The sequence below is a fragment of the Nonomuraea sp. NPDC049625 genome (assembly GCF_040675285.1).
Lineage (GTDB): Bacteria > Actinomycetota > Actinomycetes > Streptosporangiales > Streptosporangiaceae > Nonomuraea > Nonomuraea angiospora_A.
In genome coordinates this window covers 1-110,716 of the sequence record NZ_JBFAOQ010000028.1, presented here as the reverse complement: position 1 = coordinate 110,716, position 110,716 = coordinate 1, and the positions used below count along the sequence as shown (strand labels likewise).

Annotated in this window: 85 protein-coding genes and 1 pseudogene; 48 read left to right on the top strand and 38 right to left on the bottom strand. The window is 64.6% G+C overall.

All coding sequences use genetic code 11. The features are described from left to right. Positions 1 to 1,043 precede the first annotated feature (1,043 nt). The 13 genes and pseudogenes from AB0J87_RS59555 to AB0J87_RS59495 form a co-directional block, all read left to right on the top strand. The gene (locus AB0J87_RS59555) at positions 1,044 to 2,015 is read left to right on the top strand and encodes a nucleotidyltransferase domain-containing protein (RefSeq protein WP_363984182.1); all 972 of its coding nucleotides are present in this window, start codon (positions 1,044 to 1,046) and stop codon (positions 2,013 to 2,015) included. A gap of 8 nt (positions 2,016 to 2,023) precedes the next feature. Beyond that, entirely contained in the window at positions 2,024 to 2,602 is a 579-nt protein-coding gene (locus tag AB0J87_RS59550; RefSeq protein WP_363984180.1) for a hypothetical protein, read from the top strand. Then, positions 2,599 to 3,885 (top strand): ThiF family adenylyltransferase, encoded by a 1,287-nt coding sequence (locus AB0J87_RS59545; protein WP_363984178.1) that lies wholly within the window; start codon positions 2,599 to 2,601, stop codon positions 3,883 to 3,885. The genes AB0J87_RS59550 and AB0J87_RS59545 overlap by 4 nt, the downstream gene beginning before the upstream one ends. Further along, positions 3,882 to 4,406, top strand: coding sequence for a Mov34/MPN/PAD-1 family protein (locus tag AB0J87_RS59540; RefSeq protein ID WP_363984176.1), 525 nt, complete (start codon positions 3,882 to 3,884; stop codon positions 4,404 to 4,406). The genes AB0J87_RS59545 and AB0J87_RS59540 overlap by 4 nt, the downstream gene beginning before the upstream one ends. After that, positions 4,403 to 5,878 (top strand): SAVED domain-containing protein, encoded by a 1,476-nt coding sequence (locus tag AB0J87_RS59535; protein ID WP_363984174.1) that lies wholly within the window; start codon positions 4,403 to 4,405, stop codon positions 5,876 to 5,878. Before AB0J87_RS59540 ends, AB0J87_RS59535 begins: the two co-directional genes overlap by 4 nt. Before the next feature lie 266 nt (positions 5,879 to 6,144). Then, positions 6,145 to 6,420, top strand: coding sequence for a hypothetical protein (locus AB0J87_RS59530; RefSeq protein WP_363984173.1), 276 nt, complete (start codon positions 6,145 to 6,147; stop codon positions 6,418 to 6,420). Positions 6,421 to 6,912: 492 nt separating this feature from the next. Continuing rightward, positions 6,913 to 8,685 (top strand): hypothetical protein, encoded by a 1,773-nt coding sequence (locus AB0J87_RS59525; protein WP_363984171.1) that lies wholly within the window; start codon positions 6,913 to 6,915, stop codon positions 8,683 to 8,685. Between the two features lie 233 nt (positions 8,686 to 8,918). Continuing rightward, positions 8,919 to 14,015, top strand: a complete 5,097-nt coding sequence (locus tag AB0J87_RS59520; RefSeq protein ID WP_363984169.1) for a DEAD/DEAH box helicase — start codon at positions 8,919 to 8,921, stop codon at positions 14,013 to 14,015. Next, a complete protein-coding gene (locus AB0J87_RS59515; protein WP_363984167.1) occupies positions 14,012 to 16,852 on the top strand; it encodes a helicase-related protein in 2,841 nt (946 codons plus the stop codon). Before AB0J87_RS59520 ends, AB0J87_RS59515 begins: the two co-directional genes overlap by 4 nt. Continuing rightward, positions 16,849 to 21,072, top strand: a complete 4,224-nt coding sequence (locus tag AB0J87_RS59510) for a DNA methyltransferase (protein WP_363984165.1) — start codon at positions 16,849 to 16,851, stop codon at positions 21,070 to 21,072. The genes AB0J87_RS59515 and AB0J87_RS59510 overlap by 4 nt, the downstream gene beginning before the upstream one ends. Then, positions 21,065 to 23,212, top strand: coding sequence for an AAA family ATPase (locus AB0J87_RS59505; RefSeq protein ID WP_363984163.1), 2,148 nt, complete (start codon positions 21,065 to 21,067; stop codon positions 23,210 to 23,212). The genes AB0J87_RS59510 and AB0J87_RS59505 overlap by 8 nt, the downstream gene beginning before the upstream one ends. Continuing rightward, complete coding sequence (locus AB0J87_RS59500) at positions 23,212 to 24,375, top strand: hypothetical protein (protein ID WP_363984188.1); 1,164 nt, start codon at positions 23,212 to 23,214, stop codon at positions 24,373 to 24,375. Before AB0J87_RS59505 ends, AB0J87_RS59500 begins: the two co-directional genes overlap by 1 nt. A gap of 501 nt (positions 24,376 to 24,876) precedes the next feature. Then, positions 24,877 to 25,044 (top strand): annotated as a pseudogene (locus AB0J87_RS59495) (winged helix-turn-helix domain-containing protein); the annotation flags it as partial. Here AB0J87_RS59495 and AB0J87_RS59490 read toward each other — a convergent pair. Then, on the bottom strand, positions 25,004 to 25,933 hold the full coding sequence (locus tag AB0J87_RS59490; RefSeq protein ID WP_363984161.1) for a hypothetical protein: 930 nt from the start codon (positions 25,931 to 25,933) through the stop codon (positions 25,004 to 25,006). The pseudogene AB0J87_RS59495 and the gene AB0J87_RS59490 overlap by 41 nt on opposite strands. A gap of 298 nt (positions 25,934 to 26,231) precedes the next feature. On the opposite strand from AB0J87_RS59490, the gene AB0J87_RS59485 reads away from it, so the two are divergent. Continuing rightward, the gene (locus AB0J87_RS59485) at positions 26,232 to 26,372 is read left to right on the top strand and encodes a hypothetical protein (RefSeq protein WP_363984159.1); all 141 of its coding nucleotides are present in this window, start codon (positions 26,232 to 26,234) and stop codon (positions 26,370 to 26,372) included. A 322-nt stretch (positions 26,373 to 26,694) separates the two neighbouring features. On the opposite strand, the gene AB0J87_RS59480 is transcribed toward AB0J87_RS59485, so the two are convergent. Continuing rightward, positions 26,695 to 28,527 (bottom strand): S9 family peptidase, encoded by a 1,833-nt coding sequence (locus AB0J87_RS59480; RefSeq protein WP_363984157.1) that lies wholly within the window; start codon positions 28,525 to 28,527, stop codon positions 26,695 to 26,697. Between the two features lie 19 nt (positions 28,528 to 28,546). Continuing rightward, complete coding sequence (locus AB0J87_RS59475) at positions 28,547 to 29,548, bottom strand: LuxR C-terminal-related transcriptional regulator (protein WP_363984155.1); 1,002 nt, start codon at positions 29,546 to 29,548, stop codon at positions 28,547 to 28,549. A 1,103-nt stretch (positions 29,549 to 30,651) separates the two neighbouring features. On the opposite strand from AB0J87_RS59475, the gene AB0J87_RS59470 reads away from it, so the two are divergent. Further along, complete coding sequence (locus tag AB0J87_RS59470; protein ID WP_363984153.1) at positions 30,652 to 31,539, top strand: bacterial transcriptional activator domain-containing protein; 888 nt, start codon at positions 30,652 to 30,654, stop codon at positions 31,537 to 31,539. Here the strand turns inward: AB0J87_RS59470 and AB0J87_RS59465 are convergent. Continuing rightward, on the bottom strand, positions 31,536 to 31,985 hold the full coding sequence (locus AB0J87_RS59465; RefSeq protein ID WP_363984151.1) for a helix-turn-helix transcriptional regulator: 450 nt from the start codon (positions 31,983 to 31,985) through the stop codon (positions 31,536 to 31,538). The genes AB0J87_RS59470 and AB0J87_RS59465 overlap by 4 nt on opposite strands. 282 nt (positions 31,986 to 32,267) lie before the next feature. On the opposite strand from AB0J87_RS59465, the gene AB0J87_RS59460 reads away from it, so the two are divergent. Together AB0J87_RS59460 and AB0J87_RS59455 are read left to right on the top strand one after the other, a co-directional pair. Further along, the gene (locus tag AB0J87_RS59460; RefSeq protein WP_363984149.1) at positions 32,268 to 33,026 is read left to right on the top strand and encodes an ATP-binding protein; all 759 of its coding nucleotides are present in this window, start codon (positions 32,268 to 32,270) and stop codon (positions 33,024 to 33,026) included. Between the two features lie 1,373 nt (positions 33,027 to 34,399). Continuing rightward, positions 34,400 to 34,669: a hypothetical protein gene (locus AB0J87_RS59455; RefSeq protein WP_363984147.1), complete on the top strand. Its 270-nt coding sequence runs from the start codon at positions 34,400 to 34,402 to the stop codon at positions 34,667 to 34,669. A 73-nt stretch (positions 34,670 to 34,742) separates the two neighbouring features. On the opposite strand, the gene AB0J87_RS59450 is transcribed toward AB0J87_RS59455, so the two are convergent. Continuing rightward, complete coding sequence (locus AB0J87_RS59450) at positions 34,743 to 35,990, bottom strand: hypothetical protein (RefSeq protein WP_363984145.1); 1,248 nt, start codon at positions 35,988 to 35,990, stop codon at positions 34,743 to 34,745. Positions 35,991 to 36,401: 411 nt separating this feature from the next. Here AB0J87_RS59450 and AB0J87_RS59445 point away from each other — a divergent pair, with 411 nt between their 5' ends. From AB0J87_RS59445 to AB0J87_RS59420, 6 genes are all read left to right on the top strand, one after another. Then, the gene (locus AB0J87_RS59445; protein WP_363984143.1) at positions 36,402 to 37,493 is read left to right on the top strand and encodes a hypothetical protein; all 1,092 of its coding nucleotides are present in this window, start codon (positions 36,402 to 36,404) and stop codon (positions 37,491 to 37,493) included. A 77-nt stretch (positions 37,494 to 37,570) separates the two neighbouring features. Then, positions 37,571 to 38,707: a DUF932 domain-containing protein gene (locus tag AB0J87_RS59440; protein WP_363984141.1), complete on the top strand. Its 1,137-nt coding sequence runs from the start codon at positions 37,571 to 37,573 to the stop codon at positions 38,705 to 38,707. 200 nt (positions 38,708 to 38,907) lie between these two features. After that, positions 38,908 to 39,354: a hypothetical protein gene (locus AB0J87_RS59435; RefSeq protein WP_363984139.1), complete on the top strand. Its 447-nt coding sequence runs from the start codon at positions 38,908 to 38,910 to the stop codon at positions 39,352 to 39,354. 279 nt (positions 39,355 to 39,633) lie between these two features. Continuing rightward, positions 39,634 to 40,119 (top strand): hypothetical protein, encoded by a 486-nt coding sequence (locus tag AB0J87_RS59430; RefSeq protein WP_363984137.1) that lies wholly within the window; start codon positions 39,634 to 39,636, stop codon positions 40,117 to 40,119. Between the two features lie 29 nt (positions 40,120 to 40,148). Continuing rightward, the gene (locus AB0J87_RS59425) at positions 40,149 to 40,658 is read left to right on the top strand and encodes a hypothetical protein (RefSeq protein WP_363984135.1); all 510 of its coding nucleotides are present in this window, start codon (positions 40,149 to 40,151) and stop codon (positions 40,656 to 40,658) included. A gap of 92 nt (positions 40,659 to 40,750) precedes the next feature. Beyond that, positions 40,751 to 41,092 carry a hypothetical protein gene (locus AB0J87_RS59420; protein WP_363984133.1) on the top strand — a complete coding sequence of 114 codons (342 nt, stop codon included), beginning with the start codon at positions 40,751 to 40,753 and terminating at the stop codon, positions 41,090 to 41,092. A gap of 102 nt (positions 41,093 to 41,194) precedes the next feature. On the opposite strand, the gene AB0J87_RS59415 is transcribed toward AB0J87_RS59420, so the two are convergent. From AB0J87_RS59415 to AB0J87_RS59380, 8 genes are all read right to left on the bottom strand, one after another. Further along, complete coding sequence (locus AB0J87_RS59415) at positions 41,195 to 41,899, bottom strand: hypothetical protein (RefSeq protein WP_363984131.1); 705 nt, start codon at positions 41,897 to 41,899, stop codon at positions 41,195 to 41,197. A gap of 208 nt (positions 41,900 to 42,107) precedes the next feature. Continuing rightward, complete coding sequence (locus tag AB0J87_RS59410) at positions 42,108 to 43,070, bottom strand: C40 family peptidase (protein ID WP_363984129.1); 963 nt, start codon at positions 43,068 to 43,070, stop codon at positions 42,108 to 42,110. Further along, a complete protein-coding gene (locus AB0J87_RS59405) occupies positions 43,067 to 44,008 on the bottom strand; it encodes a replication-relaxation family protein (RefSeq protein WP_363984127.1) in 942 nt (313 codons plus the stop codon). The genes AB0J87_RS59410 and AB0J87_RS59405 overlap by 4 nt, the downstream gene beginning before the upstream one ends. A 130-nt stretch (positions 44,009 to 44,138) precedes the next feature. Beyond that, on the bottom strand, positions 44,139 to 46,703 hold the full coding sequence (locus tag AB0J87_RS59400; protein ID WP_363984125.1) for a type IV secretion system DNA-binding domain-containing protein: 2,565 nt from the start codon (positions 46,701 to 46,703) through the stop codon (positions 44,139 to 44,141). Continuing rightward, entirely contained in the window at positions 46,700 to 48,532 is a 1,833-nt protein-coding gene (locus AB0J87_RS59395) for an ATP-binding protein (RefSeq protein WP_363984123.1), read from the bottom strand. The genes AB0J87_RS59400 and AB0J87_RS59395 overlap by 4 nt, the downstream gene beginning before the upstream one ends. Continuing rightward, positions 48,529 to 49,491, bottom strand: a complete 963-nt coding sequence (locus AB0J87_RS59390; protein ID WP_363984121.1) for a PrgI family protein — start codon at positions 49,489 to 49,491, stop codon at positions 48,529 to 48,531. The genes AB0J87_RS59395 and AB0J87_RS59390 overlap by 4 nt, the downstream gene beginning before the upstream one ends. Continuing rightward, entirely contained in the window at positions 49,488 to 50,960 is a 1,473-nt protein-coding gene (locus AB0J87_RS59385; protein WP_363984119.1) for a conjugal transfer protein TrbL family protein, read from the bottom strand. Before AB0J87_RS59385 ends, AB0J87_RS59390 begins: the two co-directional genes overlap by 4 nt. Positions 50,961 to 51,181: 221 nt before the next feature. After that, on the bottom strand, positions 51,182 to 51,601 hold the full coding sequence (locus AB0J87_RS59380; protein ID WP_363984117.1) for a pilin: 420 nt from the start codon (positions 51,599 to 51,601) through the stop codon (positions 51,182 to 51,184). A gap of 24 nt (positions 51,602 to 51,625) precedes the next feature. Between AB0J87_RS59380 and AB0J87_RS59375 the strand changes: the two genes are divergently transcribed. Beyond that, a complete protein-coding gene (locus AB0J87_RS59375) occupies positions 51,626 to 51,763 on the top strand; it encodes a hypothetical protein (protein ID WP_363984115.1) in 138 nt (45 codons plus the stop codon). Between the two features lie 165 nt (positions 51,764 to 51,928). Here the strand turns inward: AB0J87_RS59375 and AB0J87_RS59370 are convergent, their stop codons facing one another. Both AB0J87_RS59370 and AB0J87_RS59365 read right to left on the bottom strand, forming a co-directional pair. Continuing rightward, the gene (locus AB0J87_RS59370) at positions 51,929 to 52,819 is read right to left on the bottom strand and encodes a hypothetical protein (protein WP_363984113.1); all 891 of its coding nucleotides are present in this window, start codon (positions 52,817 to 52,819) and stop codon (positions 51,929 to 51,931) included. A 342-nt stretch (positions 52,820 to 53,161) separates the two neighbouring features. Then, a complete protein-coding gene (locus AB0J87_RS59365; RefSeq protein WP_363984111.1) occupies positions 53,162 to 53,569 on the bottom strand; it encodes a hypothetical protein in 408 nt (135 codons plus the stop codon). A 659-nt stretch (positions 53,570 to 54,228) separates the two neighbouring features. On the opposite strand from AB0J87_RS59365, the gene AB0J87_RS59360 reads away from it, so the two are divergent. The 3 genes from AB0J87_RS59360 (at position 54,229) to AB0J87_RS59350 (ending at position 56,331) form a co-directional block, all read left to right on the top strand. Beyond that, positions 54,229 to 54,915, top strand: a complete 687-nt coding sequence (locus AB0J87_RS59360) for a hypothetical protein (RefSeq protein ID WP_363984109.1) — start codon at positions 54,229 to 54,231, stop codon at positions 54,913 to 54,915. Beyond that, positions 54,908 to 55,804 (top strand): DNA methyltransferase, encoded by an 897-nt coding sequence (locus AB0J87_RS59355; protein ID WP_363984107.1) that lies wholly within the window; start codon positions 54,908 to 54,910, stop codon positions 55,802 to 55,804. Before AB0J87_RS59360 ends, AB0J87_RS59355 begins: the two co-directional genes overlap by 8 nt. Positions 55,805 to 56,082: 278 nt before the next feature. After that, entirely contained in the window at positions 56,083 to 56,331 is a 249-nt protein-coding gene (locus AB0J87_RS59350; RefSeq protein ID WP_363984105.1) for a helix-turn-helix domain-containing protein, read from the top strand. A gap of 154 nt (positions 56,332 to 56,485) precedes the next feature. On the opposite strand, the gene AB0J87_RS59345 is transcribed toward AB0J87_RS59350, so the two are convergent. Continuing rightward, complete coding sequence (locus tag AB0J87_RS59345) at positions 56,486 to 56,713, bottom strand: DUF397 domain-containing protein (RefSeq protein ID WP_355199345.1); 228 nt, start codon at positions 56,711 to 56,713, stop codon at positions 56,486 to 56,488. Next, the gene (locus tag AB0J87_RS59340; RefSeq protein WP_363984103.1) at positions 56,700 to 57,521 is read right to left on the bottom strand and encodes a helix-turn-helix transcriptional regulator; all 822 of its coding nucleotides are present in this window, start codon (positions 57,519 to 57,521) and stop codon (positions 56,700 to 56,702) included. Before AB0J87_RS59340 ends, AB0J87_RS59345 begins: the two co-directional genes overlap by 14 nt. A 203-nt stretch (positions 57,522 to 57,724) precedes the next feature. Here AB0J87_RS59340 and AB0J87_RS59335 point away from each other — a divergent pair, with 203 nt between their 5' ends. Both AB0J87_RS59335 and AB0J87_RS59330 read left to right on the top strand, forming a co-directional pair. After that, a complete protein-coding gene (locus AB0J87_RS59335; protein WP_363984101.1) occupies positions 57,725 to 58,342 on the top strand; it encodes an ATP-binding protein in 618 nt (205 codons plus the stop codon). 405 nt (positions 58,343 to 58,747) lie between these two features. Then, entirely contained in the window at positions 58,748 to 59,041 is a 294-nt protein-coding gene (locus AB0J87_RS59330; protein WP_363984099.1) for a hypothetical protein, read from the top strand. A 40-nt stretch (positions 59,042 to 59,081) separates the two neighbouring features. On the opposite strand, the gene AB0J87_RS59325 is transcribed toward AB0J87_RS59330, so the two are convergent. Further along, positions 59,082 to 59,441, bottom strand: coding sequence for a hypothetical protein (locus tag AB0J87_RS59325; protein ID WP_363984097.1), 360 nt, complete (start codon positions 59,439 to 59,441; stop codon positions 59,082 to 59,084). Positions 59,442 to 60,432: 991 nt separating this feature from the next. Between AB0J87_RS59325 and AB0J87_RS59320 the strand changes: the two genes are divergently transcribed. Together AB0J87_RS59320 and AB0J87_RS59315 are read left to right on the top strand one after the other, a co-directional pair. Continuing rightward, positions 60,433 to 60,624, top strand: coding sequence for a helix-turn-helix domain-containing protein (locus tag AB0J87_RS59320; protein ID WP_329591107.1), 192 nt, complete (start codon positions 60,433 to 60,435; stop codon positions 60,622 to 60,624). Continuing rightward, complete coding sequence (locus tag AB0J87_RS59315) at positions 60,621 to 61,985, top strand: tyrosine-type recombinase/integrase (protein WP_363984095.1); 1,365 nt, start codon at positions 60,621 to 60,623, stop codon at positions 61,983 to 61,985. Before AB0J87_RS59320 ends, AB0J87_RS59315 begins: the two co-directional genes overlap by 4 nt. Before the next feature lie 417 nt (positions 61,986 to 62,402). Here AB0J87_RS59315 and AB0J87_RS59310 read toward each other — a convergent pair whose 3' ends face one another. From AB0J87_RS59310 to AB0J87_RS59295, 4 genes are all read right to left on the bottom strand, one after another. Beyond that, positions 62,403 to 63,020, bottom strand: a complete 618-nt coding sequence (locus tag AB0J87_RS59310; protein ID WP_363984093.1) for a hypothetical protein — start codon at positions 63,018 to 63,020, stop codon at positions 62,403 to 62,405. A gap of 18 nt (positions 63,021 to 63,038) precedes the next feature. Further along, positions 63,039 to 65,063, bottom strand: a complete 2,025-nt coding sequence (locus AB0J87_RS59305) for a DUF6571 family protein (protein WP_363984091.1) — start codon at positions 65,061 to 65,063, stop codon at positions 63,039 to 63,041. Beyond that, positions 65,060 to 65,293 (bottom strand): hypothetical protein, encoded by a 234-nt coding sequence (locus tag AB0J87_RS59300; protein ID WP_363984089.1) that lies wholly within the window; start codon positions 65,291 to 65,293, stop codon positions 65,060 to 65,062. Before AB0J87_RS59300 ends, AB0J87_RS59305 begins: the two co-directional genes overlap by 4 nt. A gap of 257 nt (positions 65,294 to 65,550) precedes the next feature. Then, positions 65,551 to 66,066 (bottom strand): VUT family protein, encoded by a 516-nt coding sequence (locus AB0J87_RS59295; RefSeq protein WP_363984087.1) that lies wholly within the window; start codon positions 66,064 to 66,066, stop codon positions 65,551 to 65,553. Positions 66,067 to 66,858: 792 nt separating this feature from the next. Here AB0J87_RS59295 and dpdE point away from each other — a divergent pair. Genes dpdE through dpdD form a run of 8 tightly spaced genes read left to right on the top strand, consistent with a single transcriptional unit; the run spans position 66,859 to position 84,364 of the window. Continuing rightward, on the top strand, positions 66,859 to 70,134 hold the full coding sequence (gene dpdE, locus AB0J87_RS59290; protein ID WP_363984085.1) for a protein DpdE: 3,276 nt from the start codon (positions 66,859 to 66,861) through the stop codon (positions 70,132 to 70,134). After that, positions 70,131 to 72,728 (top strand): protein DpdF, encoded by a 2,598-nt coding sequence (gene dpdF / locus AB0J87_RS59285; protein WP_363984083.1) that lies wholly within the window; start codon positions 70,131 to 70,133, stop codon positions 72,726 to 72,728. Before dpdE ends, dpdF begins: the two co-directional genes overlap by 4 nt. Continuing rightward, positions 72,728 to 73,624, top strand: coding sequence for a protein DpdG (gene dpdG / locus AB0J87_RS59280; RefSeq protein WP_363984081.1), 897 nt, complete (start codon positions 72,728 to 72,730; stop codon positions 73,622 to 73,624). Before dpdF ends, dpdG begins: the two co-directional genes overlap by 1 nt. Continuing rightward, entirely contained in the window at positions 73,614 to 76,646 is a 3,033-nt protein-coding gene (dpdH, locus tag AB0J87_RS59275; RefSeq protein WP_363984079.1) for a protein DpdH, read from the top strand. Before dpdG ends, dpdH begins: the two co-directional genes overlap by 11 nt. Then, positions 76,643 to 77,326 carry a hypothetical protein gene (locus AB0J87_RS59270; protein ID WP_363984077.1) on the top strand — a complete coding sequence of 228 codons (684 nt, stop codon included), beginning with the start codon at positions 76,643 to 76,645 and terminating at the stop codon, positions 77,324 to 77,326. The genes dpdH and AB0J87_RS59270 overlap by 4 nt, the downstream gene beginning before the upstream one ends. Further along, positions 77,323 to 81,807 carry a protein DpdJ gene (dpdJ, locus tag AB0J87_RS59265; RefSeq protein WP_363984075.1) on the top strand — a complete coding sequence of 1,495 codons (4,485 nt, stop codon included), beginning with the start codon at positions 77,323 to 77,325 and terminating at the stop codon, positions 81,805 to 81,807. Before AB0J87_RS59270 ends, dpdJ begins: the two co-directional genes overlap by 4 nt. Beyond that, positions 81,804 to 82,328: a phospholipase D-like domain-containing protein DpdK gene (gene dpdK / locus AB0J87_RS59260; RefSeq protein ID WP_363984073.1), complete on the top strand. Its 525-nt coding sequence runs from the start codon at positions 81,804 to 81,806 to the stop codon at positions 82,326 to 82,328. Before dpdJ ends, dpdK begins: the two co-directional genes overlap by 4 nt. Further along, on the top strand, positions 82,325 to 84,364 hold the full coding sequence (gene dpdD / locus AB0J87_RS59255; RefSeq protein WP_363984071.1) for a protein DpdD: 2,040 nt from the start codon (positions 82,325 to 82,327) through the stop codon (positions 84,362 to 84,364). The genes dpdK and dpdD overlap by 4 nt, the downstream gene beginning before the upstream one ends. A 912-nt stretch (positions 84,365 to 85,276) precedes the next feature. On the opposite strand, the gene dbpB (AB0J87_RS59250) is transcribed toward dpdD, so the two are convergent. The 10 genes from dbpB (AB0J87_RS59250) to AB0J87_RS59205 all read right to left on the bottom strand — a co-directional run bounded on the left by dbpB (AB0J87_RS59250) (position 85,277) and on the right by AB0J87_RS59205 (position 93,671). Continuing rightward, entirely contained in the window at positions 85,277 to 86,386 is a 1,110-nt protein-coding gene (gene dbpB, locus AB0J87_RS59250; protein WP_363984069.1) for a DGQHR domain-containing protein DpdB, read from the bottom strand. After that, positions 86,386 to 87,621 carry a tRNA-guanine transglycosylase DpdA gene (dpdA, locus tag AB0J87_RS59245; RefSeq protein WP_363984067.1) on the bottom strand — a complete coding sequence of 412 codons (1,236 nt, stop codon included), beginning with the start codon at positions 87,619 to 87,621 and terminating at the stop codon, positions 86,386 to 86,388. Before dpdA ends, dbpB (AB0J87_RS59250) begins: the two co-directional genes overlap by 1 nt. After that, entirely contained in the window at positions 87,618 to 88,766 is a 1,149-nt protein-coding gene (gene dbpB / locus AB0J87_RS59240; RefSeq protein WP_363984065.1) for a DGQHR domain-containing protein DpdB, read from the bottom strand. The genes dpdA and dbpB (AB0J87_RS59240) overlap by 4 nt, the downstream gene beginning before the upstream one ends. Continuing rightward, positions 88,766 to 89,728: a hypothetical protein gene (locus AB0J87_RS59235; protein WP_363984063.1), complete on the bottom strand. Its 963-nt coding sequence runs from the start codon at positions 89,726 to 89,728 to the stop codon at positions 88,766 to 88,768. The genes dbpB (AB0J87_RS59240) and AB0J87_RS59235 overlap by 1 nt, the downstream gene beginning before the upstream one ends. Before the next feature lie 4 nt (positions 89,729 to 89,732). After that, positions 89,733 to 90,530: a GTP cyclohydrolase FolE2 gene (gene folE2, locus AB0J87_RS59230; protein ID WP_363984061.1), complete on the bottom strand. Its 798-nt coding sequence runs from the start codon at positions 90,528 to 90,530 to the stop codon at positions 89,733 to 89,735. Then, positions 90,527 to 90,883, bottom strand: a complete 357-nt coding sequence (queD, locus tag AB0J87_RS59225; RefSeq protein ID WP_363984186.1) for a 6-carboxytetrahydropterin synthase QueD — start codon at positions 90,881 to 90,883, stop codon at positions 90,527 to 90,529. Before queD ends, folE2 begins: the two co-directional genes overlap by 4 nt. Beyond that, positions 90,883 to 91,521, bottom strand: a complete 639-nt coding sequence (gene queE, locus AB0J87_RS59220) for a 7-carboxy-7-deazaguanine synthase (RefSeq protein WP_363984059.1) — start codon at positions 91,519 to 91,521, stop codon at positions 90,883 to 90,885. Before queE ends, queD begins: the two co-directional genes overlap by 1 nt. Before the next feature lie 6 nt (positions 91,522 to 91,527). Next, positions 91,528 to 92,229, bottom strand: coding sequence for a 7-cyano-7-deazaguanine synthase QueC (gene queC, locus AB0J87_RS59215; protein WP_363984057.1), 702 nt, complete (start codon positions 92,227 to 92,229; stop codon positions 91,528 to 91,530). A gap of 361 nt (positions 92,230 to 92,590) precedes the next feature. Then, positions 92,591 to 92,776, bottom strand: coding sequence for a hypothetical protein (locus AB0J87_RS59210; protein WP_363984055.1), 186 nt, complete (start codon positions 92,774 to 92,776; stop codon positions 92,591 to 92,593). Positions 92,777 to 92,993: 217 nt separating this feature from the next. Continuing rightward, positions 92,994 to 93,671, bottom strand: a complete 678-nt coding sequence (locus tag AB0J87_RS59205; protein WP_363984053.1) for a hypothetical protein — start codon at positions 93,669 to 93,671, stop codon at positions 92,994 to 92,996. 317 nt (positions 93,672 to 93,988) lie between these two features. On the opposite strand from AB0J87_RS59205, the gene AB0J87_RS59200 reads away from it, so the two are divergent. Further along, a complete protein-coding gene (locus AB0J87_RS59200; protein WP_363984051.1) occupies positions 93,989 to 95,158 on the top strand; it encodes an ADP-ribosylglycohydrolase family protein in 1,170 nt (389 codons plus the stop codon). A 560-nt stretch (positions 95,159 to 95,718) separates the two neighbouring features. Here the strand turns inward: AB0J87_RS59200 and AB0J87_RS59195 are convergent. The 4 genes from AB0J87_RS59195 to AB0J87_RS59180 all read right to left on the bottom strand — a co-directional run bounded on the left by AB0J87_RS59195 (position 95,719) and on the right by AB0J87_RS59180 (position 101,024). Then, positions 95,719 to 96,192 carry a hypothetical protein gene (locus tag AB0J87_RS59195; protein ID WP_363984049.1) on the bottom strand — a complete coding sequence of 158 codons (474 nt, stop codon included), beginning with the start codon at positions 96,190 to 96,192 and terminating at the stop codon, positions 95,719 to 95,721. 27 nt (positions 96,193 to 96,219) lie between these two features. Next, positions 96,220 to 96,795 carry a PLAT/LH2 domain-containing protein gene (locus AB0J87_RS59190; RefSeq protein ID WP_363984047.1) on the bottom strand — a complete coding sequence of 192 codons (576 nt, stop codon included), beginning with the start codon at positions 96,793 to 96,795 and terminating at the stop codon, positions 96,220 to 96,222. Between the two features lie 334 nt (positions 96,796 to 97,129). Next, the gene (locus tag AB0J87_RS59185) at positions 97,130 to 99,877 is read right to left on the bottom strand and encodes an AAA family ATPase (protein WP_363984045.1); all 2,748 of its coding nucleotides are present in this window, start codon (positions 99,875 to 99,877) and stop codon (positions 97,130 to 97,132) included. Positions 99,878 to 100,367: 490 nt separating this feature from the next. Then, the gene (locus tag AB0J87_RS59180; RefSeq protein WP_363984043.1) at positions 100,368 to 101,024 is read right to left on the bottom strand and encodes a hypothetical protein; all 657 of its coding nucleotides are present in this window, start codon (positions 101,022 to 101,024) and stop codon (positions 100,368 to 100,370) included. 1,146 nt (positions 101,025 to 102,170) lie between these two features. Here AB0J87_RS59180 and AB0J87_RS59175 point away from each other — a divergent pair. The 6 genes from AB0J87_RS59175 to AB0J87_RS59150 all read left to right on the top strand — a co-directional run bounded on the left by AB0J87_RS59175 (position 102,171) and on the right by AB0J87_RS59150 (position 108,036). Further along, complete coding sequence (locus tag AB0J87_RS59175; protein WP_363984041.1) at positions 102,171 to 103,073, top strand: transposase; 903 nt, start codon at positions 102,171 to 102,173, stop codon at positions 103,071 to 103,073. A 55-nt stretch (positions 103,074 to 103,128) separates the two neighbouring features. After that, positions 103,129 to 103,785 (top strand): integrase core domain-containing protein, encoded by a 657-nt coding sequence (locus AB0J87_RS59170; protein ID WP_363984184.1) that lies wholly within the window; start codon positions 103,129 to 103,131, stop codon positions 103,783 to 103,785. Between the two features lie 200 nt (positions 103,786 to 103,985). Next, positions 103,986 to 104,636: a TetR family transcriptional regulator gene (locus AB0J87_RS59165; RefSeq protein WP_363984039.1), complete on the top strand. Its 651-nt coding sequence runs from the start codon at positions 103,986 to 103,988 to the stop codon at positions 104,634 to 104,636. A gap of 33 nt (positions 104,637 to 104,669) precedes the next feature. Further along, positions 104,670 to 105,596 carry an ABC transporter ATP-binding protein gene (locus tag AB0J87_RS59160; protein WP_363984037.1) on the top strand — a complete coding sequence of 309 codons (927 nt, stop codon included), beginning with the start codon at positions 104,670 to 104,672 and terminating at the stop codon, positions 105,594 to 105,596. Beyond that, complete coding sequence (locus AB0J87_RS59155; protein ID WP_363984035.1) at positions 105,593 to 107,203, top strand: ABC transporter permease; 1,611 nt, start codon at positions 105,593 to 105,595, stop codon at positions 107,201 to 107,203. The genes AB0J87_RS59160 and AB0J87_RS59155 overlap by 4 nt, the downstream gene beginning before the upstream one ends. A gap of 20 nt (positions 107,204 to 107,223) precedes the next feature. Then, positions 107,224 to 108,036, top strand: coding sequence for a class I SAM-dependent methyltransferase (locus tag AB0J87_RS59150; protein WP_363984033.1), 813 nt, complete (start codon positions 107,224 to 107,226; stop codon positions 108,034 to 108,036). Between the two features lie 17 nt (positions 108,037 to 108,053). Here the strand turns inward: AB0J87_RS59150 and AB0J87_RS59145 are convergent, their stop codons facing one another. Beyond that, entirely contained in the window at positions 108,054 to 108,212 is a 159-nt protein-coding gene (locus tag AB0J87_RS59145) for a hypothetical protein (RefSeq protein ID WP_350727986.1), read from the bottom strand. A 201-nt stretch (positions 108,213 to 108,413) separates the two neighbouring features. On the opposite strand from AB0J87_RS59145, the gene AB0J87_RS59140 reads away from it, so the two are divergent. Both AB0J87_RS59140 and AB0J87_RS59135 read left to right on the top strand, forming a co-directional pair. Beyond that, positions 108,414 to 108,569: an alpha/beta hydrolase gene (locus AB0J87_RS59140; RefSeq protein ID WP_185067641.1), complete on the top strand. Its 156-nt coding sequence runs from the start codon at positions 108,414 to 108,416 to the stop codon at positions 108,567 to 108,569. A 202-nt stretch (positions 108,570 to 108,771) separates the two neighbouring features. After that, a complete protein-coding gene (locus AB0J87_RS59135; protein ID WP_363984030.1) occupies positions 108,772 to 109,656 on the top strand; it encodes a helix-turn-helix domain-containing protein in 885 nt (294 codons plus the stop codon). Between the two features lie 62 nt (positions 109,657 to 109,718). On the opposite strand, the gene AB0J87_RS59130 is transcribed toward AB0J87_RS59135, so the two are convergent. Further along, complete coding sequence (locus AB0J87_RS59130) at positions 109,719 to 109,973, bottom strand: hypothetical protein (protein ID WP_363984028.1); 255 nt, start codon at positions 109,971 to 109,973, stop codon at positions 109,719 to 109,721. Between the last annotated feature and the right edge of the window lie 743 nt (positions 109,974 to 110,716).

Here is a 110,716-nt window from a genome sequence, read left to right as displayed (position 1 = left end):
GGGCCTTAGACAAGTCCGATCCTCCCAGCTCAAGGGCACTTTTCTTATGTGAACGATCAGGCCGGCTCAAATTCGCCGTGAAAGCCGCAGGCTAGATCGCCACGCCCATCAGCCCCAAGCGCCCTTAATGCTCTCCCGGCAGCTTCACCGTCATCCAAAACAGGGTCCACGCTGCTGCCGGCGGCGCCATCCTGCTCACCACGCCCCTGCCACTGGCCCTCTGGTGGAACCGCCCCCGAACCGAACCACTGACGACATCCTGCAGTCGAACCGCCTCGGTGGGCCCCGCCAACTCGAGACCGTCCACGTCCGGTTCTGCGGCTTGGACCACACGACTGGATATGTCGGCATCGCCCGACGAATCAGCGGGCACAGCCGTCAGCAGACAATCTCCTCTGCGTTGGCCCCGCGGACGAGGCGGACGCGGGCTCTTTCACGTCACGGTCACGTCCTCACTGACGGACTCCCCCCAGCCCCGGCAGGTCTGTGGTTGATTAGGCGTTGCGGATCACACGGTACTTTCGCTGAGACAAAGGCATTGGAGGAGTCGCAGACCCTGCTGTAGGAGCGCGGTGGCCGTATGGATGACATTCATGCTGTGAGCTGCGCGAACGCTGCACGCGGGCTGAGCCACTCGTAAATCATCCCGCGCATGTCCCGCATCAGTTGGGTGCGGCCGTGTCAGTGAACCATTGGACGGCGCTGCACGCACAGTAGCCCGGACAGCGGCCGCCCGTTGTCTACTTCGCTGAGCTGGGGTGACGTCCCTCCGCCCGCCGCGCGCGCCGCCGCCCGCCGCCTCCTTCGCTCATTCGATACGGCGGGAAGACAACATGCCTGCCCACTGCCATTGGCATCGAGATAACGTGTCACGGTCGTGGTTTACACGATTTCGGCGTTTCGCGAGCCCCCGGACGGTCGGCTATCTGCCCAATTTTGTCGCACCCCCGCTGTACGCTGGGCGCCCTCGGCATCTCGGCCAAGATCAGGGGCGTCTACCGGCCGTTGCCCGGGTTGAACGTTGCGTGGAGACAGGGGAAGGTATGGGCGTCGACGAGGCATTCGACGATTTCCAGAAGACGGTCGATGCCGACCGGGATCAGGTGACACTGGCGCGCGACCGGCGTGACACCTTCAAGAAGGCATTCGGCGCCGAGAGGGGCGTGACGGAGGTCTTCGGCTCGGGGTCGCTGCGCCGCAGCACACAGCTGAAGCCCGTGCACGACGTTGACCTCGTGATCGTTTACGACCAGGAGGATCACCCTTCCTGGGGCCAGCCGGGAGACTCCGCCGAGGATGCACTCGATTACGTTCGCCAGCGAGTCAATGTCCTGCTCGGGGGCACCAACGGAACGGTCGAGCAACTGGTTCGCCTGGCTCGTTGGCGCAACCACGCCGTCAAGTGCTTCATTGACCCTCCGGAGGATCCGGAGGCGTTCACCGTCGATACCATGCCTGCGCTGCGTCAGTCTGACGGAACATTGCTCATCCCAGAGGCGCTCAACAAGCAGTGGGTGGTCGCCGATCCGGAGGATCTGATCCGCCGGGTCGCGGAGCACCAGTCCGACTGGCAGTACTTTCGGCCGATGGTTCGCGTGCTCAAGCAGTGGCGACACTCGGTACCGGTCGAGGGGAAGATCAAGTCTCTGGTGATGGAGGTTCTCGCGCTGGAGTGCATGCCCCGCGCTGGCTCTCGCTCGGCAGCGCTCCGCGCCTTCTTCACCGCAGCTGCAGTGAGGGTGAACTGGGATCTAGCCGATCCTGCGGGGCATTGTGGCCTGATACAGCCGGACTTGGACAGGGCGGGTCTGCGCACCGCGCTGGAGGCGGCGTCCGAGACCGCGACGCGAGCGTGCGAGGCCGCCGCCAACGGCGATACCGACGACGCGTTGCGCGCCTGGCAGGAGATCTTCGGCTCCACATTCCCGGCACCCGAGGGGAAGAAGGCCAGCCCTTGGGGCACCGGCCCGGCGCTGATCACTCCGCGCCCGGTCAAGGACGCCCCGCAAGGTTGAACGCGGGCATGCAGGACAGTCGGGAGAACACCGTCCGGGTGACGTGGTGGCAGTGCGAGCCCCGCCGAATGGCCCGTGATCGGGCTGAAATCAGCGAGCGGTTTCCCGGTTTGGAATGGTACGGCCGGGGAGCGGGCGCGTGGGTGGGGTGGCTGCCCCGATGGCCCTTCGTTCGCCCTGAACCCTCCCGGCTGGTCGACCTAATCGGTTTTGATGGCCTGAAGGTCGCGGTTGAGTATGGGCACGCGTACCCAATGGTGCCGCCGCTGATCCGTCCGCTTGAGCCCGAACCCGGGCTCTTGGAGCGTACTGACCACAAGTGGCATGTCATGGGCGACGGCAGCCTGTGCCTGCTGCAGGATGACGCCACGTGGACCGGCCGGGACTCCGTCGTTGATCTGTTGCTTAAGGCGGCAGGCTGGCGGGTGGAGTACGCGCTCATGAAGGCGGACGTTATCGAGGCGATGACCCTGCGCGGCATCGTCGATGACGACCAGTTCGACCGCCTCGTCGCTCTCGCTGCTGACACTGGCACCTCCACCGTCGACGAGCCGCCCGACGCGGTCGAGGACGGGGTGTCGGGGTGAACCGATTGATCGTCCTGGTACCTCGCGAGGCCGCCGGCATCATCCGCGACGGCGGGGGCTGGGGACACGTCACTGTCAAGGTCTCCGATGCCGAGAACGCCGGCTATGTGCGGGCTGTCTCGGTCAAGCGCGAGATGCGCCTGCCGGTCACGCTCGCTCCCAAGACGCACTTCCTGAACTCCGGCGAGGACCGCCCAGCTGGTTTCTGGTATTGGGTGAGACCGGAATTACATGTCCTGTGGGCGGATCTTCAGCGGCGCCAATCGGCGCTAACGGTGGAGGGGTTCGCCGGCTTCGTTCCTTCTGGGTTCAAGGTCGCCGGTGGTGGCGCCCCGTACATCGCGATCACGTACGCGCCCGATGTGGAGTCCGCTTTCCCCGGCGCTGGAGTCGCCGATCTCGTCGCGTGGCATGTGTCGGCGGACGGTGTTGAACCGGTTGACGTCGAGTGCGAGCCCGAGGTTGTCGGCAACGCGCAACTTGCCGCGCGGTGGCCGGTCGACCTGCTGGCTGCGACCACGGTCATAGTCGTCGGCGTCGGCAGTATCGGTGGGGCCACGGTGCATGCCCTCGCTAGCTACGGGATTGGTCGGCTGCTACTCGTCGATCCGGACCGGCTGCGCTGGCACAATCTCGTACGGCATGTCTGCGGTCCGGCTCACGTCGGGAAGATGAAGGTCTCCGCTCTGAGGGACGACCTGCGACTGTTGCGCCCCGATACCAATGTCGAAGCGTATCCGCTCGATGTCGTCGCCGAGGCTGACCAGATCCGTCCGCTGCTCAGCCGCACAGATCTCGTCGTGTGCGCTGCTGATGCGGTCGCCTCACGCCGGGTGGTTAGCCACCTGGCTCGACGTGCGGGCCGTGACGCGGTCCTCGCCTGCGTTCTTGAGGACGGAGGCCTCGGTGAGGTATTGCGATTGCGGCCATGGAGGGACCGCGGCTGCCTCGTTTGCCAACGTCAGGCACTCGCGGCGGCGGGCGCGATCGATCCAGAGCCGAACCTCGATGCCGGCTATGGAACCGGCACTCGGCACCGGGCGATGACCGCCGTAGGTGGTGACCTCCACCTCGTTGGCCAACTCGCAGCGAAGATTTCGGTCGCGACCGTCCTGGAGCGTGGCGGGCACCCGGACCAGCGACTGCCCGGCGAACACTCCCTCCTAGCCCTGCGCCCGCAGCCTGGCTGGGCGCCGCCGTTCGACCTCTCCCGGGCCGGTGAGATCCGGTGGCTGGGCGTGAGCGCCCCGTTGCCCGACTGCCCCACTTGCGAGGACCCATGACCGCCTTCGCCGGTGGAATCCGGCGCGTGCAACTGTGCCGACCCGCTGCGGCCACCATCCTTCGTGAGGCCTCCGAGTCGCGTGACGGTCGCGAGACCGGCGGCATCCTGCTGGGTCATGTGCGCGCCGACGGGACAGTCGAGGTTCGCTGTGCCGGTGGCCCCGGGCCTGTGGCCGTTCGGCAGCCAAGGTTCTTCCTCCGAGACCTCGATCACGCCTGGTGCATTGCTGAAGAGGCCTTCGCCCGGGACGGCAGCACATGGATTGGCGAGTGGCACACTCATCCCACCACTGCGCCGATGCCCAGCGACCGTGACCTTTACACCTACGTCCGACTGCTCGCCGACCCCGACCTCCACTTCGAGGTCGTCCTCTCAATCATTGTCGTCGGGCAGGGCGACTGGAGCGACCCGGTCGCATGCGCTTGGGCCTGCTATCCCAACCGTGCCGAGGGCGTACCCCTCGTCGTTGACCGCCCATGTGCCGTGGCAGGGACGCCACTTATGGAGGAAAACCCATGACTGAACCCAAACCAGCCGCAGGGCCGCCCTCCCGCAGCGGCGTGCGCAGGTTCGGCGACCGCTACCAGGACTTGATCGCCTGGTCTGCGGCGATGCGGGTTATCCAGCGCGGCAGCCCGTTCGATCAGTTGGGGATCGAGGTCAACGGCACCGGGAACGTCGACGACGTGATTCTCCGATCGTGCCGGGGCCGGCACCACTACATCCAGGTGAAGTGGACGACCCGCCCGGCCGACGTGGTCGACAATGAGTACCTGACCAACATGCCGAAGAACGGCAAGTCGGTGCTGCAGAAGTTCTACGCCAGTTGGAAACTGCTGTTGCGCCGCGACGACCAGCCGCCGATCATGGAGCTGGTCACCAACCGAAGCCTGGACCGCGCCGACCCCCTGCTAAGTCTGATCGATGGGCGGAGCGACCTGCTCAACCCCGCTGCACGTGACGCCTCGCCTGCCTCCCCTGCCGGTCAGCGGATCAACGAATGGGCGCTGCATCTGGAGTGCGACCGTGACGATGTTCTGGCGATGCTGGACTCGCTGCTGTTCAAGACCGGCCTGACCGTCAGCGGCGAGGAGGATCGCGCACAAACGCTGATGCTGGCCAACGGTCTACTTGGTGACGCCGACGCCCTCGCGCGCGGTATTAGTGCCGTCACCGACTGGGTACTTGACGGTCGCCGAGTTCTAAGTAGTGACGACATCACCAAGGAGGTCGAGCGTATGCGTCTACACGCCGACGATCCCCGGGCAGTCCTACTGGTGCAGGCCATCAACCGCGACCCTCACCCCGACGACGCCACCATCGCCCTCGACTGGGTCGACCTCTACGAGGGCGATTCCCCATCCACCCGCCGCTGCCCTCGCGACCCGGGCGATTGGGCAACCATGAGCCACGACATCGACCGGGCCGTGAGCAGCATTACCGCACAAGGATTCACCGACATCGTGGTGCGTGGCGCCATGCGGCAGGCCACCTTCTTTACCGTCGGCGCCCGGCTCGCCCAGGTCACCGGTACCACCATCTCCTACGTGCAGCACGGCACCCCCTGGCCCTCGAACGCGCCCCGCGTCCCCGTCCCCGCACCCGAGGTGTCGATAACAACCGTCGACGCAGGGCACGAACTCGCCGTCGCCGTGGGCATGGCGGTCAACCCCACCCTCGCCGTTACCCGCTTCATTAACGCCGTCAACCTGCCGGTACAGATACTTCTCACTCTCATGCCAGCCGAAGGCGCTCACGACCAGTCAGTTGCTGGTCCTGGGGAGGCCGTCGCCTACGCCCAAGCACTACGCAACGCCGTCCGCGAGCAACTCGAATCCACGTCCGCCGACCGAGTTCACCTTTTCCTCGCAGGCCCTGGCGGCCTGGCTCTACTCCTCGGACACCGATGGAACCGGGTCGCTCCGACAGTGGTGTACGAAGACCTCGGCCCCGGACGCGGATACGTCGCCGCGTTCACGGTCGCCGCCTAGCTAGAGCAACACGGATCCCCGTACCTCATCGGTTTCACGGCGGGAACCTTCGTAGCGGCGGTAGGTGTCGAGGTGGTCGTCGAGGTAGGAGCTCTTCCCATCGAGGATGATTTCGGTCTCGGTGAGTGCCGCGGCCAGGCGGGCGTCGTCGCCGTACAGCGCTCTTTGCTTGCCGCTCAGGGTCGGTCGTATCCAGCGGTCGATGACGCCGCGGGCGGTGCGCAGCCACGAGGCGCGTTTAGACGCGGTGCTGACCTGCTCGCGGAGTGCTCTTTTCCATCAGCCGGGCGAGCGCAACTTGGGCGCTGACGACACCTGTCGATCATCAGCTGCTGCAGGACGCGGCCAACGTCGACGGTGCCGTTCCCTTTCGGTCGTTCGTGTTGGCGGGGATTCCAGTCGCGTCCACGTCGGTGATGTCCTTGTGCGACCGAAGTGGATGGACGAATGCGATCAGGATCGACATGATCAGCAACGGTGTAGATTCAGCAAACGTGGGCGAGGAGGGGCTTCCCGTCTGGTATTCCGGGGTTGTGTTGTGAGTCGACGGGGAGAGGGGCGACGTGACCACGGGGAAGAGATTGCTGAGCCCGGTGTTCGAACGCCTACTCGCGATGGGGTTCGCACACCTGACGCCGAACCCGGTAACGATATTGATAGGGGATCCAGGTTGGAGCGAGGATCCGCTCGATGTACCTGAGGCGTGGTCAGTCATCCGGGAGTTGTCAGCGGAACTTTTGAGCGCCAGGACCAGTGACCTCCTTGAGGAGGGCCCGATTCTCCTCATGCCGCCATGGGAACGCCAAACAAACAGCTCATCAGTAAGAGACTCCTCATTAGCAAAGAGGGTCCGCCGTCGAGTCTTCTACGCGTACGAGGACGTGTTACGCGCCTGCAGGCCCGCGGGCGCTGATAGCGTGATGGCTGTCTTGACCCCCATGGAGCTGTGGAATTCGGATGCCCCATGGGCAGCTAGCCTCAGGCATGATCTGGGGGAACACTGGGACGTACACCTCGTACTCTACAGCTCCGGGGTGATCCCGGGGATCCATCACAGCGTTGCGATTGCCGCCGCCCTTCTGCGAGGCAAGAGCGTGCACCGTCCGCCTCTCAAGATTTTCCAGGCTCGGCGCGAGGAAGATGAATCGGCCGTCGAGAAGGACTTCCAGACGCTGTTGACCCGAGGAGGCGGGCGTACCCGGTACGGGTATGTCCTTCGCGATCTGCCGCCTCCGACAGAGAGTCTGGATTTCGACCGCCACGACCCTGTCGTGTTGCAGCAGCGTGCCGATTTGGCTGGCTTCGGCGGCCTGTGTGCTCTGGGCGATCTGTGCGTTACGGTCCCACGTATCCACAGGGCAGCTGATGCGCAGCTGATCAGCTCCGAAGAGAAACCTGGTACGGTCCGACTGGTGACGGGGCGCGACATTCAACGCGATGGCACTATCGCGTCGCCCGCCGATGAGGTCTGTTGGGTAGAGGCCGAGCCCGAGTACCTGCTCAAACCGGGCGATCTGGTCATCCGTGAGGTCTACGGCCACGGAGACCCGCACAGCTTGATTGTCGCTGTGGTGACAGAGCAGGATCTTCCAGCAGTCGCGTCCAATACGATCGTTGTGCTGCGCCCCCGCGCCGACGTTGATCAGCAACAGATTCGCTTTGCTGTCATGTTCCTGCGTACGCCGCTGGCCCGTACGTTGGTTGGTAGATCTGGACACCATGTCACCGTCAGCAGGCTGGCGGCTCTTCCAGTTCCTCAGCCCGACGAGGCTTTGACACAGGCATTCGATGATCTGAACGCGGCCAGGTTGCAGCTTGAGGAGTGGCAGAAGGAAGCGGATTCTCTCCTGGAATCTGTGTTCACGTATGAGACGGCGGCTCAGGCCCGCTCAAAGATCATCGAGCAGGGCCGTGCGCTGCGGTTGCGCGTGGATGCGGCAGCCCTTCTCGACGACCTGGGGCATACAGTGCGCACACGCTTTCCCTACCCGGTTGCCTATCGGTGGCGTGAGACCGAAGCCCGGATGAGCGCGCGAGATCTAGAAGCCGCCTACAGCGCCGTGCTCGATACGGCAGAGATCCTTCTCTGCTACACCGCCCAGGTCGCCCTCGCACTCGGCCGGGAGGCCGGAATCAGCTTTGGCGCAGTAACAGCGATCCGGGAGAAACTCGCCGGCGGTCGCAGCGGTCCCGGCTTCGGTGACTGGGCAGCAGTGCTGCACGAGGCCGCCTCCAGCCGTCAACTCCGCAGTCTGCCCGCCGAACACCCACTCCACGACATCCGCGGCCTTCTGGCAAGCCAGGAGGCCGCCGACGCACGCCAGCGCCTGAATGACCGCCGGAACGACCAGGCCCACCTGCGGCGCATCGACCCCATCGACCTGCCTGCTGCTCTCCAGGGTGCCTTCGCTGAGCTGACCATCCTGGTAGAGCGGGCCCGTTTCCTCGCTGACTACTCTCTACTGCATATCACCGACGTGCGCTGGGATACGCTGCAGAAGACGGCTCAGGTGCATTACCGCGAACTGATGGGAGATCACCCAGTCGTCCCAACCAGATCTATGGTCTTACCCCGCAACGACCTGGAATCCGGCAGCTTGTACTTGCGTGATTCCGATCATCGACTTCATCTACTGCGGCCCTTCCTGGTAGGACAGGATTGTCCAGTCTGTCGGGCTTGGTCCACATTCCACGTTGATCGCGTCCCCAAGACTGGTGTGCTCATCAAGAGCCTCGAACATGGGCATGTCGTTCGGGAGGTCTCGCAAGGCACGACCGCGGTGCTGGCGAGTGTTGGTCTGCTGTGATAGCTGGGGCGCGCGAGGCCGAAACCTCGGCCCTAATCTTTGCTGTGATCGGGGTGCTTGATGCCATCGCGCGACAGGTTGGTGTGGCCAAGTCGCTTGCGTACAGGCGTAACGGTCGGTAATCGAGCCGTGATAACAAGGAGGATGCAGGGGTGGGAATGCCTCGCTCCACGGCCTTATGACCATTAGAGTGCTCCTCCACGAGTTTTCGAAGATCGCAGAATACGGGCGGGATGGACGTCTTCAAGGTTCACGAGCAGCTGATCGCAGACTACGCTGCGTTCACGGCCGGATTTACGGAGATCGAAGACGAGCGGATCAAGAAGCATGTGCGCGACAGGCTCGCCGCCGGGGATCAGTGGCCTGACCCTTACCTGGCGTTGAATCCGAACTTTGAGCCCGGTGGATCAGTCAACGATCTCGTTCAGCAACATCTCCTCGTCGCGGAATGTGAGCGTATCTTCCGCGTTGGTAAGTCCGGCGACTCCGCGGGCCAGGTTCTCAACCTTCACCGGCATCAGCGCGAGGCAGTGGAAATCGCCAGGTCCGGGGCGAGTTATGTGCTGACCACGGGCACTGGGTCCGGCAAGAGTTTGAGCTACATCGTGCCTATCGTGGACTGGATCCTGCGACAAAAGGCCGAGGGCGTCTACCAGCCAGGCGTGAAAGCGATCATCGTTTACCCGATGAACGCACTGGCCAATAGCCAGGTTCATGAGCTCGACAAGTTTCTCAAGGAGGGGTACGGCCCTGGCCGTGAACCGGTCACGTTCCGCCGCTATACCGGCCAAGAGAAGATGGACGAGCGGCGGCAGATCCTCGCCGATCCGCCAGACATCCTGCTGACCAACTACGTCATGCTCGATCTGGTGCTCACCCGGCCGGGCGAGCGGGACAGTCTGATCACTGCTGCACGCGGTTTGCGTTGGCTGGTCCTAGATGAGCTGCACACCTACCGTGGCCGGCAGGGCGCTGACGTCGCGATGCTTGTCCGACGAGTGCGTGAAGCCTGCGAGGCGGCCGAGATCCAGTGCGTCGGAACGTCCGCGACGATCACCACCGAGGGTAGCGAGCACTCCCGGCGTGCCAAGGTGGCCGAAACAGCTAGCCGGCTGTTCGGTGTTCCAGTCTCCCGCGCGCACGTCATTGGCGAGACCTTGGAACGTGTTACTATCGCGGATCCAACTCACGTAACCCGGCTCAAGTTGCCCGAGCCCGAGTATGGATCCTTCATCGCGGATCCGCTCGCTGCCTGGGTGGAGGCGCAGTTTGGCGTCGTGACTGACCAGGAGACTGGCAAGCTTGTTCGCCCTCCGCGACCGCGAACTGTTGCGGAAGCAGCCGCCGAGCTGGCGGAGTTGGTCAATGAAGATCCCGAGGATTGCGCCATCGCGATTCAGGAGATTCTCAAACTCGGCGCCTCGATCCCGCATCTTCGCACGCAACGTCCGGTGTTCGCCTTCCGGCTGCACCAGTTCCTCTCCAAAGGCGATGACGTCTACCTCAGCATCGAATCCGAGGCTGACCGGTACATCACCAGCCGGTACCAGACCGTCGTGCCAGAGCCGGGCAGGGAGGATCACATCCTCGTTCCCGCCTCTTTCTGCCGGGAGTGCGGCCAGGAGTATCTGACCGTCCGAAAGGTCGACGAGCGCTTCACGTCACGGCTTGACAGTGACACCACGGGCGACGAGAAGGATGGCTACCTTTACATCTCGACGGACTTCCCCTGGCCTGACACGGTCGAGGTCGCCATCGATGACCAGCGGGTGCCGGAGTCATGGGTGGAGACCCGGAAGGACGGCTCACCCGGGGTGATCTCGGCTAAACAGAAGTACCTGCCGAAGGTTGTCACGGTGGCGCCCAACGGCCACATCGCTGAGGAGGGGACGCGAGCCGCCTACATCGCCGCTCCATTCACCTTCTGCTTGGCCTGCCGTACCTCCTATGAGCAGGTGCGCGGTAGCGACTTCGCCAAGCTGGGGTCGCTGGCGGTGGAGGGGCGCAGCTCGGCCACCAGCGTGATCAGTTCGACGGTGGTCCGGACTCTGCGTGAAGACGCGAACCTCGAAAGGCCTGAGCGCAAGCTGCTGGCGTTCACCGACAACAGGCAGGATGCCAGCCTCCAGGCCGGTCATTTCAATGACTTCGTTCAAGTCGTCCAGCTTCGTGGTGCCCTCTATCGGGCTCTGCAGGACTGTCCGGATGGGCTGACCCACGAGGTGATCGCGCAGAAGGTAACCGAGTCGCTCAATCTGAGCTTCTCGGACTTCGCTCAAAAGCCTGAGGCCCGATTCTCGGCTGAGCGCAACACCTGGAAGGCGCTCCGCCAGCTGGTCAATTACCGGCTCTACCTTGATCTGGAGCGTGGCTGGCGAATCACCATGCCCAATCTGGAGCAAACCGGATTGCTCACGGTGGATTACCTCGATCTTCCGGAGATCGCCGCAGCTCAGGATCTGTGGGATGGCGTCCATTATGCGCTTCGCGATGACGCGCCGGAGCTGCGTGAGGAGCTGCTGCGGACCTTGCTGGACGAGCTGCGCCGCGTGCTGGCGATCGACGTCGACTGCCTTACCGAGCCGGGGTTCGTCCAGATCAAGGAAGAGAGTCGGCATTACCTGAAGGACCCGTGGGCGATGGAGCCAACGGAGAATGTCGTGTATGCCCCGATCGCCTACCCGCGAGCCGGAAGTCATGGCGGGTTGCGCTCCAGCAAGGACTTGTATCTCACCGGATTCGGCGCGTACGGCAAGTATCTGCTCCGCGAACACTCCGGGCTGACCCGTGACGATGCGCACGCGATGATTCGTGACATGCTCGCAGTGACCGAGCGCTGCGGTCTGCTCACCATGGACAGGGATGGCTATCAGCTGAAGGCATCCGCACTGGTGTGGCGGCTCGGTGACGGCAAGGCCGGTGCAGTGGACCGCATCAGAAAGCACGTCGCCACCGAAAAAGGCCCGCGGATCAATCCGTTCTTCCAACGCCTCTACACAGATAAGGCGGCTCAGCTCGCGGGTCTCCAAGCCCGTGAGCACACCGCCCAGGTGATGAACGAGGTTCGCGCCCAGCGCGAGGAGCAGTTCCGCGCAGGCGATCTACAGGTGCTCTACTGCTCACCCACGATGGAACTGGGCATTGACATCGCCAGCCTGAACGCGGTCGCACTACGGAACGTGCCGCCAACCCCGGCCAACTACGCCCAGCGGGCCGGTAGAGCGGGCCGGTCGGGGCAGCCGGCGCTGGTCGTGACGTACTGCGCTTCCGGATATGCCCACGACCAGTACTACTTCCGTCATCGCGATCAGATGGTGGCAGGGTCGGTAGCCGCGCCGCGACTGGACCTCACCAACGAGGACCTAATCAGTTCACACGTCAACGCGATCTGGCTTGCTGAGATTCAGCTGCCGTTGGACAGTTCGATCTCGCAGATTCTCGACGTCGATCAGCCCGGCTTCCCGTTGCTGCCAGACGTTGCTGCGGCAGCCGCGAACCCGCAGGCCCAGCTCCGGGCCGCCGAGCGGGCCCGACACGTGCTGGCCGAAAGGGTCAGAGAACTGAAGATCACCTCGTGGTGGCATGACGGCTGGATCGACCGGTCCGCCCAGGATGCTCCGGCGGCGTTCAACGCCGCCTTCGATCGCTGGCGCGACCTGTACCGGACGGCGCAGGCCGAACGGGAGGAACAGCACCGCATCATCGGCGACCATTCCACAAGCAAGGGGGCCCGGGAAGGGGCCATCATCCGCCGCCGTGAGGCAGAAAACCAGCTGAAGCTGCTCAGGAACGAGGACTCCGAAGACTTCCAGACCGACTTCTACTCCTACCGATACTTGGCATCGGAGGGGTTCCTCCCCGGTTACTCCTTCCCGCGGCTTCCGCTGCGCGCGTACATCGCCGCCCGCAAAGGAAAGAGCACCGAAGTCGAGTTCATCCATCGTCCCCGCTTCATCGCGATCCGCGAGTTCGGACCCGACGCCCTCATCTATCACGAAGGCTCCCGGTATCAGGTCAAGGAAGTGCAGCTCGCACCCAACGAGCAGGGTGGCGGCGGGCTGGACACCCGATCTGCACGGCGCTGCGAGTTCTGCGGCTATCTGCACGAGGCGGTCGTCGGCACCGACGTCTGCGACTCGTGCAATGGACTACTCGGCAAGACCATGAACCGGCTGCTGCGGCTGCAGACCGTCAAGACGGTTCGACGCGACCGGATCTCCTCAGACGAGGAGGAGCGCCGCCGGGCCGGCTACGACCTGGTCACCTCCTACCGCTTCAACGACCACGGCGTACGGCCCGGCCGCCTGGATGCCAAAGCAGTGCGGGATGCAGCACCGCTCCTGGAACTCACCTACGGAGACACCTCCACAGTCCGCGTCACCAACATGGGACGCAAGAGGCACGCGAGCGACGGCTTCTGGATCAACGTGCAGACCGGGCGCTGGCTGTCGGAGAAGGACGCTCTCACCCCTGACCTGCATCGCCTGGATGACGCCTCGCTCGTTCAAACCAAGCAGCAAGTCATTCCCTACGTCGAGGATCGAAGGAACATCCTGGTGACTCGGATGCTCGGCTCCGTAAGCCACGAGGCCGCGATCAGTTTCATGTATGCGCTGGAGCGGGGCATCGAGGCCGAGTTCCAGTTGGAGGACGGCGAGCTCACCAGCGAACTGCTACCTGACGAAGCACACCGCGGCCGGGCACTGTTCATCGAGAGTTCTGAAGGTGGCGCGGGCGTGCTACGGCGACTGGTCATGGAGCCCGACGCACTCGCACGGGCCGCACGGAAAGCACTCGAGATCGCCCACTTCGACGTCGCCACCGGCGAGGACACGGGTGGGGCCGTCAACAACGAGCGCTGCGCCAAGGCATGTTACGACTGCCTGCTTTCCTTCGGCAACCAGGCCCACCACGATCTGATCGATCGTCACCTCGCCCGGGATCTGCTGCTCGCGTTGTCGCTCTCGGACGTGCCCGAGCCGCCGGTGGCTTCCCCTCAGGACATCTGGGAGCCCGTACGCTACGCCGCCGAACTCAACGATCCGGTGCACGCCTTTGTCTCCTGGTTGGAGGAGTGGGAATACCGGGCTCCGGATGAGCTGAGTGTGGACCTCGGGGTAGCCATCCCAGAGATGGTCTATCCGGGCCAGGTCGCCGTGTTCGTCGACGGCCCGGACAACGGCGCCTCACCCGGCAGGGATGAGGAGGCCGAGGACGAACTCCGCGAACTCGGCTGGAGTGTCGTACGCGTTCCCTATCGTGGGGACTATGCGCAGATCGTGAAGAAATATCCGAGCGTCTTCGGGACCAGTCGCAGGGAGCCGCGTTGACCACTGTCTTCAGCCCGGGAACGCTTGTGAGCGCCCGCAACCGCGACTGGGTGGTGCTTCCGGGCTCCAGCGACACGTTTCTGGTGGTCCGTCCGCTCGGCGGTGGAGACGACGAGGTCGCCGGCATCCTGACCCAGGTTGAGGAGGTTGCACAGGCCACCTTTCCGCCGCCAAGTGCCGACGACGCCGGCAACGCGGTCAGCGCCGGCCTGCTGCGTACGGCCTTGCAGATCGGGTTCCGCGCGACGGCGGGGCCGTTCCGGTCGCTCGCGGGGCTGGCCGTGGAACCCCGGCCATACCAACTGGTCCCGCTGCTGATGGCGTTGCGGCAGGAGACGGTCCGGCTGTTGATCGCCGATGACGTCGGCATCGGCAAGACCATCGAGGCGTCGCTGATCGCGGCCGAACTCCTCGCCCAGGGCAGCGTGACAGGGCTGACCGTGCTGTGCAGTCCTGCCTTGGCCGAACAGTGGCAGGAAGAACTCGCGACGAAGTTTCGCATCGACGCCGAGTTGGTGCTGCCGAGCACGGTCAAGCGGCTGCAGCGCAACATCGTCGACGACGATCAGTCGATCTTCGACTTCTACAAGCACACCGTGGTCTCCACGGATTTCATCAAGTCTCCGAGCCGGATGAAGGAGTTCATCACCTCCTGCCGCGACTTGGTGATCGTGGATGAGGCGCACACCTGCGTCGCGGACGGCACCTCCACCGGCGGTCGGACCAGGCGCTACAACCTGATCCGTGAACTGGCCGAAAATCGCGATCGGCATCTCATCCTCGTGACGGCCACTCCGCACAGTGGCAAGGATGAGGGATTCCGCAACCTCATCGGCCTGCTCGATCCCGAGTTGCCGGCGCTGAACCTCGACGACGCCAAGGGCCGTGAACGGCTCGCCCGCCACATGGTCCAGCGACGTCGGGGTGACATCAAGGACTATCTCAATGAGGACACCAAGTTCCCCCAGCGGCGTGAGACGCGGGAGGAGCGCTACTACCTGACTGACGACTACCGCAAACTCCTGCGCCAGGTCCTCGCCTACGCGCGGGAGACCGTTCGCGACGTCTCGCGCGGGCAGTTGCGGCAGCGGGTCCGCTACTGGTCGGTGCTGGCGCTGATGCGAGCGCTCGCCTCCTCGCCCAACGCGGCGGCGGCGACGTTGCGGACGCGTGCGGAGGGAGCGGGTAAGGAAACCCCGGAGGAGGCGGACCGGATCGGCCGTTCGACGGTGCTGGACACCGACGATGACGAGGCTGCCGGGTCCGTCGATGTGATCCCCGGCGCCGACGACCTCGATGAAGACGATCAGAGCGAGCGCGCCAGGCTGCTGCGTTTCGCCAAGGCGGCCGACGCCCTGGCCGGGAGGCAGGACGCCAAACTGGCCAAGGTCGGCGACGTCGTGGAAGCGCTGCTGGCCGACGGGTTCGACCCGATCGTGTTCTGTCGGTTCATCGACACTGCCGAATACGTCGCCGCGCACCTGCGCGAGCGCCTGAGCGGAGCGGCGGAGGTCGCCTGCGTCACCGGCACGCTCCCGCCCAGCGAACGGGAGGCGCGGATCGACGAGCTTCGCGCGGTGGAGGGGCGCCACGTGCTCGTGGCCACCGACTGCCTGTCCGAGGGGGTCAACCTTCAAGATGCCTTCCAGGCGGTCGTCCATTACGACCTCGCGTGGAACCCCACCCGCCATGAGCAACGCGAAGGCCGGGTCGACCGGTTCGGCCAGGCTGCCGAGATCGTCCGGGCGGTGACGATTCTCGGTGCCGACAATCTCATCGACGAGATCGTCATGCGGGTCCTGATCCGCAAGCACGAGGAGATCAGGAAGAGCCTCGGCGTCAGCGTGCCCGTGCCGAACTTCTCCAACCAGCTCGTTGAAGCGCTGATGGAGGAACTGCTCACCTCCAATACCGACAGCTGGGAGCAACTCCCGCTGGAGGGTTTCAGCGCGACGAATCTGCACACCGAGTGGGAGAACTCGGCCGAGCGGGAGCGCCGCTCCCGTACCAAGTTCGCCCAAGCCGGCATCAAGCCAGATGAGGTAGCCAGGGAGCTGGCGGAAGTCCGGGCCAGCCTCGGCTCACCCACAGAGATCGACGGTTTTGTCCGCGAGGCCCTCGACGCGCTCGGCTCTTCACTCGTCGAGGCCGCAGACGGTTTCACGGCCGTAACGGCTACTCTTCCCCTTGGTCTGCGCGATGCGCTGCCTCCAGGTCAGGCGCAGCCACTGCCGTTCCACCGTGACCTGCCGGTTCCTCGCCGACACGCGCATCTGGACCGCACCGACGCCAGCGTCGGAGCGATCGCCCGCTACGTGCTCGACAGCGCGCTAGATGCGAAGACTCCGGGCCCGCGGCCGGCCCGCAGATGCGGCGTGATGAGAACGAGCGCCGTGCAGCGGCGGACGACCCTGCTGCTCACCCGGTTCCGGATGCATCTGACCCTGCCCGGCCACGACGGCGCCCGCCCTCTCGTGGCCGAAGAGGCGCGCGTACTGGCTTTTCGCGGGCGCCCGGACAATTCTGAGTGGCTCCCTGCGGAAGAGGTCGACGCGCTCCTGAAGGCGACGCCCGGCGGCAACATCGCGCCCGACCTGGCCCGTGACGATCTCGACCGGTTGCTCGCTCCCGGCGATGACAGCCTGCCGAAACTCCTCTCACAACTGCGCCCCGCCCTGGACGCCGAAGCTGACGCCATGGCCGAACGGCTTCGCGACTCGCATCGCCGCGTCCGCGAGGCATCCCGCCAAAGTGGCCTCAGCAAGATCCAGGTTGCCGCCAACAAGCCGGTTGATCTGCTTGGCGTTTACGTCTACCTGCCGGTGGTGTCCCGATGAGCAGATCCCCCTACCCCTCTCTCCGTACGGCCGGCGGCCTGCTCTCCGCCGACCTGTTCGAACGGGTCATGGACGCCCGGCAAGGCGAGAACGCACTGCCGGGGCGCGAACCAGAGACCTACGGGCTGCTGCCACACGAGAACGTCCGCGAGGCGGCGGCCCGCGCATTCGACTACCTCAAGAACGCCTGGGCCCAGTTCACCAAGGAACGAGAGCGTGCCCGGGAGGAGGGGCGTTCCCCACGTGCCCGCGACCGGTGGCTGATCCCGCTGCTGCGACAGCTCGACTACGGGGTGCTCCACCCGGCCGGCGGGATCACCGTCGAGGACGTCACCTACCCGGTCAGCCATCGCTTCGAGCAGGTGCCCATCCATCTGGTCGGCTGGAATGTCGACCTCGACCACCGCACCGCCCGCGTCAACACCCAGGCGCCGCAGTCGATGGTGCAGGAGTTGCTGAATCGGAGCGACGACCACCTGTGGGCAGTGCTTTCCAACGGCAGCAAGCTGCGGCTCCTCCGCGACACTCGTTCGCTGGCTGGCTCCGCCTATGTCGAGTTCGACCTTGAGCTGATCTTCGAGGAGCAGCTCTTCGCCGACTTCGTGCTGCTCTACCGGCTAGTGCACGCCACGCGGCTCGCCGTACCTGAAGACAAGACGCCTGCGGATTGCTGGCTGGAGCGCTGGCGAGCCGATGCCGTCCAGGCTGGCGATCGCGTGCTCGCACGGTTGAAGAAGGGTGTCCAGGAGGCCATAAATACCCTGGGCACCGGCTTTCTCCGTCATTCGGCAAACGATCGGCTCCGGAAGCACCTGGAGGGCCGCAGCACGATGGCCGGGCTCGGCATCGGGACCCAGGAGAAGGTGCACCGGCTCAGCAAAGAGGATTACAACCGCGCCCTGCTCCGGCTGGTGTACCGGATGCTGTTCTGGTTCATCGCCGAAGATCGTGACGTGCTGCTCCTGCCGATTCCGGAAGAGGAGGAGTTGGTTGAGGAGCGCAAGCAGATCATCGCCGCTCGAAAGCGTTACGCCGATTACTTCTCGGCCCACCGCTTGCGCGATCGGGCGATCCGTGGCGGCGCGGATCATCACGATGACCTGTGGGAAGCCGTTCAGCTCGTGATGCGTGGTCTCGGAGAGGAGGGGGGCCGACCCGAGCTGGCCGTTCCGGGCCTCGGCGGACTGTTCGAGCGGATCATCGAACTACCCGACGGCACCCGGCTGGACCGAAGCCTCCCCGACGAGTTGGACGCGCCCCTGGAAGGGATGCGGATCGACAACACCCACCTGCTGAAGGCCATTCGGCACCTCGCCGTCGTCGACACGGGCATCCAGCGCAGGCCGGCCAACTTCCGCGAACTCGGCTCGGAGGAACTGGGCAGCGTCTATGAGTGGCTGCTGGAGTTCCACGTCGATCTTGATACCGCTGACCGGACGTTCACGCTCTGGAAAGCGGATGGCAGCGCCCGGAAGACCACCGGCTCGTACTACACACCTACGTCGCTGCGGGAGGCGTTGCTCGACAGTACGCTCGATCCGGTCCTGGACCAAGCGGCCGGGTCCGCCGACACCGTCGAGGGCAAGGTTGAGGCGCTGCTGAGTGTGACCGTCTGCGACCCTGCCTGTGGGTCCGGGGCTTTCCTCGTGGCTGCTGCCCACCGGATCGCCCGCCGTATCGCCCAGATCCGCTCCGGTGAGGACGAGCCGTCTCCGACTCGGGTGCGGCATGCCATGCGCGAGGTGGTCTCCCGCTGCATCTACGGAGTCGACCTCAACGAAATGGCCGTAGAGCTCGCCAAGGTGTCGCTCTGGATCGAATCGGTCGAGCCCGGCAAACCGCTGGCGTTCCTGGACACCAACATCCGGGTCGGCAACTCGCTGCTGGGCGCCACCCCGGCGCTCATCGACCTCGGCATCCCGAAGGAGGCCTTCAAGGCCATCGAGGGCGATGACAAGAAGGTGGCCGCCGCGGTGGCCAAGGAGAGCGAGACAGAGAAGACCCTCGCCAAGCGCGGAGAGTTCGCCGACACGCTCTTCGACCTTGATGAGGAGACGAACCGGGCGAACGATCGGCTCGCCAGAGACACACGAGCCATCGTCACCGCCTTGCCCGATGACCTGGTCGGCGCGGCCGTGCAGCGGCGGCGGCTGCGGCTGATCGACGCGGAACGGCTGCCTGCCAAGCGCGTCGCTGATGCCTGGTGCACTGCCTTCGTTCAGGAGCTCACCCCCGAGACCAGGACCAGCGCGATCACTCAGTCAACGCTGGACTGGATCGGCGGCGAGCAGTCCGATGACCGCCGGAGGCGGGTTGCCGCTCGGGTGAGCGAGCTGGCCAAGGCTTACCGGTTCTTCCACTGGCATGTGGAGTTCCCGCACCTGTTTCGTGTCTCCGACGGCGGGCCGGTGGACGGGAAGACCGGCTGGGTGGGCGGTTTCACCTGCGTCATCGGCAACCCGCCATGGGAACGGGTGAAGATCCAGGAGAAGGAGTTCTTCGCCTCCCGCGACGAGGACATCGCCAATGCCAAGAACGCCGCCGCGCGGAAGAAGGCGATCGCCGCGCTCGCGGACAGCGAGGAAGAAGCCGACCGTGCCCTGTACGCCGAGTTCGTGGGCGAGCTACGTCAGGCAGAAGGTCAGACGCTGTTTCTGCGCGAATCCGGCCGCTACCCGCTGACCGGACGCGGCGACATCAACACCTACGCCGTCTTCGCAGAGACCGGACGCACGGCCATCGCCGGTGACGGACGGGTCGGGATGGTGCTACCCACCGGCATCGCCACCGACGCGACCACACAGTTCTTCTTCAAGGACCTGGTGGAGACCAAGACCCTCGCCTCGCTCTACGACTTCGAGAACGAGGAGAAGCTCTTCGAGAACGTCCACCATTCCTTCCGCTTCTGCCTGTGGAGCGGAACGGGGTGGCGAGCGCCGCAGCGCAGAATCCATCTGGCGTTCCGGCTCCGGCAGGTCCCGCAGATCGCGGACCGCCGCTTCACCCTCACGCCCGGGGACATCACCCTCCTCAACCCGAACACGGGCACCCTGCCCGTCTTCGACTTCAAGCGCAACGCCGAGATCACCGTCGGCATTTACCGGCGGGTCCCCATCCTCTGGCGCGACTCCGCCGGTGGTGGGGAGGGGATCAACCCGTGGGAACTGTCGTTCCTGGCCATGCTGCACATGGCCAACGACTCAACCCTGTTCCGGCCCAGCGCCGCCGACGGGGAGACCCTGGAGGAGATGCTCGACGACGGCTGGGAATTCGACGGCAACGCCCTCGTACGCGACGGCGAGCGACTGGTGCCGTTGTATGAGGCAAAGATGCTGCACCACTTTGACGATCGGTTCGGCACCTACGAGGGCCAGACCGAGGCCCAGGCCAACGTCGGCACTCTTCCCCGTCCCTCGGCTGCGCAGAAGGACGATCCAGGTTATGTGACGATTCCGCGGTACTGGGTGCCTGCTAAGGAGGTCAAGGCTCGGCTCCGTCCATCCGAGGGGACGCGGAACAGCCGCCGTGCTCTCGACTGGGACCGAGACTGGATCTTCGGATGGCGCAAAGTATGCCGCTCTTCGGACACCCGAACGGTGATTGCGTCGGCGTTCCCTCTTGCCGGTTACGGGGACTCGGGCTACATCGCCACTTTCGGAGCGGGAGCACCTTGTCTGGCCGTCGCGAATCTCAGTGCCTACGTGTTGGACTTTGTGCTGCGGCAAAAAATGGCCGGCACCAACTTGAACTACTTCCTAATTCGGCAGCTCCCCGTGCTGCCGCCCTCGGCGTACGAGGAAACGTGCCCCTGGGACTCCGATGAGCGCCTCAACAAGTGGGTGCGGCTCCGGGTGCTCGAGTTGGCCTACACCTCCTACGCGATGGAGCCCTTCGCGCGCGACCACTTCGATGACGGCCCGCCATACCGCTGGGACGATGAGCGCCGTTTCTGGCTCCGGGCCGAGTTGGACGCCGCCTACTTCCACCTGTACGGCGTCGCTCGCGACGACGTCGACTACATCCTGGACACCTTCCGCGCCTTCAGGAACACCCGGCCGGAGGAGTTCGCCCGAACCAAGAAGGCCATCCTGGAGATCTACGACGCGATGAGCGCCGCGATCAGCTCTGGCCAGCCTTTCCAGACGATCCTTAACCCCCCGCCCGGCGAGGGCTCGCGTCATCCCGGGCGCGAGCGCGAGGAGATCACAGAGCATGCCTGACGATCTGCGCTATGGCCTCATTCTTCGCACCGCGATGGAAATACTTCGCGACCGGGCAGTTCCGATTCCTCCAGCAGAGGTGTATGAGGAGTACGCGCGCAGGTTCACGCCGAACGACGACGAGAGCAAGCTGATCAAGAGTGGGGAGCCCCGCTGGCAGGCGATCCGCGGCTTCGTCACTGGTGATGCGGTCAACGTCGGCTGGATGAGCAAGCGGGGCGGCTGGAGCCTCACCGAGGCCGGGCACGCGGCGCTTGAGGAGTACCCCACAGATGAGGAGCTCGGCGCTGAGTGCGGTCGCCTCCTGAAAGAGATCAATAAGCGCCGCAGGAGCGCTTACGAATCTCTTGGCGGCGTCCATGATGTGATCGCGCGGGCGCTTGAGCTCGTTGGCCCAGGTACATGGACCAGTTTCGACGACATCGCCGAACTGGCAGGGACCACCAGTGAGGAAGTCGCGCACTTCTTGGCGGACGCCAAGGTCAAAATTCCCAACAGCCGACGTGTAATTAATTCGGACGGATCGCATCCATCGGACTGGATGGTGAACGCTAGTTTCCGTGGCACTGACCTGCTCGGGCGATTGGCGGCAGAGGGCGTTCAGCTCAACCCGGACAAGCGTGCCAGGCAGGAAGACCGTCTGACATCAGACGTACTTCGCGACCTTCTCGACGTCCATCAGGCGTCCGACGCTGTACTGGCGGGGCGACGGGCGTGGCTTATCCGAGGATCGTCGGTGGACGGGCGCGACCTGGTGCCGGTCTGGTTGCACAAGGGTTCTGCGTCGCTTGCGGCAACGACCCTTCGAGAGATCCCGATCCCCCTCTCCCGTGACGAGCTTAAGACAGTCGTCCAAGACGACTACCAGCACAAGTCGTACGCTGTCAGGGAAGCCAAGCTCGCCGAGTTCGACGCGTTCTGCAATCGCATGCGGCCGGGCGACTACGTGCTGACGACCACCCAGGGCAAGGCATACGTCGGCCTGATCGCCGGTAACGCCTCCTACGTCGCCTCCTCGGACCAACGGTCCAACCTCCGGCGAACCGTCGACTGGCTGAACGAAACCCAGCCGGTCCCCTTCGCGCACCTGCCGCAGCCGCTGCCCGCCAAGCTGCACAGTCAGTCCGACGTCGTCGAACTGACCGAGAACATCCCGGCGATCGAAGAATTGCTCGCGGCTCTGGACATCACGCTCGGCGAGACCGAGCCGGAGCCGGTCCGCGCCCTGGCCTTCCCCGAGATCGGCCAGGACCTCGCCGACGACATCCTCATCACCCGCGAGGACCTGCAACGCCTGGCCGACCTCCTGTGGGAGAACAAGCAGCTCATCCTGTACGGCCCGCCCGGCACGGGCAAGACGTTCCTCGCTCGCAAACTCGCCGGGCAGTTGGCCGAGCCGAGCGCGGTCAAGCTCGTCCAGTTCCACCCGTCCTACACCTATGAGGACTTCTTCGAAGGCTTCCGCCCGGTCCAGCGAACGGACGGCCAGCTCGCCTTCGATCTGCGCCCAGGCCCGTTCCGGCAGCTCGTCGAGGCCGCCCGGCAACACCCTTCGGACCCGTACATCCTCATCATCGACGAGATCAACCGGGCCAATCTGGCGAAGGTCTTCGGCGAGCTCTACTTCCTGCTGGAATATCGCGACGACGCGATCGGCCTCCTTTACTCAGCCGAGTCGGATTTCACGCTGCCACCCAACGTTTTCGTCATCGGCACCATGAACACCACCGACCGCTCGATCGCCCTCGTCGACGCGGCGATGCGGCGCCGGTTCCGCTTCATGGAGTTGCATCCGTCTCATGCTCCCATCCAGGGACTTCTCGATCGATGGCTCGCACGGCTGCGCAACGACGACGAGCTCGCCGTTCACAACGTGGACGCACCGAAGATCCTTGACGCGCTCAACACGCGCATCGAAGACCACGACCTCGCCATCGGCCCGTCCTACCTGATGAAGCCGAGCATCTACCAACGCGAGAGCGGCCTGGCCGAGGTGTGGGAGACTGCTATCCTCCCGCTCCTCGCCGAGCAGCATTACGGCAGCCCGCTCGCTGTTCTCGACCGCTATCGCCTGCCCGCCCTCCGGCAAGCCGTACGCCAAGCCGCCCCTGAAGCCGAGCCGGAACAGCACGCGTCGTGATGCGTCTGACGGTTGCCGAGAACGATCAGCTGGTCGCGCGCCTCGGCCGTGAGCAGGGACGACGGCTGGCGGACTCGGGTGTCCTTCAGGCGCGTCCTTCTCCCTTCGATGCCGGGCTGTGGGAGCTCACTCCGCAGGGGAAGGTTGGCGTGGCGCGGGTGGGCGACGTCGAGGTGTGGGTGACACCGAAGCTAGAGATCGACCGGCTGCTGTTTCTCGTCGGGTACGCAGCGGATCCGAAAGGATGGCGGGACGAGCTGGTTCATCTGGAGGTACGGGAGGGGCTGATCCCCGCCGTCGCCGATGCGTTGTGGCGGCAGACAGAGCGTGCGCTCCGACAAGGGCTGCTTCAGGGATATCGAACGGCCGAGGAGACCTCGTACGTGTTGCGCGGACGCCTCCGCGAGGCCGACCAGCTCCGTCGGCACCACGGTCGCCCTATCCCCATGGAGATCCGTCACGACGACTTCACCATCGACATCCCGGAGAACCAGATCCTGCTCGCGGCCATCACACGGCTGCTGAGGGTTCCTCGTGTCTCCGGAAGCTCACGTCGGAGGCTGGCTGCCCTCCGGGTCCGCCTCGCGGGCGTCACCAGCCTGATTCTCGGGGCGCGCCTGCCGAGTTGGCAGCCGACGCGGCTGAATGCCCGGTACCATGCCGCCCTCCGGCTCGCAGAGATCGTGTGGCGGGCGACCTCACCCGAGCACGCTCCGGGCACGACGGTTGCCAGCGGGTTCCTCTTCGACCTGCCGAAGATCTTCGAAGACTTCGTGACCGTGGCGGTCTCGGAGGAACTGCATGACCGCTTCGGCGGGATTGTTTATCCGCAGTACCCCTGCCACCTGGACGAGGCATTGGCCGTACGGATGAAGCCCGATCTGGTGTGGGAACTGAGCGGTGTTCCCCGAGCCGTGGTCGACGCCAAGTACAAGCAGGAGAAGCCGGCCGGATACCCAGACGCCGATCTGTACCAGATGCTGGCCTACTGCACGGCCCTCGGGCTGCCTCGTGGACACCTGATCTACGCCAAGGGGAACGGATCAGGTGTCTCACACGTCGTAAGGCATGCGGGCATCGAGATCATCTGCCATGCGCTCAACCTCGCTTCGGGACCCGAGGCCATACTTTCGCACATCAGCAAGATCGTAAGTGAGCTCTGACAGGCGAGGAGGATCCGTGGCACGTCTGGCGATCGACAGCAGCTTCCTGTGGGAATTCGGCAAGCTGAACCAGCCGATTTCAGTTCCGCAGGTCCGCACGCATCACGAGCTGGCCAGTCGGTGATCAGCGTGGACATCTAGAAGAACGAACTGATCGGACCGTTCAAGAACGCCCGGGCGGCAATGGCTACCGAGTGGTGAGCCGGCGCCGGTCAACGTCTAGTACTTCGCCGAGTCCGCGGCGGGCCAGGCGATCGCGTACAGCGCGCATGTCAGCCAACCGGCGCCGGAAGCTCTTGAGATCGCCGGGCGCAAGGCGTTGCTGTCCAAGAGGCACGGGAGGGCGATGTGCAAGCTGGATGATGCCCAGCTCGCGTATCTGGAGCAGGTCCTGGATGAAGAACGGATGGCATACGGGTTGCCAGGCCGGTGCTGGACACTAGCTCGGATCGCCGAGGTGGTCGAACCGCCTCTTAAAGATCGGCTCCACGGTGGACGGGGCGTTACCTGCTCCGCTGGATCGGCTGGAGCTGGCAGACCCCGGCCCAGCGCGCCGCCGAACGGGACGAGCAGGCTCAGTTGGCGGGCAACGCTCAGGTACGCCGCCCGACAGCACCCTCGACGCTCGTCACCAGAAGATTTCCTGCATCACGCTGCCGTTCTGGTTGACCCGCATAGCCACCCCGATCAGCCGCCATACAGCCTCGTCGGGTGTACGGCCGAGTGCGTGGTACTTGTGGTTGAAGATCATGAGAGTTGCGACATGCCGCAGGTCCGGCAATGCTGCATCCTTGTAAGGATCTTGGGGATCGTCGGGATCGCGCTCGACGACTTCGATCCCGTACAAGCCCAGCTGCTTGTGCAGGTGGGGAAGGTTCACTGATAGGACGAGGTCAGGCTCTTTGGCTGCGACCTCTGCATACTCCTGTACCTGCTTGATTACCCCGGCAAGTTCCTTGAGGATGAGGCTCCGATCAGGTGAGGAGACGCGCCAGGTGTCCAGCAGGTCCTGGATCCGGGCGGCATGGTCGGCGCGCATGATTTCGCTCAGCAGATCCCAGGCTGCTTCCCGGGCTTCCTGACGCGTGTAGGGGGAGTCGTCGATTTCCTCCTCCTCTTCGCCGGAGCGGGAGATCTTCGCAGCATCGCGGTTGCCGACCGACTGTGCGGATGTTGATGGCTGACTGCGCGTCGTGGCCGAGTCGGTATCGGGGCGTGGATGGGGCGGTGGTGGTTCGTGGTTCTGGCCGTGAGAGCTTGCGGCGAGGTCGGTGGCACGGGCGGCTTCCACCCACAGCGGTCGGAAGTCCTCTGGGCTTGTTTTCAGGGCTTCTGCCACGAGTTCGACTTGCCCCCAGCGGGGGAGCTTCTCGCATCGCAGCACCGCTCTGGCAGTGGTGTGGCTTAGGGCTTTGCCGGTGCGGCGTTCGATCTCGCGGTAGCTCGGTCTGCCGCTGTGTAGGTACGCATGGCTCAGTTGCTCGCGCAGCGCGGCCAACGCCGCGGCAGCGTCGTCCGTGCCGGGCGGGACGGCTGCGGGTTCGGTGGGAGAGCTCATGATGGGTCGAGCGTCCCAGAGTGGAAGAAAACGTAAAACCCACTTTGAGAAAGTCGCCCGCGCCTGGTGTGAAGTGTCAACCTCTGTCAGCGAACGCGGCCAGATGGAAGGATGTGCGCCCGCGGTGGAAGACCTTGGCGGAGATCGGAAACGCCCTCGTTCCTGCCTCCATGCTGGGGAGTACGTCCCCTACTGCGAGGACCGCGCCAGCGAGGCGCACCCGCGCCGCCCCTTAGTACCGGACACGGCGCAGGAGCACCCGCGAGGTGCCCCAACCACGGAAGGAATACCCCCACCAATGATGCCGCAACTTGCCCTGGGCGCCCTGGTCCTGCTGTCTCTGTTCGCCGTCCTGGCCGGCGTCTACCTGTACTCTGCTGACCAGGGCCGCCGCGACCGCGCCTGGCGCCTCCTACGCCTGCTGCTGCCGCGCCGATAGCCCCCGCCACGGTCTGGGCAGGCTTCGGGCTAGCTCAGGCCTTCATGCGAAAGTCGCTGACGGCGTCTTGAGACCGAGTTGCGCACCCACGATGAGCTCGGTAGGAAGGTTCGCAGCGTCGACGATGACAAGCGAGAGCACGACTGGCGGCGGACCATTCGAGACCGGCCATTGGAAGCGCAGCACGACGACTGTGCCGGCTACTTCCTTCTACACCTGGTACGTCCTGGTCGGAGATCATCCGGAGTTCCATGCGTTCGCCCGGCACGTTAGGTATGTTCACTCCGGCCTGTCTGAAGCTGTTCGGCACCCCTTGAAATTGTCAGCCCACGTGGAGCGACGCGGAGCGGTCGGCAGTTTTGGCAAGCAGGTGGGTGTGAAGGAACGTGCTGATGGCCTCGTACGCGGTCAGTTCGTTGGCGCGGTTGGTGAAGCCGTGTCCTTCGTCGGGGTAGATGTCGTAGCGGACTTCGACGCCGCGTTCGCGCAGCCGGGCGACGATCTGGTCGGATTCGGCTTGGGGGACGCGTGGGTCATGGGCTCCTTGGAGGACGAACAGGGGAGCGTTGATGCTGTCGGCGTGGGTGACGGGACTGCGTGCCAGGAGGTGTTCGGCCCGCGTGTCAGGGTCGCCGAGGACTGTGGCGACAAAGGTCTTCCAGGTGGGAGGCGACGCCTTCGCCAAGGTGAGCAGGTTACTCGGACCGCACATGGAGACGCCCGCAGCCCAGGGGTAGGGGAGACGGGCCAGGCAGGACAGAGCAGCGAAACCACCGTAGGAAGCGCCCATGACGGCGAGGCGGTTCGGGTCGGTCCAGTCGAGGGTGTGGAGGTACTTGACGGCGTGGTCCAGGTCGTCGAGGTCGATGCCACCCCAGTCGCAGTAGATGAGCTTTTGGTGGGCGGTGCCGTAGCCGGTGGATCCGGCGAAGTTGGGGGCCAGGATGGCGATGCCCTGATGGAGAAGATGCTGGTAGAGACCCGAGCGGGCGTAGAGGGGGCGTTCCTGGGATTCCGGACCGCCGTGGATGGACAGCAGGACCGGGTGAGGGCCGGGGCCGTCCGGGCGGTAGAGCAGAGCGTGGACGTCGCGTCCGTCGCGAGCCGGGTAGGTGATCAGCTCGGGGGCGACGGGGTCGATGACGTGCAGTGCCGGAGGGCGGGTGTCGGTGAGGTAGCGGAACTCGTGGTGGGCCAGGTCCAGGACCGCTATTTCCGCCGGCCTCGCCGCGGAGTTGATCAGGACGGCCGCGAAGGAGGCGTCAGGCGCCAGGGACAGCGCGGAGATGACGCCGGGCGGGATGCCGGGCAGCGAGATGGGGCTGCCATCGCGGTCGGCGTGCAGGCGGGAGCTGCCGCCCTCGTTGACTGACCAGATGCGGACTCCCGCGGCGGCGTCGAGGACCTCGACGTCCCAACTCGGGCGCGCGATCGCCTGCAGGGAGCTGGCTGCGAGGTCGTAGAAGGCGGCGGCGGTGAACTCGCTCCAATGGTCGGTGAGCAGGTGGAAGCCGCTGGAGTCCGCCGCCCAGGCTCCGGGCTCGAAGAGACCCTCGCCCAGGGCGGATGTCATGCAGATCGGCGTGGCGTTCGGGTCGCTCAGGTCGGTGAGATAGATGGCTATGTTGGTGTTGGAACGGAACCCGGTCGCCAGCAGCCAGCGGCCGTCGGGGGAGAGGCTGACGGCTTCGAACGCGACCCCTTGCGGGGGCGTGAAGCGGCGGAGCTCACTGCTCTCTAGATCGTGGACGATGAGGTCCTGAGCGGAGGGGTCGCGGTCATTGGCGGTGTAGGCCAGGAAGCGGCCGGTCGGGTCGAACGGCGATGTGGCCAATACACGCTGACAGTCCGGACCGGAGCTGATCTCGGTCAGGCCGCTGCCATCCAGAGCGACGAGGTAGATGCGGAACTGCTCATCCCCGTTTTCGTCGGCGGTGAAGACCAGTCGGCCCCCGGAGGGGGTCCAGGCGATCTGGCGGACTGTCCGGTCGTCGAAGCCCGCCACGCGGCGCGGCTCGCCACCGGCGACGGGAACGACCCACAGGTCGTAGTGCCCGGAGACGTGGCTGGAGTAGGCGACCAGTTGGCCGTCCGGGGACAGCGCAAGGGTGGGCTGGAAGCGTTGCTGGGGAACAAAGTCCAGGTATTCGGGCATGTGACAGGGCCTCTCGGGTTCAGTTGATCCAGCCGCGGCGCGCTGCTGCGGCTCCGGCGGCGAAGCGGGTCTCCACGTCCAGCGCATCGCGGATGGCGGTCCAGTGTCTGCGCATGGTGTTGACGCTGATGTCCATCCGCCGGGCAATCGCCTCGTCGGATAGTCCTTGATTGAGCAACTGCAGTACCTGCGACTGCGCAGGGGTGAGTGGCCCGACGGCTTCCGCGCTTCCGAAGGGGATCGCCTTCTCCCAGAGCAGTTCGAAGTACTCGCGCAGCGCACCGACGATGACGGGCGAGCGTACGAGCAGAGCCCCGCCCATCCCTGTGGGCGTCAGCGGAAGGAGCGCGACTGCCTCGTCTGCGAGCTTCATCTTCATCCCGATGCGAGGCAGCAGCCGCGCCTGTTCCCCGGCTTCCACAGCAGCCTCGATCGTCTTCGCACCGATTGGATGCTCTGCGCAGCGGGTCTCGTAGATAGCCCGGCATTGCACCTGGCCCTCGAAGACTGGTAGCGGTACGTACCCGGTGGAGTCCTCGACGGGCGCCTCCAGGACGTAGTTGTCCAACGTGAGCCAGTCGTGCCGCGCGGCGTTGATGAGTGCGTAGGACAGGCGGCTGATCTCGTCCCGATCGGTGACGATCTGCACGAGCCGGTCCATCGTTGAGTTCGAGGATGCCGCGGCCGGCGTCTGGTGGAACTCCCTCAGTCGCTTGTGTCCAGCCAGCAACCGCTCCTGATCGCTGACGAGACGGCGTGAAAGGTCTGTCAAGACGCCCTGCAGCGCGAGTTCTGGGGGAGCCGGGACGAGACGCGGCGGCATCGAGGGGCCGTCCGGCCGGCGATGCGCCATCCCGCGGGCCGTAAGTTCCGCGACCTGCTCACTGCTTCCAAGCAGGGACGCGGCGTCGTCCTCAGGGCAGCCGCCCTCCGTGAGCAGCATGGAGTACGACACGAAGATCTCTTCTGGGACGACGCCCTCCAATAGGCGCTGCGCTTTGACCTGATCCTGTCCGTCCACCGTCACCTCCGATCAGAGAGTAGTGGTCCCAACACGTGTTGTGATGGCCCTCCTTGCCGTGTCGGGCGATGAGTGCTTCCGAGCGATGGTGAGTTCTCACCATCGAGCGCTGTGCCGCAGAGGCCCGCTGTCATAGGCGTTCTCGCTGCTCCGGACACCGCGCCCCCGCCAGTAGCTGCCGTGGAGAGTTTCACCACCTCCGATGCGGTGCCGCGCACGGTCTGATCAGTGCGAAGGCTCAAAAGCGGCAGGGAGGCAGTATGCGGCGGCAACTCGTCGAAGACGTAGCGAGGAAGCTGAGTGCAGCGGTTGCGGCGTCAATTCTGTTTGGCGTCGGTTCGCCAGCCAGTGCGTTGGCTAACGCAGAGCCTTACTGTCCGCAGGTGGGCCGGGCGCCACGTCAGGTGTACGACATCGAGAAGTTCTGTGCGTTGGTGTATGGCGACCTGGTGGAAGGCCGGGCGCTGGATCTCGTGGAGTTGCTGGAACGGTCGCAGCGCAATCCGGTGCATGCCTCGCTCTCTCCTAAGCCGCAGAAGGTGTCGAGGCCACGCGAGGTGGTTTCTACGGTGAAACAGCCTGAAGCGGAGCCAGCCAAATTTCGTAGGAGGGATGCCGAACCGCGCATGCCGCGTGAAAGCGGCCGGGAAGCTGGCCGGGCTCCGGGTCGCGTTCTCAACCGAGATCGTCAGGCAAGGGCTAACCGTCACCAGCGCCCACGAAGGAACGGTAGGGGGCCATCGTCCACGACGGTTCTCACACCACCGGCTCCATCGGAAACGCCGTCGGCATCGGCCTCCACGTCTTCCTCTGTGCCTGCGCCGGGCGATGCGGTGAGGCCGAGGCCAGGGCATCTGCCTGAGGCGATGGGTCCGCTGGGTGCTGCGCTGGCGTTCGGGCTCATGCTCATGGTCCTGAGCGCTGCGCTTATCGGTCGTCTACGGTCCTGGCCCGCGCAGGCGAGCGCGGGCTCCTCTGCCTTGAGCCTGCCTGGCGGTGTCGCCTGTCCACGCGGTATCGATGGTCGCAACGGTGAGGACCCTGAAGTACCCCCGGCGGTTGTCCTGACATCCGCTGGGGCGCAGGCGCCTGCGGTCGACTGCGTGACGACGGAGTCGTTTGCCGTCGTTGAGGGCAGTGAACCTCTGGCGGTGCCTACGGCGCAGCTTGACCAGCCCAGCTCCGGCCTGGCAGAGGAGGAGGCTGAGGCGCCCCTCGTGCCAGGTGCTTCAGCCGTGCTGGGGTCGAGGTTCGTAGCGGCGGCGGGAAAGGCGAAGGTCGAGGTGCTGGGGGTACCGCGGCTGTCGTATGGCAGGGCAGAGGTCTCCTTCGGCCGTGCCGAGGCGCGGGAGTTGTTCGCGTTGCTTTCGGTGTCGCGGGACGGAATTTCGGCGGAGGGGATCGCCGAGACGCTGTGGCCGGGGGAGGTTGGCGGGCGCCGGTTGGAGTCGGCGGTGCGGGAGATCAACCGGGCTATGCGGCAGGCGACGGGGTGCGCGACTGGCGTGCGGTTCGTGCTGAAGTCCAGGGAGCGGCGACTGCTGCCCGCGGCATCGTTCGATGTGGACTTTTGGCGGTTCGAGGACGCGTGCAAGCTGGCCTCGATCGCGGCCGAGGACGCTATGCGGGTGGCGGCGTTGCATGAGGTGCTGGCCTTGTATCGGGGGCCGCTGCTGGCTGGGAGTGATGATCTGTGGGTTCTCCCGTTGCGGCAGGCCGCTCAGCGGCAGGCGGCGGATGCCGCTGAGCGGCTGGCCGAGCTGGTGCGGGCCGAGGATCCAGGCCGGGCGGTGGACGTGCTGCGGTTGGCGGTCGAGCGCATCGATCCATGCAGCGAGACGTTGTGGTGCCTGCTGATGTCGGTTCAAGGCGAACTCGGGCGCCTGCCCGCGGTACGGCGTTCGTTCGAGCTGCTGAGGGAGCGGCTGGTGGGGATCGACGCGGTGCCGAGTACGCAGGCGCGGCAGGTATATGAGCGGTTCATTCGTTAACCGGGCCCGTCGAAGAGCGGCGGATAGTAGAGACCTGGCGGTGCCCCGGCCGAGGCTCTCTCTTCTTCGTGAAGAATGCGCTGGTCGTGCCCTGCGTAGGTGGCCAGCACCTCGGCCGTGAGCAGATGGGCGGGGCGGGTCCCGTAGATGCGGGCCAGCAGGCAGAGCGTGGAGACGGAGGGTCGCCGGCCTGCTTGCGGCCAGTTCTCGTAGTCGTAGAGGCGAGACTCGCGCAGTCCGGCCCCCATGGTGCCGGCGAGCTGGTGGAAGACCTCGATTGTCTGCCCCGCGGTGAGTCCGGCGGCATGCCGGTAGAGGCGGAGCGGGGTGGAGGGATGGTCGAGGCTGAGGATGACGGCGATCTGGTCCACGGTGAAGCCGTGCCGGCGTAGGTATCGGCTGCGGCGGCGGCAGTCGAGAAGCGTCTGGTATCCGGTACCTGACATGCGTTGACGTCCCCTTTCCTGCCCACGCGCGGTGGGCGCGTCGGTGCCCCGCATTCGGGATTGGGGGACGGTAGGCGGCCTTTGGGGAGGGGCTCCAGTCTCCGCGTGGGGTGATCGCCGGGGTCGGTCTCGGGTGTCGGCGGTAGTGGGAATGGTGTTGCCGCAGGCCGGGGTGGGTGGGCGCGTGGTGGCGGGTTGGGGATGTGATTCGGGCGGCGAGGTGAGTGATCGTGCAGGCCGCTCCCCGGATTGGGCCGGGGGCGTGACCGAAGGGACATCCGCATGGACACACGCACACAGCACGCCACGGCCGACTCGAACCCTCTCCTCGTTTCGTCGACGTGCCAGCGGCCGTCAGCGGTGGAGGAGTTCCCGGATCTGGCGCCAGGACTGGTGATGTCGACGCTGCGCGCCTCGCAGGTGTGGAGCGGGATGGCCTGGCGGCGGGCCTTTCCCGGGCGAGGAGATCAGTCGGCTCCCGCGCGCCGCATGGTGGGCCAGCTTCTGGCCGACACCGGCCGGGTGGATGACGCGCGGTGGGTGACGGCCGAGCTGGTCAGCAACGCACTGCGGCACTCGCGTTCGGGCCGGGAACGGGGGTTCTTCGTGGTCGAGGTGCTACGCGGCACAGACGTGGCCCGGATCGTGGTCTATGACCTGGGCGGCGGCCCATCCCCGGACTTCTCTCGCGCGCCTGGCTCAGTTCCCGAGGCGGCCGAGCACGGGTGGGGTCTGGCCGGGGTGGCTGAGCTGGCGGCCCGGACAGGGATGGCGGGTGATGCGATCACGGGCCACGCGGTCTGGGCTGATCTCGCGCTGGAGCCGGTCCCTACTGGGCCGAGTGAGCCGATGATCACCGGCGAGGTCGCCTGCCCCCACCGTGCCTTCGTGGGGCAGCAGGGATCATCAGGCGATGTACCGGATGGTCGGCTGAGCGCCTTGCGGGAGGGCGTGATGATTTCGGCGAGTAGACCAGGGCCGATTGGCGAGGAAGGAGCTGCTGGCCTGGACCCTTCCGCAGGCCTGTGGGAGGCGAGCTGAGGCCGAACGCGGACCAGGTGTCCGCATTCGGGCAGGAACTGTGGGCGCGGCAGGCGTTGGCAGGATTGCGCCGGGATTGGCCCGACTGGGCTTTTCTGGTGGTGCGGTATCGGTGGCTGGCGTTGCGCGGCAAGCAGGCGATGATCAGCGCGACTGGACCGGAGGAGCTGCGTCAGGCCCTGCCGCCGATCCCGCCCAAGCCGGGCCTAATGGAGCCGGCCTCGGCCGGGTCCGGTCCGGTCGAGCATGGCGAGAGGGGGCCCAGCACGGCTCTACCGGCCTTGGCCGAGTTGCTTTCGACGGAAATGGATGTGAACCAGGCGAGATCGAGAACGTCACCGGCTTCGGCGTTAGCGGCGGGAACTGATGGGGGGCACAGGGTCGATGGGCCCGGGACAGGGCTGAGCGGCACTGTGGCGGCTGTTCGGTCAGCGTCGCGGGAACGGTCCGGGACAGGCACGTGGGCGGTTGTCGCCGCTGACCGGGCGCGGGTGGCATGGTGGCCGCACGGGTGGGGATGGTGGCCGTGGTGCAGGCGTCGGGACCGATCGCGGAACAGTTCGCGTGTTGGGAAAGGCGCGCGTCCGTCCGGCCGGGACGGGCCGGTGAGTGGGTCTCGCCCTCGACGAGTCCGGTCGAGGTCCACCGTCGTGGCAGCCGCCTGAGTGGTGGAACATCCCGCGCGTGGCGGGCGGGACGCGCGCTTGACACCTGGGGTGCAGGTGGGCGTTGATGCCGCTCCACCCGCCCGGCGCGGAAGGGGACCGGGCGGCCGGACGGGCCGGGGTGGGGGCCGCCCATGGAGGGGAGAGGCGAGCCCACCCTTGCCCACGGTTGCGGATCGGGCCTCGCATTGGTGTCTGAATGGGGACTGATTTGCGCACTGGAAATAGGGATAGCGTTCGGATTGGCAATTAAGGCCGCTACCCCCATCCGGATTTGTTTTCGCGGGTCTTGCCGGTTCTGGCCGGTGCGTTGGGCGGCCCGACTCGTCTAAAGACGAGTCCCTGAATATGTGCGCGCGTGTGTTGTCATGGTCGGCTGTGCTCTTTGTGTCCCCTCCTTGCTTGCCTTGGGGTCTTGGCCTCCCTCCCCGCTGCTATTTGCTGGCCTGCGGCCGAGGCCGCAGGCCAGCCGGCCCCTGCGCTGACCTTGGCCCGGATGGCGCTCACGTCTTCGTCCTGAGGGCTGTTTCGGTGTCCGACATGCGTCGGGGCGGTACGGCCGGGGCTGGCGCGGTGTCGGTGCGCGGGGCCGGGAATCGCCTGAAGACTTTACCTTGTAGCGGCGAGAAAAAGTCCCATGGTCTATGGGTGTTGGCGTTGTCGAGATAAAATAAGAATGTCGGCGAGAAAAGCGGAAAGGAAAAGAAGATGGTTTATCCGTCGGGGGACTGGGATGGCGAGTTCATGGCGGTGACGGCTGTGGACGTTCGGCCCACGGATGTGGTGCTGAACCCGGCTCGGTACGTGACGGACACGGTATGCCTACCGGGCGGCGTGATCGACATCTTCCGTCCGGCCGACCCGTCACGGGCGTGTGAGGGGTGTGGCGCGGGGCCGGGGGAACCGTGCGAGTGGGACTGTTTGGGGTTGGCGGCGTTGGATGACGCGACCGGCTACGGGTTCGCCGACGTCGGCTGACCGGTGAGGGGACGCGTGCGGCCCCGGTATCGCCGTAGGGGCGATGCCGGGGCCGTTCGGTTGTCGGGGGAGGTCAGGTGGTGGCTGGTGGGTGAATGGCGATGTGGGCGGCGATCAGGGCGGCTACGTCGGCGGGCGTGGTGTCGGTGGGGATCACGGTGACGGGCGTGGGGGCATCCGGGTTGGCGAGTCTGAGGTAGGACCATGCGATGGTGAGCGGGGTGTTGGGGGCGACGGGGATCTTCAGCATGACGAGGTGGCCGTCGGGTGAGCGGTAGTGCTGATCAAAGGTGGCGTCGTGGAGGGTGCCCTGGGAGAGCCGGTGGAAGCCGTGTTCGGTGAGGGCGCGGGTGTAGGGGACGGTCTCGCACATGTAGTCGGCGATGGCATCACGGCTGGAGTAGAAGTCGCCCAGGATGTCGGTCATGTCGTCGGCGATGGCGTCGAAGTCGGGATTATCATCGATGTCGCAGGTAGTGCAATCGTCACAGTTGTCGTGTTGGCCCCTCAGGTTGAACATTCCCTCGTAGGTGCAGATTTCCAGCAGGAACCCGTCGTCGCCGCGTTCGGTGGGCACGATGATGGGTTGGGCGTGGCGGTCGTTCCACATGATCGACCAGCCGGGGCCGTGGGCGGCTAGGGCGCGGGCGTGCGCCGGTTCGACTTCGAGGTAGTGGGGGCTGTCGGGGAAGCCGGTGTCGTTGGGAGCGCGGTAGCCGGTGGCGGTGTGCGGGATGAGTCCGGTGGCGGCGGCGATCAGTGCGGCGACGGCGGCGGGCGGGGTGCGGCGGGGAACAGTCACGGTGTACGCGGGGTCTGTGCCAGAGCGGGGGTCGGCGATGGTGATCGTGATGGGTGTGATCGAGTCGGGGAAGTACGGCATGGTGATCGAGGCGGTCGCGCCCGTCGGGGTGATCCGGTATGCGGTGGTGATGTAGCCGTCGTTAGTGGCGGGGTGGCTGACCTGGTGGCGGTGGATGCCGTGGGGGCGTAGGGCGGTGGTGTAGGGGCCGGTTACGCGCATCATCTTCTGGGTGTGCCGCCATTGGCTGAGGCGGGTGCGGGCCTGGCCGGTGACGTCGGCGGCGATGGTGGCGGGGTTGGCCGGTTGGCCGCGCCGGGCGGACTGCTCGTGCATGGCGGTGGCGTCCTCGTAGTTGATGATCTCGAGGACGGTCCCGTCGTCGGCTACGTCGGCGGTTGCGGTGAACACGTCGTGTCCATCCCACATCAGTGCCCGCCCGGGGCCGCTGGCGGTCAGGCCGCGTATGTGGGCAGCGTTCACGTTGATGGCGTCGGTGGCGGCGATTGCGGGTGCCATGCGTTTTCCTTTCGTTTCCCCGGCTCGTTATTCGGGTGCGGTTTGTCGGCGGTGTTTCCCGTCTAATTCCATGGACGCTCGATCGCGCATGAATGTCAACCGGGACGCATGTTTATCTGCGAGATTTCGCAATCGGGAATCGGGCAAAACGGCGTCGTTCGCCGTCGTCCGGTGGAATGCGGGAAGAGCCGGGCCGGCGGCGAATGTCAAGCCGTCGTGGGAGCTTCTCGCGAGATGTTTTCGCAGGTCGTATGTATTGTTAGTTAGGTTAGCCTCTCCAGTCGTTGGGGTGACGAAAAAAGTTTCCGGGTCGGCTTGCTTCCCCGTTGCATGCGAGGGATGGTCGTCGCACAAACAAAACACCGGTCCGGAATCGGGGCCGGTAAATGCGACCGGAAAGGGCGTCACGCAATGGCTATCACCACCCCGGAAAAGACCGCTGACAAAACGATTTCTGCAGCCATCGACGCCGCGCCCGTGATGGCCCCTGACGGCCCCGGGACTGTCCCCCCGGACGCTGACCCCACGGCGGGCGTGGACGCGCGGGCGGCGGCGGTGTGGGCGGCGCTGAACGCCCAGCCGGGCGCATCCGCCACGATCATCGGCGCGGCGGCCGATCTGAGCCGGATGGTCGCGGGCAAGATCCTCAACCAGTTCGAAGCCGACGGACAGGCCCGCCGTGAGCCGGGCGGGCAGGACGCCCAGACCCGAGGCCGAACCCCTGACCGGTGGTATGCAGTCACCGGCGAAACCCCCGACACGGCCCCGGACGCCGAAGCATCGCTCGCCGAAGACGACGCGGACCTCGCGTCCGCCCTGGACGGGGAGGCGGTCACCGACACCACGGAGACAGCCGATGCCATCCCGGCGGACGAGGACGAGCCGACCGACGATGGACCGGCCGAAGAGCCGGATGGTCACACGGACGAGACGAACGGCGGGACCGTCTCAGTTGTCCCCACCGACGCGTCCGAGGCCACATCCGAGCCGGTTGCGGCGGAAGATCCGGCGTGGACGCAGGCACGAACCGAACTGATCGAACTGGTCAACCTCCTAGGCAGGGTGGTGACGGAGAAGGACACCCACGACGACACGGTGGTGGCGTTGGGGTGTCTGGAAATGGCGGTGGCGAAGGTCGCTTCGGTACACCGCAATGCGCGGGCGGTGCTGACCGGCATCGTCGCCGCCCCGGCCCGCGCCACGTCCGCCCGGCCGAGTGGGGGTGTGGGCGGCGGCGTACGGCCGGGCGCGTTGCGCGACCGGGTACACGCACACCTGATCGAGTTCCCGGGGAAGGATTTCACCCCGTATGAGATCGCGAGGGTGTTGGACGCCTCGTCCGGTGCGGTGGCCAACGCGTTGGACCGGCTCGTCAATCTCGGTCACGCGGTGCTGACCTGTGAGCGGCCCCGCCGGTTCGCCCTCGCCCCCACCGCCGAGGCCCCCGCCCCGACCGAGCCCGGCGACACGGACACCACGGGTACCGACAGTTACGGCGACTGAGCCCGGGAGGGCGGGCCACTCCACACCGGCCCGCCTTCCCGGACCCCCAACCCGGTCGAGGTGCCTTACCGACGCCTATGGGCAATCCGACCGCCACGTACGGCAGCCCCGTCCCCTCGCGCCGAGCGGTAAGCGACCAGCCGGCCCCCACTTCGCCACATTCGACATCGCGTCTGTTTCGCATGCCCACAGATCAGAAAGGCACTGTCATGGCTCACGAGATCGAGATCTTCGCCAACGGTTCGGCCGGGTTCGCCGCCGCAGGGAAGCCGGGCTGGCACCGGCTCGGCTACACCGCGCCCGGCCCGATGACCGCCGAGGAACTCCTGACCCGCGCCAACCTCGCCGGATGGAACGTTCGAAAGGTGCCGATCGGCCAGGTCACGGACCCTGTCACCGACCAGCCGGTCACCACGGACGAGGACTTCCTCGTGGTGCGCACCAACCCCGTCACCGGTCAGCCCGAACGGCTCGGCCGCGTCGGCAAAGAGTACGAGGTGCTGCAGAACGAAGAGGTCACCGCCTTTCTGCAGACCCTCGTGGACGAGTCCGGGGCTGTGTTCGACACGGGCGGGTCTCTGAACAATGGGCGGCGCATCTTCGTCACCATGCGGCTGCCCGAGCCGCTCATGGTCGGTGGCTTCGATCAGCTCGATCTATACCTGGCGGCGTTCTCCCGGCATGACGGGTGGGGGTCGTTCGTCACGGTCGCGACGCCGGTACGGGTGGTGTGCGCCAACACCGAACGAGCCGCGCTGGCCAACCACGCCTCGAAGTTCACGGTCCGGCACACCGGCCGCATTGCGGGGCGCATCGCCGAGGCGCGCGATGCGCTGAAGCTGACGTGGCGGCACGGTCAGGCGTTCGCCGCCGAAGCCGAGAAGCTCCTTGCCATGCCGATGGATGTGAAGGAGTTCCGGCAGTTCGCCGCCCGCCTCCACCCCCTGCCCGCCGACGCCAAAGAGCTCGCGAAGCGCAATCACGACCTGACGATGCGGGAGCTGGAGTACCTGTTCACCACTGCGCCCACGCAGGAGCCGATTCGCAACACGCGGTGGGCGGCCTACAACGCGGTGACCGAGCGGCTCGATCACAAGAGCCCGGTGTTCGGCACCCGCGACGTGGCCACCGTGCGCGCTGAGCGGGCCCTGCTCGACGACCACGACAACGCGAAGATCAAGACTCGCGCGTTTCGGCTCCTCGCCACGGCCTGACTACCGAAGAGCGCCCTGTACGGCCCCGGCGTGGGCCGTACAGGACCAACGCCGACCAACCCCGGGCGGTCACACGGGCCGCCTGCCACACCATCCCCGGGTTGCCCCCGGCGGGCGGTGGGTCCGGTCCGAGACGGGCGCTCCGACCGGCTGATTTCGCGCCCCACGTACGTCACCAACCGCTACCGAAGGAGATCCCGATGGGACGACTCGAAGACCTGGCCGTCCACTACGCCAACGCCGCCCGCTGGGAACTCAGCGAGGCCCTCAACCGCATCGCCTCCCTCGATGATGAAGGGACGTTGCACGACAAGGACCTGGGCCGCATCGCCTACGCCTACCAACGGATGTCGTGGTGGCAGCAGGTCACCGATCTCACCCACGGCAGCGAAGAGACGGTTGACGGCGGTACTGCGCTGCGGACCGTGCGGCAACGGGCTCACGAGTCCCTGGTCAACGCCCGCCCGGTTAACAACGGCGGCTTGTTCGCCCAGGCGATGGCCGAGTCCCGGCGGGGCGGCGCGCGTGCCTTCCTGGACGCGACTGAGAAGCTCGCCGAGGCACTTGCCCTCCCCTCCGATCAGGATGCCCGTTCGGCCGACATCGACATCCCAACCACCGCGATCAGCGAGTCCCGGCCATCCTGACCGCCGCTGACGAGCGCGCTGCATGCGGGGCGGCCAACCGCCTCCCACTGTCCGCCCCACCCGGCCCGTGCCTGTTGAACTCGGGCGGGGTGAACCCCCGAGCCGACCAGACGGGCGGCCCCCCACGACCCTCACCCTTCACCACCCTGTCACCCGACGAATGGAAGACACATGATGGATGACCTCAGCCAGCCCGGCCCCCTGTCCCCGCCCGGTGAGCCAAGCGGTGTCACCCTCGCATCGGACGTCATTGCGAACCAGACCGAGAAGGCGGCGCGCTTGTTCGAGCAGCGGACCGCCGAAAAGATCAGCGCCGCCCGCTGCGTGTTCTACGCGGCGTCAGCCGAGGCGGTCTTCGTCTTGCAGAACGGGCAGCGACTGTCCGGCGAGCAGTCGTTCGCCGCCGCCCACGCCCAGGCATCGCGCGCCTGGTGGGATCTGGTGGACGAGGAGATCACCGGCAAGAAGCTGGCGCCCGATCATGCCGTACGGCGGGTGCGCTCCTGGGCCCGCCACTACCTCACCGGGGAACCACCGGCCGCCCGGCCGGGCACGTTGTTCGATCACGCCCTCGCCCACGCCGCGCGCATAGCCGCCCGAGACTTCCTCAACGACAGCGGCCACCTCCTCACCCAGCACCTCATCGACCAGGCAGGCAACCCGGTCACGGCCGCGCCCGTGGAACACGACCGCCCCCAATTGGCCAGCCCCTGCACGCCCTCCTCGACAGCGGCGGGGCCAGGACCAAGCAGTCGACCCCACTAGCGCATCCCCGGAAGAAAGGAACCCATGTCATGAACAACTCCCAGCAGCATCCCGCCACCGGCGCACCGCCCACAGTGGCTCCGGTTTCACTGGAGGCGGTCATCGACCAGGCCCGAAGCACCCGCCAGCAGCACATCGACGACCTCTTCCGGCGTCTTGGCCGGGGCGAGCGGCTGACCGCCGAGCAACTCCACAACACCCTGCACGCGCAGACCCTCTCCACGTGGTGGCTGCTGGTGGCCCGGCACATCGAGCACGCCGATGGCGGAAGCTTGCCTCCGGCTCAGGCCATAGCCAGGTTCGTCTCCTGGATCACCCCCTACCTCGAAGACCCCACCCCACCAGACTCCGAGATCGCCGTACAGGCCCTCGGCTTGAGCAGCGAGCACGAGCTCGCCCTGGCCCACCTCGACCGCAGCCTGGCACTTATCCGGCAAGGCGCCGCCCGCGCCTTCCTCGCGCAAGCCGAGATGCTCGTGCCGGCCTGCTCCACAGAGCAGTCTCCGGGCGCTTCGACCGGGCAGGAGGCGACAGCATGAGCCACCGAGCCGCTACCGGCGATCGCCCTCCCCTCCCGCCGGAGTCTCCACTCGCGAGCAAAACCGCGCTGGGTCGGATGGATAGCTCGCGCGTGGAGTTCTTCCAGATGCTGGCTTGGCGGTGGGACGTTACCGCCGCCAAGAAGCTGACCCAGGGCCGCACGCCGGACGGCCGGATCGAGCCGAGCGAATGGGCGGGCATGCTCCGGCTGGTCGCTATCAACGCCGAGCATGCGACTCAGGTGGATCTGTCCGAGCCGCTGATCGTGGCCCCGGTGCCCAACGGCGGCCTGTTGATCATCGACGGCTGGCATCGGCTCCGTAAGGCATTGGACACCGGCGTTCCGGAACTGTTCGCCGTGGTCCTCACCGCTGAGGAGGAACTCACCTGCCGGATGTTCGGTGGGGAGAAAGGAGAGGGCTACATCCGGTAGCGCCTGATCCGGTGGCGTAGGAGGCATGCCCCGGCCAGCACATCCGTATTGTGCTGGCCGGGGCACACCTCCTGCACCACCGGCTCTGTCGGCCCGAGCTTCCTACCAACCCTCATAGGTGCCGTCATTCAAGCTCTTCAGCTTGGTCTCCAGTTCAGCGAGTATCTGCTCCTTTTGTACGTCGGGCCCTTCTGCTGGAGCGGTGCCGATCATTGTGGTGACGTGCTCCCCACGCGTGGTGTCGATCATTCTGACCCTTGGCCCACCACCGTCGGGGGCGTCGTCTGGCCTGCGGTCGAGGGTATGGCCGATGAGTCGGAGGACGGCTTCGATGGGCAGGAGATAGTCGATGAGGCTCGTTTGGTCGTCGTCGGAGAGGGTGGGGTCGTGGGGGCGGTTGCGGTTGCGCAGATCGACTTGCCCGGCATTGGCGAGGCGGTCGTAGAGGCGCTCTTCCAGCCATCCAGCCTCACTGCTGTTCAACGTCTCATCGTCGTTGGATTCGTAGCGAATGAGCAGCGCCCGGTACCAATGGTCGCGGTCTTTGAGCTGCTGCAGGACGCGGTGGCGTAGTCCCGGGGTGGTGGCTTTGCCGACGTAGGCTCCCCACCGGCCCTCGGCGTTCGGTCGGTCGAGCAGGAGGTATGCGCCGGGGACATTCCAGCCTCGGTCGAGGCGGTTGGCGTAGTCGCGGTCGAGTAGAAGCATGCCGGCGACCTTGTGCTTGGAGCGGATCTTCATCGGGTTGTTGAGGTCATAGGAGAGGCTGACGACGAGCTGTGACGGGGCGAGCCGTATCGCGCACACGCGGCCATCTCCTTCACCTGAGCCGCTGGAGATCTTCCCGGACAGTATCGGCCACCTTCCTCTCCGTGACCGCGAGTTTCTGGGAAGAAACCAGCAGCTCACCCACCGGATAGGTACTGCGAGTACCACTTCATGGCCGGTCGGGGCTGTACGGCGGCCGGTAGGCCGTTCCATGGGCGTGAGTGGTTGGGGGATGCCGCTCCGGCGGTCAGCCGGTGGTGGGGTGAGCGTGGGGCCGGGTGAACCCGATCAGGTCCTCGCGCTGGTAGGTGTCGATTTTGACGACGGTGCGCCGGTTGGGGGCGTGGATCATCCGTTCGTTTCCGATGACAAGGCCGACGTGCCCCGGGCCGTCTGCTTCCATGCGGAAGAAGGCCAGGTCGCCGGGCTGTTCCTGACCGCGCGAGATAGGCGGTCCATGCCGCCATTGGTCGGCGGCAACCCTTGGAATCGAGATCCCGGCTGCTTGGTAGGCGCGCATGGTCAGGCCGGAGCAGTCGAAGGCGGTCGGTCCTTCGGCCCCCCAGAGGTACGGCTTGCCGAGTTGGGCGTGGGCGTAGGCGAGGACGGCCATCACGCGCTCGCCGGGGATGACGGTGACGCAGGTTCCGGCGAGGGCGTCGACGGTGCGTTGTGCGAGCGGCTCCCACTGCGCGTAGGAGCTCGGCGAGGCAGAGCGCTGGACGGCCTGGGCTGCTTGGGTGAGTGGGAGCTGTTCCCAGCGGGGCACTTTCACCAGGTGGTCGTAGAAGGTGCTGGTGGCGTAGCGGGGGTCGAGGATCTGCTCGGGTGTTCCCCAGCCTTGCGAGGGACGCTGCTGGAACAGGCCGAGGCTGTCGAGGTGCCCGTGCCGCAGGTTTCGCAGTTTGGATTCCTGGAGGGTGGTGGCGACCGCGATGACGGCCGCTCGCGCGGGCAGACCGCGCTCCATGGCGACTTGGACGATGAGTACGGCGTTTGCCTGCTGCTCGACGTCGAGGTCCAGCATCGGTGCCGTACGAGCCGAGGGTGAGACCGCGACCGGGCCGCCCGTCATGCTGCTTGTCGTGGATGCGATCGTGCAGGCGATGCCGCCGGGTGTTGGCGAGCTCGTCAGGATACTGGTGGCAGCTGCGACGAAGGCCAAGACGATGAGCAGCAGGAGCGCGGTGCCGGCCGCGGCAGCCTTCACCTCTTCTCGTCTTCCTTCGGGAACAGGCTGTCGATGAAGTCGGCGACGGTGTCGTGGTGGCTGCCGGTGGTGGGCTGGGATTGGGTGCGGCCGAGGGTGAGGTGGGGCCAGCCGTTGGCGAGATCGGCCAGCCGCATCTTGGGCTGACCCATCTCGGCTGGGGCTGGAAGCCAGATGGGTCCGGCGGGGCCATCGCCGCAGGTGGTGTGGGCGGCGGTGGCGATCGGGAGGTCACGGTTGGTGAGGAGTTTGCGCAGGTTGGCTTCGCGGGTGGGGTTGGGCAGCCAGAACAGGATGGGAGTGGTGATCTGGGTGGCGTCGGCGAGATCGCGGTAGCTATGGAGTTTGTCGGCCACGCGCTGGAGGGTCTCGGTTCCGGTGTCGTGTTCGAGGAAGAAGTCAATCTCGTGGTCGTTTTCGTGCCAGCAGCCGTAGGCGTCGGGCCGGGCCAGGTCGCCCCACTGCTTGGCGCACTGCTTCTCCGACCACCACGCTCTCAAGTGGGTTGCCGGGGTGTGGCGGGCGTGGTGCTGCAGGCGGGAGAAGAAGTCGTTGACGCCGACTTGGTGAGCCAGACGGGAGGAGACGGCGATGGTGATGTCGGGGTCGTAGCCGAGTTCCTTGAGTGACATGCCGTGGTGGGCGGCCAGTGCAGCGGCTCCCGCTTTACCGAGGGCCCAGTGGATGGGAGCTGAGCCTGCGCCGTATCCGGCCCAGGGGCGGAAGCGGGTGACGGCGTTGAGGTGGAACAGAGTGGTCATGCGTTTGCGAGTGGCTTGGGGGATGCCGAAGAAGATGCGCTGGAGTTGGTGGGTGGTCAAGACGCGGTGGCGGTGCAGGTGGTCGAGGATCTGGTAGTCGCGTTCGGTGAGTCGTGCGGCGAGGGCGGTCAGGGCGGCGCGGTCGAGGCGGGGCTGAGCTGCGGGGACGGGTTGCACGGTCCAGCGAGGCAGCTTGCGAGAGGGCGGGCGGGACACGGGCTGGTCACTGGATTGGCAGGCGCACGAGCAGGTGCAGGGCGTGTTCGGCATGGTGGTAACTCCGTGAAGTGATGGGGCGTGGGCTGGGTCAGGACCGGTTGGTGGGCTGCTGGGCTCCGGCGGCTTCGCTGTCGCGGGGGTCATGGCCGGAGGCGTTATTACCCGCTCGCTGCTTGTGTGAGCGGCTTGCGTGCCCGGTGGTGGCACTGCTGGTGAACCGCTCGCGTGATGCGTGGCGGATGGCTTCTTCCCGGCCTTCGGCTGGGGCAGGGAGGGGGCGGGTGCGCAAGGTGAAGGCGGGTGTCTGCTGGCGGTCGATGATGAGGCGGGCGACGGCTTGATAGGCGCCGAGGTGGGTGAGATCGTGCGGGCTGATCAGAGGGGCGGTGTGGTGCTTCAACTCGCCTGCGTCTTTGGGTGAGGCGTTGAAGTAGATCTTGTTGCGAGCGTCGGCGGACAGGGCTTCGCGCAGGTCGGCGGGGAGTTGGTCGAGGTGCTGGTGGGCCAGGACGAGGGAGAGACGGTAGCCGCGTGCTTCGGCGAGGACGTCGTTGATGTGGCCCGGTAGGTTGAGGAAGTTGTGGCATTCGTCGATGACGAGCGCGGCGTCGGGCCGGTCTGCTTCGGCGAGGTTGGTGCGGCGGGTGGTGGCTTGCCAGGTGTGGGCGAGCAGGATGGAGCCGAACAGCCGAGCGGCGTCGTCACCGAGGATGCCTTTCGGCAGGCGGGCCAGGATGAGGCCGCCTCGGTCGAGGAGTTGGCCGACGGGGACGGTGGTGTCCGGGCTGGCCAGCGCTTGCCGTACGAACGGTCGCAGCAGGACGGCGCGGAGTTTGTTCATCACGGGGCCGATGACGCCTGCTTGGCCGGCCGGGGTAAGGGCTTCGTAGGAGTCCCAGAAGCCGGCCAGTAGCTCATCGTGTAGGCCCAAGGTGATCCGGGTACGGAAGGCGGAGTCGGTGAGCAGTCGTGGAACGTCGGCCAGGGTGGCCTTGCGGCCCAGGACGTTGGTCAGAGTGAGACAGGTGGAACGCAGCAGGTCATCCACGCGTGGTCCCCAGGCTGTGGAGAAGCAGCGGTGGAAGATGGTGACGACGGAGTCGACGGCGAAGGTGGGGTCGCCTCCGGCGAGGATGTTGATCGAGGGTGGTGGTGCCGGGTCTTGCGGGTCGAACACGACGGTCTTGCCGACCGCTCGTTCGGGCAGCCGGTTGAGGATGTCGGTGACCAGGTCCCCCTTCGGGTCTATGACCAGGGCACCTCTCCCAGCATGAGCGTCTGCCAGGACCATGTTGGCCAACAGGGTGGATTTCCCGACGCCGGTCCCGCCCAGGACGTGCGTGTGATGGCGGCCGTCGGCCACGGGCAACGCCACGGGTCGCTGTGGTCCGCTGTCGGCGTCGCCCAGGATGCGGGCCGTACCGCCCGCCGTATGGCGGGGTACGGCCGGGGACGGCGCGACAGGACGAGCCCCGGCGCGGGTGATGCCGGGGGCGTCGATGTCCCAGGGCAGGTGGGCGAGCGCGGCCAGCTCAGCGACGGAGAGCAGGTGGCCACCGTCGAGGCGGCGCGAGCCGATCACCCGGTCAGCGCGCCAGAGACGGGCTCGGCGCAAGTACTGGTGGCCACCGGTGAAGAGGGCGAAGACGCCGGCCAGAGTGTGGGCCTGGCCTCGCAGCCACCCACGAACCAGGTCACGCGAATCCGTATCGCCTGTCGGCACGTTGGCGAAGGTGGGTTCGCGGTTGGTGGCGACGGCGTAGCGGATGGCGACCGTGTAGCGCGGCTGGCCAGCCTTGGCCAGGATCGCGCGGACCTGCTCGGCGCGTTCGGGAAACTCGCGAGCCAGCTCGCCGCTGCGGTGGCGGTTGCGGCCGGCATCGGGCAGGGGAAGCAGTTCGTCGAAGACGCGGCCGAGGCTGTGACGGCTGCCTCCTCCGCGCAGGTTGGCGGCTGCCCGGTACGCGTGGCGCAGGCGCCTGCCGGTGGTTGGGCGGGCCAGGATCTGGACGACCGCATGCTCGCCTTCGCGTAGCCCGCTCATGGCTTCCAGAAGGGAGCGAACGGGGTCGTGGTCGTGGTCGGTCTTGAGCGGGAAGTGCTCCGGCGCGGCCAGCACGAGCCGTCCACCGGTGGTCTCTGCCGCTGCAGGTAGGGGCGAGGTGGCCGGGCATGTGGTGGTGATCGCCCCCGGCCAGGCGGCTTGGATCGCCTTCTCCACGATGCCGGGCGGGATGGCGCCGGGCACCCACACGCGGATGCGCACTCCGGCGTCGCTGCCGTGGTACTCCCACACCAGGTGCGGTTGTCCGGTGAAGGCGCGTTTCCAGGCTGGACGGAGCAACCCGACGAGCTGCCGCCACAGCACTACGGCGCCTTCGGGGTCGCTACGCGGCGGGGTGGAGATCTCGATCAAGCGGGCTTCGGATGTCATATCGGCGTGATGTAGCCAGCCGAGCAGGTAGCGCACTGCAGCGGCTACGGCCCACACCACCCCCACGGCCAGAGCGAGACGGGGGCCGTAGGTGAGGGCTAGTTCGGGCAGGCGGGCGGGCAGCTCGGCCAGGAAGTCGAGGGCGGTCTGGACGTCATGTTCGTCAATGCCGCACAGCAGGCACGGCCCATCTGGGCCCGGTGACAGGTTGCTGGTCATAGCGGGTCGCCTTCCTCATCCTGGTAGCCAGTGCTGATCTCGAAGAGGCCGGGTGGGTCGGCCGGTTGCGCAGTTCGCCCCTGGAGCGGGTCGAGTTGGGCGAGATGGGCAGGGTCAGTGGTGATCAGCTCGACCTCGCGGGGCGAGGCGATGACGTGGAAAGCGGCTCGGCTGGCGGGGCCGGCGACCAGGAGCGCCTCGCCGCGCTCGGCGGTGAGCAGGAACTGGCGCTCACCGTCGGTCAGGTCGAAGGCATCCCCGACCGCACCAATGGCTTGTGGTGCTTGCCGTAGAAGGATCTGGTTGGCGGCGTTGGCGACGATCGCCTGCCCCAGCTCGGTGCCGAGCAGGTCGGCGGCGTCCTGGGTGACGACAGCGAGCCCGGCCCAGTGCTTGCGCGCGGCCTTGGCCATCCGGAAGAGGAAGCGGGCGCCTTCCGGTTCCTTCATGAGCAGCCAGGCTTCGTCCACGACGACGAGGCGCTTCTTACGGTCGCGGGGGTTGGCCACTTTCCGCCAGATCGCGTCGAGAGCCAGCAGGGTACCGACGGCTTTCATCTCTTCAGGCAGGTCCCGTAGGGAGAAGACCGTCAGGTGTCCGGCTGGGTGGGTGGTGGTCGGTCCGTCGAACAGCTCGCGGTAAGAGCCGGAGACATAGGGAGCGAGCTGTGCGGCCAGTTCCGCCTCAGCCTGACCGCCTATCTCTTTGGTAAGTGTGGTTACCAGATCCGCGAGCAGCGGTGCGGGTCGGGTCCAGGTGTCGGGGTCGCGGGTGATTCCTGCGGCCTGGTAGGTCGCGATGATCGCCGAGTCGAGCGCGGCGCGCATCTGCGGCGTGAGCTGCGTGCCGCCGAGCATGGTGGCGATGAGAGTCTGCAGGAACATGGCCCGCCGAGACAGCACGTCATCGTGCGGGCCGTGGCTGGCGGGCAGGTCGAAGGGGTTCCACCGAACTCCGGCCGCGCCGAGGTGCAGGCAGGTGCCGCCAACTGCTTGAGCGAGGCGTGCGTACTCATCTTCAGGGTCGACGACAGCGACCTCAACGCCTTGGTAGAGGAGGCGGAGGGTTTCGAGTTTGGTGAAGAAGCTCTTGCCGGCGCCGGAGCGCGCGAGAACGACGGAGTTGTGGTTGTCCTGGGCGTAGCGGTCCCACAAGACGACGCCGGAACTGGTGGCGCTCAGCCCATACAAGACCCCGGTCTCGCCGATGGTGGTGGTCAGGTCCGGCGAGGTGAACGGGAAGGCCGCCGCCAGAGCGGTCGTGTCGAACGTACGTGTTGCCTGGATGGAGTCGACGCCCAGGGGCAGCGTCGTGGTCCAGCCTTGCAGGGCGCGGAAGGTGGCGGGTTGTGCGTCGAGCAGGAGGGAGGCGGCGAGGGCACGGACGCGTTCCACTTCGGCGGCGAGGGCGGGTTCTGTGGGAGCGTGGATGGTGAGGTAGAGACCAACTTTGAACAGACGGCCGTGGCCACGGGCGAGGCTGTCGGCCAGGTCGGTGGCGTCATCGGCGGCGGCCTCGGCGGCGAAATCCTGGAGCCTGCCGTGTTGTGCGTCGGAGCGGCTGGCCGATTCCAGCCGGGCGAGCTGGCGGCGCAACCGCATAGCGGCCACCTGCTGTGGGATCGGCTCGACATGCAGGGACACGTCGAGGCGGCCAGGGTAGGTGAGCAGGGGCTCGAGCCACCCGGCGCCGACGTCGCGGGGGTAGCCGATGACGGCGAACGACGCGGTGACAGCGCTGGGCAGGGTCACGGTGCTGACGCCAATGTGCGCCGATCCCGGGTGGGCGAGGGTGCTGGCCTCGTCGCGGTTGCGTCGGCGTAGCTTCACGGAGTGCTCCTGGTCGAGGTGATCAGTTCGTGGGGGAGGGCCGGGCCGAGCGGGTGCCGGCCGCCGGGGTCGAGGCACTCGGTCAGCGCCTGGTTGGCTGCCTCGGCGTCGAGGATGCGGGTGGTGATGCCGAGCGCTGCGAGGTTGCGTTCTGCTTCGACGGCTCGCCGCAGGACGACGGCTGCGGCGGTGTCTCGCCGTACCGAGCGGCGGCTTCGACGGGCGGTGGGATGGTCGCGGAGCACGATGAGAACCTGCCGGGTCAGTAGTTCGTGGGAGGCGTTGAGTTCGGCCAGGTAGTCGGCGTGCTCGCGGGCGGCCGCGGCGAGCGCGGAGTGGGGCAGACTCGCCGCCTGTTGCTCAACGGTCTCGACCAGGTCGGTGAGGTCGGCGGAGCGGGCGCGGGCGAGGATCTGCACGGGCGCTTCAAGCGAGTTCAGCCACCGCCCGAACGCCCCGACGAGTGCGGCCTGCTCGCTCGTGGTGCGCAAGTGGAAAGACAGGGTGCTGGTCTCCACCAGCACCGCGACCCCTCCGTCCGCGAGCTCAAGTGCGCCGTCGGTACGGATTGCCCGGACCGGTAGCTGGAGTGGGGCGGGTAGCTTGCCGCGCAGGCGGCACCACCTTGGCGGTCCGGCGATCCCCTCTGGCGCAGCGACCAGTCTTTTGTTCGCACGACTGTGGAACAGGGCAGCGAAGGCGAAGCGGTCCAGGCTCAACCCGTCTCGTCGGCCTAGTGCGACCGTGAGACCAAGCGCGAGGAGCGGGAGGAGGATGGCGGCGAGGATGATGACGGGCAGGTGCCGGTGGAACAGGTAGAAGACGGCGGCGGCGATGCCGCCGGTCAGGATCAGGATGAGGATCTGCCGGAAGGTTAGCCCGTAGGCGATCTTGTCGGCCTGGTTGACATCGGCGGGAATGCGGGCGAGCAGCGGCGGCGGCTCTGGGCTGTGGTTCACCGGCCCTCATTTCTGGGTTGGCGCTGGGTGCGTGGGATGCGGCGGAGCGGCGGGTCGAGGCGGAGGCGGAGCTGGCCAGGACGCGGCGTGCGGATGGGCATGCCAGGCAGCCGGTCCTGGACCCAGGGCGGGCGCGGCCGGATCCACGGCCCCGCCGAGGTGGAGGGCGTTGCCATTGACGCGGTGCGGGGTGGGCGTGGAACGCGGGTGACCGGGAACGGCAGCGCGAGCTGGGTGCCCTGCCGGGCACGTTTGGCCGCAGCAGCTGCAGCTTTGGGTGTCGGTGTGCTCGTTGAGCGGGGTGGCAGGTTGAGGGGGAGTGGGAGCTGCTGCCAGGCGGGCGTGTGGTTGGGCATTGCGGCTCCCGGTGTTGGGCTGGGCGGAGTGTGAGGGCCAGGGCGATGCGGTCGTGGGCCCCTTGGGCCTTGCGGCCCGGTGGGGCGGCCTTGGGGCGGTAGCCCGCTCTGCCGACGTCTGGCCTGTGCGGTTCCGCGCTTGGCTGCATGTCCGGCTTTACCGAGGGCGCGGGCGGCGCCGAGGGTCTTGTAGACGACCACGGCTTTGAGTAGCCGTTTGAGCATGTGGGGTTGGCCCTGCTGCCAGATGGTGCGGGCGACCCACCCCGGGATCTTGATCAAGACGAAGAGGATGCCGATCACGATGAGCGCGTCCAAGACCCGGTTGACCGTGGGCCGCAACGTCGCCTCGGCCGCATCCCCAAGACTGGGGCCGGCCGGCTGAAGCGGATAGGTGCCGGGTGAATCGGTCAGGAACAACTTGAACGCCAGGATCAAGCCGAGGGCTTGCAAGACCTGGATGGCGAGCAGCCCGAAGAAGCACCGCCACCACAGCCGGGCAACGCCTTCGGTTTGCGGGAGGGCGTGAAACAACAGGGCGAGCGGTGCGGCGACAATGAGGAACAGCAGCAGGGTGATGCGGATGAGGCCGATGAAGGCAAGCAGGAGCCCCATCAGCACCGCCGCGCCGATCAGCAGCACCAGGAACAGCGCGGTGCCTTCCGGGTCCTTGATCAGGGTGTCGACCTTGGCGGCAATGAGGTTCCCGGCCCGCTGCCCGTCGGCTCCGTCACCGAGTAGCGCGGCAACCAGAGCGTTGGTTAGCTCGATGGCGTACTGGCAGATGGTGAGCGAGGCGTTCAACGCCACCACCGCGACGACGAGGCGTGGGATGACCTCGGCCGGGGTGGTGGAGGTTTGCGCGCTGCCGTAAGCCATCACGATGACGCCCCCGGCGAGCACCATCAGTACGAGCAGCGCGTTGGCGACCAGCCGCACGTGATCGGATAGCTCTCGGACCCGCTCCAGCATCGTCGGCGGTGGCGCGGAGAGCAGAACGCTGCCGACCAGGACGAAAGCCGGATTGATGGCATCGACCACCAGATGGGTGAACCAGCCGTTCATCGCCTGGTTGATCTTGCAGCCGATATCCGTCCATCCGCACTCCTCCATGCCTGTAGACGGTGAGGAGGGTGACGGGATAGGTGGAATCCAGGTCACCTGAGGTGACGGGGCAGGTCTGGAAGCGGATGAAGGCGAGGGTGTGGGCGTCGGCTCGGCCTGGGCGGGTGCTGTCGTGGCGAGCCCGGCGAAAAGAGTGAGGATGGCGATGACGGTGGCCGGTCGAGGCAAGCCCGGTGGCCGTCTGAGCCGTTGTGACGGATGGGGCATGGTCAGGCTCCGACGATGCCTTTGAGGATGGTGACGAGGAGAGGGGCGAGGACGGCGATGCCATAGCCGAGGGCGGCGTAGCGCAGTGTCTTCTTGGCTGCTTCGACTTCCCCTGGGTCGCCTCCGGCCAGGATGTAGCGGACTCCTCCGACAGTGAGGAAGAGCGTGGCCAGGGCCACCAGCAGGCCGACGATGACGTTGCGAAGGTTGTCGATCACTGCGTTCAGTGATGCCGGCGCAGCTAGAAACCGGCCGGAGGCCAGGACGGCACTGGAAGAGCTGGCGGCTGTGGCGGCGTGGGCGATGGCGTACTCGAGCAGGGTGCCCAGGACGATGCCGCCGAGGATCGTCAAGGCGACGAGCAGGACTTTGAGGCTGAGGATCTGGGACGAGGAGGTGGTTCGGCGTGGGCGGGACGTCATGTGCTGCCTCCCTGGAGTGGTTGGGTGTTCGTGTGGCCTCGGCGCTGGATGGTCGCGGCCTGGTTCTCGTTGGGTGAAGGCGGCGCGGAGGCGCTGGGCACGGCGCGGGGCCGGGTGGGCGTCCTCCTTCGAGCGGCGGAAGAGATGGGCTGGGCCGGGTGACAGGGACCGGTGACCAGGTACAGGTCCCGCTGCCGGGCTCGGCGCCCTCCGCGCTGCCTTCTCATCTGGTAAAAGACCTGGGTGAAGAGCCGAGTTAAGGCATCGGGGCCAGCGAATTTTGTGCAGTCTTTGCTGGGTGCTCGCCGCTGGCGCCCGACGTGATCGCTACAGGTCGCGGGATAGTTCGCCGCGCTGGAGTGCCTGGTAGAGGGCATTTTCGGCGCGCTGGCGGCGCCTGAGCCCAGTGCAGTAGAGCAGGCCGCGGCGACGGCAGTAGGAGCTGAGCGGGACGCCCTCCAGCCGGGTGAAGGCGATGAGCTCAGCCTCCTCATTGGTGAGAATCTGTTGGGCGACGGCCCTGTTGAGGAGCACGTCAGGGTGGCCGGCCGGGTAGGCGAGCGTCTGCTGACCGCTCTCGGCCCGGTCGGTGAGATCAGGGTCGGCCAGCAGAGCGGGCTGGTCGGTGGCGTGGGTGCGGACGACGGCGATCTGGGTCAGCCGCGACAGCCGTAGTACCGGGTGCGACCAGGCCAGGTTCACTCGGCAGATGGCTTCCATGTAGGCCGTTAGGACGTCGGCCTCCAGGTCCTCGCGATCGATCCGCTCGGCCGGGATCTTGCTGGCGAGGGTGCTGATGAGGCGGCGCAGCATCGGGATCGCCAGGGCGACGGCGGCGACCATCCATGCTCCTCGATGGGTGCGGGCCTGGTCGATGAGGTGTCGCCACACATGGTCGCGGGTGGTGCGTGAACAGGACGGATGCAGCAGCATCTCTCGCAGCTCGTTCAGCGGGATCGGCCGTGCCGGAAGCCCGTGCCTGAGCTGCGCGCCGTCGACCGACAGCGGGGCAGGGCCGCGCATGAGGAGGGTGAAGGCGTGCTCGGCCACGTCCAGCGGCAGGGAGCCGTCCTTACGACATGAGCTGCCGACGAGGCGGTTGGGCGCCTGGCTGGGTTGGACGTTGTCTGCTTCGAGGGCGACGGTGGACAACGGGTCGGTGATGGTCGTGCTCGTGATGGCCGCATCGGCGGAGAGGCGGATCGAAGGGTGGGACATAGCGACGCTCCCGATAAGACGTGTTCGTTTCGGACGTCGCTAGGTCGCCATAGCGCCCGGGCAGGAACCGGGCAGGAAATGATCAGACATCGGGCACGGCAAAGATCACACCATGCTTGGATCATGCGTCGGAACCGATGATGACCTGCGGAAACGCTGGCCTGCTGGAGCAATGTCCGTTGGGTGGCAGCGAGACGAGATCCATGACGCTGCGCACGGAAGCTGCCGTGAGCTGCGGTAACGGGATGAAGCTGAAAGTGTCAGGTCAAGCTTGTGTCAACGCGGTGGACGAGGCCTGGACCGTTGGATCGCCGCCGCCGAGATGGGCCTGCGGCGGGTCACTCAGAGGTCCACGCCGGGGCCGGGCGGACGGGTAGGGAGGGGCGCGCTGGTGCGGAGCATGCGGGCCTCAGCTTGCGCTCGGGCAAGGATGGCCGAGACAGCATCGGCTGAACGGCGAGCCGCCAGCTCCCGGACCTCCTGGGGCGGGTCGCGGTCATCGATGACGATGGCTGTCCCGTCGTCGGTGACATGAGTCCGAACCCGCCAGCCGAGCTGGCGTCCCGCCGCCCTCGCGGCCCGTCGGACCTCGGCCACATCACCCAACTCGGCCATTGCGTCGCGGGCGAGAATGAGCTGGCCGTAGAAGCCGCGATACTCCGGCTTGAGGCAGGCGACCATCATCGCCTTGACCTGGTCGACGAGCTTGGCGAAGCGGCGTTCGGCCAGTTCGTCCTTCCGGTTCGGCATGCAGATCGCCTCCCGGCTGACACGTCGTGGTGTGCTGTCTTTTCAGGGTAGGTCGCACCGGGCAACGGTGCTTGGTCACCGTGATGAGCCCGGTGACGGAGGTTGCTCGGAACGTGCACGAAAACGCTGCGACCTGCGAAAATAGCTTCCTTGGCGAAGTGTTGGAGGAAGGAGGTGGGGGAGTGTGATCTGGCGAGCGCCTGCCCGGCACGGTCGCCGACAGCCTGCGGACCACCCGCTAGGAGCGCCGGGGGACGGGCGCCTGGAGTGGAGCCGGCCTTGCCGAACCTTTACGTGATGGGTTGCCTCAACTCGGGTCTTGCGGCAGGTATTTGAATCAGTGACAGGGATCGGTGGCCCGGTATTTGGGCCACACCCACATGACCGAACCCACTACATCTTCGACTGCTCCTGCATCTGCCAGTTCCTGCGTCTCTACCAGGCCTGCCACGGCCGACACCTCGTTCATCGCATCCGGACCGGACGCTCGGCTCCATGGCTCTGGCTTTCGGCTGGTTCGGGGGCATCTGCCGCTGTCGGTGTGGTCTGCGGCAGCCGACACCGAATCGGTAGCAACCTGTCCGGCGGGCTGCTGCCACCCGGTTAGCGGTCTACTGGCCCGTCACCTCGTCGCGGCGTGCTCCCGGCTCGGTGAGACGGTGATCCACCTCGGTGCGACGGATCATCAGCTGGTCTCGGCCGCGCTGACGGCGGGTTGCCTGCCGGTGGCCGTCTTCGGCGACGTCGCTCGCGCGGGCGTGTCCTGGACCTGCCTCGCGCGTGCACACCCTGACTACGACCTGGAGGTCGCTGAACTGCGTGTCACCGATTCTGGCGATGAGTACTCGGTCCTGGCGGATCTCGCGGGCGGTGCGGGGTTGGTTGTGGCCGAGCAGACCTGCCGACGGCCCCTGGGCCGGTTGACCGGGGGGACGGGCTCGGAGCCTGAAGCCGAGGTCTTCGACATCGCCCGCGCTGCGGGGCTGGTGAAGCCGGGCGGACATCTGGTCGTGGTGACCGGTCTGCGGCGCGAAGGCACGGTGGTAGACCCGGCGCCGGAGGTCATCGAGCTGGCCTGTGACGCGGGGCTGGTGTATTTGCAGCATGTCATTGCTCTGCGGCATCCCGTCCGCGGTGAGCGCATCGACCCGCACCTCTCCCGCCGTTTCCTGGCCGGGCTACGAGACCTGCCTGCGTGCTCCGGGTTGCCAGCGAGCGCGCGGGTGCACTCGGACGTGCTGCTGTTCACCAAACCGCGGAGGCCCTCGGGCCCAGAGACATCGAGGCTTCCAGACGCTGAGGGCACCGAGGCTTCCGCTCGACCGGAGGTGAGCGTTGATGGTTGAGGTGACGATGTCGGTGTGGGCGACCGGGCAACGGCCCTCGCGGGTGCAGCGGCGGGGCCGGTACGTGCCGGAGTCGATGCAGCATCCCGGCAAGATGCTGCCCTCGATCGCCGCCAGGGTGATCGAGACCTATACCAGCCCAGGGGAGCTGGTGGTCGATCCGATGTGCGGGATCGGCACCACCCTCGTCGAAGCTGCCCATCTCGGTAGGCACGCCGCAGGCGTGGAGTACGAGGAGCGGTGGGCGCGGCTGGCGGTCGCCAACCTTGGCCACGCCCGCAAGCAGGGGGCGTCCGGCTTCGGGCGGGTGATGGCCGGGGATTCCCGGCACATCGCCCGGCTGCTCCCCGACCTGGTAGGGAAGGCGGCGCTGGTGCTCACCTCGCCTCCGTACGGGGCGGCCACGCACGGGCACATCCGCTCCACCCGTGATACCGGTGAGCCGGGCGTGCGTAAATGGAACCAGCGCTACTCCCACGACCGCGCCAACCTCGCCCACCAGCAGCTCCCGCAACTCCTCGACGGGTTCGGCCGCATTCTGGCCGGATGCGTGGCACTGCTGCGGCCGGGCGGCGTGGTGGCAATCACGGTGCGGCCGTACCGGATACGCGGCGAACTGGTCGACCTACCCGGCCGCGTACAGTCGCTTGCTCGGGAGAACGGGCTGGCGTTCGTGGATCGGATCGTGTGCCTGCTGTGCGGGCTCGGTGACGGCCAGCTCCTCAACCGGGCGTCATTCTTCCAGCTCCACGAGGCGCGCAAGGGATGGGCGCGCGGTCTGCCGATCCACGCGGTCGCGCATGAGGACCTGCTCGTGTTTCGCCGGTCTCAGATGCCGGCCCAGCTCGATCCTGGTTCTGCACTGGCAACCGTCCACGAGTTGGAGTAGCCCCGTGTAGCTCTGGTCCCCGGCCTGGCCTCGGGCCGGGCGCTGGGGCGCGGGCGCATGGAGGAGGGCGTCGATACCGCCTGCCGCCCACCCATCCGCCCCGGTATCGGACCCCGAACCGGGGCTGTGGCCGCCCGTCGATTAACGGCGGTCACGCCCCCGCGCCCCTGGGCCGGCCCGGACCCGGGTTGGGGGCGTAGCGCCCACCACAGCCCGCCAGAAACGCGCGGTCCATGGACCCGCATGTCCTTGTTCCTCAATGCTCATGGAGGTGATGCATGACCAGCACAACCCCAACCGGTCATCCGGCGCAGCCGGAGCCGGAGGTGATCAGTCTGCTCGCGGCCGGGCGGCTGCTCGGAATAGGCCGCACCAAGGCATACCGCCTCGCGAAGGCAGGTGAGTTTCCGTGCCGGGTGCTGCGTATCGGTGGCCGGTACGCGGTGCCGGTGTGCGGGCTGCGGGCGCTACTCGACCACACGAACGAGGGCGGCAGCGAGAGCCGCCCTGCACGCGAGGATGGATAACCACGATGGCGAAAGACCCTGATAAGGCGGTGAGCAAGGACCTCAAAAGTCGCCAAGGGTAGATTCCCCCGTAGCACGACCGCGGTCATGGCCAAGCGCCTGTCCGGAGGTGTGAGAGGAGGGTGAGGTGATCTCGCCCTCCTCCTCGATTGGGCTAGAAGTCGAATTCGCCGGCTTTGGCGCCGGCCACGAAGGCGCGCAAGACACTCCCGCGTACGATCCACGGCTGCACGTCGTCGGGCTGTTCTGTGTCTCGGATGCCGAAGTGGTCGCCGCTCAGCTGGGCCACCTCGATGCAGTCGCCGCCATTGGCACCGCTGAAGGAGGACTTACGCCACTGCGCTGTCTCCAGCTCGGCAGCCAGCTCGTCAGTCACGTTCATACATCACCATCTTCTCGCGTATCGCGTCTGCGGTCTCATTGACCGGTCGGGCATATGACCGGATGGCGTCGAATCTGACACTAACGGTGCGCACGCGGTCCACGCGATCTGTTACCTCGCCGTCTGCGGCTGAGTCCAAGTACACGGCGTCTGGTCCCTGGAGGAGTTGGGCGATGACGAATCCGCCCAACAGGCCGATCGTGGGTACGGCGGCCATCGGAACGATCTGCAGGGTGATGCAGGGGTGAGCCAGCAGTTTGAGGAGGTGGTCGAGTTGCTGTCGCATCACCTCGGCTCCTCCGATGGGGCGCAGGAGGACTCCTTCGTCGATGACCGCCGCATACATGGGTGGCTCGGGACGGTCGAACACCACCTGCCTGGCGAGGCGTGCCTCAGCTTCTTCGTCGACGCGTTCGTTGCTGATACCCGGCTGCCCGCTCAGGATCGCGCGAGCGTAGTTGCGCGTCTGAAGCAGTCCGGGAACCACGAGGGGTTGCCACGTCCGCAGGGTATGAGCATTGGCCTCGATCTTGGGCCACTGGCGGAACCAGGTCGGTCCTGTCTTGATTACGAGGGGCAAGAGGCGGAGCAGGTCTCCCTTGAGGCCGAGAAGGCTCTCTACCTGCTCGGTGAAGTCTCGCTGCGGTGTGCGCTTGGCGTTCTCAATCTGGCTGACCAGGCTCTTGCTGACATGGGCGTAGTCCGCGATCTCTTCCTGCGTTACGCCTCTTTCGTCCCGCAGCCTCCTCAGTTCGGCCCCGAAGAGAGCGAGAGGACTGGCTCCTGGGTCGAGTTCGCTTGCGGCCATGGACGCATCACCCTCATGTTCACAAGTACACACACATCCGTGAACCCGATGTGTGTAGCAACTGTGTCGCCTGTTGACTACTCAAAGTAACTGGCGGGGGCCAGTCTGGGGAGTGTCTTCAACGAACCAGGAGAACTCGGGTTCACAAGAAGAGCCGATCTTGTGGACCTTGAGGCCAACCCCCGAGATGGTCGGTGATATCCATGCCAACGGAAACCGCACCCGTGCCGGTGCAGGAATCTCGCCCGCCGACAGCGATGATCCTGATTTCGCAGATCAGCCTGCCTCGTAACGCGAGGGCACCTCGCCAGGGGCGACATGTCCTCACCCAGTGGATTGGCAAGGACGATCTGTTGCTCCCTTCGCTCCTCCAGGTGGCCAGCGAACTGCTCACCAACGCCGTCATCCACCCGGCACACGGTCTGGGTCGTGAGTCGGTAGTGCTACGCGTAAGTCGCGGCCGCCGCTTCCTCCTGCTGGAGGTCATCGATCCCGGCACCCTGGACATGTCCCCCTTGCCGCAGCCGCATTCGCCGGCCTTCACCTCACAGACAGGTCGCGGCCTGGGCATCGTGGCGGAGTACGCCACTGCCTGGGGCACCTACACCTGCGATGCCAGACGCCGAAATGTGTGGGCTGTCCTGGGGGAAGATGCGTCTGCGACAGGCGACGCGAGAGTCGATGGTCCCGTTGAGCCTTCCCAGCTCCCAACGGCGGGTATCGCCGTCTGCGGGTGGGGGACTGCAGGTTGCCAGGCCCTTCACGGTCTGGCAGACCAGCCTCACCGGCGTGTCGGCAGGGACATCCCTCATGGTCAATGACCACGGCAAGAGGATCAATGGTCCGCACACCTACGGGCTCGGTGGGGCCCCCGTAAGTCGACGGCACCGTCCTGGCGTACGCATCGATCAGCGATGTGGGGGACGCTGCTGCGGTGCGGGACATGAGCAACCTCAACGCGAGCACGCCACTCGTGCCGTGCAATGCACCGCGCAAGCTGGGCGTGGCGATCTAGGGCAGAACGAACTCTCGGACCGGAGATGTGCCTCCTTCGGCCCCGGACCCGTGGCCGGCGCGGCAGTGATATGGCCCACACGCCCCCAAGTGCCGCCGCCGCGCCCCTCCATGATGCGGTCGGATTTTCACCTGTTGGGAGCGCACCCCGCGCACGCTGGTAACGCGACATGAGTGCCCGACGAGCGTGCTGCCGCGAGTGCGGCAGGGACGTGATCAAGGTGTACCTGTTCGATCGCGGTGGTCTCCGCATCGATCTCGATCCCGAGGCGGTCGTTGGCGGCGACTACACGTACTGGAACCCCACCTATGAGCGTGACCCGCAGATCTGGCGTGCCACCTACCGGCCGATCAAAGTGACGGCCCCTCTCAATATCTCAAATCAGGACCTCAAGGAGTGGGATGGCCGGAAAGCCGCAAACAGCCGCCGGTGGTATGTAGAACACGTGTGCGGGCTGACGGCCGCGCAGGTCGTAGCAGGACGACGCCGAAGAAGGAGCGCATAGACTGCCCGGCCGCTCGCGCAAGATTGCAGACTGGCCCGGCTTACCCAAGGCCGGAGCGTGAGATCCAGGTGGAGGGTCGGCAGGAGCCGTACTTACGACCTTCACAGAGCTTGAAGGCGGTGATGCGGCTGAAGAAGGTGGAGTCGGTTTTGCACCCCCAGTGGGCGCCGTTGGAGTCGACGATGGTCCATGTCTGCAGGTAGGAGGTGGCGTATTCGACCCGGACAGCACGGCCGTCGTCGCTTAGGTCGCAGACGGTGATGCGGTGGCGGTCGGCCGAGACGCTGACCGATCCCCAGCCGGCGTCATCATGCCAGCCGTCCGAGGTCTGGGCCTTGGCAGGCGAGGGAGCCAGCAGGACGGCGAGAGCGGCGGCTGACAGGGCGATGCGACGGATCATGGGCTATCCGTTCCGGGTGAGGAGATCAGAACGGAGCCACTGTGAACCTCCTGCGTGTTTGGGTCCCGCAGCCCAGCATCCCTGGCGACGTGGCTTGATCAACATTTGGGCGGCACTTCACAAGGCCGTCGATCCAGCGTCATTGCGAGCTGCTCCGGGCTGGGGAGAGTTGCCGTTGCTCAGGTCAACCGATCCTGGCGGTGGCGTCCATTCACGTTGAGGCGCTCTGCGCATGTGCGCCTGCCGCTTGATGCCGAAGGCGCCCGCGTGGTCGACGTGGAACTGGAAGCGCTGACCAGTTAGTCTCGCTGGCGAAATATTTGGACGCCCGGCGCAGGATGTCACGTCCCAGCTCCAGTTCTTCGAACTGGTCGAACCAGGTATGGGTTGGACGCGTGGACTGCCGATCCATGCCACCGCGCGCGAAGATCTGCTGATCTTCCGCAAGCCGCCGATGTCTCATTCCTCGCCGCTTAATCGCCCGACGGTTGGACCAGCGCTGAGCTGCCGTGACACGTGAGCGCACCAAATCGCTGGACTTGACGACGCGGCCAGAGGTGAGGGTCCATAGCCCGTGCCTCAGCCGTCCGGCGATCACTACCACGCGGTGATCACCGGGGCCATACGTCCGTCAGGACACCCGACGGGTCGAGGCCAGAGTAGATCACTGGAGAGGAAAGACGCGTACCTTGGAGAACCTTGCCCATTCCCGCGCCGCCATGGAGACGACCGACCGGCTCAACGGCCGGACTGACGACTGCCGGGCCAGCCACATCCGCAGAACCGGCGGGCCTCGTCGACGCATTCACCTACGTGGCAGTGTGAACCGCCCCAATCGCACCCCAAGCGGGCTCCTCCACCACGACAACACCACCCATGACCCGGACAGCGCACAAGGCGTCCACTGCAAGATCCGACGTGTCCGTACGCTATCCGGCCCCGCGGACAGCGGTCGCACCGGTATCTGCGATCCAAACACGGGAGTTGGTCGATGACCAGGCATGACGAGTTGCTGACCGTTCCTCAGGTCCTCAAAGAGCTGGGCGGCGTGTCCCGCCGCACCTTCTACCGCTGGCGTCAGCTTGGCCGGGCACCGGTCTGCGTCCAACTGCCCAACCTCGAACTCCGCGTCTGGCGGAGCGATCTCATGGCCTGGCTCGACTCACGGCGGGAGTCGAGGTGAGCACCACGTACGACGTGAAACTGGGCTGCGTTCAGCAACGCTCCAATAGAAGTGCACCCACCTACATCGCTCGCTGGCGAGTGGCCGGCAAGGAGAGGTCGAAGAGCTTCCGGACCAAGGGCCTGGCCAACGCCTTCATATCCGACTTGCGGCAGGCGACCAAGGTGGGGGAGGAGTTCGACCTCGCCACCGGTCTCCCGGTGTCGAAGCGCGCGCGGCAATCCTCCGGGCCGTCCGCCCTGCAGTTCGCTCAGGCGTACCTCCTTCGGCGCTGGAACTCGACAGCTCCTCGAACCCGAGAGACAGACGCGTACGCACTGCTGTCTCTCGTCCCTGCGCTGGTCATCGACGCACCGCACCGTCCCACCACCGGGGAACTCAGGGAGGTTCTCCGGATCCACGCGCTGCTCCCGGAGAAGCGGCGGGCCGACCTGACACCGGCACAAGCCCAGGCCTTGAGCTGGTTGGAGAGGACCTCTCTACCGCTGACGGCCTTGGAAGAAGCACAGGTCCTTCGCAAGGCCCTCGACGCCATCTCGATCACCTTCTCCGGTACACCGGCGGCAGCCAACACGGTACGGCGCAAGCGCGCCATCCTGCATCACCTGCTGGAGCATGCAGTCGAGGAGCGACTGTTCAACAGCAACCCGCTGGACAAGATCAAAAGGAGAGTACCCAAGCCTGTAGCACTCGTTGATCCCCGCACGGTGGTCAACCCCGCCCAAGCACGGCAACTCCTCGACGCAGTGCCCAAAGTAGGCCGCAAGCGCGGTCCTCGGCTCAAGACCCTGTTCGCATGCGTCTACTATGCCGCGCTTCGGCCGGAGGAAGCGGCGGACCTGCGACTGACCAACTGCACCTTGCCGGACGAGGGCTGGGGCCTGATCGTCCTGGAAAGGGCGCGGCCCCAGGGAACGAAGCGCTGGACCAACTCCGGCGAGACCCACGAGTCGCGCAACCTAAAGCACCGCGCGGACAAGGAAACACGAGAGATCCCCATCCCGCCCGTCCTGGTCGTTATGCTTCGCGAGCACATCACCGAGTACGGCACCGCCGCGGACGGCAGAGTCTTCCACACAGGCACCGGTGGCACCTACTCCAGTTCGGCGCATTCCTACGTCTGGCAGGAAGCTCGCAAACTCGCGCTCACCCCCGCGCAGTTCGCCTTTTCCTTGGCTGCTCGACCGTACGATCTGCGGCACGCGGCAGTTTCGCTTTGGTTGAAAGCGGGCGTCCCGGCCGTCGAAGTCGCCAAGCGCGCCGGCCATAGCGTGGACGTCCTGCTGCGGGTTTACGCGAAATGCATGGACGGCCAGCAAGAGCACATCAATGGCAAGATCAACGAGGCTCTGAACGAATAGCCTGCATGTATCTGCTTTCGGCCCCGGCTCGACCGGGGCCTTTTCACTTCCTGCCCCGCGTCATGTCGGTGTTCCCGCCACGGGACGCCGCGCTCGGTATGCCTGAATGATTCGCCCTGTCGGCTCCCTGCACAGTCGCCACACGGCATCCGCCCGCTCGATGCCTCCGTGACACCATGGCCGGGCAACCCTTAGAGGCCAAAAAGCCTGCTCAATCACCGGCGTGAATGGATATCAGGGCGGACTGGCAGGAATTCGATACCGTCGCTTGATGAGCCGCTCCATGCGCCTGGTTGCTATGAGGTGGAGGTAGATACCTCCGTCCGAGAGTCGGTGGAAGTGGCAAGCTGGTTGTCGCCCTGCTGATGAGGCGGTCGGTAGTCTCGGCCTTCGATCGACTGTGTACGCGTGAGCCCATCACTTGCCTCGGCCGGAAGTCTGCTTCCATGCTCCGTCCGCGTCGAGAAGGATGGGTCTGAGCTGACGAATGAACTCGGCGGCGTCCTTCTGAGGATCCCTGTTCGAGGGGGTCTCGGCGAGCGTCACGGTGAGCATGCTGCTGCCATCCCGCGCCCATGCCCAGCCGGCGCTCTCGTATTTCACCCCGGACTCCATGAGGGTGAAGGTGAATCCGGGCCCGGCCTCGGCGGGCAGGTCGACTCCGTCGCTGGATGCTTTGATGCGCTCAATATCGCTTAGCGGGAGTGGTGACGTATTATCGATCTCGATTCTGAGGCGATAGCCGCTTTTGTTGCGAGGTTTGGTGTAGATGTAACAGGAATCGAGGTGCTTGCCATCGTCGGACATGTACTTCTGGACAGTGAAGTCACTGAGGCCGGTGGCGCGTTCGATGGACTGTCTCGAGATCAAATCGCATTCCTTGGGCGCGGTGGTGACATCGCCGAGTGGCCGCGTGTCCGGTGCGGGTGGCGGGGGCGATGATGGAGAGGCCGAGCAGGCGGTCAGCAGGCCTGCCGCAAGAAGTAATGCTGTGGGCGGTAACAGGCTTCTCATGCTGAAGGAGGTTTCACTCATGCGGGCCTCTGTCGTGGATCAAGAGTCTCGGGTTATGGCGGCATCTGCGCCATAGAAGATACGTTTCGTATCACTGTTCAGATAGAGCCATTCACGGTACGCCCTTCTTTGGTCTGCGCTCATCTCATCCTTTGGCATGATCTTCCCGTTTACCAGGAAGTCGCCACGAGAGCCCTTCGGGAACTGCTTGGAAGCATATGGATGAGTCGGCGCCGGTGCCGATCCGTCACCGAAAAGGCCGTGCCGCATCATGGCTGCCGCAGTGGCATCCCGGAACATGATCTTGGCGTCCTCCATCGCGTTCCCAGCCTCTACTCTTGCCTTGTCCTCTAATTTGGAGGTGAATTTTCCGTAGATGTGGTCCTTTGCCTGGCTCACCAGCAGGCCGACGAACTTGCCCTGCGGTCCCGGAGCCAGGTCGATGATCTTTGTCGCCATGTTCTTGAACGCCGCGTATCGCTCGTCGTTCTTCTTGGCTTCCTCGATCTTGGCGATGTTCGCGGCATCCGTGATCGCGTACGTCGTCTCGCTGAGGTCGTTAACCGCGCCCTGGAACTCAAAAGCTCCTCCGCCGCCTCCCATCTTCTTCTCGAGGATGTCCTGCCGCTTCTCGTCGACCTGCTTCTTGGTCGCCTCGGGATGCGACTTGTGCCATGTCGCGAACTCGGCTCTGACCTCTGCGGCCAGCCCGGATGCCGTCTCGTCCAGGACCTTCACCGAGTACTGCGCGTGGGCCGCCGCCACGGTCATGAACGCGTCGTTGTCCTTGAACGCCCACGTCATGGCCTTCTTCAGTTCGTCCTTGTTGAAGACGGCGCCATAGGGCTGCACACCGGACAGGGACTTGTCGGGATCGTAGGCGGCGTCCACGCCTATTTCCGTGGTCGGCGGCGCCTGGTAGGCCCGGTGAACGTCACTGATGTAGTTGGCGTGGATGGAAGCGGCCCAGATCCGGGTGTTCGGCAGGTTCTGCTGCACCTTCTCCTCGGCCCAGTAGTGGCTCGCCCACGAGGCGATGAGTGCGGCCTTGTATCCGCTCGACTGCTCCCGGGGCATGTCGTGGTCCCGGAATTTCGTTGACGCCTCGTAGAGGGCGGCGCCGAGCAGGTTGTCGCTCTCCGGTCCCCATCGCCGCTCGCGCATCAGGTAGGCCAGCGGCCTGCGCTTGGGGTCGGTGAAGAAATCTTGGGCCACCTTCGGATGATGGATCAGAGCGCTCAGCACCGTGCTCATGGGGCTCACGTCGGGGGCGGGCCGAACCTTGTCCTGGCCGGGAAGCGGCGACTCCGGCTCTCTTGCCCGCGCCTGAGGGTGAGCCACGTCGAAGTCGTAGACCCGCTTCACCACATCGAGCATGAACGCGTGGTCGAACTTCCCCTTGCCGAGGAGCTTGCCGATGGCGAAGGCGCTCTGCGGGTCGTCCAGATCCTTGAGCAGTTCATCGGCGTACTTATCGGGCAGCTTCCCGGCCCGGGAGGCGGTGCCCAGGATGGTGCTGAACAGCCCGGCGACCCTTTTCTCTGTGTCCAGATCCTTCTCGTCCGGCCGCCCGGTGGGAGGAAGGTCTGTTCTGAACATGCGGGAGATCAATCGCTTGAGCTCATCAGGCGGGATCTCCTTGGCGAATGCGGCCGCGAAGAGCGGATCGTTCTTGTGCTTCTCAAGTTCAGCGATCGTCTGGGTGTTGAAGGTTCCGGATTTGGCCTGCGCCCGGACTTTCGCCGCCACCGCCTGGGCGGCGGCAGTGCCTTCCGTGGTGCTGGACTGCCAGTCCGCGCCGTCCGCCCAGATGATGCCGTCGCGCTCGAGCTCCGCGTCGGGGGTGGCGAGGATCAGGTCCAGGCGACCTTGAAGGTCCGGTGGCTTCGCGCTCATTTGGTCGGCGACCCTGCGTAGCGCGGGCGAGGTCCAGAACTCGACGCCGAGACGGCCGAGCGCGCTTTCGACCTGGCGGCTGGATTCTCGGAACTCAGGGCCCGTGCGCTTGAGCATGGCTATGACCTTGGTCATGAGTTCAGGATTGATACCCACGCGAGGACTCATGGAGACACCTCGGACGCGGGGAGGTCGTGGAGAGTGTCCAGGGCCGCCCGGAAGTAGTTCTTAGTGTCGCGCTCCCATTGGCGGATATCGGCGGAGAGCTTGTCTCCCTCCGGCCCTTTCAGTGCGCCACCCTCGGCGAGGCGGATGAGCTCGCGTAAATCCGCCTCGCACTGATCGGAAAGACGCTCGATCTGTCGACGAGCAGTCTCTACCTCATCTTTCGTCGGCATGACGGCCTGACCCGGGAAAGACGACTGGACACTTGAATGGTAACCATGGGTGGCACATCTGGGACGAGTCCGACCAAGTGGATATCGCTCGAACCTAGAAGCTTCGGCCGTACGTACAACGTGGGAAGTGGCTATGGCTCAGGTGCGGAGCGGCGGTCTGAGCCGCCGCGCGAATCCGCGAGAGAAGGGACAAGCCATGATTAGCCCTGCTGAGCCGGCTGGCGAGGATCTGACCACGCGTTCAAGGCGCTGTTCGTTCAGGCGGTAGCCCGTCGCGCTCGCCGCCGGTAGAGCGCCAAAACTGCAACGGCCGCAAGGGTCATCCATACCTTGCCGAGAATCTGTCCGGGAAGGTAGTCGAGAGATCCAAAGGCCAGTTCAAGGAACAAGAGACTGTCGCATAGGAGGCCGACGGCGTTCGACACGAGCATGGCGACTATCAGCCCCCGTTGGCGGAGCGGTTCATAGACAGCGAAGTCCGCCAGTTCAGCCACGGCGAACGCCACAGCTGAGGCCATGGCTAGGTCGGGATCAGCCAGCAAGTACGAGAGGACAACACCGACGGCTATTGCCACAAGAACAGCGGCGCGCCCAGCGGCTTCTCGACTGAGGTCGCGAAGCACAAGCGCTAACCCAACCATGTAGACGCCAGCTGGCGCGGGGTAGCCGAAGCCCACGGGTACCACGCCGAAGTGGGTCACTGCAAGGTTTGCAGCAGGGATCGTAGCAATGTACGCCAGGAGCGTGACGCTGCCTGCCCTTACAACTTTCACGGTCTGCCTTCTGATCGACGGCCTGTTTGGCGCTCCCCGAGGCGATGCCGGGGCGAGCTTCCCGACATTACAGCCCAAAGCACCGACAACTGTGCGGATCCTGCCACTGCAGAGGCTGTACGGTGTCTTCGGCTCTGGCCTGTAATCATGGTGGCGCTGAGTGATCCTCTGCCAGGCTGGGCCGTGGTGGAGATCGACGATCTTACGGGTGTCGTGTTCGGAGGGTTGTCTGCCCTGGTCATCGAGGCAGGTAGAGGACGAGGACGATCTCATTCGGGTCAGGGCTGGTATTCAGGATGAGCCGGCACGGTGCCCGGTGTGCAAAGCGCTGACTGCTCGGGTGTATGGCTACGCCAGCCGGACAGTCAGGGATCCCGGTCGACGACCAGGTCACGACCGGAGGTGAACAGGGCGTCGATCTCGGCACGGATGGCCTGGAGAGGCGATATTCGACGTGTCACGAGGGTGGGACCTGTTTCGTGCGAACTTGGTGGTTCAATACGGAACCTACGCTCGTGACGCATTTACACCGCACTCGGACGCGACTGCGAGCCGTCAGCGCATGTCAGTGGGATCGGGCCACGGCCCAGTGCATATGAGCTTCTGGCAGAGGAAGGGATGACTGCTTTCGCATTGTTCCTTGATCTCTATGGAAATCTGGAGCATACTGGCTGCTCATTTTGTCTCACCTCCCCGCTATCTTCGGGTGGAGCAAGATGAGCAAGCACCCATCCCTGTGTGACTACTCGACGGTGACTACTGGAGGGAGTCGTGGCCCACATGCCTAGTCGCATGGCCGTCGGTCGACTGGTCGAGTATCCAGGTTCCCCTGGCGTCGGACGGGTAGGCGAGATCACCGGCGCGCAAGCCCGCATCGACTTCTTCGAGTCAGTTGCGGAGCCCGTGGCTCACTCGGAGGTAGTGCCCGTCAAGAACCTCCAGCGTGCAATCCTGGAACGTGAGACCAGGGTGTACCGCAGGAACCCGGACACAGGAGACTGGCTCGCCGGTCGAGTCATGGCAGTGGTAGACGGCAGGCACTACGTCACCTTTCCCAACGTCGACTACGACTTCCCGGTGGCAGAGGAAGAGCTACGGGTCCGGTGGAACCGGCCCATCTCGAGCCCCGTGAGCGCCCTCACTGCTGGCGGTAACGAGAGCGCCTACTACTACAACGCCCGCCTTCCTTTCCTCCACAACCTCGTGTCCCAGCGAGCAGCCAGTGCAAGCACCCCTGCCCTGCTCTCGTCGGCCGCAGAGATCTTTCCCCATCAAATCAGCACGGCACTCACAGTCCTCTCTGACCCCGTTCAGCGCTACCTCCTAGCCGACGAGGTCGGATTGGGGAAGACCGTTCAGGCAGGCTTCATCATCCGGCAGACCTTGATCGACAACCCCAGAGCGCGCATCTGCTTGATCGTTCCGGATGTCCTCCGTCGACAGTGGATTGGTGAACTACGCGACAAGTTCTTTATCGACGATTTCCCTGGCGCCAAGGTCAAGTGCTCCGCTCACGAGACACCGGAGAACTGGAGTGCCTACCACGGATATGACCTGGTGGTGGTGGACGAAGTCCACCGTTTGGTTCAGGTGACGGACCCGGACAAGTCACCCTATCGGGAATTAGCAGATCTTGCTCACTCATCCCTCCGACTCCTGCTTCTGTCCGCAACACCAGTCATGTCGCATTACCTGACGCAACTGGCGATGCTGCACCTCCTCGACCAGCATCTGTACAGCTGGGAAGATCGCGAGGGGTTCCAGCGGAAGTACCAACTCCGTTCTCAGCTTGCAAACAGCGTCTTTATGTTGGACAGCGACTTCACATACGCTCTGCCGTCGGCCGTCGATGAGATCCGTAGCTTGATTCCAGAGAGTGACCATCGCTTCAACGAGTTGAGCTGCATGGTTCTCGATCTCCTCGACGAGAACGACGAACTCAGAGCAGGTGTCGATCAGATCGAACTCAAGGCTCGCACTGAGGCGTTGCGCGCACATATCGGCGAGGCCTACCGTCTCCACCGGCGCGTCATCCGGCATCGCCGGCACACAGTCCTGCGTGAAGACCCAAACTCCATCTTCATGCCCTACGAGGTGCGTGGCCGCGTAGTGCCCGAAGTCCTGTCGCTTGGTGATTCCGTTAGCTACTCTGCCGCCGAACTCATCGAGCAGTGGAGGTCACAGGTCTGGGATCACCTGTTGGACCACGGCCTCGAGGACCGAAAGCATGACTATGCAATGGTCCTCGCTGTACTCGCTGCTCGCGGGTTCGGCTTCGATCGCGATCTCGAGTCCGCTCTAGCGTGGCGGATCAACAAGGACGAAGCTGCTGCGCTACGCGCCGGCCTGGCCGTGGAGGAACGCGCTCTCCTTTCTAAACCACAGGTCCTCGATGTGGAGCTAGAGCTTCTGCAGCACATCGCCCAGGACAGTGATGACCGCTCTCAAGCCCAGTTGGCGAGCCTCACCTCAGCCATGCGCCCAGCGCTGGAGACGAGCAGGCGCGCTGTGGTCTTCTGCGGGCCGGGGCCTTTGGCCGGGCAGCTTGTGGAACGATTCAAACAGGAGTTCCTTCACGCGAAACTCTTCGAGCACTCTCAGCAGTCTGGACCCGAGGCATCTGCGACCGCCGTCCGGAACTGGGCCGCCACCACAACCACGAAGAGCGTCCTTGTCGTGGACGAATCAGCAGAAGACGGCCTCAATCTCCAAGTCGCAGATGCCGTCATACACGTCCGACTGCCTTGGTCTCCGAATCGATTTGAGCAGCGGATTGGTCGGGTCGATCGGTACAGAGACCAGAACACTCCTCTTACACCTGCACGAATGTACCGCCTCGGCGCATTGGACAGTGAGAGTTCCTTTCTGGACGCCTGGTCCGACCTCTTCGCCAAGGGTTACCACATTTTCGACGAGTCGGTTTCAACACTCCAGGATGCGATCGCTGAAGGTCTCACCGCTGTCTGGACTGCAGCACTCGAACGCGGGCCGGAAGGTTTGAGGGCCTCCGCCCCTGTGGTCAAAAAACAATTGGCGGAGGCGCGCCAGGAGATCGACAAGATGGATATGCTCGAAGCTATCCACGATGTGACCGCCGAAAGCAGCACCATAGCCGAAGCCCTCATAGAGTTGGAAGCCAACTGGGCTGAGGTGAAGAAGAGCATGCTGGACTACACCGCGGACGCGGGGGGGATCAGACTCCGCCACACGACGCGGACGATCAACCTCTGCGAGCAGACAATCTTTAGCATCCGAGACTCACGTCCACTCATCGATCCTCGACTCTGGCTTGACGCAAAATACCGACTTGGCGGTCACCCGGAGTTCTCCCAAGGCACGTTCCACCGCTCACACGCGCTAAGGGCCTCGAGAGTTCGGCTGTTCCGTCAGGGAAACCCCCTGGTCGACACGTTGGCGAGGGCAGTCTATTTCGACGATCGCGGACAAGCATCCGCCTTCCGGCGCATCGACCAGGCATATACGAGCGATCCGATCGCGTACTTCGGATTCGATCTTCTCGCCGAGAGCGATCTCACTGACGCCCTCCGCCTGGTCGCTAGCCACTCCGATGCTGAACTGGCGCTTCGCCGCCAGGCAGATCGTCTGCTCCCGCCATTCACACTTAAGGTATGGGTTGAAGCCGGGTCTGGGACACCCATAACAAACCCTCAGTCACTTAGGTGGCTGAACCGTCCGTACGATAACCGACGGGATCGGAATTACAACAGGACCAATATCTCACAGTTGCTCGACGCCTTCGGCGGTTGGGACGGGTACGCTCGTGCCGCTACGCATGCCGAACGGTCAGCACGCGAACTTCTCGCCGAGACCACTGATCTGGTCGCCAGGTGTGAGGAAGCTCAGGTTCAGGCACGTCAGCGCATTGCGATCACCCGGGCTCAGGCCCAGGCACGTCAAGCGGCGGGGCACCTCGTCGGTGATGCGGAAAGTCTGATTACCGACACTGCCGTGACGGAAGCCCTTGTCGCCGGACTGACCCGCCCGGTAGTCAAGGTCATCGCTGTTACATGCCTCGTTCGCTCGGGTCCTGGAGGTGCACCATCGTGACCACCAGCGATTGGGCCAAGGCCAAGGCCGCCTTTGCTGAGTGGCCGCACATCTCGGCGTCGGCGAACGAGACCGGGACCATCCGACGATTGATCGATGCTCTAAGTGATCTACCAAGGGGCAGATCGGGCTGGCGCGATGTGGCGTCGCTTACCAGGCAAGTCCTCCTGGAAAGCGGTGCCCTCGGGAACACGTCGCCGCTGATCGTGCCTACCGACCCCGCGCTGCCCACACGGGAGCAATGGGCAGAGGCGGGATGCTTCGCACATCCCGTTGGCGAAGGACAAGTTTCAGTATCAGCACGCCCGTGGCATCCAAAGACCCCCTCAGGCTGGGCCGAGGAGGCCACTGCTGCTGACCTTGCGGAGGTCTACAGGGGCAGGCAGTCCAGACAGCGGCGCCAGATCGATAGAGTGCCGGCCGACCCGTTCTGGAGATCTGCCCTGGGCTATGACTTCTATCATTCGTTGGGGCAGCGCCAGGCAGCACGTAGTGTCGTTACGGCCCCGCCAGGCAGCACAACCATTGTCTGCCTCCCCACCGGCCACGGAAAGACGCCTGTCGCCTTGGCCCCGATTCTCCTCGGCGACAAAGGCAACGGCGTCTCTGTCGTTGTTGTGCCTACAGTCGTTCTTGCCATAGATATGGAGCGCAGGACGCGTGATCTTCTGGCGAAGAGAAAGCGGAAATCTCCAACAGGCCACTACGCTTACACGGCGGACCTGCCGGATGACCTGAAGCATCAGATCAGTGAGGATGTCCGAACCGGTAGGCAACCCGTGCTCTTCACTGCTCCCGAGGCCGTCACCAGTAGCTTGCAGAAGCCACTCGACGATGCCGCACAGGCTGGATTGCTGAAGTACTTCGTGATTGACGAAGCTCATCTTGTTGAACAGTGGGGGAACGAGTTCAGGCCAGCTTTTCAGGTGATCGCAGGTCAACGCCGTAACTGGCTACGCCGTGCACCGAAGGGATACGAGCCTCGAACTATAGCCATGAGCGCGACTCTCACGGCGCAACAAATGCAGACTATAGAACACCTTTTCGGTACACCGGGAGCGACCGAGGTGCTCTGGGCGGCGCAATTGCGATCCGAGCCCAGCTACTACATCGACTCTTTCAACGACAAGGCATCGCGCGCCAACGCCGTCCTGAGCGCGCTGAGCCATCTGCCGAGACCGACCATCCTCTACGTCTCTCGGGTAGAGGACGCGGAAGACTGGGCAACGCGCCTCAAGGAAGCCGGGATCCACCGAACAGCTGTTGTAACTGGAAAAACGCAACCGGATCTCAGGCGCACAGCGCTCGAAGGATGGAGTGGGATCAGTGCCGAAGGCTTAATCTCCACGAAATACGATGTGATCGTGGGAACATCAGCCTTCGGCTTGGGCGTCGATCTTGCTGACGTCAAAACAGTGATTCATGCTTGTCTGCCGGAAACTGTGGATCGATACTACCAAGAAGTTGGCCGTAGCGGCCGTGACGGTAGTCCCACCATTGCCTATATGGCCACAGTCCCGGGCATAGATCTTCCCATTGCGGAACACCTTAGCAAACAGGTTATCCTTAAGCCTGAGACCGCGCGTAACCGATGGACCTCCATGTTCCAGCAGCGCGCCGCCGACATGCCAAACGGATATCTGGTGAACCTCGACGCGCTCCCCACAAATTTGTCGATCGGCTACGAGCGCAACCGCCTCTGGAATGTTCGTACACTCAATTTGATGACACTCGCCGGTCTTGTCGAACTTAAAGCACCAGAACCCCCAGAGGCCATGCCAAACGAAGGCGATAATGCCTGGCAGGATCGCATAAAAGAGTATTACGACACACTCTCCTCACGTGTCGTGGCCTCTTTTCTTGACCCCATGACCAATAACCCGCAACATTTTGAAAAGGTTGTCGCTCGGACCCGACAAAAAATAATCAAAGCGCAGGACATTGCACTCTCCCAGATGAAAACGCTCATCAGCGGAAGCGCATGCATCTCAGAGACGCTCGCCGAGTACTACACGGTCCACTTCGGAATCAGAACATTTCTTACAGCCAAGGCGTGCCGTGGCTGCCCATATTGCCGAGAAAATCTAGAGCCTCGCAGAGATGGCAGACTGTATCGCTCGCCCTGGCACCCCTATCCGGGGATTGCCGTATGGGACCGCGCAGATGATATCCCTTTGCAAAAATACTTCAGCAGCGAGAATCAACAACTGAGCATCTACTGGGATTCTGAGGCGGAGTATCGCACGCTCTTGCCTCAACTTCTGGAGGCACTGGCAAGTCGAGGTATCGCTTTAGTCGGAGGGCCAGGACTAGACCCGATGGCCGCTCAACGCGTACAGAAAGAAGTGGGCTCCAGACCAATCATCCTCGACGTCGACGGGCATCTCTTTAGAGAGTTCCCCGGCCCGATCGCCTGGGTGCTTGGTCGAACACAAGACAGCCTTCGCGAGGACGAACTTGTTCGCTTCCGCGGAAGCGAAACCGCATATTTCATCCATAGTAGGTCTCTCAAGCACCCCGACAAGCCGGGTAGTCTTCTGACAGAGTTGCACACGGACAGCATTTCCGTCGCTCAAGCCCTGAGGTCCCTCTAGTGTCCCTTATCAACCAAGAATCCTGGCCTGGTCCTATGTGGGCAACCATGCGTCTGCTGGCGTTCAAGTCACATCCGGTTTCCTTTGATGAGGCTCGAGCACTTTTGAGCCCACCCACGCTGGGGGTCGGAGTTGAGGACATGTTCGAAACGGCCGTAATGACGCTCGAATCGCTGGGACTGGTTACGCGCCTGGAAACGGGCAAACTTGCTCGGTCGGGACCTGTAGCTGATCTCGACGGGCAAGACTATGACGCCTTCATCGCCGTTCTGCGCCAAGTTGTCATCGACCCGCGCCGGAACACCGATTTGGGCATAAGTAATTCGCAGGCCGGACCAAGGGATCTTTGCCGAGCACTCTGCTGGTTCCTGAGCGAGGATCCATTGGGACGGCCGCTAAACTGGGAGGCCGCGGAACAAGCACAGATCAATGCACTTAATGAAGACGCCGGACCTGCGATCATTAATAACACGCGTTGGCCGCGGTTCGTCGAATGGGCGACTGCGCTGGGCTTTGGTACGACAGCGCTTCCCATCCACGGCACGGCTGCTCAGATCGTACCCGACTGTACTCGTGCCGTTCGCCAAACAGTGCGTGACCTCTGGAAACCTAACGAGACCGTCCCAGCCGTGGAATTCCTGTCTCGCCTTCGAGAGGCTTTGCCGGTGATCCCCGGGGGCGCACTTTCCATGGATGTTGGCATCCGTTCCCCAGGTGAAGGGGTAGCCGGCTTTGCTGTGTCCTTCGCTATCTTGCGTGGGATGGACGAAGGCTGGCTGACTCTCAGGAGAGACGCTGACGCCCGATTCTCCCTTAGCCTACATGATCACGATGCTCCTGCTTCTCCGCATCTCTACAGCACCGTGACGATTCACAAGGACCACGATGACGACTGAGCTCCGCGGCCACCGGTGTTGGGAGCCGGCAGCGGCCTCCAGAGCGATCAAGACTGAGGCAGTCAACCCTTCTCCGGCTCTCTTCCTCGCCACGCATGCTCCGCTCCGAATCCACAAGGCGCGTATTCAGGGGCGCACGCTGATGTCGGAGGCGCAGTCTGAAACCGTCGATGAGGGAGCGGTGCTGCATGACTTTCTCACTCGCCAGTCCCCGACTGGCACTCTCCTCATGCCGGTGGTGGGGGACTCCGGTTCGGGAAAGTCGCACCTTGTGCGCTGGGTACGGGAAAACATCCCTAACCCTCCGGAAAGCTCGGGTGAGTACAAGGTCATCTATCTTGAGAAGTCACAGACCAGTCTCAAAGCAGTTATCGAGTCCCTGATCGAGGGAGTAGACGATGAGTCTCTGGATGCCCTGCGCACCGAAATTCGTTCGTTCAGCTCGACTACTACCCAGGAGAAGCTCGCCAGGCGCTTGATCAATGCCTTGAACGAAGCACTGGCGGCGACAAATCCCAACGATGTCACCGGCGCCACAGCCCGCATGCTGACAGGCCCCAAGGGCTTGGCTCTGTTGCTCCAGGACCCGCACATCCAGGACCACATGCTGGCCGACGGCAAGTTTATCCCCCAACTAGCGGATCAACTCCTTCGGGATCGAGGCACGAGCGCGGGAGATCGGCCGCCCGGTTTTACCGTGCGGGACCTTCCGCTCAACGTTCAGGACATCGAGCAGGCCGCAGTAGTGTCTAAGAAGCTACTTGGGATGGTTCTGAGCCGCTCTGAGCTTCAAACAGTTGCTGTTGACCTCTTGAATGTGCACCTTGAAGGCGCTATTAGAGAGGCATCTAACCTTGGCGTAGGAAAGCTTCTCGATGCCATGCTCCAGGTCAGAAAGACCTACGCCCGGAACAAGACGGAGATCATTCTCCTTATCGAGGACTTCGCCTTGATCCAAGGAGTACAGGGCGAACTGCTCGAAGCACTCACAGAGTCCGCGACACGTGAGGGTGCGACCCGGTACGCTCCGATCCGTACCTTGATGGCCGTAACCACTGGTTACTTCCAAGATCTCCCGGAAACTGTTATGAGTCGCGTAGCAGCAGCGACTGCAGGGTTCGTCTACGACTTGGATCATGTCTTCGACGAATCTGATGACGGAACCGAAATGATCGCCTCTTTCGTTGGTCGCTATCTCAACGCAGCACGCGTAGGGGACGAGGAACTCGATCGTCGACGGGGGCAGGCTGTCCTGAATCACTGCACGCAGTGCCCCTTGAGCGAAACTTGCCATCAGTCATTCGGAAAAACAGAAGAAGGTTATGGGCTCTACCCCTTCAACCGAGAGTCGTTGCTGCGTATGGTTCATTCCGTCGCGCCGTCGGACCGGCCTTATGCATTTGTGCCGCGTACCATACTAAGCAACGTTGTTCGTCCAATCCTCGTGGAACATGCGGACGAGATCCGCGAAGTGAGGTTCCCTGGACCGAACTTCAAAGTACGGTTCAGGACCGCGGATATCGATGAAGCTTTGCCTACTTCCATCATCGAAGTGGTGGAGCAACAGAATCCGCACGACGCCGACCGACAGTTGGCTGTTCTTGAGTTCTGGGGGGACGGTCCGCGGGCACCACTTGTGGACAAGGGTGTCCTGGACGTGTTTGGCGTTCCTGCGCTGCCCGACCAGATCAAGCCCGATCCAGTTCTTCGGCGGACTGGCGATAGCGATCGACAGCAGGCGCCAGGGATTAAGGAATCTCTCCGCCGCAAGCTTGCGCTGGTAGAAAATTGGGCGGCAAGAGACGATCACGCGCTCCCGCAGACGATTGCGGCTGATCTGCGTGGTTGGATCGCTGAATCTGTTACTCGCCACTACACATGGGCCACTCCTCTCATGAAGGAGATGACCAAGGGAGAACTCGAGAAAGTCTGGTCTGTAAAGGTTGCAACGGTATCAATCGAGGGAGCCAGCGGCGAGCGACTGCCGGGCATGGAGAATGCGCCGATCAAATTTCGGCGGAATGCTGTGAATAGCCAATTCTTTCAAAGCCTTATCAAGGTGAAAGAAAAGGATTCCTCGGCACGGGTCGTTGACATCAGACGTCTCGCGAATCTGGCAGACGCAAGAGCACGTGACTTCAAGGCCAGACTTGAAGCGGCTCTTCAGATCTCGGATGCTGATCTTGTTGTGGCGTTTCGGGCGTCGCTCATTGGGGCGGCCCTTGCGGGTACGGCGTGGCCCGGGATGGAGGAGTCCTCCTTGCTCGCCGCGAGTCTCGATGAGGGACAGGCTTGGGTTCGTCAGGATCAAGGTCTGCGCAGTCAGAAGTGGCAGTCCTTGCTCGAACGCCATGTGTCAAAGCGACCGCAACTCGTCCACCGGCTACGGGACTCCATCGGCATCTCGCAGGGTGGCGGTGCCGTCAAGATGATCGACGCCGCGCGCGCTCTATCACTCCTTCGCGAGGCGGTGAGTTCATGGGCGTGGGGGACAGATCAGTCGGTGCCCGAATGGGTGAAGCCTACGGTCACTGGCTTCAATGGGTGGTTGGAGCTGGCAGACGATCACCTGCAGGTGCTGGCGAACGTTGTACAGACGATACGTCGGCACGTTCCGGTTGGGACTGGCGGTTCGCAGAGCGTGGACTCCCTCATGCAGGCGCTCAGAGACGCCGAAAGAGTCGGAGTTGATGGAGGCGACACCCGCCCAATCCACGACTTGGCGGCTAAGACCAAAGACATGGATTGGCATCTCCTTCCACGTCTGGAAGAGGACCTTAAGAAGGCTTTCGGCGATGGCCAGCGTTCTTTTGAGACGCGACTTCGTCTGACTATAAGGGACTACGGTCCATCTCTTGAGCACGCCAGAAATTTCCTCGTCCTTGCCGATCAGTGGCTTGATCGCGCTCTCTCCGATGCCAAGGCGCGCACCCACACCACTGGAGAAAATATCGCTGCAGATCTCCAGGGCATCCTCGAAAGGTGGACGACTCTCAGCGCTGAAGGGGGGCAGGGTCGATGAGTGAGGCAACATCAATACTCAACAAAGCCGAGCAGTTGCAGAGCCTCGCTCGAACCATTGAACTGAGCCAGAAGGACGAGCAGCAAAAACAACGCGTTCGAGAGCGCATTGCGTCATTGTCTCAAGCTCTTAGCAACCTGGAGACCCAGGTGAAGCTTGCACGAACGCTGATCCCTCTCGGCCTCCATATCGACCTTTCGATCGCCGACACGGGCCGGGCAGAATTCGTTCGCCGCGCAAGTGATGGGCTGCCGAGCAATCCTTCTTTCAACAGTGCCGCAGGCAAGATCGAGACATCCGCCAACGCGATTTCAGCGGAGATCGCCCAGCAATGGCAGACATGGGCCGAAACGAAACTCCTGACCTTGCCTAGCAGTCGCATAGCGATGCTGGACACTTCCACCCAGAAGATAGCCAGGGAAACGATGAGCTTGCTGCGCGAACTCGCCGGCAAAAAACCCCTGCAGCTGTCCGACGTCATCCAGTTCCAAACCAGCTTCGGCCTCCAGTCGGAGCGCCTTCAAAATGTCGGGGACGCGCCTGACGAACTCATCAATCTACTACAGCGCATCGGTGGCACCCGCCCTGTCAAGCTGAGCGAATGCTCGGACGAGGAAATAGCGCTACTACGCAATTATTCTATGGATGAAGAGATCTTCCTTCGGAGGAAGGGCGCATGACCTCAACTCACATCAGAGTCTTCTACGGTTATCTGCTCAACAAGCTCGAAGACCGAGAACTTCCCTTGCTCTCGTGGGGCGTCACCGATAACGCCTTGTCGGAAGACGAAGTCCTTGAGGCCATCGTCGAATCCTTGGATCACCCTGATGCCCCAAGCCTGGGTGAGGATGACATCCTGGAAGACCTGCTCGATCGCGCCTTGGTATTTAGGGTTCCCGGCGAGGTCCCGCCACGCTACCGAACCAGGTTCGCTGAGGGCCTGCGGCTTACATCGCAGCTTCGGCAACTCTTCGCGCCTCAGGGGAGTGTGGAAGATCAGCCTCCTAACTGGTGGAGTCGTGGAGCTAGGCTGGTCGCAGACTACAGGCTACACGTGGCGCCACGACGGTATCCGAAGCGAGATATCACGTTTGCAAATGCCCTGACTGAGTTGCAACAACTACCGCAGTGGGACGTGCTTCATGGCAAAGTGGCGGCCTCCGTTGTAGGTCTTAGAAAGCTGTCAGAGTTCCAGGTAACAGCAGCCAAAGCCGTCCTTTCTGCTCTTGCGCTGCCTCGGTCCTCCGGCGTTATTGTCGGAGCCGGCACCGGCAGCGGCAAGACGTTGTCGTTTTACCTCCCTGCCTTCGCCGCCATGGCAGCCCATGTAAGGTCTGGCGCGTCGGGCGTTCACACTCTCGCTATTTACCCTCGGATCGAGCTGCTTCGGGACCAGCTACGTGAGGCCTTGTCCGGGATTGACGCAATCGATCGAGTTGTCGGGCGAGTAGGCAAGCGTGGCCTTCGCGTCGGGGCGCTCTACGGTGGTACCCCGTCCACGCCCAGCGAACTTGACGGTAACGGGAAGAGAGTCAAAGCGTGGGTCCGACGGACCGGTGGATTCGTTTGTCCTTTCCTCACCTGTCCGCAGTGCCCGGCCGGGGATCTGCTCTGGCAGGATACCGACCGCAATTCTGAATCTGAGCGCCTTGTATGTATGAGTTGTAGGTCAGAGATCCCATCAGGCCGTCTCGCTCTTACCCGGCAATCTCTACAGCAGAATCCGCCCGATCTCCTGTTTACTACCACTGAGATGCTGAACAGGAACAGCACCAACCCGAATCTTGGCCGAATTCTTGGCTGGATCGGCAATCAAAAACCGTCACTGGTTCTCCTCGACGAAGTTCATACCTATTCGGGCCTGCACGGTGCCCAAATCGCGCTTCTTCTGCGACGCTGGCAGCACGCCGTTGGCAAGCGTGTCACTTTCGTCGGTCTCAGTGCAACGTTGAAGGATGCACCCCGATTCTTTTCAGAGCTTACGGGGGTCCGCTCCGACGCCATCCAATATATTGAGCCCAATCCCTTGCACCTTGAGGACGAGGGCCGTGAGTACGCAATTGCTCTCAGAGGTGATCCCGTATCCGGAGCCAGTCTCCTCTCTACATCGATCCAGACCGCCATGCTATTCGGGCGTGTCCTCGACCCTCCGGGAACAAGTCTTGCCAATGATGATGAGTCCCTCTACGGATCGACAGGCTTCCTGTTCACCGACGATCTTGACGTAACGAACCGTTTCTACGACAACCTTCGCCACGCTGAGGGCTTGTCTGGCGGCCGCGAAAGATCTGTCTTGGCTGGCCTTCGGTCAAGGGAGCTCCCTCACAGGCTCGACCGGTTTCGAGATGGGCAGTCCTGGGATCTTGCCGACAAGATCGGCCACTACCTCGATCCTGATCTTCGGACAGGGAGTCTCCAGATCGGACGCACGTCGTCTCAAGACGCCGGCATGGATTTCAAGGCGAACCTGATCGTCGCAACCGCCTCGCTAGAGGTCGGCTTCAACGACCCCCGCGTCGGGCTTGTCCTCCAACATAAGTCACCGCATGACGCTGCCGCCTTCCTGCAGCGCAAAGGTCGCGCGGGCCGGGATCGGGGCACCAGACCCATCACGGTCGTCACCCTGTCGGACTACGGTCGTGACCGACTCAGCTACCAAGGCTACGAGTCCCTGTTCGCCCCTACGTTCGAGGCGAGAAACCTTCCCATTCGCAACCGGTTCGTACTGAAAATCCAGGCCAGCCAAGCCCTCATGGACTGGCTAAGCCGAAATCGTCCATCGAAACACAGGTGGCAGGATGTGCGAACTCTCCTCACCAGACCGTACAACGACGGTTCGAATTGGAGTGCAGCTAATGAGGCTGGCCGACTTTGGCTCGCCGACCAGCTTGAGAAACTGCTCACCAGCAGCGACCGACAGGACAGACTGGCAAGACATCTACAGGCCGCTCTCCAGATCAGCCCAGATGAAGCCCTCGCGGTGCTGTGGGAACAGCCGAGGTCGCTCCTGCTCGCCGTCGTGCCAACCGCGTTACGGCATCTTCGTAGCAACTGGCAACCGCTGCGGGAGGATCCCGGAGCGCTCCCAGGGTCACTTCTTCCGCAGTTCATCACCAAAGCGCTGTTTGAGCCGCTCAATGTGCCAGAGGTTGAGTTCACTCTGCCTTTCGACTCCGATGAGGATGAGAGCCTTCCGATCGCCAAGGCGCTCAGGGAAGCTGTTCCAGGACGTGTAAGCCGCCGGTACGGCTACCAACACAGCAGCCATCGAACATGGTTGCCAATCCCGGACGACAACTCCTCGATTGAACTCAGCAGTCTAGTGTCGCTATCACAAGAAGAAGGAGTCTGGCACCCTCACGGCCATGGCTCAGCAGGCATGGTCGTTCTGCGGCCGTATCAGATCACACTGCACAGACCCGATTCGGATATCGAAGATCGGTCGACGGCATCCCCGAAGTGGGCGAGCCAGATAGTGGTTGCGGAAAATAATCCCCCACACGCGGCCGAGATTCCAACACCTTCCCTGTGGTCAAAACGCATCTCGAACGTTGGTTTCTGCACGCATGCCGCTGGCAATCCAATCGAGGTCCGGCGGCTAACATACGGTGTGGAAGGCGAGATCGCCAAGAATCGCCCCATCTCTAAGAGGCGTTTCCATGTCCGGTATCATCACAACGGCCGGCCCGCTGCGATGGGCTTTCGACTGCTGGTGGACGCAATGTCCATCGAAGTGAATCCGCTGGACATCAACGATACGAACGTCAAAGAGTTCCTACAGTCTCCTCAGTGGCGTTCCAAAGCGTTCTTCCGGGCTGTCGCCGAGGATCCGGCTCTCAGCGAGATTGCGAACTATTTCCAACGCAACTGGCTTGCATTGGTCTATATAACCGCCTTTTCCCTCGCCGCGCTCGATAGCCCCCGCGATCCCAATCAAGTCCATATGTCGCTCGGCGGCGGAGCCTGGCGTGATGATCTCAGCACGATCTTCAACGTCCTGTATCGCGACGACAATGCTGCAGACAGCCAAGCCACATCACGTCTTATCGCCGCTCTCTCCGAGTTGAGTCATGAGCAACGAGTGGTAGAAGCTCTCAACCGCGCCGGAGAACTGCTGTTCACTGCTGACGTTGCTTCCCGTACCGCTTCACTCGCCCAGCGGTCATACCGGGACACATTCGCCGCGGCCGTGCTCGCGGCGGCGCTCAAGGCGTGTCCGGACGCCCAGGAACGCGACCTGATAGTGGACGTGGTGCCGAGCCCAGATCCACACCTGCCAGACACAGTGTGGCTCGGTGAGACGTCGATCGGCGGCCTGGGCATCGTCGAGCAACTGGTGCATTTCTACTCGGCCGATCCGCGCCGATTCTGGTCACTTGTCGCCGGCGCGCTCAGGCCGAACGAGTACGAGTACACGGACTCAACAGTCACTCGCCTTCTTCAGGACATCGTCGTCGACCATCCGCACGGCCCTGCAGCCGTAGCAATGGCTCGTATCAGGCAAGCGACGTCAGCACGTGATGCCGATCACGCTTTGCGAGAACTTCTCAAGGCATGGGGCGAACTCGATGGCCCACCTCGCCATAGCGCGGTAGCCACGCTATCGACGCGTCTCCTTCGCCCCGGAAGCAGTAAGGAAACGGACACCACCTGTCTGAAACTCTTGGATGCGTGGACGACACTCGAGCAACGGTTGGGATTTGAGGTTGATGCTCGTGTTGTCGCCTATGCGGCAGGAAGTGGAAAGTTGAGCGGAGGGCAGATTACGGTTAAGGCCGATCAGGCTTTCAGCATGCTATGGCCCCGCGGCGCCCAAGCACGTGATCAACACCTTGAACACTATCAACCATATATCGACGTAGATCGACCTATGGTTCTTGATCGGCTGCTGATCTCGATGGCACACAACGACCGGCTGCCGCGTATCGATGTGACGCAATCAGGATGGGAAAGCCTCTACCAGGTGGCCTTGTCAGAGAACGGAGCCGCCGATTTGGTCTGCCCAGTCACAGCAAGGCCGAAGCTCGCCGCTGCTCTCGCCCATGTCCCAGCGCTACCCATCGATCGCGGATTCCTTCGCATCTACGGCGAACTCGTCAGTGTCGTGAGGGACGGCAGTCAGTTCATTGCACGCGTCGAGTTGCAGGAGGCTGAGCAGTGACGCGACTGCGACGAACTGTGAGAACGGGCGGGCGGATGAGCTTGCGGGGTGATTCGATCCTGCGCACAGCACTGCTGGCTGAACTCGTCGACCCTGGAGGCGCACTCTGGCTCGTCTCTGGCTGGATCACAAATGTCGAGGTCCTCGATAACACCCAGGGAGCCTTCGACGCACTACTCGGAGACAATCCGCCCAGCATCTGCCGCTTGTCAGACCTTCTTGTCCGATTGGTCGGGTCTGGTACCGATGTCTATATCGTCACCCGACCGGACTCGCACAATAGAGTGTTTACTGAACGTGTGCGCGCCGCTCTGCCGGACTCGAGCAAGATCCACATCATCTTCGATGCGAAAGTTCACGAAAAAACGATTTGTGGTCGAGATTGGATGATCACTGGATCGATGAACTTCACTGTGAGTGGATTCGGGGATAACGAGGAGTCCATTACTTATCACATGGACGATCCAGACGTAGCTCAGGCACACCTTGATTTCGCTGAGAAGTGGAAGCGGCAGGTATGACCGATATGACTCAGAGCGACCCTCGCCTAGAACTCCTCTTGACAAGGTTCTTTGGAGAGGGGAATGACGTTGTCCTCTGGCCAGGAGTAGCGGAGGAATATAAGAGGCTTGCCAGGTCCGGCGACGCCAGTTGTATTCAACTCCCTAGGTACGTACGGAGAAATGATGACTTCTCCATGTATGTGATTGCTGAGTCCTCAGCACATGCCAATCAAGTAGGAGAACTGATCTCCGCGTTTGTCGGACGTACGTACTCCACGAATGGTGAAGTCCTACCGGCATCACTTGATCCGCAGGATCCTATCGATGCGGCAGTCCTTGATTTCGCCTGGCCTCATGGCACGTTCATCATCCGCACCACTTCGCACAAAGGCCACCGCCAGAACCTGCGCACAGCTCTGCAGTTGATGCATCTGACCGTCAACGCTCGGCCACTTCGATCCTGGCACGTCGCCCGTCCGCTAGGTCGCCTGCTCGCAGAGTTCGACGGTGTTCTCGCTGCTGGTGGCGCTGCGTCCTCCAAGGCAGTACTCGACCTAATAGCAGCACAGGGGGGCATCACAGCAACGAACCTTGCCCACCTCCGTATCAAGCGCCTAGACCGTCTCGGCCAGAGCGAAGAGATGCTCTCGCTCGAAGGGTTGGCCAACGTTCTGCGCCAGGACCCACCAGTCCCAGTTAAGGAAGCGGTTCTGAACGCCGTTCATTCGGCAGTAGTCGCTGAACCTCTGCAGCAGAACGACGTCTCGTTGGCACTGACGCGTTTGCAATCGATCTCTCTCCCCCTCCCCGTCCACGAAGATATCGGCACGTATGGGACCGAGGCCGCAGTTGTTGCAATGCTGGCCGCTGTCGGCAGACGAGATTCATCTGCGTTGATGCAAATGCGATACGTTCTCCAGCAGAGCGACCGACTTGCTGAGCTACCAACATCCCTCTCGAGACATATCGAACTCCTCGTAGGGGAGGATGCCGGATACACCACGGGCGATGATGACTCCGCCAATCCGTCGCCTTCCGTAGCAGCGAGCACGGAGACGCGTGCCGATGTCAACGCTTCTCTCCCCTCACAGGCATCGGCCCTTAGTTCGGCCTTCACGAGTTGGACTGATCTTCTCCGTGGGCTCGCAGAAGACCCCCCCGGAGCGGCCAAGGCTATGAGTGATGACGTCTGGAAAACCTGGCCGTCCGTCGCAGAGACCGATGCTGAACTGGCCAGCGTTCTGGGCACCTTCGATGACCAGGCATGGGAGGGCGCCTGGAAGGTCGTCGGCGATCTGATCGACTCACTAGGTTACGGCGAATCCGCCCCGCAGACAGTCCGGGCTTTCATCACTTCTGCCCTCGCCTTCGACCGCTTCTCCGTGGGAGATCTCGTCATCCTCCAAGCGCTGGTCGAGATCTATCTCCGCTCCGCCCCTCCAGCTGCCGCCTACAGAGAACTTCTCGAAGAATTGCGGTCCTCCTGTGCCCAGTGGGTGTCGCCCGAGACCGCAGTGATCGCCTTGGACTTCGCAGACCGTCTTGTCTTGTCGGCCTGCCCAGACCCTGATATGCGACATGCGCTGGCCAATGCCCTGCTCTGGCCACTTCGACAGCATCAGAGACGACTCGACCGAAGCACTTTGCTCTTCGCGCAGCAACTCGCCCATGAGTTGGGCACGGAAGTCGAGTGGGAAGAATACGAGGCCGCCGGCAACGAGAGCCCTCTCTCCGCACTCTCTGGCAAGTCTATTCTGCTCTATTCACTCGATGAGGCAGTCCTCTCTCGAGTGAGCAACGAGTTGCAGCGTATAATCCCCGACATCAAAGTCAGTACGGCACACGATAAAGTGGGCCATCCTTCACTTAAGAAAAAGGCGCAGAATGCAAACGCAGTCGCACTTGCCACGCGATGTGCAACGCATGCTGCAACTGGTTTCATAACGGACAACGCCAAGAAGGCGAAAGTCACTTACGCTGATGGGGCAGGCTCTGCGTCGCTCCTCCGCGCAGCGATGGTGGCACTGAACACTCTGGGTTCGTTGCCAAATTGATATGAACACGAAGAGTGACCGGACTCCCGGCCACCCTTACGCTTCTTGTGGCCCATCCTTCCTCATCCCCGAATGTGGTTGATTACTGCTTGCGTTAACATTATTCCTATAAATTCGCCCAATCGTAGGCATGGGGTAATCGGCGCACCCAAACGGGACAAATCGCACTAAGCCTCCATATGCCTAGTGGGCACAAAAAATCGCGAGCATATATCTGACACCCTAGTCCGGGATTTCTCGTGTCGTCAACGAGGGTGGGGCATGTTTCTTCATTACTGTCAGTGGCCGTCTTTGATATGAGGCTACTAGGCGATCTATTGGCACTTCGGATTGCGACTGCTAGGGTTCATCTACTCTGACCCGTTTTCTTTGTCCTGGGAGGTGAGGCCCGAGAACTTCGGGAATTCGGGATAGGCATGTCTCTGGCTAGAGGCGTGCCATAATTTGGCGCGTCACTTTGACGAGTCGACCCATGGAATGAAATGGGTCGGCAAGAACCCCTATTCTCGCCGACCCGTGTGTCAGTCCCGAACACGGGGCGAAAGCCCCACGACCGATCCGGGAGTGCACTGTGGTATTCCACCGTGCCGACGACGCCGAGTCAAGCAAGGACGACGACGGTGGGGACGACTCTCCTCCGGTTGCACCTGCTGACGAGGAGGCTGCTCAGGAGTGCTACCAACCAGCAAGCGACATGATCGACCCGTCGCTGTGTTGCCACGAGGAGTTGCAGCGACACCCTGAGCCTGATCCCGACCAGGCGTGCGTCCGATGCGGGGATCTTCACAGGGAGATCTCTCTCTGATGCTTCCCGCAGCCTGGCCGATCAACGCATGAGACGGGAGGAAGCATACATATGGGGGTTGGTCGTCCCCTCCTGGCGGAGGAGATCAACCAACCCCTTCTCATGTGTCAGAAGAGGGCTTCCTGATTGATTAGGTAGAGGAGTCCGTCCGTGAGCAAGCGGACGTCGTTGGGTGTGTTCTGGAAGCTGTTCCACTTGCGGGCTTCACCTGTGCCGAACCTCCATGATCCGCCCGTCCAGGCAGCGCCTGCCTCGATCCGTTTGAGGGCCTCGTTGACTGCGCCGCCGATCTCTTGAGGACGCACATCCTCTGTCAGGTGATCCATGACGAATCCCATTGCCTGGATGCCGACTCCATGAGTGAGTCGCGAGAGTCTGGGCGGGAGACACCATGCCTCCTCGAAGGCCTCTTTCACCATGCCCCAGTAGGTATTCAGGTGAGAGAGCATCTGCTCGACATCACCGGCGCCGTCCATAGGGTCGCGATACTGATAGAGAGCGCCCTGGTACAGACTGTGCTCGATCATCCTCAGGATGCTGTTGTCCTTGATGTAGCCATCTGGGGACGTAGGCGTCGCAATGGCTCGATAGAACGGGCCACCGAATGTCCCGTTGAGGCGGGTCATGAGAGCCGCGGGAAGTTGGCGACGAGCGTAGGCGGGCGGCAGATGCGTGTTCGTATCTGGAAGCAGCTCGTGGATGAGCCCCTTGGGCAGCGGCTTTGTGTTGTTGACGAGGATGAACTGGGCGCGCTGTTCGGCCTCGTTATCCGCGATAAACCCGACGGCCGCGACGGGGAACTCGCCGATGTCGGCGTCTCTGATAGCAGCGCTCCGCTGCTGACCATCGACGACCCAGGCCGGCTTCTGGTCGTCCTCTAGCGTCTCGTCGATTGGGACGACCAGTTCTCCAGGTACGGAGTAACCGATCTCGTGACTCGCGGTCGAAGCTTCGAAGTGAACACGGCTGTCGAAGGCGAGCACCAGCGCGTTCGGCAGCATTGGGTTTTCGGACTCCAGGTAACGCTGGATGGCGCGGATGTGGGCGGCGACCTCAGGTCGCTGGTACCCCTGGAGGTGGTCCTTGTCATCGCGACGTATGCGGGAGACGGCGGCGAACTCGTGCAACCTCTTACCGTCGACGGCAAAGCAATAGATTCGGCGCGATCCCTGCCGGACCTCCAACGCTGGAAGACGAAGGATCTGGCGATCGGCCATTAGTTCTCCTGTCCAAGAGGGTGCTTGATGTGGTGCATCTTTGTAGCGAATACCGACAAATTATGAAAGCCGCGTCGCTTGTTTCGTTCAGAACCGCGGAAAATGGCTATCTCGATACCATGCGCCGTACACAGGGTGCACTTACATGACTTCCATGGCTTAGCCTCGAGCGTGGTCCGGTAAGCTGAAAGCTTGCTCTTCTTTTTGTCCGGCTCTACCAGTCGCTCGTACTCTCCGAGAATCTCAATTGCCCGATCCGCGGTTTCCGAGCCCTGATCAAACGCGCGAAGACGTTTCATGCACTCGCGTTCTGCCAATTTGGCCTTCGTTTGTGACACCTCACCTGCCAGGACCCGGCGCTTCAGGGCAGGATTCCCGTCGACCTGAGGCACGCGAATGGCGGTGTACGATTCGTCCGTGGTGTGATAGTTGTTACGATCATCCATGAATGACTGCCGGAAAGGTGAGGTGCTATCGAAACTGGTCACCCCGTGGAGGGCGAACTCCTCCATTGACGTCACCCGCGTGATCCCCAGCAGGTGCAACTGTGTCGTCGGCCAGCGTACTTGCTTGATTTCTTTCAGGCAGGCCAGAATGTCGGGCGTCTTCAGGGGCACCATGCCCCCGAGAGCAATACGCTCATACCCCATGTCCTGCAATCGCCGGACGCTGTCGGCATAGCTGGCAGGGCTCCATCCTTGTGCAGCCCCGACGGGCTCGATCTTACCTCCTCTCCGCTCGACAGCCTCATAGAAGTCGGCAGCGTACTGCAACGAGATCTCACGTCGCTTTTTCCATGCCGGACTCACGTCTTCGTCGGAGACCTTCGCGTCGTAGCCGAAAATCACATGGTCGATGCTGATGCCCGAGTGGAAGCCGCAGCGCTCGTAGAAGTTCAAGACCTCGTCGATCGTGTAAGGGGGAAACTCCTCGTCGACGTAATTGAAGGCGCCACAGTCCCCTAGGGTTACGACTTCTTCAGGAAGTCTAAAATATCTTGTGACGCCCAGGCGGTACAGTCGCTCTCGCTGCGGCATGGAATACTTGCCGGCTCCCTTCACAGAGCCATCAACAATAGCCTTGCTAACGAGGAGGCCGTCGTAGGGCAGGGGTTCGAGGATCTCGTGTGCGTACTTGTCATCGCGTTGCCGTACGCGATACGGCGAATGTTCCTCGGTAATGAAGTTAAACGTCGGACTGACCTGGTCCTGGCTGTCCGGAAAGTAAAACTTCACACCAGCCCCCTACGTGCGCTCTGATAGACGCGGATGAGATAGTTCGAGAGTTCGTGAACGTGTTTGGCAACATTCTCAATCTCGTTCCAGGCATGGCCTATCTCGTCCCAGGCCCCTGATGTCCACCTGCAGTACGGGGCAACGAGTTCCAAGTGCTTCCTCACTGTTTCCGGCGCGTCGGCCCGCAACGGGTCGACGACGCCCAAGATGCGGTCCATTAGCCGTCCCATGGCCCTTATGCCGGCGCCATGCATGAGGCGGCTTTTCTCCGGCGATTTTCCCCAAGCATCAGGAAAGGTCTCTCGAACCGCTGTCCAGTAGATGAGGAGCGCCTGGATGATCCCGTCGAAGTCGGTCTCTCCTCGGCCAATGTCGCGATAGGGATAGAGAGCGCCGGACGACGATGTCAGGCTCTCCTGGATCATGTCGACGACGCCAGTGTCCGTCACCACAGCTCCAGACTGCTTGGCACCGGCGGTGGAGGCACGCTTAATCAGACCATAGAACGGCGAGTTCTTGTCCGCATTCAGGACGTCGCACAATTGCGACGGCGCTTTCCTGATCGCCAGCCGTGGCGGAAGCGGGCTATCCACCTCGGGAAGAAGTTCCGTCACCAGTCCTCGCGGGAGCGGCTTGGTGTTGTTGATCCTGACAAACTGATCCCGCTGCAGGCCGATCGTATCGGCTATAAATGCGGTGATCGGAACGGGGAAATCACGCCGTCGTGCCTGGGCAAGCGCCAACGCCCGCTGCTGACCATCGACAATCCAGGCCGGTTTAGGCTTGCCCTTTTCTGGGAGAGGGACGAAGAGCCTTCCGGTATCCGAAACGCCGTCATCCGGATGCCTGTTGCCGCCACGAGTGCATCGGAAGTGCACACGTGAAGACAGGGCCATGATTATCGGGTTCGGAAAGATCGGCAGATCGCTGTCCAGGTATTGCGCGATCTCCTGGATGTGCTTCCTCACCTGAGGGCGCTGATACCCAATCAACTTCCCGGCCTCGTCCCTGCTCACCCTGGAGATGTCGGCGAACTCCAGCACCTGGTCCGCACGCAACATAAACACGTAGAGCGGGTAGTCCTTCGCCTGGATGATTCGGAGGGCGCGAACTTCAAGTTCGCCCGGCTTCTGCGGTGCCGCCATCACCAACCACCGTCCAAAGCGCGCTGCTCTGCCCGAAACAGGTCGCTGAAGCGGGCTTGCTCGCAAGAAAGCCCAGAGTTCCGCAACTCGCGTAGCAGTGGTGTGGCCGACGTAGGTCCGTACTGCAGCCTCTCTCGGATGAACGCCCGGACTTGATCGTCGGTCATACGCTCACCAGTCGGCTTGCGTGGAATCTCCGGCGCTGCATCATGAGTGTCGCTCATGAGCTTGACCAGCAGGGGGCGCCGCACAGCATCTCCACGCAGATGCGTTTCCTTGAGCACATGCATCGCGGCTCTGACATTCAACGAGAGCAGGCTTCCGCCGACCGTGGATCTGAGTGCCGCTTTAACGGGTACCACCAGGTCATCGATCTCCGAGCAGCGTCCGGCAGGCCCTATCACCGAGAGATTGTCACTGTTGGACAGCCGTGAAGCCGCTGCTCGCAGATCGTCCGCGCACGCCCGGAGGTATGGATCCGATAGAACGGCGACGATCGCGGAGTCCGGGTAAAGGCCGGCGAGCGCGGCGAAGGAACGGGGTCTGCCCTTGTCCGGCCCAACCCAGCGTGAGAGCAGTTCCCACCACTGACGCGCTCCGGCAGTGTCTGAGGACACCGAGTCCCCATGCCCGAGAGCAAAGGTAGCTGCGTACGGGGCGATGGGAACATCAATGGGGATCAACCCATATCCCGCAGAGCACACCCACAGCGTCGTCTGTTCACCAGCAACCTCTGCCAGGCGCCGGGCAATGAGCCAGTGTTCACCGGCGTACATGTCGCCCGCGGAAGCCTGCGGCGTAGCGAGTGAAAGTCGCTCGATCCATTCGTCGCAACGCGCAGTCACATCCTCGAACTTCAGGCTTCCGACATGGAGATGCTCGGGAACTGAAATCCTTTTGCGGTTAGTGCACGTCACCACGATATGTACGGCTCGGTCGTTTCGACCAACGGTGTCGCTCATGGCGCTATGCGCCATTGGGCGAAGGCCAGGAGAGCGCCGCGTATGCCGCGTGGTTGTGGATGCTCTCGTCGTTGACAGCACGTACGCGATAGGAACTGAGACGATCCGAAGCCGTGAGAACCTGGCTGACGTTCCTGACCATGTCTTCGACGAAAACCGGATTGTCGTAACCCGCCATGGTCACATGACGCTCGTCCGGTCGCTTGAGCAGGGCATAGACCGGCGATGATGCGGCACCCTCAGCTATGTCGATCAACTCGTCGAACCACAGATCGGTCGTATGGCCGGACGGCTTTACCTCAATCGTGATACGTCCGCGTTGATTGTGCGCACCACGATCACTGATGGCTTTGCTGCAAGGACACACGCTGGTGACCGGCACCTCGACACTTAACATCAATTGGGTATCGGCAGCACTGCTCCACACGGTTACACCGCATGTGTATTCAACGAAGGCACGGGCCTTTGTCACCGGTGCCTCGCGCTCGAGGAAGTATGGGAAGGTCAGGTGGATGCGCGCACCGGAACTTCCCATGTGCTGCCGCAACTCATCCGCCAAACCAATGGCGTTCGCAGAGGTCAGCTGCTGCCATGAACCATGCAGCACCTCGATGAAACGGCTTAGATGCGCACCCTTGACTTCGGGTTCGAGCGTGACCGACATCTCGGCCGTGGCAACGGTCTCGCGCTTAGCGCCCTGCCCGTCGGCGACAAGAATCGGGTAGCGGAGCCCTTCGATGCCGACCTCGTCCAAGGCGATGCCACGGCTGTCAGGCGTACCCTGTACATCGGGAAGCATCATGCCTCCCCTCGGTATACGCAACCGGACGTGCATGTCTCGTACACGTGGATCGCCAACAGCGGCAACGAGTCGACCAGTCGGTCCCAGATCCACTTGGCGAGGACTTCGCTCGTTGGGTTCTCGAGCCCTTCGATCTCGTTCAGGTAGTAATGATCGAGTCGGTCGAGCAGTGGTTTGAACGCCTTCTTGATGTCACCGAAGTCCATCAGCCAACCGGCAGTGGGATCGACCTCGCCGCGGATGTGCACTTGGACTCGGTAACTATGCCCGTGAAGCCTGGCGCACTTGTGGCCCTCAGGCACGTTCGGCAGCCGGTGGGCCGCTTCAAACGTGAATTCACGAAATATCTCGATCAACGGATTCCCAAAAGCTTGTGGGTCTGGATGCTCAACTGCCACTGCGGATGATCGAGGCAGTACTCGATCGCCGCCTTGGTGTTGGCGATGAGGTCCTCGCCATCCATCGGCTGGAGCAGGAAACGGTCAAAGTCAAGGTGTTCGAAGAGCTCAGGCTCTGCACCAACCTGCGGGAAGACCAACTTCAGGTCGTGGCCCGACGTCAGGACAAGCTCGGTGCTGGCCTTGGGGCTCACGCAGATCCAGTCGATTCCTGCGGGCGCGGTTCGCGTGCCATTGGTCTCAACGGCTACCTCGAACCCTTCAGCATGCAAGGCATCGACTGCTTCTGCGTCGAGTTGGAGGAGAGGCTCTCCGCCCGTGCATACTACGTAGGGCCGACTGCGTCGGTGCGGCTTGCCGGCCCACGTCTTGGCGACCGCTGCAGCTAGCTCGGCAGCGGTCGCGAACCGTCCGCCGCCCGGCCCGTCCGTGCCGACGAAATCTGTGTCACAGAACTTGCAGATCGCCCGGTGCCGATCCTTCTCCCTACCTGTCCACAAGTTGCAGCTCGTGAACCGGCAGAATACGGACGATCGCCCTACGTGACTGCCTTCACCTTGGAGGGTGTAGAAAATCTCCTTGATTCGATACATGTCGGATCAAGCCTTGGATGTGAAGGATGGGTCCACCAGCCCCAACTGCTCAAAGCCTCGGCTCCGAAGAAGGCAGGAGTCGCACGTCTGGCAAGCGCGTCCGTCGACAGGGTCGTAGCAGCTGTGGGTCAGGGAATAGTCGACACCAAGCTCTCGACCACGCTGAATGGTCTCAGCTTTAGTGAGATTGATCAGTGGCGTGTGGATCTTGAGCTGCTGCGTGCCCTCGACGCCGGCCTTGGTCGCGAGGTTGGCCATGTGCTCGTACGCCTCGATGTACTCAGGGCGACAGTCTGGATATCCAGAGTAGTCAAGTGCGTTGACTCCGATGAAGATATCCGACGAACCTAGCGTCTCGGCCCAGGCAAGCGCGAAGGAGAGGAAAACGGTGTTGCGGGCCGGAACGTACGTGATCGGGATGCCGTCACCTAGATCGTCGACGCTCTCGTGGTGGGGAACCTTGAGAGCCGGGTCGGTGAGTGCGGACCCGCCGAACGCCGCAAGGTTGATGTCGGCGACCACATGCTGGGTAGCCCCGAGTTCGGCGGCAATCTTCTTCGCCGCGTCGAGTTCCTCTGTGTGCCGCTGCCCGTAGCGGAAACTGAGAGCATAGGCCTCGAAGCCTTCATGGCGGGCAATGGCGAGGACGGTCGTCGAGTCGAGGCCGCCACTCAGGAGCACAACAGCCCTACGCCTATCGGTAGTCACTTAATCACCCTCTGTTCACGTGGAGACCCGCAGAAACTTACAGCATAGTAGTCAGGCGTCGGACTGAAGTTTAGGAAGACGCTGCTGTTGATGCAGAAGTGATCTAGTTGTGTCCCGGAGCGCTGCAGCACGCTCAGCTCGGCTTACGCGGGTGCGCAGAGCGGTACATATGTCCGCCTGTCGAGCTATTTTCACCCGCCAAAAACTGCATGACCCTCGATGGGCCGAGGTGTGGCAGTTTCCTGCACCCGCGGCGCCGCTTGAGGGAGGAGCATCCTCGAATCGCGCCCTACAAGATCTCGCGACTGTAGATCTTGATGTAGGAGTGCGCGTCTGTCGGCCGACCTCCGCCAAGACGCGTTCAATACCCTGGGTCGCCGGCAGGGCCGGCCGCGCTGTCTCCGCATCGGCGGATGGACCGTAGCAGCGGCATCACCTGGGTGACGTCGTTGCGGTTGCTGCCGGTCAGGCCGAAAGCGATGCCGTTGCCATCGGCGACGACATACTGCTTGGAGCCCGTCTCGTGCACCTTGGGGTCGGTCAGCATGCGCACGATGACGAGCGCTCGCCACAGCGGTCAGGCCTGGGCAGTCGTCGGGTCGGTTACCAGCTGAGGGTCTGCGCCCGGGAAGAGTTCGTTGACTTCCTCGTGGCCGAGGGGACGGTCCTCGGGTGAGGTGGACGAACGCCTGTGACACGTGGCCGGCCTGGTGCAGGTGCAGCACCGTGCGCTGCGCCGTCACACTGTTCTTGGCTGCCTCGCGTCAGGGGTTGACACTGATGTGCCGGGTGCTCTGCGCCGCGGTGATCGCGGCGGGTAGTTCGTTAAGGTTGCCCTCGTCGCTGAACTGCGCCCCGACGATCAGCCGGACGGGTATCCGTCGGGCCTGGAACTGGCGCAGTACCGGCATGGTGAGGCCGTCTCGTTGGTAGGTGAGCCTCGCCGCTCCGGCTTCTTTTAGGTACGCCGCGCGCCGTTTGCGCGAGGGCGTCACCATCGCGTCCCGCAGTTCCTGAGCGACTCGTGCCATGTTCTGCACCGGAGTCTGTGTGGTGTCGTGGTAGCGGACGAGGCTGGAGTTGGTCCCACGCGACGTGCCGTCGTACATCGCGACGCCGGGCAGCGGCGGGCTCCCATCGGCAAAGCGGAGCTCGACCAGAACGGCCTCGACAGGGTTCATCACCCCGTGGCTCAGGATCGAGTCGCGGTAGTCGGCGCCGGGGTCAAGTAGCGTTTCGCGGACCGTGCTTTCCACCAGGTTCTCGGCTTCGGCGATCGAATCGAATTCGACGACGAGCTGTGCCTGGAGGCGGCCGACTTCGTCTCGAACGCCGGTGATTCGGGGCCCCTTCGGCACGTCTTTCAACAGGTCACCCAGCCGCGGGTTTCCCATGACGTACAACGGCACCTCGGCGTCTGCTGCGCCTTCGAGGATGAACATGGGTGCTGCCGGCGTACTGGGAGCTCAGGCCGTCGTAGCCGGCTTCATGCTTGGCGATGCGGATCATCTTGGGTGGGTCGATGAACAGCCCGACCGCAGTCTCGATCTGGGCTTCCCCTAGTTATCCGGACGCTTGACCTGAGGTCGCCTTTGATCATTAGGAAGGATGTCCTCAATGCCCGCAGCGAAGAACAGCGATGCTGGAGGAAGCGATCGCGGGTGTGTAGCAGTTCATACGCAATATGTGACGGCAACTGCGCATGCGAGGATCGCGTCCTACCCTCGGTGAGGGTTCGTTTGACGGATGGGAGACAGTCATGGAACTCGCCCCGGAGACGCTGAGCCTGTATCGCGGGCGGGTCAGAGGGTGCGTGCTGGCGGGGGCGATCGGTGACGCGCTCGGGGCGCCGGTCGAGTTCGACTCCATCGCCGCGATCAGGGCACGGTACGGCGATTCGGGCCTCACCGAGTTCGCCGCTGAGGGCGGTGGGCGGGTGACCGACGACACGCAGTTGACGCTCTTCACTATGGAAGGGTTGATGCGCGCGGACATCCGCTTCACGCACAGGGGCATCTGCCACATGCCCACCGTGATACGGCACGCCTACCTGCGGTGGCTGGACACCCAGGAGCACGCCGCCCCGCCACCGGCGAGAGACGATCATGTCCGTAACGGATGGCTCCGGGAGCAGAGGTGGCTGTACAGCCGTCGTTCCCCCGGCTCGGCCTGCCTGTCCGGGTTGCGGTCCGATGCCTGGGAGCCCCTCGAGTTCGACGAGTTCGCGGTGGAGGGCCGGGCCGGGCCGGTCAATTCCGGGTCCAAGGGGTGCGGCGCGGTCATGCGGTCCGCGCCGTTCGGGCTGTTGAACGGGTCGGCTCGCGCGGTCTTCGAGTCGGCGGCGGAGTGCGCGCGGATCACACACGGCCATCCGACCGCCTACCTCGCGGCGGGGGCATTCGCGATGCTGATCCATTCACTGGTGCACGGTGCCGGCCTACGCGAGGCGGTGGAAGTAGTGCTGGGCCGCCTCGCCACGTGCGCCGGACACGAGGAGACCTCGCGGGCCCTGCGGGCGGCAGTCGCGCTCGCCGATCGCGGACAGGCTTCGCCCGAGCGGGTCGAGACGCTGGGCGGTGGGTGGGTGGCCGAGGAGGCGCTGGCCATCGCGGTCTACTGCGCCCTGGTGGAGCAGGCTCCCGCCGGTCATCGAGGGGAGGAGCTTGGCGCGTACCCGGGGATCACGCCGTTCCAGCGGGCGTTGCTGCTGGCGGTCAACCACTCGGGTGACAGCGACTCCACGGGGGCCATGTGTGGCAACCTCCTGGGCGCCCGTCATGGGGACGCCGTCCTGCCGGGGGAGTGGCTGGTCCGGCTCGAAGGGCGGGCCACCATCACGGAACTGGCCGATGACTTCGCGATCCAGATGACGGACGGCGGGGCCGCGGTTTACTGCGAGGCCTGGTTCGCCAAATACCCGGGCGTTTGATCCATTCGTACGTCACGGGCTGTGGCCCGAATGCCCCAGGGCCCGGTCGGCGGCCCCGAGGCGAGCGGGTCAATGGGGAGTCGCGGCGGACTCCACCGTTTGTTTGGGGCATCACACGCGGCCGGCGCTCCGAGGGTGGGGATCGGCAGGCTGAGCCGCCGGGCGGGATCGCGACGGAGTCAGCCGATGACGTGCTGGGCCGCTCCCGGGGAGGCTTGTCCTCCAAGCTGTATCTGGTGTGCGAGCGGGACAGAGGCTGCTGTCGGTGGTGGTGACCGCTGGGCAGTGTGGGAACGCGCCACTGCGCCTACCGAAAATTCATCCATGCAGGTCAAGCGGCATGTGAGTACTCGTGGGGGACTCCGCTGAGCCGCTCGAATATTTAGTTACGTGGCTTACCCGAGCACGGACCAGCGCGGTGCCGCTGATCGATATTCTGAAGGAGACGATCCTGTGGACTGGCTGCCTGAACCGGGTGATCGCGGTGCCCGGGGCAGCGAAGAGAAACATCATGCGCGCAGGAAGCGGCCGAGCGCCTGGCTTCCCGCGCGCATTGGGATCTAGCAGGGAACCGAGGTGGGGATGAAGACCCCCGGAGCGAACCACGACATGCTCACGTAGATGCCGCAACCGCGGTCCATGGCGCGCAGTCGCTCGTGCACCGCCGCCACGAAGGGCGCCAGGAGCTTGATCCACGGGGCGGCCGGGCTGGGAATGTTCCCGCCGATGGCGGCGACCGTCGCGTTCACCATGTCGGCCGATTTGAGGATGGTTTCCAGGTCGTCGTGCCCGATCTCCACGTGGAAGCCCCACCAGAAGGCCCGGACCACGGTACCGCCGTCAGCGGGCGAGAGGGCGAGCGCCGGCGTGCCGGGTTGCGGGACGACGGGGGTGAAGAATGCCGCCTGCGCGGCCAGCGAGTTGGCCTGCGCGATGGCCATGGAGGTGGCCGAGTGCGCGGCCCCATCGCCGACGATGGCGGACAGGCTCGCGGAGATGTCGGTCCAGTCTCCGCCGGTTCTTGTTGCGCTCATGTCTACTCCTGTTGAGGTGGTGGCCGGTCAGCGCTGGGCGACGTAGAGGACCCGTGAGATCTGCCCGTCGTCGGAATCGACCGCGAGCCAGCGCCCGCACGGAAAGAACCATTCGCGAGACGTGCTGTCCTCGCGCGTGATCAGGACGGAATCCAGAAACCATCCGGGCCGGCTGCCGCTGTTGTCGTGCCGTATCCGGATCCAGTCGAGGTCTCCAAGGTCTGCGCTGTTGACGGCGAACACGTCGGTGGCGCCGTTCTCGAAATCGTCCCTGAACGTGTCGAGCGTTTGCTCCCTGCTGGTGCCGTACGCACCGTGGAGGGTGAGGTAGATGTTGGCGTCGGTGCCAGCGCCGTCAGCCGTTCCCGTCTGAACGATGACCCTGTAACGGATCTCCGGGATCGCGTGCGTGCTGGCCAGCGCAGGGAGGGCATCGCGGACAGCGGTTCGGGCTGCTGCCGACTGAACCGTCAGCATGCGGTTGAGGATGCGTTGCTGACCGTGCTCGCCTCCGTAGATCTTCCCGAGCTCTGTCGCCACGTCGTCCCAGTTGCCATTGGTGTCCATGGCCGGTCCCCTTGGTGGGTGCTCTGCGGTGGTCATGGCTGCGAGTACAACAGCGAGGGCGCTCGCGCCGCTTCGGGGAGTTCCCCGAAGCCGCCGCGTCCGTGCTGGAGGGTGCGGATCACGGACCGGACGCGGAGGCGCGCCGGATGCGACTGGCGTGCAGGATTCAGCCTGCTGCGCACTTGTGCGATCGGGCCGGTGCCGATCGTGGAAGTAAGCCCTGGCCGAGCATCGGGGAAATCCCTAGACTCGGCGCGATCCGGAGAGCCGACCCAACGCCTACGGCAGGTCTCAGCATGATGCTCCGCTCAGGCGTCTGCCGGCGTATATGCGGGGTGGAGGCTGAGACGCGCGGCCAGGGCCCAGGCGATCACGCCATGTCGGTCTCGACGCGGACGAGGTATCGCACGAGTTGCGTTCGCGAGGACAGCTCTAACTTCCGGTACACGCTGGACAGGTGGGCCTCGACCGTCTTGCGGGAGATGAACAGCGTGGCAGCGACCTCCGGATTGCTCAATCCTCGCGCCACCGCTGTGGCGACCTGCAGTTCTTGCGGCGTGAGCTGCCGGAGTGGGCTCTCCTCGCGGATCGTGTCGACCGGCTGGCCGCCCGCTGCGGCCAGTTCCGCCGCTGCCCGCCGGGCGAAGGGCAGGGCGCCGAGCCGGTTGAACGTGGCAAGCGCTTCGTGCAGCAGTGGCCGTGCGGAGGCAGGATGTCGGTGACGCCGCAACGCTTCGCCATGGCAGAGCGCGGTCCTGGCCTGTTCAAAGGGGTTCGGGGCGCTCAGGTGCAGGGCGGCCGCAGCCGCGAAGTGGGAGTCCATCTCTGAACGGCCGGCCAGCATTCCGTGACAACGTTGCGCCACCGCTTGCGGCGTGGGCAGGCCTGTCGCCTTCGCGCTCGCATCCAGTTCGGCCAGCCGCTCCGCGGCTTCCCCCGGGCGTCCGGCCCGCCAATAGGCTTCGACAAGGTCGGGCTCCCATAGAACGATGTTGGGGTTGCCCAGCCCGTGCTGGCGCGCGAACTTGCGAATCGGCTCCAGAGTTCCGATCGCCTGCTCCGGAGCGCCTATGGCCAGATGCAGAAGCCCTCTCACCCCGCCCTCCCATATCCGCAGGCCACCCATGCCCTGCGGGCCCGAGTTCTTCGCTGCCTGTCCAAGTCGTTCGGTCACCAGAGCGGCCTGGCCGCGCGCGGCGTCCAAGCGTGCCAGCAGTACGGCCGACAGACTCAGTGCCATGGGTGACCAGCTCTCACGGGCCAGGCGTAGCGCCTGCTCGGCGTCGGCATACGCCTGCGCCCAATTGCCGGTGCACCGTGCGATCTCGCTGCGGTAGTTGAGGGCGGGAGCCAGCACCCCGAGACGACCGTTGTGCTGGGCTGAATCGATGACGCCATCCAGGATCCGCCGTGCCTGGTCGTATTCCTCGAGCCAGCAGTGGCAGATGCCCACCATGCTCTGGACCAGTGCGTCCTCGACGGGACTCAGCACGCTCGTGGCGGCTGCCAGCACCGATCGAGCGGCCGCCACGTTCCCGCCGAGCACATGGGCCTGAGCCAGGACGACCTTGGCTCGATTGAGCACGCGTGGGTCGGCGGCGACCGTCGCCAGCCGTACCGCGCGCCGGCTGGTCTCCTCGGCGACGAGGATCCGGCCCTCCGTGAAGATCGGCAAGGTCGCCTCGCATAGGAGGTGGGCGGCTCGGCCCGGATCGGTTGCCTCGACCGCCTGCGCCGCGCTGGTCAACACGCGCTGGGCGAGGTCTGGCGTAGCACGGATGGCCAACGCGCGGCCGCGGAGCATGTCGATGTCGGCCAATGTACACGGGTCCGTGGTGGCCGCGCGTGCCTCATCCAGCCACGCGGTGGCCTCATCCAGGTAGCCGGCGTTGAGGGCGTCCGTCGCCGCCTGGAGCAACCGTGGGGTCCGGCGTTCTGGATTCGTGCCGAGTTCAGCAGCACGGTGCATGACCCGTGCCGCCGTAGCCAACCCGGATCGATCGCGCATGCGCTGCGCTGCCGCCTCCAGCTCACCGGCGAGCCGCTCGTCGGGCCCGGTTGCTGCGGCCGCCCGGTAGCTCAGTGCGGTGTCGCCCTCGGACGCGCCGATGAGCGCGTAGTAAGCGCGGCGCCGCGCCGTTCCGGTCGCTGCCATTTCGACGGCCGAGCGGATCACGGGATGGAAGAATCGTACGTGCTGACCTTCAGTGACGATCAGCCCCGCTTCCTCGGCAGGGTCCAGGGCGGTGAGAGGCAGGCCGAGTCGCTCCAGGGCACCGAGCAGCACCGGCAGCTCCGGTGGTGTGGCCAGGGCCAGCACCAGCAACGCGGTTCGGGTACTCATCGGCATCGGCTGGAGATGATCGGTGAAGGCCTGGACCAGATCGGGGCCGAGGGGGAGCGGGTCCGGGAGCGGGCGCAGGCCACGCAGCTGCGACTTGTCGAGCCGTGCGGTCACTTCGCGTATCGCCAGCGGGTTGCCGCCCGTCGCCCGCCACAGGCGGCTGGCGATCGCCGGTGGGACGGCCCAGCCGCAGAGCTGCTCGACGAGGCGGCCTGTGTGCTCGGCGTCCAGCCCGCTCAGTTGCAGCCGGTCCAGCCCGCGGGTGTCCAGCGGTGACGCGGGACCGTCGCGAAGCGTGAAAAGCACGGCCACAGGGTCATTGGCCAGCCGCCGAGAGACGAAGGAGAAGACGACCGCGGAAGCTGGGTCCAGCCATTGCACGTCATCGACGAGCAGGACGACGGGCCGTTCCTCCGCGGTGTCGGTGAGCAATGTCAAGGTGGCCATGCAGATCGTGAACAACGCGGCCGGCCGTTCGCCTGCGTCCAGCACGAGTGCGGTTCTTAATGCCTCCGCCTGCGGCGCGGGGAGCTTCGCGATCCGCGGCAGCAGTGGACGGAGGGCATCGCCCAACGCAACGAACGGCAGCTCTGATTCCGACTCCAACCCGGTCGCACGCAGAAGGGTGCAATGCTTCGCTGCGTGTCCCGCGTACTCCAGCAGCGCGGTCTTGCCGATCCCAGGCTCGCCGAAGATCACCAAGGCGCTGCCTCGGGTCTGGTTCAATCCGTCTATCAGCGCGGTGATGCGTCGGCGTGGCTCGTCACGGCCCACGAGGGGAGGCCTGAAGTCTGCGGCTGGCGCATCCACATTCCCCATATGCCTGCGAAGTGAGGGATGTGTCAATGCGGCTCGGTTGGCCATGGCCGATCATGATCTGATGCTCGCCGGCGACGCGCTATGTGCGCTACCTACCCGTATACCCCTGGCCGGTGCGAGGTTGATCGGCGTCGGCAGCCCACGCTTGTCGCCGAACCGGGATCGCCATCCATAATCGGGACCAACGGCCAGGCGGCTTGGTCCCGGTGACCCAACAGCGGCCTCGCGCGCCGGCTGATCCTGGAGCCGGGCAAGAGGTACCCGGTATGTGCCTGGCGTGACCGCAAGTTTCGATTTCCAGAGATCGCTTTTTAAGCGATGGCTTAGACCTGTTGAGCAGACGGTTAACTAGCTTGAGTGCTTGCGTAAGTGCCGCTGGCTGTAGAACGGCGTGCGACGCGTCTGGATTGGGCGGGTAACGCGATTGTGGCGGCCTTCGGGACGCTCAGGTGGTCCGCCAGTCCCGCAGCGTGTCGAGCGCCGGCGTGGACAGCCAGTTGACGACGAAGCCGAGCAGGAAGGTCAGGACCAGGAAGACCACCTGCTGCACGAGCTGCGCCTTGACCTGGCCGACCAGGCGCTTGCCAATGACGACGTCCACCATCCTGGTCTGCTCCTCCGTCAGCAGGACTTCCTTACGCACCTCTTCGAGACGGGCGTCGAGCTCGTCGAGCCGGGCGAGCTTCTCTGCGATCTCCCGGTCGAGGTCCTGCGACACGCTCGCCGATTCGCGCACGACATCCTGGACGGCCTTGGCCCTGGTCTCCAGCACGATCGTGTGCCGGTCCGCCCGCTCCTTGTGCCTTTCCAGCAGGCTCAGTATCCCCCAGCCGCCGCCCCCGACCACGACTGCGAGGCCCGGCAGGCCGTAGTACACCGGCTCGAAGTAGTCCTCGAAGAGCTTGTCCAACTCGGGGGTGTTCGGGTCCATGCCGAGCAGCGTGCCGACGATCCCGAGGATGAAGCCCACGACGATCGCCCACCCGAACAGGACGGTGAGCACGATGCCGGCACCGGCGGCGAACCCCTTGAGGAGGTCCGACCCCCATGCGAAGAGCGTCTCGGCCGGCGGGCCGGTTCTGATCGCCGGGCTCGGGGTCACCCTCAGAAGACGGAGATGTCTGCACTTCATTAGAGGCCGCTGCTTTCCTTGGTAAACAATGGTTATGGACCTAGTGCGACACGCGTGGGGCGGCTACCAGCGGCCGTGGCGCTGCGTCCTGATATGCCAGCGCCCGACCACCCGAAGCGCCGCCGCGCTGTCGGAACCAGCGACGACTTCGATCGGAGCGGGCACCTGCGCCGCGGAAATCATTGAGGGGCGTACGGGTTAAAGCGCGTGCCGAGCACTGCGACCGTCACCTATAGATGGTGCCAGCATGGCTGGAGCGCGGGATCCATTCCGAGGGCCTGTCTATGCAATCATCGAATAGGGTGTCAGCCGTGCTCGGTGCGTGCTCGTACGCCCCGTCACACGCCGTCAGCACCCGGCATCGCCTGACACGCAAAACGCGCTGAGGTGGCACGAACCGTCACCCAACGGCACGGCGCGGCACCAAAAGATCTTGCTTCTAATCCGATGGTCGCAGTGCTCGCAACTCCGATGTCTGCGCTGTCGAGACGAGTCGAAACGAAGCTTGATCTCGTCTTTATGTTCGATCGCGTTTGCGGCCAACGCTTGATTTATCGAAAGCAGCGCGTTGCCAATGATTTGCTGAACATGTACAGAATGCCTTGTCTCAAACTTCGGTAGGGCTCGCGCACGAATTCTGGGGACTTCGACTGCCTAATCCGACGGTTGCAGGTTCGAATCCTGCGGGGCGCGCTTTGATCATGGTCTGACCTGTGGTTATGCGGGATCGAATGCGTTCTAGAATTTTCGTCTAGCGCTTCCGTGCTCCGTGCGTGCTCGCGCGCACCAAACCCGCACACACCATGATCGACATCGGCCTTCTGGGGACCTCCTTGGCAAAGGAAACGGCCCCGTCCCGCCGTGCAAGCGCGGCGATCACGAGGCCGGTCTCCTGATGGAGCGGGTCAGGCCCGCAGCGGGATCACCTCTCCCGGCTCCTCCTGGTCCTCCTCCTCGGCGAGCAGCAGGGCTGCGGTCTTCTTCGCCGCAGCCACCGCCACCTGGGGGAAACCGAGGTGTAGGTGTCGGCGGTGAAGGAACTGGAGGTGTGCCCCAGCGTCTCCTGCACGACCTTCATCTCTCTCCCCCCGCGGCCAGCATCAGTGAGGTGGCGCCGTGGCGGAGATCGTGGAGGTGGATGGGTGGCAAGATCCGCCGTGGCAGGCCTCACTGGGAGCAGAATCCCGACACCGGAAATATCGGCAGGTCGTCGACCGGTGGCATGTCGGCTTCACCGACCTGACCGGCGGCCAGGGGCTGCTGGGCCAGGTTGAGGGCCGCGTCTCGGCCGTGGTGGCCGCCTGGCTGACGGTCCAGCCCGCCACCTGGCGTGGCGCCATCACTCATGTGGCCATCGACATGTGTGCCATATTCCGCTCGGCGATCCGCGCTGCGCTGCCACACGCGAGGATCGTCGTCGATCATTTCCACGTGGTGCAGCTGGCCAATGCCAAGCTCACCGAGCTGCGCAGGCGGATGACATGGAAGATGCGCGGGCGCCGGGGCCGCAAGGGCGATCCCGAATACGATCATCGCAGGCTGCTGCGCTCGACCGCCGAAGAGCTCACCGATCAGCAGCGCAGCGTCCTGGAACGGGACCTGACCAGGATCGGCACCTACGGGTGGCACATCCCGGCCGGCTGGCTCGCCAAGGAGAAACTGCGCGATCTGCTCGCCCTGGCCCGCACCCACCCTGCCCGCTCGCAGATCAGCCACCGCCTGCACGCCTTCTACGCCTGGTGCGCCGACCACGCCTACCTGCCCGAGCTCGTGACGCTCGCCGCGACCGTCGAGGCCTGGCAGAGCGAGATCGAGGTGTTCCTTCCCGCCGGGATCACCAACGCCAAGAGCGAGGGGACCAGCCGAGTCATCAAGCTCAAAGCCCGGCTGCGTGTACGGCTTTCGCAATGTCGCGGCTGGTCCATCGCACCGATGGGTGGAGGTGTTTCCGGTCGCCCCGGCGACAATCTTGCGCCGGCATCGCCACCTGGTAGCACACAAGTGGACCTTCACCGATAGACGACGGCCGGGACGCCCTCGCACTCGCCGGCCGGTCAAGGCGCTGATCGTGCGGATGGCGCGGGAGAACCCGACCTGGGGGCATCGGCGGATCCAGGGCGAGTTGGCCCGTCTGGGCGACACGATCGCAGCATCTACAGTGTGGGAGATCCTGCACGCGGCCGGTATCGATCCGGCGCCCCGCCGGACCGGGCCGACCTGGCGGCAGTTCCTGACCGCTCAAGCCCATGCGATCATCGCGTGCGACTTCCTGGTGGTCGAGACGGTGCTGCTCAAGGGGCTGTATGTGCTGGTCTTCATCGAGCACGGCACCCGGCGATCGCACCTGGCCGGAGTGACCGCGCACCCGACCGGGGCGTGGATGGTGCAGCAGGCCCGTAACCTGGTCATGGACGTGGGTGACCGTATCGCCGAGCTGCGGTTCCTGATCCACGATCGGGACCCGCTCTTCACCTCCGCCTTTCGGGAGGTTTTCACAGCTGAAGGGCTACGGGCCATCACCGCCCTGCCGCGGACGCCGAGGATGAACGCCATCTGTGCGCGGGTCATCGGCACCCTGCGCCGCGAGCTCCTGGACGGGATCTTGATCCTCAGTGAACGCCACCTGACCTTCGTGCTCCGCGAGTATCTGATCCACTACAACGGGCACCGGCCACATCAGTCCCAGTACCAACGGCCCCGGATGCCACGACGCAGCCCGCCTGCGACGTGACCGACCTTGACGACCTGCGGACCGTTCGCCGAAGACCCGTCGTCGCAGGTGTGATCAACGAATACCACCACACCGCTTAACTGCAGCTCAGCCGACGTAACCCAATATTCGAGCGGTACAGGATGTCTACGGAAAGATCATCCTCACCACGTTCTGACCCCTGTTGCCACGGTGCTGAACACGTGTTTACTATAGTAAACGTGTGTTCAGCCACTTCGGCGGATCTGACCGCCCAGGCCAAGATCCGTAACGCCGCCATCGCGCACTTCGCCCGCGATGGCTTCCAGAAGACGAACCTGCGCGCCATCGCGGCCACCGCGGGGGTGAGCGCCGCCCTGGTCATCCGGCACTTCGGCAGCAAGGACAACCTGCGGAGCGTCTGCGACGAGCACGTCCTGCAGATCCTGGTGCGGAGGGCCCGGACCGTGGCCGACCTGGTCGGCGTGCGGGATCTGTCCCAGGAATATCTGTCGGACTCGGAGGAGTACCGCCTCCATGTGCAGTACATGGTGCGCGCGATCGAGGAGGACTCCTCCGCGGCCACTACGTTCGTCAACACGCTGGTGGAGGAGACCGAGCAGCTCTTCCGGGACGGGATCGCCGGCGGCTCGATGCGCCGGTCCTCCGACGTGCGGGCGCTGGCCGTGCTCACCGTGCTGGTGAGCCTGGCCACGCTGACCATGGCGCCACCCCTGACCCGCGCGCTCGGCTTCGAGCGGATGGGTCCCGACGTGCTGCGGCGCATAGGGCTGCCCATGCTCGAGATCTACACCCACGGCTTGTACGCCGACGACACCATGCTCAAAGCCGCCCAGGCCGCCTGGGAGGCCCAGCGGGGAGACGATCTCTAGCCCTCTCCTCATCACCACATAAGGACACCCATGATGACTGAGACCGATGCCATCTCCATGGCCGGATTGGTCAAGTCGTTCGGCCCGGCACGGGCACTGAACGGCCTCGACCTCGTCGTACGGACTGGCGAGGTGCACGGCTTCCTCGGGCCCAACGGCGCGGGCAAGAGCACCACGATCCGGATCCTGCTGGGCCTGATGCGCCTCGACGCGGGCACCGCCCGGCTGCTCGGCGGCGACCCCTGGACACAGACCGCTGAGCTGCACCGCCGCCTGGCGTACGTGCCCGGCGACGTCACCCTGTGGCCCAACCTGTCCGGTGGCGAGGCCATCGACCTGCTCGGCCGGCTGCGCGGCAGCCTCGACCGGCGGCGCCGGGACGAGCTGATCGAACGCTTCGACCTCGACCCGCGCAAGAAGGGCCGCACCTACTCCAAAGGCAACCGGCAGAAGGTGGCCCTGGTCGCCGCGCTGGCCTCCGACGCCGAGCTGCTCATCCTCGACGAACCCACCTCCGGCCTGGACCCGCTGATGGAGGAGGTCTTCCGGCAGACGATCCAAGAGGTGCGGCGCGCGGGTGACCGTACGGTGCTGCTGTCCAGCCACATCCTCTCCGAGGTCGAGGCACTCTGCGACCGGATCACGATCATCCGCGACGGCCGTACCGTCGAGACCGGCACCATGGCCGAGCTGCGGCACCTCACCCGCACCTCCATCGACGCCGAGCTGGCCGCCCCACCGGACGGGCTGGCCGGCCTGCCGGGCGTGCACGGCCTGCGCGCCGACGGCGGCCGGGTACGCTTCAGCGTCGACGCCGCCGCGCTGGACCTCGCACTTCGCCACCTCACCAAGGTCGGCGTGCGCAGCCTGGTCAGCCGGCCTCCGACGCTGGAGGAACTGTTCCTGCGGCACTACGACCGCGCGAACGTCAAGGGTCGGCACACGGAGGCAGGACGATGAACGCGTTCGCCGGCACGGGAAAGCTCATCCGCCTGGTGCTGCGGCGCGATCGTGTGCTGCTGCCGCTGTGGGTGGCCTTCATCTGCATGATCCCGGTGGTGTTCGTCGGCGCCTTCACCGGCGCGTACCCCACGGCCGAGGCCCGCCAGCACTACTACGAGACCAGCGTCCACACCAGGGCCTTCACCATCGCCTACGGCGTGCTGAACGGATCCAGCCTCGGCGAGCTCGTCGCCTGGCGGTCGGGATTCGTCACGTTCATGGTCGCGCTGTTCGCCCTGCTCACGGTCATCCGGCACACGCGTACGGAAGAGGCGGCCGGGCGGCGCGAACTGGTCGGGGCCACAGCAGTGTCCCGCCACGCCGACCTGGCCGCCACCCTGATCGTCACCTGCGGGGCCGCCCTCGTCCTGGGCATAGCCTCGGCGGTGGCGCTGATCGGCCAGGGCCTGCCCGCCGCCGGCTCCCTGGCGCTCGGACTCGGGTTCACGGTGGCCGCCTGCGCGTTCGCCTCGATCGGCGCGGTGACAGCGCAGCTCACGACCAGCGCGGGAGGCGCGCGCGCCATCGGGATCAGCACGCTCGGCGCCGCGATCCTGCTGCGCGGCGTCGGCGACGTCGCCGCGCAGTCCGGTGACGGGCCCGCCTGGGTGTCCTGGATGACGCCGCTCGGCTGGGCGGAGGCGCTGCGGCCCTACAGCGGCGAACGCTGGTGGGTGCTCACGCTCGCGGCCGGCGCCGTGCTGGCGCTGATCGTGCTGGCCGTGGCGCTGTCGGAGCGGCGCGACCTCGGCGCCGGCATGTTTCAGGCCCGCCTGGGCCCGGCCGCCGCCGGACCCCGCCTGCGCAGCCCGCTGGCGCTGGCCTGGCGGCTGCACCGCGGGCCGCTGATCAGCAGGCTCGCCGGACTCGCCCTGGTCGGGCTCGTGGTCGGCGCGATGTCGGCGAGCCTTGGGACGCTGATGGACAACGGTGGCGCCGCGGCCCGAGAGGCGCTGGCCCGGCTCGGCGGTCCCGGCACGCTCGTCGACCAGTTCCTCGCCCCCATGATGACCATGCTCGGCCTGGTCAGCGCCGGCTTCGCCATCCAGGCCGCGCTGCTGCTCAGGAACGAGGAGCGCGACGGGCGGGCCGAGCCCCTGCTGGCCACCCCGGTGCGCCGGCTGCGCTGGGCGGGCAGCCACTTCGCGTTCATACTGCTCGGCCCAGTGCTCGGGTTGATCGCCTTCGGGACGGCCGCCGGTCTGGCGCACGGCCTCAACACCGGCGACGTCGCCCGTGAGCTGTCCCGCCTCCTGGCCGCCGCTCTCGTGCAACTCCCTGTGGTGTGGGTGTTCACCGGAGTCGCGTTCGCCCTGTTCGGTCTGCTGCCCCGGTTGGTCGCCGGCACGTTCGCGGTGGCCATGGTGAGCATGTTGTTCGGCTGGGTCGGCCTGGAGTTGCAGCTCGACCAGTGGGTCATCAACCTGTCGGTCTTCGAGCACGTACCGAAACTTCCCGGCGGGGTCATGACGGCCACGCCACTGATCGTCATGACCGTCGTCGCGGCGGCCCTCGTCGCGGCCGGTCTGGCCGGATTCACCCGACGCGACATGCCCACCACCTGAGCCTGGAGGACATCATGGGGGTGACCCTTCCTACCCTGACCCCGCTGCAGGAAACCCTGTGGGTGACGCTGTGCGGCCGGGCGCTCGACAGCCGCCTGCCACGCCCCATACTCGGCGACCGCATGGCCTACGAGATCATCCACAAGACCGGCTACGACCACCGCAAACTCCGCTGGAGCGCGGCCTCGGCCATCGACGTCGCCCAGCGCGCCAAGAAGCTGGACGAGGTGGCCCAGCAGTTCATGGCCCGCCACCCCGACGCGATCGGCATCGATCTGGGAGCCGGCCTCGACACCCGGGCCCTCCGCATCGACCCGCCGCCCACAGCGGACTGGTACGACGTCGACTTCCCCGAAGTCGTGGACGCCCGGCACCGGGTCATCCCCGATCGGCCGCACACGCACAGGATCGGCGCGGACCTGACCGAGCCCGGCTGGCTGGAGGCGCTCCCCGCCGACCGCCCCGCCGTGATCGTCGCCGACGGCGTGCTGCCCTTTCTCTCCCAGGAAGAGATGATCACGCTGCTGGACCGTCTCACCAGCCACTTTCCCAGTGGGGAGATAGCGTTCAACGTCTACACCAGATTCACCGTCTGGGCAGCGAAACACTACTCCGGCAGCCGGTTCCTGGTCCCGCTCTTCAAGTCCCCCGGCTTCGACCGCCTCGACCCCGTACGGTGGAACCCGCGACTGACCCTGATCCGGCACATCCTGCTCACTCGGGAGCCCGAGGTCGACCAGTTCCCTCCGGCCCTGCGCCTGTGGACCCGACTGTCGGCGCTCAGCGCGGCCTTCTCCAGGCTGGGCACCACGGTCGCGCACTACCGTTTCTGACGATTCCGGCCGGCGACTCACGCCGGGCCGGGCAGGTCCATCGCCGCCAGCCGGGCCGGGTCGACCAGGGCCGCGATGCCCGTGATCCGTCCGTCGGCGACGATGAATATGAGGACCGATAGTGAAGTGCCGTCCTCGCGCCAGGAGAGCATCCCGGGCAGGCCGTTGACCAGCACCGCCCGCCCGCGTGGCCGAGCCGGAGAACAGCTGCGCGCGGCCTGCGATCTCGGTGGCGCCGAGGGCGACGACCACGCCGCCGAGGGTGTCGACGGTCAGCTTCACCTCGGGGTCGAGCACGCGCAACCGCGCGGTGGCTCGACCGAGCACAACGGCACAGCGAACGCGCCGAGCTACCGACACTGGCCGCCACCTGCCCGGTGCCGGTTCGCCTCGTCACCGGCGAATTCGATCCGCTGATCGACGCCACCCTCGACGCCCGGGTGACCGTCATCCCCGGAACCGGCCATCATCCACAGCTCACCCATCCGGCCCACGTGGCCGCCGTCGCAAAAGCAAACGTCCCGATCTGCTGATCCCAAAAACTGGGGAGAACCTCGCGATCGAGATTGTGGATGCTGCGCTGAGATCTCGGCGATTCTCTGCGCTGGACATCCCGAAATACACCGGTAACGCTGACTTCTGCGCTGACTTTGAGAAATGAGGATACGGGTGAATGGAGAACAAACGTCTCGTTCGCGTGTGATGACTTGGAGAGACTGGGCCGCTGGCGCGGATATGAGCCGGGAGATCGACAGGGGGGATCTCTGCGCCAGCGCACGTGTGCTCGATCTCGGCGTGGCCGTGCTGGAGGTGAAAAGGTTTCATCCGGTGACGGCTCAACGCGAGCCGTGCCGCGCGGGCACCGAGCATGAGGACGTGGTCCATCTCATTGTGCCGCTGCACGGCACCGTGAACGCGACCTGGTCGGGGCTGCAGGACACCGTAACCGTCGGTGATCTTTACGCGCACGACCTCGCCGGGCTGGAGGAGATGAGCTTGCAGACCGACGGACGTGATCATCTGGAGTTGGTCATGCTCGCCATCCCGAAGCCGCTGCTGCCGCTGCGCGGTGACGTGATGGCTGCTCTCCTCGGGCACGGCGTGTCCGTCGACGGCGGAATGAGCGGGCTGCTCAAACAATTCATCGAGGAACTGTCCGACGAGAAACTGTCGCTCAACCCGGCGGACGGGCAGCGGCTCGGGATGGTGCTGGTGGATCTCGTGGCCGCGTGCTTCTCCAGTCTGCACGAATCCGAGCAGGGCCCCCGGTCGAGCTCCCAACGGGAGGCCCTTGGCCTGCGCATACGTGCCTACATTCAGCGCCATCTGCATGATCCCGAGCTCAGCCCGCGGACGGTCGCGGCGGCGAACCACTTCTCGGTCAGCTACCTCCATCGGCTGTTCCAGGAGCAGGGCGACACGGTCTCGGCGTGGATCCGCGACCAGCGCCTCGGGCGCATACGCCGTGACCTCGCCGACGCCGCCCTGGCCGACGTGCCGATCCACGAGATCGCTGCCCGCTGGGGGTTCGGCCGGCCGGGCGACTTCAGTCGGGCCTTCCGCACGGCCTATGGCGTGTCGCCGCGCGAGTTCAGGTCCGGAACGGCGTGCCGCTCCTGAGCTTGGCGACCGGCCAGACGGCCAGGAAGACCAGGGTGTCGCCGTCATAGTCGCCTCCACGGTCACCCGGTCGCCGTCGGTACGGGATGCGTGGAAGGTGACGCCGACGTCAAGGGTGAACAGGCGGGGAAGTCCTCGGCGGAGAAGCGTACGATCGCCTTCCTACCCACCATATGGTCACTCGCCTCGGGCGCGACGGCGGTGGCGTTTCCTTGGGGCGACAGCCACTCGGCGTCCTCGGTGAAGACCACGGCGATGCGATCGGGGTCGTTGCTCGCGAGCGCCTGGAAGGCGTTCTGGATGATGTCGTGGCTCATGGCTCCACTGTCACCGTCACCGCGCGCCAGCGTCTTGAACGAATGCCCGGTCGATGGCCTCTTGGCATGGGGTCATACGATCCGGCGCGCACGAGCATGGGTGGGAGGTTGCGAGGCCGCCGCGGCCCAGCCGGGTGGCCGGACGTGTCCAGCCCACAGCCGCCTTCAGTGCCTCACGGGTGCGGGTCCAGCCGACGCCGAGCGCGCCGAGTCGGTCGGCCACGGCCGGCGTCTGCCAGGGCGAGCGAAAGTCACGCCAGCCCTGTAGCGCCGTCCGGCCGGGCAGAGGACCGGGGCGAGACGCGGTCTGAGGCCGGAACACAAGCCATCCAGGGCGTTGGCGGGCACGGCCAGGCGCTCCCGGAGGTGACGGTTCGGTGCCACCTCCGGGAGGGGGCGTCACGGCCCACACCGCCGCTCCCGGCGATAGGCGGTCACTCGATCATTCGGTTTCTACCAGTATCGGAGGTCGAGATCGCTGGGCTCCACGGCATCGTGTAGACACACTGCGAAATATTCGTGGATTCTACTACGGCAGCCGCCATTCGCTGTGTGAGCTGGGATGACGCGCGGCTGGTCGATGCCCTCTTCTGATGGGATTCCCGTACAACGAGAGCAGCCGCTCGTGATCATGTCTGTGTGACGAGAACAAGTGCGCCACGAGGTGCGGTTAGTTCCGGATGGGGGTGAAAGACCATCCATTCCTTCGCCGTCGTAGCGGCGGAGTAAAGCTGGAGGCAGCC

What these genes read in the sequence shown, in the direction of transcription:
- dpdJ (WP_363984075.1), top strand. Translation starts at nt 77,323, where the DNA reads ATGACCTCAACTCACATCAGAGTCTTCTACGGTTATCTGCTCAACAAG.
- AB0J87_RS59455 (WP_363984147.1), top strand. Translation starts at nt 34,400, where the DNA reads ATGGTTTATCCGTCGGGGGACTGGGATGGCGAGTTCATGGCGGTGACG.
- AB0J87_RS59505 (WP_363984163.1), top strand. Translation starts at nt 21,065, where the DNA reads ATGCCTGACGATCTGCGCTATGGCCTCATTCTTCGCACCGCGATGGAA.
- AB0J87_RS59460 (WP_363984149.1), top strand. Translation starts at nt 32,268, where the DNA reads ATGGACACACGCACACAGCACGCCACGGCCGACTCGAACCCTCTCCTC.
- AB0J87_RS59135 (WP_363984030.1), top strand. Translation starts at nt 108,772, where the DNA reads ATGAGCCGGGAGATCGACAGGGGGGATCTCTGCGCCAGCGCACGTGTG.
- AB0J87_RS59520 (WP_363984169.1), top strand. Translation starts at nt 8,919, where the DNA reads ATGGACGTCTTCAAGGTTCACGAGCAGCTGATCGCAGACTACGCTGCG.
- AB0J87_RS59340 (WP_363984103.1), bottom strand. Translation starts at nt 57,521, where the DNA reads ATGGCCGCAAGCGAACTCGACCCAGGAGCCAGTCCTCTCGCTCTCTTC.
- AB0J87_RS59400 (WP_363984125.1), bottom strand. Translation starts at nt 46,703, where the DNA reads ATGACCAGCAACCTGTCACCGGGCCCAGATGGGCCGTGCCTGCTGTGC.
- AB0J87_RS59485 (WP_363984159.1), top strand. Translation starts at nt 26,232, where the DNA reads ATGATGCCGCAACTTGCCCTGGGCGCCCTGGTCCTGCTGTCTCTGTTC.
- AB0J87_RS59310 (WP_363984093.1), bottom strand. Translation starts at nt 63,020, where the DNA reads ATGAGTGAAACCTCCTTCAGCATGAGAAGCCTGTTACCGCCCACAGCA.
- AB0J87_RS59345 (WP_355199345.1), bottom strand. Translation starts at nt 56,713, where the DNA reads ATGAACGTGACTGACGAGCTGGCTGCCGAGCTGGAGACAGCGCAGTGG.
- AB0J87_RS59350 (WP_363984105.1), top strand. Translation starts at nt 56,083, where the DNA reads ATGACCAGCACAACCCCAACCGGTCATCCGGCGCAGCCGGAGCCGGAG.
- AB0J87_RS59155 (WP_363984035.1), top strand. Translation starts at nt 105,593, where the DNA reads ATGAACGCGTTCGCCGGCACGGGAAAGCTCATCCGCCTGGTGCTGCGG.
- AB0J87_RS59205 (WP_363984053.1), bottom strand. Translation starts at nt 93,671, where the DNA reads ATGTTCATCCTCGAAGGCGCAGCAGACGCCGAGGTGCCGTTGTACGTC.
- AB0J87_RS59465 (WP_363984151.1), bottom strand. Translation starts at nt 31,985, where the DNA reads ATGTCAGGTACCGGATACCAGACGCTTCTCGACTGCCGCCGCCGCAGC.
- AB0J87_RS59130 (WP_363984028.1), bottom strand. Translation starts at nt 109,973, where the DNA reads ATGAGCCACGACATCATCCAGAACGCCTTCCAGGCGCTCGCGAGCAAC.
- AB0J87_RS59270 (WP_363984077.1), top strand. Translation starts at nt 76,643, where the DNA reads ATGAGTGAGGCAACATCAATACTCAACAAAGCCGAGCAGTTGCAGAGC.
- AB0J87_RS59535 (WP_363984174.1), top strand. Translation starts at nt 4,403, where the DNA reads ATGACTGAACCCAAACCAGCCGCAGGGCCGCCCTCCCGCAGCGGCGTG.
- AB0J87_RS59440 (WP_363984141.1), top strand. Translation starts at nt 37,571, where the DNA reads ATGGGCAATCCGACCGCCACGTACGGCAGCCCCGTCCCCTCGCGCCGA.
- AB0J87_RS59380 (WP_363984117.1), bottom strand. Translation starts at nt 51,601, where the DNA reads ATGACGTCCCGCCCACGCCGAACCACCTCCTCGTCCCAGATCCTCAGC.
- dpdD (WP_363984071.1), top strand. Translation starts at nt 82,325, where the DNA reads ATGACCGATATGACTCAGAGCGACCCTCGCCTAGAACTCCTCTTGACA.
- AB0J87_RS59445 (WP_363984143.1), top strand. Translation starts at nt 36,402, where the DNA reads ATGGCTATCACCACCCCGGAAAAGACCGCTGACAAAACGATTTCTGCA.
- AB0J87_RS59370 (WP_363984113.1), bottom strand. Translation starts at nt 52,819, where the DNA reads ATGTCCCACCCTTCGATCCGCCTCTCCGCCGATGCGGCCATCACGAGC.
- AB0J87_RS59480 (WP_363984157.1), bottom strand. Translation starts at nt 28,527, where the DNA reads ATGCCCGAATACCTGGACTTTGTTCCCCAGCAACGCTTCCAGCCCACC.
- AB0J87_RS59490 (WP_363984161.1), bottom strand. Translation starts at nt 25,933, where the DNA reads ATGAGCTCTCCCACCGAACCCGCAGCCGTCCCGCCCGGCACGGACGAC.
- AB0J87_RS59325 (WP_363984097.1), bottom strand. Translation starts at nt 59,441, where the DNA reads ATGATCCGTCGCATCGCCCTGTCAGCCGCCGCTCTCGCCGTCCTGCTG.
- AB0J87_RS59160 (WP_363984037.1), top strand. Translation starts at nt 104,670, where the DNA reads ATGACTGAGACCGATGCCATCTCCATGGCCGGATTGGTCAAGTCGTTC.
- AB0J87_RS59320 (WP_329591107.1), top strand. Translation starts at nt 60,433, where the DNA reads ATGACCAGGCATGACGAGTTGCTGACCGTTCCTCAGGTCCTCAAAGAG.
- dbpB (WP_363984069.1), bottom strand. Translation starts at nt 86,386, where the DNA reads ATGGCCGATCGCCAGATCCTTCGTCTTCCAGCGTTGGAGGTCCGGCAG.
- AB0J87_RS59355 (WP_363984107.1), top strand. Translation starts at nt 54,908, where the DNA reads ATGGTTGAGGTGACGATGTCGGTGTGGGCGACCGGGCAACGGCCCTCG.
- AB0J87_RS59190 (WP_363984047.1), bottom strand. Translation starts at nt 96,795, where the DNA reads ATGACCACCGCAGAGCACCCACCAAGGGGACCGGCCATGGACACCAAT.
- AB0J87_RS59385 (WP_363984119.1), bottom strand. Translation starts at nt 50,960, where the DNA reads ATGGAGGAGTGCGGATGGACGGATATCGGCTGCAAGATCAACCAGGCG.
- dbpB (WP_363984065.1), bottom strand. Translation starts at nt 88,766, where the DNA reads ATGGCGGCACCGCAGAAGCCGGGCGAACTTGAAGTTCGCGCCCTCCGA.
- AB0J87_RS59435 (WP_363984139.1), top strand. Translation starts at nt 38,908, where the DNA reads ATGGGACGACTCGAAGACCTGGCCGTCCACTACGCCAACGCCGCCCGC.
- AB0J87_RS59550 (WP_363984180.1), top strand. Translation starts at nt 2,024, where the DNA reads ATGCAGGACAGTCGGGAGAACACCGTCCGGGTGACGTGGTGGCAGTGC.
- AB0J87_RS59500 (WP_363984188.1), top strand. Translation starts at nt 23,212, where the DNA reads ATGCGTCTGACGGTTGCCGAGAACGATCAGCTGGTCGCGCGCCTCGGC.
- AB0J87_RS59195 (WP_363984049.1), bottom strand. Translation starts at nt 96,192, where the DNA reads ATGAGCGCAACAAGAACCGGCGGAGACTGGACCGACATCTCCGCGAGC.
- folE2 (WP_363984061.1), bottom strand. Translation starts at nt 90,530, where the DNA reads ATGATGCTTCCCGATGTACAGGGTACGCCTGACAGCCGTGGCATCGCC.
- dpdE (WP_363984085.1), top strand. Translation starts at nt 66,859, where the DNA reads ATGGCCGTCGGTCGACTGGTCGAGTATCCAGGTTCCCCTGGCGTCGGA.
- AB0J87_RS59200 (WP_363984051.1), top strand. Translation starts at nt 93,989, where the DNA reads ATGGAACTCGCCCCGGAGACGCTGAGCCTGTATCGCGGGCGGGTCAGA.
- queE (WP_363984059.1), bottom strand. Translation starts at nt 91,521, where the DNA reads ATGTATCGAATCAAGGAGATTTTCTACACCCTCCAAGGTGAAGGCAGT.
- AB0J87_RS59235 (WP_363984063.1), bottom strand. Translation starts at nt 89,728, where the DNA reads ATGAGCGACACCGTTGGTCGAAACGACCGAGCCGTACATATCGTGGTG.
- AB0J87_RS59450 (WP_363984145.1), bottom strand. Translation starts at nt 35,990, where the DNA reads ATGGCACCCGCAATCGCCGCCACCGACGCCATCAACGTGAACGCTGCC.
- AB0J87_RS59170 (WP_363984184.1), top strand. Translation starts at nt 103,129, where the DNA reads ATGGCGCGGGAGAACCCGACCTGGGGGCATCGGCGGATCCAGGGCGAG.
- AB0J87_RS59540 (WP_363984176.1), top strand. Translation starts at nt 3,882, where the DNA reads ATGACCGCCTTCGCCGGTGGAATCCGGCGCGTGCAACTGTGCCGACCC.
- dpdH (WP_363984079.1), top strand. Translation starts at nt 73,614, where the DNA reads ATGACGACTGAGCTCCGCGGCCACCGGTGTTGGGAGCCGGCAGCGGCC.
- AB0J87_RS59365 (WP_363984111.1), bottom strand. Translation starts at nt 53,569, where the DNA reads ATGCCGAACCGGAAGGACGAACTGGCCGAACGCCGCTTCGCCAAGCTC.
- AB0J87_RS59300 (WP_363984089.1), bottom strand. Translation starts at nt 65,293, where the DNA reads ATGCCGACGAAAGATGAGGTAGAGACTGCTCGTCGACAGATCGAGCGT.
- AB0J87_RS59335 (WP_363984101.1), top strand. Translation starts at nt 57,725, where the DNA reads ATGCCAACGGAAACCGCACCCGTGCCGGTGCAGGAATCTCGCCCGCCG.
- AB0J87_RS59555 (WP_363984182.1), top strand. Translation starts at nt 1,044, where the DNA reads ATGGGCGTCGACGAGGCATTCGACGATTTCCAGAAGACGGTCGATGCC.
- AB0J87_RS59305 (WP_363984091.1), bottom strand. Translation starts at nt 65,063, where the DNA reads ATGAGTCCTCGCGTGGGTATCAATCCTGAACTCATGACCAAGGTCATA.
- AB0J87_RS59510 (WP_363984165.1), top strand. Translation starts at nt 16,849, where the DNA reads ATGAGCAGATCCCCCTACCCCTCTCTCCGTACGGCCGGCGGCCTGCTC.
- AB0J87_RS59210 (WP_363984055.1), bottom strand. Translation starts at nt 92,776, where the DNA reads ATGCTGACCGACCCCAAGGTGCACGAGACGGGCTCCAAGCAGTATGTC.
- AB0J87_RS59425 (WP_363984135.1), top strand. Translation starts at nt 40,149, where the DNA reads ATGAACAACTCCCAGCAGCATCCCGCCACCGGCGCACCGCCCACAGTG.